The organism is Rothia dentocariosa ATCC 17931 (assembly GCF_000164695.2).
GTDB classification, from domain to species: Bacteria; Actinomycetota; Actinomycetes; order Actinomycetales; family Micrococcaceae; genus Rothia; species Rothia dentocariosa.
Genome location: NC_014643.1, coordinates 518615 through 633957 on the forward strand (window position 1 = coordinate 518615; position 115343 = coordinate 633957).

Annotated in this window: 98 protein-coding genes, 2 tRNA genes and 1 riboswitch; of the genes, 43 read left to right on the forward strand and 57 right to left on the reverse strand. The window is 55.1% G+C overall.

Features of this window, described 5'->3' with window-relative positions; translation table 11 throughout:
• Window positions 1–18: 18 nt before the first annotated feature.
• The gene (locus HMPREF0733_RS02270; RefSeq protein WP_004005495.1) at window positions 19–225 is read right to left on the reverse strand and encodes a DUF4177 domain-containing protein; all 207 of its coding nucleotides are present in this window, start codon (window positions 223–225) and stop codon (window positions 19–21) included.
• Between the two features lie 319 nt (window positions 226–544).
• Here HMPREF0733_RS02270 and HMPREF0733_RS02275 point away from each other — a divergent pair, with 319 nt between their 5' ends.
• The 8 genes from HMPREF0733_RS02275 (at window position 545) to HMPREF0733_RS02310 (ending at window position 10775) form a co-directional block, all read left to right on the forward strand.
• Complete coding sequence (locus HMPREF0733_RS02275; RefSeq protein ID WP_013397769.1) at window positions 545–2695, forward strand: transglycosylase domain-containing protein; 2151 nt, start codon at window positions 545–547, stop codon at window positions 2693–2695.
• A 26-nt stretch (window positions 2696–2721) separates the two neighbouring features.
• Window positions 2722–3702: a metallophosphoesterase gene (locus tag HMPREF0733_RS02280; protein WP_013397770.1), complete on the forward strand. Its 981-nt coding sequence runs from the start codon at window positions 2722–2724 to the stop codon at window positions 3700–3702.
• A 150-nt stretch (window positions 3703–3852) separates the two neighbouring features.
• Window positions 3853–4551 carry a GNAT family N-acetyltransferase gene (locus tag HMPREF0733_RS02285; protein WP_013397771.1) on the forward strand — a complete coding sequence of 233 codons (699 nt, stop codon included), beginning with the start codon at window positions 3853–3855 and terminating at the stop codon, window positions 4549–4551.
• A 90-nt stretch (window positions 4552–4641) separates the two neighbouring features.
• Window positions 4642–5190: an NAD(P)H-dependent oxidoreductase gene (locus HMPREF0733_RS02290; protein WP_013397772.1), complete on the forward strand. Its 549-nt coding sequence runs from the start codon at window positions 4642–4644 to the stop codon at window positions 5188–5190.
• 276 nt (window positions 5191–5466) lie between these two features.
• Complete coding sequence (locus HMPREF0733_RS02295) at window positions 5467–7584, forward strand: ABC transporter transmembrane domain-containing protein (RefSeq protein WP_013397773.1); 2118 nt, start codon at window positions 5467–5469, stop codon at window positions 7582–7584.
• On the forward strand, window positions 7584–9458 hold the full coding sequence (locus HMPREF0733_RS02300; RefSeq protein WP_013397774.1) for an ABC transporter ATP-binding protein: 1875 nt from the start codon (window positions 7584–7586) through the stop codon (window positions 9456–9458). Before HMPREF0733_RS02295 ends, HMPREF0733_RS02300 begins: the two co-directional genes overlap by 1 nt.
• 183 nt (window positions 9459–9641) lie before the next feature.
• Window positions 9642–10460, forward strand: coding sequence for an S-layer homology domain-containing protein (locus tag HMPREF0733_RS02305; protein ID WP_244864790.1), 819 nt, complete (start codon window positions 9642–9644; stop codon window positions 10458–10460).
• 238 nt (window positions 10461–10698) lie between these two features.
• Window positions 10699–10775 (forward strand) — tRNA-Pro (locus tag HMPREF0733_RS02310).
• A gap of 84 nt (window positions 10776–10859) precedes the next feature.
• Here HMPREF0733_RS02310 and HMPREF0733_RS02315 read toward each other — a convergent pair.
• Window positions 10860–11345, reverse strand: a complete 486-nt coding sequence (locus HMPREF0733_RS02315; protein WP_013397776.1) for a hypothetical protein — start codon at window positions 11343–11345, stop codon at window positions 10860–10862.
• Between the two features lie 89 nt (window positions 11346–11434).
• Entirely contained in the window at window positions 11435–12508 is a 1074-nt protein-coding gene (locus tag HMPREF0733_RS02320; RefSeq protein ID WP_013397777.1) for a DUF418 domain-containing protein, read from the reverse strand.
• A gap of 334 nt (window positions 12509–12842) precedes the next feature.
• On the opposite strand from HMPREF0733_RS02320, the gene HMPREF0733_RS02325 reads away from it, so the two are divergent.
• Window positions 12843–14312 (forward strand): cation:proton antiporter, encoded by a 1470-nt coding sequence (locus tag HMPREF0733_RS02325; protein WP_013397779.1) that lies wholly within the window; start codon window positions 12843–12845, stop codon window positions 14310–14312.
• A 31-nt stretch (window positions 14313–14343) separates the two neighbouring features.
• Here the strand turns inward: HMPREF0733_RS02325 and HMPREF0733_RS02330 are convergent, their stop codons facing one another.
• Window positions 14344–16188, reverse strand: a complete 1845-nt coding sequence (locus HMPREF0733_RS02330) for a DUF6493 family protein (protein WP_013397780.1) — start codon at window positions 16186–16188, stop codon at window positions 14344–14346.
• A gap of 905 nt (window positions 16189–17093) precedes the next feature.
• Between HMPREF0733_RS02330 and HMPREF0733_RS02335 the strand changes: the two genes are divergently transcribed.
• Both HMPREF0733_RS02335 and HMPREF0733_RS10700 read left to right on the forward strand, forming a co-directional pair.
• Window positions 17094–18650 carry a molybdopterin-dependent oxidoreductase gene (locus HMPREF0733_RS02335; protein ID WP_004005513.1) on the forward strand — a complete coding sequence of 519 codons (1557 nt, stop codon included), beginning with the start codon at window positions 17094–17096 and terminating at the stop codon, window positions 18648–18650.
• Between the two features lie 372 nt (window positions 18651–19022).
• Window positions 19023–19742, forward strand: coding sequence for a DUF6318 family protein (locus HMPREF0733_RS10700; protein ID WP_013397781.1), 720 nt, complete (start codon window positions 19023–19025; stop codon window positions 19740–19742).
• 6 nt (window positions 19743–19748) lie between these two features.
• Here HMPREF0733_RS10700 and HMPREF0733_RS11330 read toward each other — a convergent pair whose 3' ends face one another.
• A complete protein-coding gene (locus tag HMPREF0733_RS11330) occupies window positions 19749–20468 on the reverse strand; it encodes a DUF6318 family protein (protein WP_244864792.1) in 720 nt (239 codons plus the stop codon).
• Between the two features lie 95 nt (window positions 20469–20563).
• On the opposite strand from HMPREF0733_RS11330, the gene HMPREF0733_RS10705 reads away from it, so the two are divergent.
• Window positions 20564–21286, forward strand: coding sequence for a DUF6318 family protein (locus HMPREF0733_RS10705; protein WP_013397783.1), 723 nt, complete (start codon window positions 20564–20566; stop codon window positions 21284–21286).
• A 7-nt stretch (window positions 21287–21293) separates the two neighbouring features.
• On the opposite strand, the gene HMPREF0733_RS11335 is transcribed toward HMPREF0733_RS10705, so the two are convergent.
• A complete protein-coding gene (locus tag HMPREF0733_RS11335; protein WP_244864793.1) occupies window positions 21294–22001 on the reverse strand; it encodes a DUF6318 family protein in 708 nt (235 codons plus the stop codon).
• 96 nt (window positions 22002–22097) lie between these two features.
• Here HMPREF0733_RS11335 and HMPREF0733_RS10710 point away from each other — a divergent pair, with 96 nt between their 5' ends.
• Entirely contained in the window at window positions 22098–22811 is a 714-nt protein-coding gene (locus HMPREF0733_RS10710) for a DUF6318 family protein (protein WP_013397785.1), read from the forward strand.
• A 6-nt stretch (window positions 22812–22817) separates the two neighbouring features.
• Here the strand turns inward: HMPREF0733_RS10710 and HMPREF0733_RS11340 are convergent, their stop codons facing one another.
• The 5 genes from HMPREF0733_RS11340 to HMPREF0733_RS02385 form a co-directional block, all read right to left on the reverse strand.
• A complete protein-coding gene (locus HMPREF0733_RS11340) occupies window positions 22818–23537 on the reverse strand; it encodes a DUF6318 family protein (protein ID WP_244864795.1) in 720 nt (239 codons plus the stop codon).
• Entirely contained in the window at window positions 23527–29775 is a 6249-nt protein-coding gene (locus HMPREF0733_RS02370) for a DUF6531 domain-containing protein (RefSeq protein ID WP_049775419.1), read from the reverse strand. The genes HMPREF0733_RS11340 and HMPREF0733_RS02370 overlap by 11 nt, the downstream gene beginning before the upstream one ends.
• Window positions 29776–30284: 509 nt before the next feature.
• Complete coding sequence (locus tag HMPREF0733_RS02375; protein WP_013397788.1) at window positions 30285–30932, reverse strand: LutC/YkgG family protein; 648 nt, start codon at window positions 30930–30932, stop codon at window positions 30285–30287.
• Window positions 30932–32557 carry a LutB/LldF family L-lactate oxidation iron-sulfur protein gene (locus HMPREF0733_RS02380; protein ID WP_013397789.1) on the reverse strand — a complete coding sequence of 542 codons (1626 nt, stop codon included), beginning with the start codon at window positions 32555–32557 and terminating at the stop codon, window positions 30932–30934. Before HMPREF0733_RS02380 ends, HMPREF0733_RS02375 begins: the two co-directional genes overlap by 1 nt.
• 11 nt (window positions 32558–32568) lie before the next feature.
• Window positions 32569–33360 carry a (Fe-S)-binding protein gene (locus HMPREF0733_RS02385; protein ID WP_004005516.1) on the reverse strand — a complete coding sequence of 264 codons (792 nt, stop codon included), beginning with the start codon at window positions 33358–33360 and terminating at the stop codon, window positions 32569–32571.
• A gap of 789 nt (window positions 33361–34149) precedes the next feature.
• Between HMPREF0733_RS02385 and HMPREF0733_RS02390 the strand changes: the two genes are divergently transcribed.
• Together HMPREF0733_RS02390 and HMPREF0733_RS02395 are read left to right on the forward strand one after the other, a co-directional pair.
• The gene (locus HMPREF0733_RS02390; RefSeq protein ID WP_013397790.1) at window positions 34150–35823 is read left to right on the forward strand and encodes an L-lactate permease; all 1674 of its coding nucleotides are present in this window, start codon (window positions 34150–34152) and stop codon (window positions 35821–35823) included.
• Between the two features lie 196 nt (window positions 35824–36019).
• Window positions 36020–36844, forward strand: a complete 825-nt coding sequence (locus tag HMPREF0733_RS02395; protein WP_004005518.1) for a FadR/GntR family transcriptional regulator — start codon at window positions 36020–36022, stop codon at window positions 36842–36844.
• Between the two features lie 91 nt (window positions 36845–36935).
• On the opposite strand, the gene HMPREF0733_RS02400 is transcribed toward HMPREF0733_RS02395, so the two are convergent.
• The 3 genes from HMPREF0733_RS02400 to HMPREF0733_RS02410 form a co-directional block, all read right to left on the reverse strand.
• Window positions 36936–37862, reverse strand: a complete 927-nt coding sequence (locus HMPREF0733_RS02400) for a phosphoribosylaminoimidazolesuccinocarboxamide synthase (protein ID WP_013397791.1) — start codon at window positions 37860–37862, stop codon at window positions 36936–36938.
• A 252-nt stretch (window positions 37863–38114) separates the two neighbouring features.
• Entirely contained in the window at window positions 38115–39398 is a 1284-nt protein-coding gene (gene purD, locus HMPREF0733_RS02405; RefSeq protein ID WP_041321865.1) for a phosphoribosylamine--glycine ligase, read from the reverse strand.
• Between the two features lie 180 nt (window positions 39399–39578).
• On the reverse strand, window positions 39579–40124 hold the full coding sequence (locus HMPREF0733_RS02410) for a hypothetical protein (protein WP_013397793.1): 546 nt from the start codon (window positions 40122–40124) through the stop codon (window positions 39579–39581).
• Window positions 40125–40306: 182 nt separating this feature from the next.
• Between HMPREF0733_RS02410 and HMPREF0733_RS11345 the strand changes: the two genes are divergently transcribed.
• The 8 genes from HMPREF0733_RS11345 (at window position 40307) to HMPREF0733_RS02450 (ending at window position 50154) form a co-directional block, all read left to right on the forward strand.
• Window positions 40307–40627: a PQ-loop repeat-containing protein gene (locus HMPREF0733_RS11345; RefSeq protein WP_004005522.1), complete on the forward strand. Its 321-nt coding sequence runs from the start codon at window positions 40307–40309 to the stop codon at window positions 40625–40627.
• Between the two features lie 46 nt (window positions 40628–40673).
• On the forward strand, window positions 40674–41735 hold the full coding sequence (locus HMPREF0733_RS02420; protein WP_013397794.1) for an asparaginase: 1062 nt from the start codon (window positions 40674–40676) through the stop codon (window positions 41733–41735).
• A complete protein-coding gene (locus tag HMPREF0733_RS02425) occupies window positions 41732–42163 on the forward strand; it encodes a sterol carrier family protein (protein WP_013397795.1) in 432 nt (143 codons plus the stop codon). The genes HMPREF0733_RS02420 and HMPREF0733_RS02425 overlap by 4 nt, the downstream gene beginning before the upstream one ends.
• Before the next feature lie 143 nt (window positions 42164–42306).
• Complete coding sequence (locus tag HMPREF0733_RS02430) at window positions 42307–42678, forward strand: hypothetical protein (protein WP_041321555.1); 372 nt, start codon at window positions 42307–42309, stop codon at window positions 42676–42678.
• A 219-nt stretch (window positions 42679–42897) separates the two neighbouring features.
• Window positions 42898–44697 carry an amidophosphoribosyltransferase gene (gene purF / locus HMPREF0733_RS02435; protein WP_013397798.1) on the forward strand — a complete coding sequence of 600 codons (1800 nt, stop codon included), beginning with the start codon at window positions 42898–42900 and terminating at the stop codon, window positions 44695–44697.
• 7 nt (window positions 44698–44704) lie between these two features.
• Window positions 44705–45850: a phosphoribosylformylglycinamidine cyclo-ligase gene (purM, locus tag HMPREF0733_RS02440; protein WP_013397799.1), complete on the forward strand. Its 1146-nt coding sequence runs from the start codon at window positions 44705–44707 to the stop codon at window positions 45848–45850.
• A gap of 514 nt (window positions 45851–46364) precedes the next feature.
• Window positions 46365–48548 (forward strand): S8 family peptidase, encoded by a 2184-nt coding sequence (locus HMPREF0733_RS02445; protein ID WP_013397800.1) that lies wholly within the window; start codon window positions 46365–46367, stop codon window positions 48546–48548.
• A 322-nt stretch (window positions 48549–48870) separates the two neighbouring features.
• Window positions 48871–50154, forward strand: coding sequence for an MFS transporter (locus HMPREF0733_RS02450; protein ID WP_013397801.1), 1284 nt, complete (start codon window positions 48871–48873; stop codon window positions 50152–50154).
• A gap of 85 nt (window positions 50155–50239) precedes the next feature.
• Here the strand turns inward: HMPREF0733_RS02450 and HMPREF0733_RS02455 are convergent, their stop codons facing one another.
• The 3 genes from HMPREF0733_RS02455 to HMPREF0733_RS02465 all read right to left on the reverse strand — a co-directional run bounded on the left by HMPREF0733_RS02455 (window position 50240) and on the right by HMPREF0733_RS02465 (window position 53293).
• Complete coding sequence (locus HMPREF0733_RS02455; RefSeq protein ID WP_013397802.1) at window positions 50240–51355, reverse strand: bifunctional glycosyltransferase family 2/GtrA family protein; 1116 nt, start codon at window positions 51353–51355, stop codon at window positions 50240–50242.
• On the reverse strand, window positions 51352–52398 hold the full coding sequence (locus HMPREF0733_RS02460; protein WP_013397803.1) for a phosphodiester glycosidase family protein: 1047 nt from the start codon (window positions 52396–52398) through the stop codon (window positions 51352–51354). Before HMPREF0733_RS02460 ends, HMPREF0733_RS02455 begins: the two co-directional genes overlap by 4 nt.
• Window positions 52399–52642: 244 nt before the next feature.
• On the reverse strand, window positions 52643–53293 hold the full coding sequence (locus HMPREF0733_RS02465) for a TetR/AcrR family transcriptional regulator (RefSeq protein WP_115333546.1): 651 nt from the start codon (window positions 53291–53293) through the stop codon (window positions 52643–52645).
• A 56-nt stretch (window positions 53294–53349) separates the two neighbouring features.
• On the opposite strand from HMPREF0733_RS02465, the gene HMPREF0733_RS11105 reads away from it, so the two are divergent.
• Entirely contained in the window at window positions 53350–53535 is a 186-nt protein-coding gene (locus HMPREF0733_RS11105; protein ID WP_041321558.1) for a hypothetical protein, read from the forward strand.
• A 111-nt stretch (window positions 53536–53646) separates the two neighbouring features.
• Here HMPREF0733_RS11105 and HMPREF0733_RS02475 read toward each other — a convergent pair whose 3' ends face one another.
• From HMPREF0733_RS02475 to HMPREF0733_RS02505, 7 genes are all read right to left on the reverse strand, one after another.
• The gene (locus tag HMPREF0733_RS02475; protein ID WP_013397806.1) at window positions 53647–53853 is read right to left on the reverse strand and encodes a DUF3073 domain-containing protein; all 207 of its coding nucleotides are present in this window, start codon (window positions 53851–53853) and stop codon (window positions 53647–53649) included.
• A 341-nt stretch (window positions 53854–54194) separates the two neighbouring features.
• Window positions 54195–56084 carry a carbohydrate-binding domain-containing protein gene (locus HMPREF0733_RS02480; protein ID WP_013397807.1) on the reverse strand — a complete coding sequence of 630 codons (1890 nt, stop codon included), beginning with the start codon at window positions 56082–56084 and terminating at the stop codon, window positions 54195–54197.
• Between the two features lie 266 nt (window positions 56085–56350).
• Window positions 56351–58036 (reverse strand): carbohydrate-binding domain-containing protein, encoded by a 1686-nt coding sequence (locus tag HMPREF0733_RS02485; RefSeq protein WP_115333615.1) that lies wholly within the window; start codon window positions 58034–58036, stop codon window positions 56351–56353.
• Window positions 58037–58107: 71 nt separating this feature from the next.
• Entirely contained in the window at window positions 58108–58944 is an 837-nt protein-coding gene (locus HMPREF0733_RS02490) for a polyphosphate polymerase domain-containing protein (protein ID WP_013397809.1), read from the reverse strand.
• 195 nt (window positions 58945–59139) lie between these two features.
• Window positions 59140–59724 carry a DUF4956 domain-containing protein gene (locus tag HMPREF0733_RS02495; RefSeq protein WP_239652941.1) on the reverse strand — a complete coding sequence of 195 codons (585 nt, stop codon included), beginning with the start codon at window positions 59722–59724 and terminating at the stop codon, window positions 59140–59142.
• Window positions 59725–60225: 501 nt separating this feature from the next.
• The gene (locus tag HMPREF0733_RS02500) at window positions 60226–61236 is read right to left on the reverse strand and encodes an excalibur calcium-binding domain-containing protein (RefSeq protein ID WP_013397810.1); all 1011 of its coding nucleotides are present in this window, start codon (window positions 61234–61236) and stop codon (window positions 60226–60228) included.
• Between the two features lie 253 nt (window positions 61237–61489).
• Entirely contained in the window at window positions 61490–62458 is a 969-nt protein-coding gene (locus HMPREF0733_RS02505) for a Sir2 family NAD-dependent protein deacetylase (RefSeq protein WP_013397811.1), read from the reverse strand.
• A gap of 150 nt (window positions 62459–62608) precedes the next feature.
• On the opposite strand from HMPREF0733_RS02505, the gene HMPREF0733_RS02510 reads away from it, so the two are divergent.
• Both HMPREF0733_RS02510 and HMPREF0733_RS02515 read left to right on the forward strand, forming a co-directional pair.
• Window positions 62609–63145 carry a PadR family transcriptional regulator gene (locus tag HMPREF0733_RS02510; RefSeq protein ID WP_004005541.1) on the forward strand — a complete coding sequence of 179 codons (537 nt, stop codon included), beginning with the start codon at window positions 62609–62611 and terminating at the stop codon, window positions 63143–63145.
• Between the two features lie 190 nt (window positions 63146–63335).
• A complete protein-coding gene (locus HMPREF0733_RS02515) occupies window positions 63336–64340 on the forward strand; it encodes a zinc-binding alcohol dehydrogenase family protein (RefSeq protein WP_218564873.1) in 1005 nt (334 codons plus the stop codon).
• A 65-nt stretch (window positions 64341–64405) separates the two neighbouring features.
• Here the strand turns inward: HMPREF0733_RS02515 and HMPREF0733_RS10890 are convergent, their stop codons facing one another.
• The 3 genes from HMPREF0733_RS10890 to HMPREF0733_RS02525 form a co-directional block, all read right to left on the reverse strand.
• The gene (locus HMPREF0733_RS10890) at window positions 64406–64798 is read right to left on the reverse strand and encodes a winged helix-turn-helix transcriptional regulator (protein WP_013397813.1); all 393 of its coding nucleotides are present in this window, start codon (window positions 64796–64798) and stop codon (window positions 64406–64408) included.
• A gap of 118 nt (window positions 64799–64916) precedes the next feature.
• Window positions 64917–67514, reverse strand: a complete 2598-nt coding sequence (clpB, locus tag HMPREF0733_RS02520; RefSeq protein ID WP_013397814.1) for an ATP-dependent chaperone ClpB — start codon at window positions 67512–67514, stop codon at window positions 64917–64919.
• Window positions 67515–67738: 224 nt separating this feature from the next.
• A complete protein-coding gene (locus HMPREF0733_RS02525) occupies window positions 67739–68338 on the reverse strand; it encodes a hypothetical protein (RefSeq protein WP_013397815.1) in 600 nt (199 codons plus the stop codon).
• A 178-nt stretch (window positions 68339–68516) separates the two neighbouring features.
• Between HMPREF0733_RS02525 and HMPREF0733_RS02530 the strand changes: the two genes are divergently transcribed.
• The 3 genes from HMPREF0733_RS02530 to HMPREF0733_RS02540 all read left to right on the forward strand — a co-directional run bounded on the left by HMPREF0733_RS02530 (window position 68517) and on the right by HMPREF0733_RS02540 (window position 70652).
• Complete coding sequence (locus HMPREF0733_RS02530; RefSeq protein WP_013397816.1) at window positions 68517–69194, forward strand: SDR family oxidoreductase; 678 nt, start codon at window positions 68517–68519, stop codon at window positions 69192–69194.
• A gap of 22 nt (window positions 69195–69216) precedes the next feature.
• Complete coding sequence (locus HMPREF0733_RS02535; protein WP_013397817.1) at window positions 69217–69873, forward strand: HAD family hydrolase; 657 nt, start codon at window positions 69217–69219, stop codon at window positions 69871–69873.
• 278 nt (window positions 69874–70151) lie between these two features.
• A complete protein-coding gene (locus HMPREF0733_RS02540) occupies window positions 70152–70652 on the forward strand; it encodes a Dps family protein (RefSeq protein ID WP_013397818.1) in 501 nt (166 codons plus the stop codon).
• A gap of 75 nt (window positions 70653–70727) precedes the next feature.
• On the opposite strand, the gene HMPREF0733_RS02545 is transcribed toward HMPREF0733_RS02540, so the two are convergent.
• On the reverse strand, window positions 70728–72974 hold the full coding sequence (locus tag HMPREF0733_RS02545; RefSeq protein ID WP_013397819.1) for an MMPL family transporter: 2247 nt from the start codon (window positions 72972–72974) through the stop codon (window positions 70728–70730).
• 328 nt (window positions 72975–73302) lie between these two features.
• Between HMPREF0733_RS02545 and HMPREF0733_RS02550 the strand changes: the two genes are divergently transcribed.
• On the forward strand, window positions 73303–74511 hold the full coding sequence (locus HMPREF0733_RS02550; protein WP_013397820.1) for a VIT1/CCC1 transporter family protein: 1209 nt from the start codon (window positions 73303–73305) through the stop codon (window positions 74509–74511).
• Window positions 74512–74891: 380 nt separating this feature from the next.
• Here the strand turns inward: HMPREF0733_RS02550 and sucD are convergent, their stop codons facing one another.
• From sucD to HMPREF0733_RS02565, 3 genes are all read right to left on the reverse strand, one after another.
• Window positions 74892–75809, reverse strand: a complete 918-nt coding sequence (gene sucD, locus HMPREF0733_RS02555) for a succinate--CoA ligase subunit alpha (protein WP_004005553.1) — start codon at window positions 75807–75809, stop codon at window positions 74892–74894.
• A gap of 29 nt (window positions 75810–75838) precedes the next feature.
• Window positions 75839–77005 carry an ADP-forming succinate--CoA ligase subunit beta gene (gene sucC, locus HMPREF0733_RS02560; protein WP_004005554.1) on the reverse strand — a complete coding sequence of 389 codons (1167 nt, stop codon included), beginning with the start codon at window positions 77003–77005 and terminating at the stop codon, window positions 75839–75841.
• Between the two features lie 227 nt (window positions 77006–77232).
• The gene (locus HMPREF0733_RS02565) at window positions 77233–80106 is read right to left on the reverse strand and encodes an ATP-dependent helicase (protein ID WP_013397821.1); all 2874 of its coding nucleotides are present in this window, start codon (window positions 80104–80106) and stop codon (window positions 77233–77235) included.
• Between the two features lie 146 nt (window positions 80107–80252).
• Here HMPREF0733_RS02565 and HMPREF0733_RS02570 point away from each other — a divergent pair, with 146 nt between their 5' ends.
• Together HMPREF0733_RS02570 and HMPREF0733_RS02575 are read left to right on the forward strand one after the other, a co-directional pair.
• Complete coding sequence (locus HMPREF0733_RS02570; protein ID WP_013397822.1) at window positions 80253–81101, forward strand: VOC family protein; 849 nt, start codon at window positions 80253–80255, stop codon at window positions 81099–81101.
• Between the two features lie 154 nt (window positions 81102–81255).
• Window positions 81256–81957 (forward strand): COX15/CtaA family protein, encoded by a 702-nt coding sequence (locus HMPREF0733_RS02575; protein WP_244864797.1) that lies wholly within the window; start codon window positions 81256–81258, stop codon window positions 81955–81957.
• A gap of 105 nt (window positions 81958–82062) precedes the next feature.
• Here the strand turns inward: HMPREF0733_RS02575 and HMPREF0733_RS02580 are convergent, their stop codons facing one another.
• Window positions 82063–82674, reverse strand: coding sequence for a DUF6318 family protein (locus tag HMPREF0733_RS02580; protein ID WP_013397824.1), 612 nt, complete (start codon window positions 82672–82674; stop codon window positions 82063–82065).
• Here HMPREF0733_RS02580 and HMPREF0733_RS11350 point away from each other — a divergent pair.
• A complete protein-coding gene (locus tag HMPREF0733_RS11350) occupies window positions 82673–83041 on the forward strand; it encodes a hypothetical protein (protein ID WP_013397825.1) in 369 nt (122 codons plus the stop codon). The two genes, HMPREF0733_RS02580 and HMPREF0733_RS11350, sit on opposite strands and share 2 nt — an antisense overlap.
• Before the next feature lie 89 nt (window positions 83042–83130).
• On the opposite strand, the gene HMPREF0733_RS02585 is transcribed toward HMPREF0733_RS11350, so the two are convergent.
• Together HMPREF0733_RS02585 and HMPREF0733_RS02590 are read right to left on the reverse strand one after the other, a co-directional pair.
• Window positions 83131–83967: a DUF6318 family protein gene (locus HMPREF0733_RS02585; protein ID WP_115333544.1), complete on the reverse strand. Its 837-nt coding sequence runs from the start codon at window positions 83965–83967 to the stop codon at window positions 83131–83133.
• Window positions 83968–84169: 202 nt separating this feature from the next.
• Window positions 84170–84242: transfer RNA gene (locus HMPREF0733_RS02590), tRNA-Arg, on the reverse strand.
• A gap of 64 nt (window positions 84243–84306) precedes the next feature.
• Here HMPREF0733_RS02590 and HMPREF0733_RS02595 point away from each other — a divergent pair.
• On the forward strand, window positions 84307–85287 hold the full coding sequence (locus HMPREF0733_RS02595) for a DUF4031 domain-containing protein (protein WP_013397828.1): 981 nt from the start codon (window positions 84307–84309) through the stop codon (window positions 85285–85287).
• Window position 85288: 1 nt separating this feature from the next.
• Here HMPREF0733_RS02595 and HMPREF0733_RS02600 read toward each other — a convergent pair whose 3' ends face one another.
• From HMPREF0733_RS02600 to HMPREF0733_RS02620, 5 genes are all read right to left on the reverse strand, one after another.
• Window positions 85289–85537, reverse strand: coding sequence for a hypothetical protein (locus tag HMPREF0733_RS02600; RefSeq protein ID WP_013397829.1), 249 nt, complete (start codon window positions 85535–85537; stop codon window positions 85289–85291).
• A gap of 137 nt (window positions 85538–85674) precedes the next feature.
• Window positions 85675–86469: an L-threonylcarbamoyladenylate synthase gene (locus HMPREF0733_RS02605; protein ID WP_013397830.1), complete on the reverse strand. Its 795-nt coding sequence runs from the start codon at window positions 86467–86469 to the stop codon at window positions 85675–85677.
• A 286-nt stretch (window positions 86470–86755) separates the two neighbouring features.
• Window positions 86756–87409: a C40 family peptidase gene (locus HMPREF0733_RS02610; RefSeq protein WP_004005562.1), complete on the reverse strand. Its 654-nt coding sequence runs from the start codon at window positions 87407–87409 to the stop codon at window positions 86756–86758.
• A 2-nt stretch (window positions 87410–87411) separates the two neighbouring features.
• A riboswitch (cyclic di-AMP (ydaO/yuaA leader) is annotated at window positions 87412–87562 on the reverse strand.
• A gap of 699 nt (window positions 87563–88261) precedes the next feature.
• Window positions 88262–88966, reverse strand: a complete 705-nt coding sequence (locus HMPREF0733_RS02615) for an iron-dependent transcriptional repressor DtxR (protein WP_013397831.1) — start codon at window positions 88964–88966, stop codon at window positions 88262–88264.
• A gap of 213 nt (window positions 88967–89179) precedes the next feature.
• Window positions 89180–89716 carry a DUF3027 domain-containing protein gene (locus HMPREF0733_RS02620; protein ID WP_244864799.1) on the reverse strand — a complete coding sequence of 179 codons (537 nt, stop codon included), beginning with the start codon at window positions 89714–89716 and terminating at the stop codon, window positions 89180–89182.
• Window positions 89717–89891: 175 nt separating this feature from the next.
• Here HMPREF0733_RS02620 and HMPREF0733_RS02625 point away from each other — a divergent pair, with 175 nt between their 5' ends.
• The 4 genes from HMPREF0733_RS02625 (at window position 89892) to HMPREF0733_RS02640 (ending at window position 92984) form a co-directional block, all read left to right on the forward strand.
• Window positions 89892–90158, forward strand: coding sequence for a hypothetical protein (locus tag HMPREF0733_RS02625; RefSeq protein WP_013397833.1), 267 nt, complete (start codon window positions 89892–89894; stop codon window positions 90156–90158).
• Window positions 90159–90218: 60 nt separating this feature from the next.
• Window positions 90219–90923 (forward strand): response regulator transcription factor, encoded by a 705-nt coding sequence (locus HMPREF0733_RS02630; protein ID WP_013397834.1) that lies wholly within the window; start codon window positions 90219–90221, stop codon window positions 90921–90923.
• 6 nt (window positions 90924–90929) lie between these two features.
• Window positions 90930–92420, forward strand: a complete 1491-nt coding sequence (locus HMPREF0733_RS02635; protein ID WP_013397835.1) for a sensor histidine kinase — start codon at window positions 90930–90932, stop codon at window positions 92418–92420.
• A gap of 273 nt (window positions 92421–92693) precedes the next feature.
• Entirely contained in the window at window positions 92694–92984 is a 291-nt protein-coding gene (locus HMPREF0733_RS02640) for a WXG100 family type VII secretion target (RefSeq protein WP_004005567.1), read from the forward strand.
• 168 nt (window positions 92985–93152) lie between these two features.
• Here the strand turns inward: HMPREF0733_RS02640 and HMPREF0733_RS02645 are convergent, their stop codons facing one another.
• Window positions 93153–94475 carry a ribonuclease H family protein gene (locus HMPREF0733_RS02645; RefSeq protein WP_013397836.1) on the reverse strand — a complete coding sequence of 441 codons (1323 nt, stop codon included), beginning with the start codon at window positions 94473–94475 and terminating at the stop codon, window positions 93153–93155.
• A gap of 114 nt (window positions 94476–94589) precedes the next feature.
• Between HMPREF0733_RS02645 and HMPREF0733_RS02650 the strand changes: the two genes are divergently transcribed.
• A complete protein-coding gene (locus tag HMPREF0733_RS02650) occupies window positions 94590–95648 on the forward strand; it encodes a 4'-phosphopantetheinyl transferase family protein (RefSeq protein WP_013397837.1) in 1059 nt (352 codons plus the stop codon).
• Here HMPREF0733_RS02650 and HMPREF0733_RS02655 read toward each other — a convergent pair.
• The 6 genes from HMPREF0733_RS02655 to HMPREF0733_RS02680 all read right to left on the reverse strand — a co-directional run bounded on the left by HMPREF0733_RS02655 (window position 95611) and on the right by HMPREF0733_RS02680 (window position 100495).
• Window positions 95611–96741 (reverse strand): isochorismate synthase, encoded by a 1131-nt coding sequence (locus HMPREF0733_RS02655; RefSeq protein WP_013397838.1) that lies wholly within the window; start codon window positions 96739–96741, stop codon window positions 95611–95613. The genes HMPREF0733_RS02650 and HMPREF0733_RS02655 overlap by 38 nt on opposite strands.
• A gap of 21 nt (window positions 96742–96762) precedes the next feature.
• Complete coding sequence (locus HMPREF0733_RS02660) at window positions 96763–97530, reverse strand: SDR family oxidoreductase (RefSeq protein WP_013397839.1); 768 nt, start codon at window positions 97528–97530, stop codon at window positions 96763–96765.
• Window positions 97527–98225, reverse strand: coding sequence for an isochorismatase family protein (locus HMPREF0733_RS02665; protein WP_041321566.1), 699 nt, complete (start codon window positions 98223–98225; stop codon window positions 97527–97529). Before HMPREF0733_RS02665 ends, HMPREF0733_RS02660 begins: the two co-directional genes overlap by 4 nt.
• A 211-nt stretch (window positions 98226–98436) precedes the next feature.
• Complete coding sequence (locus tag HMPREF0733_RS02670) at window positions 98437–99843, reverse strand: FAD-dependent oxidoreductase (protein ID WP_013397841.1); 1407 nt, start codon at window positions 99841–99843, stop codon at window positions 98437–98439.
• A gap of 249 nt (window positions 99844–100092) precedes the next feature.
• Window positions 100093–100263 (reverse strand): NAD(P)-dependent oxidoreductase, encoded by a 171-nt coding sequence (locus tag HMPREF0733_RS10895; protein ID WP_244864801.1) that lies wholly within the window; start codon window positions 100261–100263, stop codon window positions 100093–100095.
• Window positions 100235–100495, reverse strand: coding sequence for a HigA family addiction module antitoxin (locus HMPREF0733_RS02680; RefSeq protein WP_013397843.1), 261 nt, complete (start codon window positions 100493–100495; stop codon window positions 100235–100237). The genes HMPREF0733_RS10895 and HMPREF0733_RS02680 overlap by 29 nt, the downstream gene beginning before the upstream one ends.
• A gap of 228 nt (window positions 100496–100723) precedes the next feature.
• Between HMPREF0733_RS02680 and HMPREF0733_RS02685 the strand changes: the two genes are divergently transcribed.
• The 3 genes from HMPREF0733_RS02685 to HMPREF0733_RS02695 all read left to right on the forward strand — a co-directional run bounded on the left by HMPREF0733_RS02685 (window position 100724) and on the right by HMPREF0733_RS02695 (window position 102390).
• A complete protein-coding gene (locus tag HMPREF0733_RS02685; protein ID WP_013397844.1) occupies window positions 100724–101257 on the forward strand; it encodes a mycothiol transferase in 534 nt (177 codons plus the stop codon).
• Window positions 101257–101775: a MepB family protein gene (locus HMPREF0733_RS02690; RefSeq protein WP_013397845.1), complete on the forward strand. Its 519-nt coding sequence runs from the start codon at window positions 101257–101259 to the stop codon at window positions 101773–101775. The genes HMPREF0733_RS02685 and HMPREF0733_RS02690 overlap by 1 nt, the downstream gene beginning before the upstream one ends.
• A 159-nt stretch (window positions 101776–101934) precedes the next feature.
• Window positions 101935–102390 (forward strand): hypothetical protein, encoded by a 456-nt coding sequence (locus tag HMPREF0733_RS02695; RefSeq protein ID WP_169310254.1) that lies wholly within the window; start codon window positions 101935–101937, stop codon window positions 102388–102390.
• A gap of 96 nt (window positions 102391–102486) precedes the next feature.
• Here the strand turns inward: HMPREF0733_RS02695 and HMPREF0733_RS02700 are convergent, their stop codons facing one another.
• The 8 genes from HMPREF0733_RS02700 to HMPREF0733_RS02735 all read right to left on the reverse strand — a co-directional run bounded on the left by HMPREF0733_RS02700 (window position 102487) and on the right by HMPREF0733_RS02735 (window position 110502).
• Window positions 102487–103992: a hypothetical protein gene (locus HMPREF0733_RS02700; RefSeq protein ID WP_115333543.1), complete on the reverse strand. Its 1506-nt coding sequence runs from the start codon at window positions 103990–103992 to the stop codon at window positions 102487–102489.
• A 72-nt stretch (window positions 103993–104064) separates the two neighbouring features.
• The gene (locus tag HMPREF0733_RS02705; protein ID WP_013397849.1) at window positions 104065–104670 is read right to left on the reverse strand and encodes a hypothetical protein; all 606 of its coding nucleotides are present in this window, start codon (window positions 104668–104670) and stop codon (window positions 104065–104067) included.
• 15 nt (window positions 104671–104685) lie between these two features.
• Window positions 104686–105042 carry a hypothetical protein gene (locus tag HMPREF0733_RS02710; protein WP_013397850.1) on the reverse strand — a complete coding sequence of 119 codons (357 nt, stop codon included), beginning with the start codon at window positions 105040–105042 and terminating at the stop codon, window positions 104686–104688.
• Window positions 105043–105585: 543 nt separating this feature from the next.
• Window positions 105586–106716, reverse strand: a complete 1131-nt coding sequence (gene rlmC, locus HMPREF0733_RS02715; RefSeq protein WP_013397851.1) for a 23S rRNA (uracil(747)-C(5))-methyltransferase RlmC — start codon at window positions 106714–106716, stop codon at window positions 105586–105588.
• A 109-nt stretch (window positions 106717–106825) separates the two neighbouring features.
• Window positions 106826–107164, reverse strand: coding sequence for a hypothetical protein (locus HMPREF0733_RS11115; RefSeq protein ID WP_169310255.1), 339 nt, complete (start codon window positions 107162–107164; stop codon window positions 106826–106828).
• A gap of 256 nt (window positions 107165–107420) precedes the next feature.
• Window positions 107421–109043 (reverse strand): chaperonin GroEL, encoded by a 1623-nt coding sequence (gene groL / locus HMPREF0733_RS02725; protein WP_013397853.1) that lies wholly within the window; start codon window positions 109041–109043, stop codon window positions 107421–107423.
• 373 nt (window positions 109044–109416) lie between these two features.
• On the reverse strand, window positions 109417–109968 hold the full coding sequence (locus tag HMPREF0733_RS02730; RefSeq protein ID WP_013397854.1) for a LytR C-terminal domain-containing protein: 552 nt from the start codon (window positions 109966–109968) through the stop codon (window positions 109417–109419).
• Window positions 109969–110109: 141 nt separating this feature from the next.
• Window positions 110110–110502 carry a DUF3263 domain-containing protein gene (locus HMPREF0733_RS02735; RefSeq protein ID WP_013397855.1) on the reverse strand — a complete coding sequence of 131 codons (393 nt, stop codon included), beginning with the start codon at window positions 110500–110502 and terminating at the stop codon, window positions 110110–110112.
• A 101-nt stretch (window positions 110503–110603) separates the two neighbouring features.
• Between HMPREF0733_RS02735 and HMPREF0733_RS02740 the strand changes: the two genes are divergently transcribed.
• Window positions 110604–111278 carry a uracil-DNA glycosylase gene (locus tag HMPREF0733_RS02740; protein ID WP_004005592.1) on the forward strand — a complete coding sequence of 225 codons (675 nt, stop codon included), beginning with the start codon at window positions 110604–110606 and terminating at the stop codon, window positions 111276–111278.
• Window positions 111279–111385: 107 nt separating this feature from the next.
• On the opposite strand, the gene HMPREF0733_RS02745 is transcribed toward HMPREF0733_RS02740, so the two are convergent.
• The 3 genes from HMPREF0733_RS02745 to HMPREF0733_RS02755 all read right to left on the reverse strand — a co-directional run bounded on the left by HMPREF0733_RS02745 (window position 111386) and on the right by HMPREF0733_RS02755 (window position 115276).
• Window positions 111386–113470: a threonine/serine exporter family protein gene (locus HMPREF0733_RS02745; protein ID WP_013397856.1), complete on the reverse strand. Its 2085-nt coding sequence runs from the start codon at window positions 113468–113470 to the stop codon at window positions 111386–111388.
• A 71-nt stretch (window positions 113471–113541) separates the two neighbouring features.
• A complete protein-coding gene (locus tag HMPREF0733_RS02750; RefSeq protein ID WP_013397857.1) occupies window positions 113542–114642 on the reverse strand; it encodes a lipid II:glycine glycyltransferase FemX in 1101 nt (366 codons plus the stop codon).
• Between the two features lie 355 nt (window positions 114643–114997).
• Complete coding sequence (locus HMPREF0733_RS02755) at window positions 114998–115276, reverse strand: HPr family phosphocarrier protein (RefSeq protein WP_013397859.1); 279 nt, start codon at window positions 115274–115276, stop codon at window positions 114998–115000.
• Between the last annotated feature and the right edge of the window lie 67 nt (window positions 115277–115343).

The following is a 115343-nucleotide window of genomic DNA, read 5'->3' on the forward strand; positions in this document are numbered from 1 at the left end:
CGGGCGTGGTGCAAGGGTTTAGCCTTCGACTTTCTCGCGTTTGAGGTAGGCAATGGGGTTACCCTGGGTGGGTGCCACCATGTTGCCTGCGGGGTTCGGTCCGCTGGGTGCGGGTGCGCCAGGCAGAACCGCAACGAGTTCCCACCCTTCCTCACCGTAGTTATCAAGGATTGCCTTGGTGGTGTGCACGATCAACGGCACAGTCAAATATTCCCATTTCTTCATAGCTCTAGGGTAGTCCTGTTCCCCGGCTCGAACAAGGCTATTGCGCTCTATTGCAGGTTCAACGCTCTAGGCGTAACAAAGGGGCAGAACGTGACGCCGAACGGTCACCTCGTGCACCGGGTACGCCGGTCAGCCCCGCACAGAGTACATAACCCGCGAGATACCGCGGATTTTCGGGGCATAGACGCGGTGTTTTCACGATACAACCAAGGATGCGCATCCGGCGCGTTGCCCGCGAAGACGGGAAACCGGCAAGTTAAACCTAGAGTTTAACCCTTTTGAGGGATGCGTTCTCAGGTGTATCCGCTAAACTGAATGAATGGCTTCACGAAAAAAATCGCGCGCGCAACGGCGTCGCCCCAGTGACTTTTTGCAGTTTGTGGCGTTCAGTATCATTGCCGGGTTCTTGGTAGCAATTATCGTGGTACCCCCGGCGGTAGGTGTTGGCATGGTCGCTAATGCCTCAATGGCGTGGTTCCAGGATCTTCCGGAAGATATTTCAGAAGGTCCTTTCTCACGCCCATCGACCCTGTACGCCTCTGATGGTAAGACCGAGCTTGCGACCTTCTTCGAGGAAAACCGCACAGAGGTTAAGCTCGATCAGATGTCACCGCATATGCGTAATGCCATTATCTCGGTGGAAGACCGCGACTTCTACAACCACGGCGCCGTATCAGCTATCGGCATTGGTCGTGCGTTCGCGAATAACTTCCTGAACCCGAAGAAGCGCCAGGGTGCATCGACACTCACGCAGCAGTACGTGAACAACCTGATCGTTGATTCCGATGTGCAGCGCGGCGCAGACCCCACAACCCTGGGCGGGAATAAAGGGTATCTCGATAAGATCAAAGAGATGAAGCTCGCTATCTCGATGGAGCAGAACAAGTCTAAAGACGAGATTCTTGAGGGCTATCTGAACATCGTGAACTTGGGCGGCACCAACTACGGTGTTGAGGCGGCGGCCCAATACTACTGGGGTATTTCCGCGAAGGATCTTTCGGTAGCCCAATCGGCCCTTCTCGCGGGTCTGGTGCAGTCACCGAACACCTATGACCCAACAACCCACCCCGATCTGGCGCGTGAACGCCGCGATGTGGTGCTTGGCACCATGCTTCGTGACGGTAAGATTTCACAGCAAGAATACGATGAAGCCATTGCATCGCCTATTAAGCTCAATGTTCATCCGCCTGAGAAGGGCTGCTCTGTTGCGGGCGAAAGCTCATTCTTCTGTAACTACGTGGTGAACTATGTTGCGCTCGACGAATCTTTCGGGGCAACTCCCGAGGAACGTTTGAACCTGCTCAACCGCGGCGGTTTTAAGCTTGTGAGTACCCTAAACCCCGAAGCGCAGAAGATCGCTAAACAGTCTGTGGAGGCTGTTCAGCCTGGTTCCACCAACACCAACAACGTGAACGCCGCTTTGACCAGTGTGGAGCCTGGCAGCGGTCGCGTGGTGGCGATGGCTCAGAACGCCGAATGGGGTAAACCCAAGGATGCGAATGACCACTCGCAAACCCAGTTCAACTTCAACGTAGATTCGCTCTATGGCGGCACCCCCGGATTCCAGCCGGGCTCAACCTTCAAGCCCGTGGTGCTGTCCCAGTGGATTAACTCTGGTCGAGGTGTGAACGCCCAAATCGATGGTACGGCCCTATCCTACCCAAGCAACTTTGGGTGGAACGCCCGCTGTGTGGAGGGCGGTAAGTACTACTACCGCGACTCCGCTAACGGCTGGTCCTTCAAGAACGCAGTTCAGGGATACCAGAGCTGGGGTACGGTTGCCTACGGTATTCGCGTTTCGGCTAACTCCTACCTGTATTCGATGGTCAGTAAGCTCGACCTCTGCGATATCAGCGATATGGCGAATAAGCTGCACCTGCACGACGGTCTGGGTCAGCAGCTGTACGATCCGGGTCTGCTCAGTGCCAACATTGGTGGTACCAGGTACGGTGCTACCCCGCTGACCATGGCGAGCGCATACGCAACTTTCGCGAGCGAAGGTAAGTACTGTGAGCCGCGCCCACTTGAGAAGATTACTAAGAGTGACGGTTCGCCCATGAAGACTTACGAGTCTAAGTGTGAACAGGCGATCAGCCCGGATATTGCTAACGGTGTGAGCTACGTGCTCAAGGGCGTGCTTGCCTCCGGAGGTTCAGCGCCTAAGCGCGCTATCGGTCTGCCGGATGCTTCCGCTGCGAAGACCGGTACGAACGATAACTCCTCGCAGACCTGGATGGTCGGTTACACCCGCGGCCTGGCAACTGCTTCGTGGGTGGGCAGTAACGACTTGGGTTACCGCTCGATGAACGGTATTGCGATTAACGGTCGCGTGCTGGAGTACGTGGACGGTGCGACCTATGCGGGTGCCCAGTGGCAGCAGTTCATGCAGGCCATGGCACCGAAGTACAACACCGAGAAGTTTACTGAGCCCCCGGCATCGGTGACGTCAACAAACGTCAACGGTAACTAAAAGGGTGTACTGAAGAAAGGCACACGATGTGTGAGAACGCATCCGGTGCCCGCGCATCCGTGGCGGCTTCTGAAGCGGCACGTGGTTCGCACTTCACACAGGGTATGGTGAAGTTTGCGGCTGCAGGGCTTGCTTTGGGAGCCGCCACGGCGGCGTATGGGCGATTCGTCGAATTAAATAATTTTCAGGTGCGCGAGGAAACTCTCGCGGTGCTTCCAGTGGGGTCGCCAAACTTTAGGATTCTACATATTTCGGATATGCATATGATTCCGGGGCAGCGGGCGAAGACTGAGTTCATGCATTCGCTGGCGGGATTGAACCCGGATTTGGTGGTGAATACGGGCGATAACCTCTCGCATGTGGGTGGGCTTGACCCTCTCTTGGAGGCACTTGACCCTCTCCTGGATTTTCCGGGGGTTTTCGTGCCTGGCTCGAACTGCTATTTTGCCCCGGTGCTGAAAAATCCTGCACGGTATCTGTGGCAGGCGCGCACGCCTCAGGAGATTGAGGAAGGGTCGCGTATGCCGCTTCCGATTGAGCGTATGCATAACGCTTTTGAGTCGCGAGGATGGACGGGGCTTATTAACCGGTACGACGGCATCACGCTGAGCAGGCTGCGCCTGGAATTTTCGGGGGTGGATGATCCGCATCTGCGTTACGATGCGCATCCAGGGTTCTCACCGCAAGCGTTTGAGCCTTCGGACGTGCCGAGTATTCGTGTGGGCGTTGCCCATGCACCGTATATGCGCACTCTGCACAGATTTGTGCAGGATGGTGCCGAACTTATTCTTGCCGGTCACACGCACGGCGGGCAGGTATGTCTGCCGGGCGGTCGGGCTCTCGTGAGTAACTGCGATTTGCCGCCTTCGCGTGCGAAGGGTGTGAGCTATCAGGGCAATGTTCCGGTGCAGGTTTCGGCGGGGCTGGGGACCTCACGGTTCGCGCCGGTGCGCCTCTTCTGTCCCCCGGAGGCGGTGCTCGTCACCCTCACGGCAAAGGACGGGTAGGTTTTCTTCCCCTTTATATTCCGCGAGCAGGTGGTTTTTGGCCAAGCAGGTAGTATTTTCTTACCTGCTCGGTCAAATGCTACCTGCTCGCGTGTAGAGTAAATACCGGAAGGCACTCTTCCCTACTACTGCAATGCATTGGAAAGGCCCATGCGATATAACGACTACCAGCAACCTATCGGCGATGCCCTGCCCGACTACCGCGCGGGCGATACTCCCAGCATTGACTCTCTACAAGGGCGCTACTGCCGCCTCGAAAAACTTGATGCAGAACGCCACGGCAACGACCTGTACGAGGTCTACGGCCCTGAAGCTCCCGAACAGAGTTTTACCTATTTATCCTTGAACCCTGTTGCTGACCGAGCAGAGTTAGAGACCCTCCTCAAGCGCATGGAGGAATCCACGGATCCTTACTATCTGGCTGTGATAGATCAGGATGGGCGTGCGGTTGGCACTTTAGCGCTCATGCGCATCAACCCCGCCCACCGTGTTATTGAGGTGGGCAGCGTGACGTATGGCGAACGTCTAAAACGCACTCGCGCCGCCACGGAGGTGCAGTACCTTCTGGCGCAATACGTGTTTGAGACGCTGCGCTATCGCCGCTACGAGTGGAAATGCGATGCGCTGAATGAGCCTTCACGCCGCGCAGCCGAGCGTCTGGGCTTCACCTATGAGGGAACGTTCCGCCAAGCCGTCGTATATAAAGGCCGCAACCGCGATACGGCGTGGTATTCAATGCTAGATACTGAGTGGGAGCAGCGTAAACACCGGTTGCTGCAATGGCTGGATCCGAAGAATTTTGATGCGCACGGTCAGCAGCGCACCTCCTTGCGAGACATCGCTTTATAGCCGTTAGCCGAAAGGGTCCTCTGAGGTATTGTCAGAGCCAAACGGCATAGATACCATGGTATTTTCTCAAGTCGAACGGAAAGGAATACCATGAAAACCCTTGTGATTGTCACGCATCCTAGTATCCATGATTCTATGGTCAGCAAAACCTGGGTTCACATGCTGCGCCAGCATCCAGATCGGTTTACCGTGCATGAGCTGTACAGCGAGTACCCCGACGGCGTGATTGATGTAGAGCGCGAGCAGGCTCTCGTGGAAGAGCACCAGAACATTGTGCTTCAGTTCCCGGTGTACTGGTTTAACTGCCCACCGCTTCTGAAACAGTGGTGCGACGAGGTGCTGACATACGGGTGGGCCTATGGCTCAAAGGGTAAGGCATTCGAGAATAAGAAACTCGGCATTGCCGTCTCGCTGGGCGCTCCCGCCCCAGAGTACAGTGCGGAAGGTTCCGTCGGGTATACCGTCGCCGAAACCCTGCGCCCTTTCGAGCTGACGGCCAACTATATCAGCGCCGATTATCAGCCTCTCTTCGCGTTCCACACCATCGACACCTATGAGAGCTACGATGAAGCCGCCGCCCAGCAGGTGGCAGACAGCGCGGACGATTACCTGGCGCATCTGAACACCTATTACGCCTAGGCTATGGCCGTGAGCCTCTCGTAAGCAGATAAAAGCGCGGGTTAGGGAAGGGGAAACGTTAAGCTCACCGATAAGAACGGGACGCTCAGCGCAGAACCGCAGCGGGTGCATCCGGAGTGCCCCTCTATAATTAAGAGCACTAACGCTCACGTCATGCAGAAACGTTGAACCGCATCTAAGCAGGAGGAATCGAGCACGACCCGCACACACGCCCTTGGCACTTCTCGACGACGCAATCCCTTCCTGGAAACCGCCCCGGAGCCTATTCCCGCGCCCGTGAATTACGATGCGGGCGAGCGCGCGCCCCTCAAATTCCTGCCGTATATTGCCCCGATTCGGTGGCGCTGGGCTATCGGCATGCTGGTCGCTATTGGCGCGGCGATTCTCGAAATTTCTATTCCGCAGATGCTTCGGTTCATTGTCGATGAGCTTGTGCAGAATACAACCGAGGCGGGCGTCTGGATTGGCGGCGGACTAGTACTTTTGATTGGTGTGGGGAACGCATCGTTGGCGTATTGGCGGCGGTGGCTGATCGTGGATCCTACCTCCACGCTTGAAATCCGCATGCGCATGAACTTTTTTGACCGGATTTTGCGGGCGCCGCTGAGCGTTCTTGACCGGTGGTCTTCCGGGCAGCTGCTCACCCGTTCCATGAGCGATTTGAGCACGATTCGCCGGTGGCTTTCGTTTGCGCTGGTGCAGATGACCTCGGTTGTGGTCATGTTCGTAACGGGCGGGTATTTTATGGTGACCGCATCCGCCCCGCTTGCGGTTATTTTTGTAGTGGCCATTCCGGTGCTGGTGCTGTCATTCATCAGCTATGTGCGCAAATATGAGGCTTATACCCGCGAGATTCAGCGGCTCACCAGCGATCTTTCGACCCGCATTGAGGAGTCTGTGCGCGGTATTCGGGTGGTGAAAGCGCTGGGTCGCTCCCCCGAGCAGATTACCGAGTACACCCGCGATGCCGAACATTTGAATGAGGTGGAGCATCGCCGTGCCATGTTGGTGGCGCGCGTGGGATTTTATCAGCGCGTGATTGTGGGGGCGGTGACGATGCTCGCCCTACTGGTGGGCGCGCCGCAGGTGGCATCGGGTAGTCTTTCTTTGGGTGCGATGACTGCCTATTTTGCGGTGCTGACGGTGGTGTTGGGGCATGTGCTCCGTTCGACCGCACTGATGGCATCGTATTTGAATTACCGGGTGGCGTTTGAGCGTCACGTTGAGGTGATGGCGGACCCCGGCGATGAACAGGTACGACTAGTTGAGGAGGAGACCGTGGCCTATCCTTCGGGTGGCGCAATTTCTGTGGCGTGTGAGGCGGTGAGCTTTAGCTATGCCGAGCAGGCGAGCGCCGTAGATGCCACCGATTCTGATGCGGAGGCACGCGCGCACGAAGATTCCGCTGAGAATCAAGCGCGCACGGCTGATGTTTCTGAGGAGCATTCCGGGCAGGATGAGGCTTCAACGGATCACGCCGAGCAGAGCGGTTTGGGCGGTTTTCTGGCGAAGATTCTAGGTTTCGCCAAAGACTCGCAGGATCACCAGGACAGTGCCGGTTCCGCGCAGGAGGCAGACCCCGATCCTGCGGCGTTCCCGGAGTTACAGGCTGATATGCAGGAGCCAAGCCCCGAGCCTACAGAGCAGGAACGCGAGTTTGCGCGTGCGCAGCAGAAGGCTGCAACCTCCAAAACTCCGTCGGTACTTCACGATATTACGTTTAAGGCTTTTGCAGGCGAGATTTTGGCGCTCGTGGGGGCTACCGGCAGCGGAAAATCGACAATTCTCAACCTGATTCCGCGGTTCTATGAGCCCTCGTCAGGAAAGATTCTGCTGGGCGGTCGCGATGCCGCCGATATGCCGCTGCCCGAGGTACGCGCGCAAATGGCCTCTGTTTTTGAGGAAGCCGTGCTGTTCTCGGGGTCGGTGCGTGAGAATATCCTGTTAGGGGTGCACGATCTTAGCTCTTCTGAGGAGGCGGATCAGCGTGTGCGCGCCGCCCTCACGATCGCAGCCTGCGATTTCGTGGACGACCTTCCCGAAGGGGTCAATACCATTATTGGCGAAGAGGGGCTGAGCCTCTCGGGCGGTCAGCGGCAGCGGCTTTCTTTGGCGCGTGCCCTGGCGGTTCGCCCGAGCGTGCTGCTGCTTGATGATCCGTTCTCGGCGCTGGACGTTCATACGGAAGAGAAGATTATTGAGGCGCTGCGCACCGGGCACGAAGGACTGGGCGGGGCTACCACCTTGCTGACTGCACATCGTCCTTCAACGGTGGCGCTTGCCGACCGGGTGCTGCTGCTGGAGGATGGCCGTATTACCGCCCAAGGCACCCACACCGAGCTTATGAAGCTGCCACAGTACCGCCGCCTGATGAGTTTGCAGGACGAGGATTAATGCCCACGCGTCTCGTGCCGAATTCTGACGAACGCACGAACCTGACCCCCGAAGAACGGCGGCAGGCTCGGGAACGTTCGTATCGTCTACTGCGCGAGATTTTGCGCCCGCATCGGCTGTCCCTGGCGATTTCGGTAGCGGCGGTAATACTCGGGGCGATCGCATCCGCCGTGCAGCCCTGGCTGATTGCGCGCGTGCTCGATACCGCGATTGAACCGCTCACCCGCGGCGACAGCGCCCCGCTTATATTCTTCGTAGTGCTTTTTGGGGCGACCGTGCTCGCTAACGGCACCCTGACCTGGGTGAATGTGGTGTATACGGTGAAGGTTTCGCTGGGTGTGCTGTTGAGCCTGCGCACGCGCGTGTTCCAGCATTCGCAGTCGCTGAGCGTCTCGTTCCACGAGTCATATACGTCGGGCCGCGTAATTTCGCGGCTGACAAGCGATATTGATACGATCCGCACCTTCTTAGACAGCGGTATCAGTCAGCTTGCCACAACCCTGCTGGGGATTGCGTTCTCGGTAATCGCCATTTTCCTGTTGGACTGGCGCATCGGGCTGCTTCTGGTGGCTATGACGATCCCCATCTGGCTGATAACCCGCTGGTTCCGCACCCGCTCAGAGACCGCATTCCGTGCCATGCGTAACGAATCTGCCCAGCTGACAAGCCGTTTTGTTGAAACCTACACCGGTATTCGAGCCATCAAGGGTTTCGGCGCAGAGGCGGATGCGCGCGCATCGTACGCCCGCAACGCCGAACGGTACCGGGTTGCGGTCATGGATTCCATCAAGCTCTTCGGCATCTACTCCCCCGTGCTGATTCTGCTGGGCAATATTTTTGTGGCGGCGGCGCTTGTGATTGGTGGGTATGCGGTACTCGGCGGCACCATGCAGGTGGGCACCCTGCTTGCGCTCATTATTTATGCGAACCGGGTGTTTGAGCCGATTATGACGCTCTCCGAGTTTTATAACGTACTCCAGTCGGCGTTTTCGGCGTTGGAGAAGGTTTCCGGGTTCTTAGCCGAGAAACCGCAGATTCAAGACCCGCAGCATCCGGTAAGCCTGCCGCAGTCCCCCGCCACGCCGGTGGGCACCGAGAGTTCGGTAGAGGCAGCCCCGCTGGGTGAGATCGTTCTTGAGGATGCCGCATTCGGTTACACTGCGGGTCAGCACGCGCTCATGCCTACGTCGCTGAGGATTGCACCGGGGCAGACGGTGGCGCTTGTGGGTGAAACCGGTGCCGGGAAGTCTACGATTGCCAAATTATTTGCCCGTTTCTATGACGTTGATACCGGCAGGGTGCTTCTCGATGGCGTGGATGTGCGTTCCCTGACCGATCAGGAGCTGCGCCGAAACGTCGTTATGCTCACCCAGGAAGTCTTTCTGTTCTCAACCTCGATTGCCGAGAATATTCGTTTGGGCAACCCGCAGGCGACCGACGACCAGGTGCGCCGGGCGGCGCAGGCTGTCGGCGCGGATGAGTTTATTCAGACCCTCCCGCAGGGGTACGGCACAATGCTCGGGCGCGGCGGTGTGAACCTATCAACCGGGCAGCGGCAGCTTGTGTCTTTTGCCCGCGTTTTCTTGGCAAATCCGCGGGTACTGATTTTGGATGAGGCTACCGCATCCTTGGATATTCCCAGCGAGCGTGCGGTGCAGCGTGCGCTGAATGCCCTGTTGGCGGGGCGTACCGCCGTGGTGATTGCGCATCGTCTTTCGACCGTGCTGAGTGCGGACCGGGTGCTGGTTGTTTCTGCGGGGTCTATTGTTGAGGATGGTTCACCGCAGGAGCTGATTGCCGCCGGTGGCGAGTTTGCCGCAATGTACACCTCGTGGGAGGATGCGCGGCAGGATTCAAGCTCCCCCAGCACATAAACTCTTATGTGCACGTTTACCTATTGTGATACGTGCATGAGAGCCCTAAACGTCATAGTTCTTAGCTGTAACCGCCTGAGTAGACACGGCAAAGTTTTTTGTGGATGATAAAGGTGTCTTGCCGCTTCGTAGAGCGTGCAGATACTCATTCACTTAAACCCTTATAACCTCATGGAGGAAAATATGTCACGCAATGATGCGAGGAAGTTTCTGGCTCAGGGCACCGCTTCTGCACTCACTCTTGCTCTTGGTCTGACCTTTGCCGCTCAGCCTGCTTTTGCGGAAACTGCGAAGGCGGCGGATCCTGCGCCGAGCGCATCCGCAGCCCCCAGCGCACCGGCAGCTGCTACGAACCCCGGGCTCTCGGTAGACCCGACCCCTGCGGCACCTGTAGTCGCACCGGCTCCGAGTGACGGCCCGTCTCCGGAGGCTCCCGCACCCGCGCCGAGCGAAAAGCCAGCGGCGGTGGTCTTCAAGGATGTTCCCCAGACCCATATGTTCTATCAGGAGATCACCTGGCTGGGAGAGACCGGTATTTCGATGGGTTGGCCCGATGGCACTTTCCGCCCGTCCCAGAATATTGAGCGCGCCGCAATTGCCGCATACTTCTACCGTATGGCTGGCTCACCCGATGTTGTTCTGCCCAAGCAGTCGCCGTTCACCGACGTTGCTCCGAGCGATCCCTTCTACAAGGAGATCGTGTGGATGCACCAGCAGCACATCACGACCGGCTGGTCGGATGGCACCTTCCGCCCGCACGATTCCGTTACTCGTGAGGCTCTGGCGGCGTTCTTCTACCGTGCCGCTAATATGAACGACGATGCGGCACCGGCTCAGGATCCCTTTACGGATGTGACCTCGGCGAACCCGTTCTACCGCGAAATCGCGTGGTTTAAGGCTCAGAAGATCACAACCGGCTGGCCCGACGGCACTTTCCGCCCGCATGAGCCTGTTACTCGTGAAGCGACTGCCGCATTTGTGTTCCGCTTCGCCAAAATTTAGGCGAGTAATCTTGTACAGCCGCTGCGGGAAACGTTAAGCGTTTCTCTCCGGTGTTGCGTGTGCTTCCACGTCTATGCTGTGTCACGCAGGATGTGGAAGCACACGCACAAGACACCGTGCTTACTCCCCTGGAAACTCAGGGTTTACAGGTTTTTGAGAGGGCTTATTCGTGTTGCTTTCCCCGGGTTCTTCGGCTATTATTGATGAGTTGCCTGCGGGTTGTCCGACAGGTTAACACCGGGATGTGGCGCAGCTTGGTAGCGCGCGTCGTTCGGGACGACGAGGTCGCAGGTTCAAATCCTGTCATCCCGACCAACCCTAAACCCCCTGAGAGTAATCTTCAGGGGGTTTGCTGTATATACCTTCTGCTCGGATCACCCACTGGGCCGAGTCGAAAGTCTAAATATCCAATGTACGCAGCAGTTCGCGCGGCGGAATCACGCCGTCCTCAATGTAGGCGCGGAAGATAGACGCCGCCTGCTCACCCGTGAAAACCTCTTCAGGGTGCACCTGAACGGGCATACGGTTACCAACCCATGTGATGGCTGTCCACGCATCGGGGTCGGTCACAGGTTTGCGGGCCACCGTGTACTGTTCGTACGAACCATCTTCGGCAGTCACCCTAATTTCCACCGTCATCGCACGCGTGGAACCGGCACACTGTATATAGTTGCCGTGCGCCACCGAATCCTGGGGAACGTCATCAACATGGTTCACGCCTTCAGGCAGAGCCCACACCACCAGGGCGAAGCGTTTGTCACCCTCCAAAAAGTCGGGATCAGTGAGGCGCTGCTCGGTATCGTCGGCGAAAGACTGCGGAGTCTGGGGGACATCGAATCCGTTATATTCAGTCTTCCCCACCACCCTGTACGCAAAGTACGTCACGGACTTATTCCTCTCTCACGTGTTCTTCAGTAGGCACCAGAGTATCGAAGAGAAACCGTGCGTGCTAGCATATTCGTCACTTCGCCGGGCTAACCCCGCCCACTCATGAGGGCGAGCGCCATTTCGAGGGGGCCGCGCTGCTGAATTTTCTCCCACAGAGTGCACAGCATCATCGCCAGCACCCACCATACAAGCAAGAACCCGAACCAGAGCGCATAACTATAGACGCTCCCCTGCTGCGGGGCGCGATAACCTTCACCGGCGACCATCGTCACGAGCCGCCCGCCGCCGTAGAATGCCAGCCCCAGCATCACAATGGATGCGCTCAGCGACATTCGGCCCAGCCGCGCGAACGGTTCCAGCACGCCTTTTCCGGCGCTGAGCCGCGCAAATTCGCCCCAGGTGCAGATGGTTCCCGCCACTCCCACGATGGTGAGTATGATCGGCCACGTGAGCGGTCCCAGTTGGGCATGCGGATACACCCACAGGTAGATGCTCACGGCAAGAGAACCCAGCGCCACCGGTGTGCCCAGGCGTGCGCCGAGTTTTTCGTATCCTCGCCACAGCACCATGCCCAAGCCCATAAGCCAAATGAGTTTGAATCCATCCTGAAACATGGTTCCCGCGCTCTCGTTCACGATTGCTGGGATTGTGCGATGCAGCCAGTCGTCGGCAGTCCACCCGCCCACGCTCAGCCGCTCGTAAGTGAACGGCACGGCGGGGCTGGCGAGCACGGTCACGGCAAGCTGCACCCAAAACGGCATGTACACCAGCCCGATGCTCAGCAGGGTCAGCACAGCTAGGGGCAGAAGCATATCGAAACGGATGGGGAAGTCTTTCCACCCGGAAAAAGCCTGATCCGCAAAGGTGCTGTGTGGAAGTTGGGCGAGAATCCAGCCGAGCACGCAGAACGCCAGAAAACGCACGATGCTGCTCGCAAAAAACTGCGGAAAAGCCACCTTGCGAGAGTATAAATATGCAGCCGCTCCCAGAATTACGGTAAACAAGTTCAACGCCTGTGGAAGCACCTGTGAAAGCCAGCTCATATGTTTGCCGGGCACCAGATTAAGACTTACGCTCACAGGAATGAGCATGAGCAGAAGCGCAAAAGCGCGAGCGCTGTCTAACCCGGTATCTCGCCGGGTGTTGGTTTCCGGTAGCATGCATCTCCTGCTCGCTCGTGCCTGTGGTGGTGCATTCTACGGTACCGTGTTCTGCGGGCGGTTTCTAGCGGCGCCTGATGCTGTGATGGTTCGTGTTGAGGGTATGCCGCATCACGTGATGTCAAAATGTTTTGCCCCAGCTCAGGGCGCAGATGTGCAGGGTGGGTGCAAGATACCGGATTGTTGTGTGCGGATTATCCGCTAACTTCGGAACGTCATGTGATACCTTAGGCAGCTGGAGTAGATTTCCTCGCCCGCTGTACTTACGCCCGACCTCCTTGAAGCCGCCTCCTATGTGAATAACCCGAAGTATCTAAGGTATGCTTTCTTCACTATGAACGTTCTGGATGTTTCTCAGCTTGCCCAGCCCCTCGCCGCCGCGCACACGCATATTCTTGCTGCGGGTCCGCACGAGGCGTCCGGGGTTGAGGGTACCGCGCAGTATGTCTCGATTTTTTGGGTGACCTTAGCGGCGCTGCTTTCGCCCATCATGTCGCGGCTAACGGGCAAGCGCATCCCTGATGTGGTGTTCCTGCTGATCTGCGGTGTGCTCATTGGCCCGAACGCGCTGGGGCTGGCATCCGGCAGCGACGGCGGCATTCCGCTGCTGAAAGAGCTGGGTTTAGGCATGCTCTTTCTGATTGCCGGGTTTGAGATTAACGTCGATTCGCTGCGTAACCGCCAGGGTAAAAGCGCGATCGCAACCTGGTTCGTTTGCTTTGCACTGGGCGTGCTGGGGGCGGCGCTCATCACCGGTTTCGCCAAGGGTTTTAACACCTATATTGCGGTGGGTATTGCGCTGAGTTCCACGGCTCTGGGCACGCTGCTGCCCATGCTCAAATCCCATGGTGCAGCGGGTACTCGGGTGGGTAATGCGGTGCTGGTGCATGGTGCCGTTGGCGAGCTTTTCCCGATTTTTGCGATGTCGCTGCTGCTCTCCTCGTACTCGCCGGGTTTGGCGATTCTGATTCTGCTGGGGTTCATGGCGATTGCTGTGGTGACGGCGATTATTCCGCATCGTCTTCTGCAGAAAGTGCCCGGCCTGCGCCAGATTATGGCGGTAGAAACTAACACAACCAGTCAGCTCGTGCTGCGTCTTGCTATGTTTCTGCTGGCTACCCTCATCATGTTTACGGCGCTTTTCGGGCTGGATGCGGTGCTCGGCGCCTTCGCTGCAGGTATTATTATGCGTTCGCTCACCCCGGTGGGCGCACTTCACATGATCACGGCACGGTTAGAGACGGTCGGGTTTACGTTCATGATTCCGCTGTTTTTCGTGGTCAGCGGTATGGGGATTAACCCCTCTGTGGTGGCGTCTTCGCCTCTGCTGCTGGCGATGGTGGTTATCGGTATTCTGCTGGTGCGCGGGGTGCCGGTGTTTATTGCGGAGCGGTTCACGAACACGGGTTCGGGACTGCAGTCAATGAGCGAGAAGGTTGAGTTGGCGCTGTATTCAGCGGCGGGTCTGCCTATTATTGTGGCGGTCACGAGTATCGCCACGAGCTCGGGACTGCTGGAGAGCTCTACCGCATCGCTTCTGGTGGCAGGTGGTGCCCTCACGGTTCTGCTGTTCCCGCTGTGGGCTGCAGCCATTAAGCGGGCTTTTAGGTCACAGACGGCTGAGAATGAGTCCGGCGTTTCTAAACGTGCCCAGATTGATGCGTTGAAGGCGCACCGCAACGCGACGGTGAAGCTCACGACCGGTATGATTCCGGCTGTGAAACCGACGAAAGAAACGCACAGTCCTCTGCGGGGCAATGACTCTTCGGGGTCCTCCAAAACCCAGAAACCGCCGGAGAACTAGCTGTTTTCTTTCCCAGGCTGAGGAAGTGTATTTAGGTGAGGGTTTTGAGGATAGCCCGTGCGTGTTTTGCCGCCTGCGAGGACCCTTTAAAACCGCCTAACCACGCGGTCATCTCGGGGCTTAGCTGCGGGGAATCATTCACGCTACGCTTCGCGCCGTGAGCACGCACGTATTCCTGTGCATATACGCCCAGAAGCTTCCCCATCCCGTGCTGGGTGCGCTCACAATGCGGCAGCAGACCCCCTAAGAAACGCAGGGTGATGCGCGGGTCTATGGCCGCCATATCTTCAAAGGTATGCGCCCACCGGGTGAACATCAGCGCCGGGGCAGCCTGCGAGAACCCTGTAGTGGCGTCTTCGTAGGAGAGCCGACCACCAAGGTTCTCCGCCAACAGCTCGGCGGCTCCCGCACGGTCTATATGATGCTTTGAAGTGGCCAGCACAGCGAGCGCCTGCGAAGTGATGAAGTTCCACTGCCCCGGATGATTCCTGAGAGTCTGGACCATATCATGCATATAGTGGTGCCCGTCTTCTTCGTCGAGAAAGACCCATCGTTCCAACAGCCCTACCGCCACGGGCACTGTGGAGGAAGGGCAGAGGCGCGCCAGTTCTTCGCAACTCGTTGTTGCATAGTGCAGGGTGAGTAGATGTTTTTCGTCTGGCATGTGGTGTGGTTCTGCGGCAGGCAGGTGCACGGTGGGGCTCCACCACACGTTTTCGGGTTTGCCGTTGGGGCGTTTCGCCTCGCTTTCACGATAATCCCAACTCACTCGAATGCTCTCAAGAATATTGGGGACTTTCCCCGTACTTTTCCCGGAACGCACGTAATCAGGAGGCGGGGCATCGTGGTCCGTATCCCCGGCGGTTTGCTCGGTCTGCGCTGGGGCTTTCAAGGCTGTATGCTGCGCGGTTCCCTCTTCTGTACGTTTCAGGAGTTCGGCATCCTCTAATTCCTGCCGTGCAACAGGGCTGAGGTTCTGCACATGCTGATGCAGCGTTTCAGTCGCTTTGGCTTGATGCAGCAATTTTGCGGCTGCCACCTGCACCTGTGGATGCGCGTGGTTCAGCCCCACAACAGATGTTTCGGCAACCGGCGTATCACCGACTGTACCGCGCAAAGAAGCCAAGAGTTTGAGGATCGCCAGCGCATTCGCCTTGCTCGTCAGCAGCGCGGGGGCGCATCCGCGAACGAACCAGTCGGCGTCAAGAAGACCCGCCCGATGCACCGCCGAAAGCTGTTTGACCGCTAGGGTGACGGTCGTGCCCACCGGCGACCCCAGCAGGTTTACGAGCGTATCCTGCCGTTGAGCGGATTCTGCGGCGGTGGGTTTGAGCGCGGCATACATGCGGGAGAACCACCCGGCGCGGTAGGTCGCGAAGTCCCGCGCTAACGATGCCAGGCACGCATCCAGCAGATATTCCCGGGGAATCAGCCCCTCGGCGGAAGCATCAAGCAGTTCTCTCTGCCAGGTGTTTCTGAACGTATTTTTATCTACCGTCGCGAACGATCTTTCGGGGGTTCCCTCGACGGTGAACAGGTGCCACAGCAGCTCGTCACGAAATTGCCGGTCGTGGCGCAGCAGACTCTGCCGAAGCGAAACGTTCAAGTTCATAAGCGCCAGAAAATAGCCGTCGTCATGGTTCAGCTGCAGCCCATCGTAGAGCTCGGCTAACCGAAAGAACCCCTGATCGCACCAGTGAGGTGCGGGACTGGCCAGTCGTTCGATTTCCTCGCGGAACCCGCCCGCGCGCAGGCTGCCATAATTCTCGGCTTTGTACAGGGCATATACCTGTTCAGGGCCTTTGTCCGCGAGAAGCTGGGGTAAGTCCTGGATGAATTTTTTATAGGAGGTGCGAAGATCCATATCATTACTCATTTGCTGATCCTGTAGACTTGGCGCAAGACTCTGCTCGTTCGGCGTTTATGGTTCATTGTAGAGATTTTCCCGCGTCGATGCGGCACATTCCCATCCCACACCCGCATTTGAACAGAGCCAGGCGATTTTCCCGCGCAGATGCGGCACATTCGGAAAATTACAAGGTTCAGACGGTTTACCGACTTGAGGTCTTTGCACCGCGGACTCTCGAACGGACTTTGCAGCCCTCTCGCTCGTATCCTCTTGGGGTGCCCTTTCCCCGAGTAGATATTATTTCGGCGAGCAGATAACAATCCGCTATCTGCTCGCCGAAATAATATCTGCTCACGCTCTAGGTGCGGGCGGGGAGATGCGCCCGACCGAGCCTCACCTGCTGCGTTCGCGTGCATCGCGCTTACCGGTTTTAGGGCACCAACGAGTTGAGGTGTCTGAAACCATAAAATAAGAACATGTAATTTTGGTTTAATCGCTCTAAACCCACAAAAAGGGTATCCTAAGTTTTTATACATATAACCTCTTAAATTCCATAATTTACCCGTCACGTAATCGTTACCCGGCAGCATTACTTAAGGTCATTAACACCCTCAAAAGTCCGTAATATTCGGTATTTTTACGACAAATTTTCGGCGTGTTACGACTCTTATCTTTTGCGAGTGACACTGTGTCAGCTAAGATGAAATAGATACGGCAGGGCTCCTCATAAATCCCACAGAATCCAATATCTCATGTGGGGTTGCAGGTTAGTCGAGACATGACTCTTCCGGGTAGTCCCGCGTTGACAGACGAGCTCTACAGGGACGGAGAACGATATGGACTCAACCTCTGAATAGCTCATTAGAGCATCTCAACTTTACGGCCTCACACACTAATTCCATACGCACACACAGTCATTCTAAGGAAGACAAATGCACCAAACACTCATGATGAGTGCCGGTGGTGTAGCACTAGACTTTCCTGCCTGGCTGCGCATCACCCACTTCATTAACTTTCTGATGATTGGACTTCTCATCCGATCCGGTTGGGAAGTTATTGCCTCACATCCGCGTTTTTACTGGAACAACCACTGCACCCCCGGGTCTGAGTGGCTCAAGTTCACGAAGGATAAGGTTTCAACCGTTCCTGGCGAATACACCGCCCGCGACGATCAACGAAGCCTCTCCCCTCTGATTTCGCTCCCCGGTAAGGCTCAGATTGGCTTGGGACGTGCTTGGCACGCTCTCACTACCGTCATCTGGATTGCTAATGGTCTGGTTTATGTGAGCCTACTCTTTATTACGGGTCAGTGGCGCCGTATTGTTCCTACCTCCTGGGATATTTTCCCCGAGGCATGGCAGTCCATCCAGATTTACGCGGGTTTCCAAATCCCCTCTATTGAGCATTTCCAACCCTACGATGCGCTTCAGAAGCTCATGTACTTCACCGTGGTTTTCATCGTGGCACCACTGATGATTGCCACCGGTCCTATCATGAGCCCCGCATTCTGCGGTCGCTTCCCACGCTACGTGCGGTTGTTCCGTAACCGCCAGACCGCCCGCTCAATTCACTTCTTGGGCATGGCGTTCTACTGCGTCTTCACCATCATGCACGTGGCGCTGGTACTCATCGTTCACCCGCAGTACAACATTGCGCACATGATGCTCAATAAGAACTACAACGAGATTGATGCGGCACAGTTCGCCCAGGCAGTGACCATGCTGATCGTTGGTGTCGTCGTAGTTCTCGCGGTCTGGATCGGTGCTTCCTACTGGTCGCATCGAGACCTGCGCTTCGCTCAGACCTTCGTTTGGGGTCTGACCCAGCCGGTTCGCAACCTGTTCCTGGATCGCATCTCCTCACGCCAGGTCAAGAAGCAGACCTTCACGGACGCCGACATTTCGCCGTTCCACTGGGTTAACACACGCCCGCCTACAGAGCGTGAAAGCACCGAATGGAACCGACTGCGCGAACAGGACTTCGTAGATTATCGCCTGGAGCTGGGCGGTTTGGTGAAAGAACCGAAGTCGCTAAGCATCGACGATTTGAAGTCCTTGGGCAAGGAAGTCAATATTACGATGCACACCTGCATGCAGGGGTGGACGGGCATCGCCAAATGGGAAGGCGTTCGCCTGCGTGATGTACTCGCCCTTGTCGAAAAGGACGATAACGCACGGTACGTTATGGTGACTTCCTTCGGACACGTGGGTCACACCTACGATGGTCGCCCCACCGAACCCTACTACGAATGCTTGGATATCTCCATGGCAATGGAGGACGAAACCATTCTGGCTTGGGGTATGAACGATAAGCCCCTACCGGATGTTTACGGTGGTCCCCTACGCTTGCGTGCAGATTCCATGCACGGCTACAAGATGGTCAAGTGGGTTCAGAAAATTGAATGGATCAGCGATTACCGCGATGTTGGCGACGGTCAAGGCGGTAGCCGCGAAGATTCCGGTCTGCAGCACTTCGACGCTCGCGCGTAAAGTTCTGTAGCTTGTTCCTAGAAGCCCCTGCTGGGCACCGGGTTACTCTCCCGGATGCGCGGCGGGGGCTTCGCTGTGCTCGTGCTGTGGGCGGATGCTCTTACTCCCCTAGCTTCGTGATGCGCGTGCTAGTGTGTGTGGCGACCTTGCCTCTGCACGCCTGCCGTATCCACCTCCGTGCTGTTCTCATGCTGCCCGGGTGGTGCGGGGGCATTGCATACGGGGTATGCAATGCAGCAGGCTTCTTCGACTACCTCTGCTTCCCTTGCCTCCCTTACCCTGCTCGCATATAGCTACCTACCACGTAAACCTAATACTCCCCCATGCGGTAGAGTAAATACACCAGCCATAATGCGTAGAAAGCGAGACCCGATGAGTTCTGTACACCTGCCCACGCGCAGAACCATTCTCACCCTCGGACTCACCGCCACAACCATTACACTCAGCGGATGCGCACCATCAACACGCAGCCAAGAAAAACCAAGCCCCTCATACCCCTCGCCAACACAATCATTTGTCCGCGAGCCCGAATATGGGTACGGCTACGATGGAATTATTCGGCTTGATAATTATGAAAAATCTGGAAAATACACCCCAGCGACTCACGACCATAAAGCACTAAACGTTCCCAAACCCCTAAAACCCGAGTACATTAATGAGTACAGCCATGATGGTATCTGTGCTTTCCTAGCATATTGGATAGAATCAACCAACTACGCCTATCTCACCGGAGACCTTAAACCTCTAAGCCAGATAACAGATCCGTATAAAATTATCCATCCTGAAATCCTCAAAATGTATGAGGATAACACAGGATGGGTTATTGGGCCACAACATATTTATACTCTTGAACTGGTTACACCAGCTTCAGGAAACGATTTCAAAGATTCCACAATCTATGAATGGCAAAGTGTGCTACGAGTTTCACCAGAAGCTACGGTCTACGTAACCGCCAATAAATCAGAGAAATTATTTACAGATTTTATTGGTGCCCGCGAAAAAGCTGATATAAGTAGCGATGTACGTTATACAGACGGAGAATGGCATCTTGTGAATGATGATGGTTCTAACTCTTATAAGAAACCACTCTAAAACCTCTCACGAAATCTGATAAACAACATCATAAGCAGTCTCAGACCTCCACTTACCCTCCACATACGCAATCTGCAACTGCACCTCACCCGGCTGTAACCCTAGAACATCAGCCAAAGGACGAGTCTCCTTCGTGTCCGCATAAAACACCGAAGCACTGGCGTCTATACTCAACCGAGCACGCCACATATAGTTCTTAGATCCCTCAGGAGTTTCAACAGGTTTGGGATCCAGCAACTCTAACTTTATCGGCGACTCCATAGGCGATAAATGCTGACTGATCACCCATCCAGTCTCGTCCTCATACAGCTTCACAATATCAGGACGAGCCGTCTTCAACTCAGGATCAATAATCTTCAAAGGCTCTGTCTCTCCCGTAAGCAACAAATAATTCAGGGCAGACACCCAAAAACCTAAAGCACTCCAGACATTAGAAACGATATATTCGTTACTTGACTGATACGGGCGAGGAATTGGAACACCCCACGCACGATGCTCCCGAGTCCCAGGAATAAACTTACCAACCGCCTGAAACTCCCAATACTTTGTAACGCCTGATTGGTCTTCCTCATCCCAAAATGGCTCCTCCGTAGACGAAGGAGAAGATGAAAAAACCTCAGTTCTAGAAGGAGCTGACCTAGAAACAGCGCATGAACTCAACACCGAGCCAGCAACAACACCCAAACCACCAGTAAATATTAATCGGCGAGATAATCTGCCCATCATACTCCCCTTCATCGCAGCAAAATCAGCCAGGCAACAACCCAAACCCTATACAATAGAGTAATACACTGACCAAATGCCCAGAGAGCCAAACACCCATGAATTCCACACACCTGCCCACGCGCAGAACCATTCTCGCCCTCGGACTCAGTATTTCTGGGACGTTCACGTTAAGTTCGTGTGCCCGGCCAGAAGGTAGGACTTCTCAGTACGAGTATAGTGAGGTATATCCGACCCCTTCACAGACCTTTGAACAAAACCGTGGAGCAGACTACAGCGGCACCATACAGCTAGGAACATATGAAAAGCACGGGAAATACGTTCCTGGAACCCAAGAACACAAGGCGCAAAACGTTCCTAAACCTCTCCAACCCCATTACATCAATGAATACAGCAGCGACGGAATGTATGCTTTCCTCGCCTATTGGGTTGAGTCCGTCAACTATGCATATCTTACTGGTGATATTAAACCACTAAGCCAAGTCACCGATGCAACCGCGACTATTCCTTCAGCGGTTCTTGATCTATATCAGAAAAATACAGGATGGGTTATAGGACCACAACATATTTTTACCATCGAACTTTCAACACCAGGATCGCATGACGTTACCCTAAAATCACCCGACCGTATATGGCAAAGTGTTATCAATATTTCCTCAGAGGCTCAAGTATACGACTCCACCAATAATTCCACGCAGTCTTTCCTGAAAGTTATTGACAGGGTAGAGAAGGAGGAAGTTAACGCCAGACTCAGGTATCTTGATGGTCACTGGAACCTCGTTAAAGAAGACGGGTCAATCAACCAGAGAAAACCACTTTAATATTTTTTTAGGACACGGTATAAATGCTGTGATATGCAGTATCTGACCGCCACTTACCCTCCACATACGCAATCTGCAACTGCACCTCACCCGATTGTAACCTTAGAACATCAGCTAAAGGACGACTCTCCTTCGTGTCCGCATAAAACACCAGGGCATCAGCATCTACATTTAAACGAGCAGACCACGTAAACACCTTCGAATCCTCCAACGTTTCTGCAGGATGCGGTTCCAACAACTCACCTTTTAACGGTGACTTATCCTGACTCATCACCCACCCAGTCTCATCCTCATACAGCTTCACAATATCAGGACGAGCCGTCTTCAACTCAGGATCAATAACCTTCAAAGGCTCTACCTCCCCCGTAAGCAACAGATAATTCAGAGCAGAAACCCAGAGACCAACTGCACTGTAAATATTTGATACATAATAGTCCTGAAAAGTTTGATGAGGGCGCGGTATAGGTGTACTGACGGCAGGATGCTCTACAGTTCCTGCTTCGAACTTTCCCACAGTTTGATAATCACCAAACTTCACTACTCCAGAGTAGTCTTTACTATTCCAAAATGGCTCCTCCGTAGACGAAGGAGAAGACGAAAAACCCTCAGTTCTAGAAGGAGCTGGCCTAGAAACAGCACATGCACTCAACACCGAGCCAGCAACAACACCCCAACCACCAGTAAACATTAATCGGCGAGATAATCTGCCCATCATACTCCCCTTCATCGCAGCAAAATCGGTCAGGCAACAACCCAAACCCTATACAATAGAGTAATACACTGACCAAAATGCCCAGAGAGCCAAACACCCATGAACCCCACACACCTGCCCACACGCCGTACTTTCCTTACTCTTGGGCTCGGCATAGGAACGCTCGCACTTGGCGCATGCGCGCCCACTACACGAAGCGCTCCTAAAGCAAGAGCCACATACCCTAAGCCGACGCAATCTTTCGATATTGGCAGTAAATATGACTACGATGGACCCGTTCGTCTTGATACCTACGAAAAACACGGTAAATTCATTCCAGCAACCACCGAACATCCGGCGCAAAACGTCCCTAAACCCCTCATGCCCGACTACATCAACGAATACAGCAACAATGGATTTTACGCTTCTATAGCTTATTGGGTAGAAGCAGTTAACTACGCGTACCTGACTGGAGATCTTAAACCTCTTAGCCAAATCACTGATGCTCGACTCACTCTTAATTCTGAAATTATCAAACTCTATGAAGAAAAAACCGGATGGGTTATAGGACCACAGCATCCCTGCAGCGTCGAATTTGAAACAGCGGGATCAAATAATAATCTAAATGATCCCTCGATCCGAGAATGGCAAAGTATTATACGAATATCTCCAGAAACCAAAGTTTATAACTCTACCACTGGAACAACTACACCATTTCTAGAATTTTCAGATCAAAAAGCTGAGAAGAAATCCGCAATCGGCTTACGTTATTCAAATAATGAATGGTATTTCGTCAATGACGACGGTTCTAATATCGAGAAGAAAAAACTCTAAAACCTCTCACGAGACCTGATAAACAACATCATAAGCAGTCTCAGACCTCCACTTACCCTCCACATACGCAACCTGGAGCTGAATCTCACCCGATTGTAACCTTAGAACATCAGCTAAAGGACGACTCTCCTTCGTGTCCGCATAAAACACCAGGGCATCAGCATCTACATTTAAACGAGCAGACCACGTAAACACCTTCGAATCCTCCAACGTTTCTGCAGGATGCGGTTCCAACAACTCACCTTTTAACGGTGACTTATCCTGACTCATCACCCACCCAGTCTCATCCTCATACAGCTTCACAATATCAGGACGAGCCGTCTTCAACTCAGGATCAATAATCTTCAAAGGCTCTGTCTCCCCCGTAAGCAACAAATAATTCAGAGCAGACACCCAAAAACCTAAAGCACTCCAGACATTAGAAACGATATATTCGTTACTTGACTGATAAGGGCGAGGATTTGGAACACCCCACGCACGATGCTCCCGAGTCCCAGGAATAAACTTACCAACCGCCTGAAACTCCCAATACTCTAACTTCCCTTGATAGTTCCTATTATCCCAAAAGGATCCTAAAACTCCCGATGAACTTGGAGAGGATGAAGTTAAATATGTTTCTCTTGGCGTAGATACCGAAGCGCAAGAAGTAACAAGCAAACCCAGAGAGGCTCCAAATCCATACAGACACAAGAACCGACGAGAGAGATTATTTTTATTATTTTCCATAATACCCCTTATAACTTTGGCTATTTTCTTCAGCCCATCTCAAAGCCGGATTCTCTACTGCTGTATTCGTCCCAGTATATAGCTTTGTTTCAGGTTCTAGAACACCACTTTCAACAGATATTTGAGGCTCGTTTTGATGATTCTTTATATACTCACGCGTAGCTCGATCATAAACACTCATATCGTGATAGTGCATAGGTGAAAGTGCCTCGTATGGAGATGACTCAACCGTAATTTTTGCACCCTCCGGTTTCCCATATGAAAATAACGGGTATGGAGTAGCTGAAGGTATCGGATCATAACGGTTTTCCACCTGCGTCAAGTTAAATTGATGAGGCAAATTTTTATTCTGCCCCTGTAAATTATCAATTGGAGCTCCATAGGTAACGACATTACTTACATTATACTTATTATTAAATTCTTCATTATTTGCCAAGTTATATGCAACAGCACCACCTTGAGAATGTCCAACAAGAACAACCTGATCATCGGGAGATATTTTTTCCTTATTTAAAGACTCAGCAACTAGCCTTGGGTACGGAGACATATCATCAATCTTATCACTTGACTCTCCACCGGATATTCCAAGATTAGACCCAATACTTCCCAACTCTCCTGTTTTATGATTAAAATCCGTACCAGAAATATACACATATACAATCTTCTTTCCAGTACTCTTATTCTTGTATATATCTAATTGAACGCCAGAATATCCACGATTATCCCTTTTTTCCATCTCTTTTACATATTCTGCTGAATCAACCTGTTTCATACGCTCAGCAATTTCATCTAATCGCCGTGGCGGCTCCTGAGGAGAAGGGGAAATATCAGGCATTTCAGGTTTATCAATTTGCTCTTCAATATTTAAATATTCAATTTTTGGAGTCCTTTTGGAATCCTCAAGTTTAGGACTTGCATTTGCTACTTTTAATCCAAAATAGTGAGAATTCACGAGAGATACAATTAAGGGTTGATTCTTACTTGCCAAAAACGATAAAGTAAATCCTTGGACGTACCCACTTATATACATATACGCATTTGAAACGTATACATATGCCGTAAAGAACGCAGTACCGATCCGATACGCCCAATCAACTGGCATAAGGATAATTTTACCTAAAGTAAGTATAACCTTCTCTAGATTTTGCCCGATCCACGATAAACCATCAATGGAAATTTTTGTTATAGCAAGCATGCCAAGTGTTGTACACAATTTTATATCAGATACAATCCCGTCCCATTTTAAAGCAGCTTCTAAAAGGGTTTGTTTCCACCAAGCCTGAAAATAATTCCAACCGTTATGAATCTCCCTCAGCTTCTTCAGTTCTTCAACCGAGATAGGTGAGAGTCCCCATGGGTCGATGAGCCCTACGGGGTTGTTGCCGACCAGAGAATATTCGTTCCCTACCCAGCCAGCGCCGGGAATTGCCGGAAGTGGGTCACGCGAGAGGAACGAAGCCGTCGACCCATCCACCATCCGGTGTCCCAGAACGTTTACCCCTGCAATCCTGATACCACCAGCACGCGGCACAGAAATCAGAGACAGCGCATCCGGCATCATAGATGTCTGAGCTGGTGAAGGCGCGCTACTCTGAGGGCTGTAGGCGCTAAACGGATCGAGTGAACCCGTTCCCGGTGCCAGCATGGGAATCGAGAACTCACGGTCTTGAGACAACGAAAAATCTAAAGCACTATCGGCAATACCTTCGGGAAGCTCAGCAGCGGACGCAGACCCCACACCCATAAGCGTGGGCACACCCAAAAGATCATCCCACACCACCGGAACCGATACGCCATCTGCGCCTGTCACCCGGTAAATCTCGCCTTCATAGGAAGCTGCCGCAGAAACAGTACCCTCAGCAGCCGCAGCATTCACACGCGACACAGCTGCCAGATACCCGGCAGGATTGAAATCTACGTCTATCTGAGAGCCGTCAGAGGTACGCTCACCCGTGCGGTGACCGTTAGCATCGTAGGTAAACACACGAACCTGAGACAGTGAAAGCTCGATAGGTTCTGTTAGCGTATTGTCTAATGGCAAAGCGCCCAAGGTGAAAGCCTGAGGATGCTCTAGACCGTGCTGCTTTAGGAACTCATCAGCATGCGCGATCTCATCAGAAGAAACATCGAGAGTATACGTACAAACGTTGTGAAGCTGAGCCGCAGCGTCATAGGTGAAAAGGCGCACACGGGCAGCGACAACCTGTAGAAGCCCAGGATTTTCTGCATTTTCTGGTTCGACGAGCGCGTATACTTCACGTTCCAGCGTGCCTGCACTCCCCCAGTTCCAGGTCATGTATTCGTTTCCACGGCGGGCACTCACCAGCTGCCCAGAACCATCATAGGAGTACATGACTAACCCAGCAGGAGAATCGACACCAATAATGCGTCCTTCACTATCCCGCATAATCTGAGCATGTCTGTAAACATCGCCTGAAGATGCAGACTCTTCGGAATACTCCGTGATCAGACCGTCCGTGTAGTTCCAGCGGCGAACAATATCTCCCACCCGAGCACGTACTAGGTTGTTAACGGCATCGTAGGCAAAGGACGCGGTTTCTCCCTGAAGGTAGTCACCCGTCGATACCAGGTTTCCGGCATTATCGTAGGTGTAACTCTGCATGCCATAGGGACTAATCAAACCCGTGCGGTAGCCATCGGCATCATAGATATACACTAGCTCGTATGTTCCTTCCGAGAGGAAGGTCTGAGAAATATCAGCAACCGAGGTTTCGGAGGACAGCACCGATTCACCGACTCCGTGACGAACGCTGACCACGCGATCCAGGCGGTCACGGTGAGTACGGGTCACCCAAGGTTTTTGACCCGAGTTTTTACCGCCAACTGCGGTCCAGTCCCGCACGGTGATGCTTCGGCCGCGTAGGTTTCGGGCAATCTGCGCCATCAGCTCACCGTCAACACGGTATGCCGTCACCTCGCCGTTTGCATCGTGCTCCCACGCATGAACCCTGCGGTCAGGGTTAGTCTTTGAAACTAGGCGCGAAGCACCGTCGTAGGAGTACTCTGTCACGGCACCTACGGGATCAACTCGGCGTACCATATCGCCCAGAACATCATATTCGTAGCTGGTAATGGCGCCTGCCGGGTCCATCATCGATACTACATTCCCGGCTTCGTCATAGGTGTAATGGGTACGTCCGCCTACGCCGTTAATCATGGTGATAACCTGACCTGCGGCGTCATAAACGAAGGAGCGGGTACCGTACTTACCATCACGAATACTTGTTACGCGCCCGGCGGCATCATAGGTATAGTGCGTCGGAAGCTGCGAACCACCCACCACACTGATAATACGGCTGGCACGGTCGTACGTCATGCGTTCTACAGTTCCATCCGCAAATTTACGTGCTACCGGGCGCGAATCGGCATCATACTCCAGCTCGGTGGTATTCCCGTTTCCATCGGTCACAGACGCGAGCCGCCCCGCTCGATCGTAGGCGTAGGTTTTGACTCGCCCTGCGGGAGATACTTCACGCACAAGCTGATGCGCGCGGTTATATTCGTACCGCGTCAGGCCGCCTTCGGCATCAAGGATTTCAACCGGGTTACCCACGGCATCATAGACGATGCGCTCTTCACCAGATGCCGCACGCTCTTGAACGGTTTCCGTGGGCGAGGGGATTTCCTCGCGTGCTACCGGGCGTCCCAGCTGATCCAGCTTCACCCGTATTGCTGTACCTGAACCGTCACGCTGCGTCACTGTGCGGTGGGTACGATTGGCGATATTTTTCACCTGCACACCGGTCGGGTCGATCGTGCTGGTAAGCGTACTTGCCGCGTCGTAAGCACGTTTCCAGGAACCGCCAGCAGGGTCGACGGTTTCCACCAGACGTGCCAACCCGTCATAGATATAGGTAAAGGTTCTACCGCCGGGCAAGGTTTCCGAACTCATATTTCCATAGAGGTCGAAAGTACGTGTGGTAATGCGCTCAAGCGCATCGCGAAGCTGAACCACATCGCCGCTGGCGCCATATGTGTACTCTTGACGCGCGCCCAGGGGGTCAACGGTAGCAGTCAGGCGAGCACCTTCAGCATACTCAAATTTCCAGAGAGCACCCGTGGGGTCTTCATAGCAGATCAGGTTACCTGCGTTATCGTAGGTTAGAGTCGTGCGATAACCGAGTGGTGTTGTTACTGCCGCTAGCTGGCCTGAAGGAGTGTATTCCAGACGTGTGGTCTCGCCCAGATCATTACTCATAGTAACCGGCTGCCCAAACTTGTCGTAGGTGAAGTTCACCCCTACGCCCTCAGGATTTTCGGTTCGGATCAGCATTCCCTGATTCCAGGTGAATGTGGCGGTGTTGCCTTGGGCATCAGTCACGGCAGACGGATAGCGATCCTCAGGACTGGCATAGGTGAAGGTCTGGGTTGCAAGGACCTGCGGTGTACTATCTTCCGTTCCCTCCCCGTTCAGGTGGGCGATGTACGTTTCGTAGCGTTTCCGCTGGTCCACCTCAAAAGTAGAGATGATTTGAGAGGTCACCCGGTCAAATTCATCGTAAGTAGTGAGCGTTTCTGCGCCTTCGGCGGTGATCTCGCGAATCTGCCGACCACGCTCATCGTAGTACCTGTGTATGCGGCTCCCATCGCGTTCCGTTACGAGACGGCGGTTACCGAAGGTGTCGTAGGAGAAGGTAGTACGGCCGCCTCCAGCATCGTGCAGGGCAACCAGGCGACCGTATTCATCGCTAACCCACACGTTTGCATCGGTGCCGTCAGTATTGGCAATATCGGTGATGCCGTGGTTCAGATAGGAGTACCGCACGGTACGCCCGTAGTGGGTGAGCTGCTGAATTATACGGGCTCGTTCATCATAGGAGTTAGTAACCTCGACGGTACCATCTGCTGCGATAACACGGTAAATCAGATTATTCTCATCATGCTCGTATGTACGGGTACCTCGCGCAGTATTTACACCCGTGAGATGTCCAGCAGTTCGTTCTGCAAGACCTCCGTACATATATTCAGCATGCTCACCAGTAGAAGTGGTTACGTAAGAAACGCGCCCATCACGGTATTGAATCTTAATATGTCGTCCAAGTTCGTGTATAAGCTGAACTATTTGACCTTCGCTGTTACGCAAAGCAGCAATTGTAGTTCCTGGGCCAGTAGTTGCGCCAAGCCAGGTACCGCTCGGAGAGAAATAGGTTCGGGTTCCCTGATTATCTTGGGCACAGTAGAGCACACCGACATGTTGCTCTGTGGTATTCAGAATGAATTCAAGCGTGGAGTCAATGTCATGATGTTCTTCAAGACTTATACGCTCAAGCCATTGCGCTTCTCGCTGAGCTCGGGCAAACCCTTCACCCTGCCGTGCATAGAAGATATGCCGCCCATCAGGAAAAATACGGGTTGCGCCTTCGTCCTCAAAAAATAGTTTTACGTCCAGATTCGATGACCAACCAGGACCAAAAACGCCGGCATCCATAGAGTCATCGAGCAAGGCGACGCTGTTGTACATGCGGGTTAGAGCACAGGATGATGCAAGACCGGAATACTCAAGGTCAATCTCCGGCTCGATAAAGTTACCCGTCGCCACATTAACAGGGTCGTTTGCGAAACCACTTGAAGGCGTTTTACCCGTCACCATAGGTGCTGGAATCGTTAGGTCGGCGCGGTTGCTACGTATACCTTTAAGATCTAAGCTGTTTTGCAACGCCGCGTCCGAGAGGGTAATAAACTCGCCAGCAGCTCCAGCCTTTTCAAATTCGTTCGCAATAGTATCTGCCCACCGATGATCTTGGCGGTTCTCTTCATTCCATGTCTCAAATGCTTTTATAAAGTCTTCGCAGTCAACGCTCCCCCACTGGCTTCCAGCAGAAAATTCCGCAGCTTTCTCACGTATTTTATTAGGAAAATAACTAAGCCCAGAGACAAGGCTCTCAGTTTGCATAGCGCTTATCATCAGTCTGGAAGGTCGGAGCGAAGATACCGACATACCCTGTTCTGTATTCTCTCCTATACGAGGAAACTCACGTGAAGGCTGTCTTACAACCTCAATATGAACATTGGGAGGAATAATTTCATCTACTGGCGGCGCAAATCCCCAAAACTCATCCCAGCTTTTATGAAGCCCCCACCAGTCATCCTCATACTCGCGTGCCTTCTGGCGGTTTCTCCGTTCATCATAAGCAGATCTATTGATTTGGTTAATAGACCGTTCTAGCTGCTCCAGGTAGCTGATAATAGCGTTTCCGCCCTCAACAGCTATCTCCATATTCCGCCGGTAAACTTCAGCGAAATACCCTCTGAAATCTTTAAGTGCTTCATCAGCAGTTCTACGCAGATGAGGTAGCAGAAATTTAAGCTCTCGCGAGGCTCTCTGACATATATCTGCGAATGAGGAAGCTGCAGAATGATCAAATATAAGGGGATTATGGTTCGCGTATCCGATTTCGGTTCTCTGTGGTTGTTCATCGCTCATGGCATGCATCCTCAATTTTATTAAGTCACGGAAGCTCAACGGTGTTCATGTAATTGACACCTATAAGAATACCTTGAAGAACGTGAATTTCTTCAATACTCCTTGAGAAATTTTTACACTGCATATTGCTGGACTCCTCATGTCATACCCTAGACTCTTAGTACAGAATGCTACTCACAGAGAGTACGCTGCACACAATGAAAGGGGATGGGAACCATATTAGGTTCCCATCCCCTTCTATTCATTGCGTCAGCGGTTCTAGGCTCAACCGCATAGTCCGTTTACCGCATTTGCCGAACCGGCTATTTGCCTTCGAGAATCACCACATCCAGGATGCGCGGTCCGTGCACACCCTCCACGCGAATCAGCTCAATATCGCTGGTCGCAGACGGCCCGGAGATCATGGTCACCGGGCGCTCATAGGTGATGCGTTCAATCGCCTCCGGCACCAACTCCACAACCGTGGATTCCGGCACCACGCACACGTGATGGTCGGGTACCAGGGAAATCGCGCGGCGACCTTCCTGCGGGGTGGAGTTCAAGAAAATGGTGCCGGTCTCAGCGCACGATACGGTCGAGGAGGTGACCACCGCATCCACGGCGTCAAGCTCGTGCACCGAAAGCGCGCCGGGTTCGAGAGTGCTCCCCGAATCGGTGACGTGCACGCGGGTTGCGGTATCCTCAGGCAGCCATTCGGGGTTCAGCCCGGTGGGAACCACATAGCGCGAGTTCTCTCCCAGACGCTCGGCAATAACCTCGGCGATATTCGACTCGGTCGCGTTAAAGACGTTCGCCTTATAGTCGATCAGACGATCCACCAGCATCTCAATAGTCTGCTCGCGGTTCAGCTCGCTCACGCGGCGGTAATTACGCACGGGGGTTGGTGCCTCGGGGGCATCCGACAGGGACTCACGAATACGTGTGAGAATATCTTCCTTCGCAGAGGACATTATGCGTTCTCCTTACCTTCACGAGCCGCCTGAGCTTCGGCCGCAGCCTGTGCGTTCGCTGCGGCTTCTGCAACCTTACCCTTATTCGCTTCGATGAGAGCGGCAATATCCACGCGCTCGGCGCTGTCGCGAGCGGGTGCGCCAGACTTTTCCTTCTTCCACCAGTTGCGGAACGACTCTTTAGGAGGCTCAGGAATATCGCGGTAGTCCGTCCAACCGCCGACAATTCCGGGCACCTTCGTAATCTTATGTTTCTTGCCGCTAATCAGACGGGACATCGGCAGACCACGTTCGGCGACCGCCATCATCTTGCCCGAGGAGAACAGCTTCTTAGCGCCGTACATCATGGCGTCCATCTGGGTGGGTGCGTGCTTCTTCGCGTGCTTCGCTTCAACATCCTTACCGCGCAGATGCACCAGCACCTCGGGGAAGTTGATCTTCACGGGGCACACTTCGTAGCAGGCACCGCATAGCGAAGATGCGTACGGCAGCGAGTTATTGTGCGCCGCCTCAATGCCGGAAAGCTGTGGCGAAAGAATTGCACCAATCGGGCCGGGGTAAGTGGAACCGTAGGCGTGACCACCGGCGCGCTCGTATACGGGGCACACGTTCATGCAGGCGGAGCAACGGATGCAGCGCAGCGCCTGGCGGCCCAGTTCATCGGCCAGCACGGCGGTACGGCCATTATCGATGAGGATCACGTGCAGGTTCTGCGGGCCGTCACCGGGGGTTACGCCCGTCCACATGGAGGTGTAAGGGTTCATGCGCTCACCGGTGGAAGAACGCGGCAAAAGCTGCAGGAATGCCTCGTAATCCTGGAAGGTGGGCAGCAGCTTCTCAATACCCATGAACGAGATGAGGGTATCGGGCAGAGTCAGGCACATACGACCGTTGCCTTCGGATTCCACAATGGTCATGGTGCCGGTCTCAGCAATACCGAAGTTCACACCCGAAACGGCGACCTTAGTCGAGAGGAACTTCTCGCGCAGACGGTTACGCGAAGCCTCCGCAAGCTCAGCGGGTTCATCGGTAATATCCGGGTTAATGCCTTCAATCTTCTTAAGGAAGATATCGCGGATTTCGCGGCGGTTACGGTGAATTGCCGGAACCAGAATGTGCGAGGGGCGGTCTTCACCCAGCTGCACAATTTCTTCCGCAAGGTCGGTCTCAATGGCGTTAATGCCGTTCTCTTCCAAGAACTCGTTCAGACCGGTTTCGGCAGTTGCCATGGACTTGATCTTGATAATCTCGTCCACACCCTGTTCGCGAATCAGATCGAGAGCGATCTGGTTTGCCTCGCGAGCATCGCGCGCCCAGTGTACGTGGCCACCGCGCGCGGTAAAGTTGCGCTCGAACTGTTCCAGCATTTGGGGCAGGTTGAAGAGCACATAGTTCTTCACCATTTCGCCGGTGTTGCGCAGCTCCTGCCAGTCGGGCAGCTCGCTGGTGACGCGGGCACGTTTATTGCGAATAGCATGGGTCACGAAACGCAGGTTATTACGCAGCTGGTCATTCTTCAGCTCACGCTTGGCGTATTCGGGGAACGGTTCGTTCTCAAAGATATTGCCTTCGCCGTAGTGCACGACCTTCGGCATACCCAGGGGGATTGCGGTGGAAGTCATCATCAACCTACTTTCTATGCGAAGGCGAGTTCTACATTGCCGTCAATCTTCAGCGGATTCTCCTTGGTGGAGGCGAGGATTTCGGCAAAATGGACGGTCTTAACAGAGGATCCGCGGCGTGAGAGTGCACCGCCGATATTCATCAGGCAGGAGCAGTCACCGCCGGTGCATACGGATGCGCCAGTCTTCTCAACGTTGGTTGCTTTATCTTCAACCATCGCACCGGAAACATCGGCGTTCTTGAACGAGAAGGTTCCGCCGAAGCCGCAGCACTGGTCGAGGCCCTCAATTTCGGTGTACTTAATGCCTTCAACGGTGCGCACAAGATCTGACTGACGGGAGCCAAGATGCAGCAGGCGCATACCGTGGCATGAGCTGTGGTAGGTCACGTGCTCGGGGAAGTAAGAACCAAGCTGCTCGGCGGCGTTGGTGATACCCAGAACGTCAATGAGAAGCTGGGAAAGTTCAAAGGTACGTGCGGCAATCTGCTCTGCCCGCACGGCAAGATCTTCGTCGCCCTGATGACGAGCGATCATGGGCTGCTGGTGCCCCAGGGATGCCACGCAGGAACCTGAGGGTGCCACGGCAACATCCCAGTCCCACGCCTCAAAAGACTCGACGTGGTTTTTTACGACGGGGTAAGCATCATCAAAGTACCCGGAATTGACGTGCATTTGGGAACAGCAGGTCTGCCCGGGAGGGTAAACAACCTCATGCCCCAAGCGTTCTAGAATCTCGACGGTCGCGCGTGCTACGCGGGGATACATGCCATCAACAATGCACGTGGAGAAAAGCGCAATACGCATGTTATCCGTCCTTTCTGGTTTCGAGTCTCTACAGAACCGCTGATGTGGGATGCGGTATGCGCTCCGGGACGCAAATTCCTGTGCCGAATTTACGTAACGCGGGTTTTCAACGCGCCAGGATCATGACTGACCATGTTCTCTCAGGAACCCGCCGGTGTATACGGGGACCGGTCATATCGGTGTAGAAACGTATTCGTAGACTTTCTTCGTTGATCTTCATTTAACACCAGGTTCGGAGCATTCCTTTAATTGAAATAACGAACATTTTTCTCACCAAATTGAGTTTTAAGGACTCCCTTAGTTTCAGGTAGTAAAGCATACTTTAGGTCATAGCAACCCCAATGTTTCGAGATACCTTAAACAGACATTCCGGCGGGTGTATATGCAGCATCCGCGAGCTGATGCGGAACTGCCCGATTTCTCTGCATAATTTCCCGCAAATATGCATATCTTACCTATGCACTCCCTTGCAATATCGGGTGGCACAACCCAGGAACATCTCGAAAAAATGCAGTGCGCAAAATCTCTATGCGCAGAGCTGAAATTTAATGCCAGAAGTTGGAACAACCCGTTTTTGATGCCCCGAACGCAAATATCACCCCTCTCCCCCGCCATCGTGCGGAAAACACACCTGCACTCTATAAGTTGTATCTCAAAGCACCCTTCGGGTAGGCTTCACATGAAGCTAATGGTCAGACCACATCCCAGAAGGGTGCCATAGTCGCCACGAATCCGTGGAATTTTGATTGGTCTGACCACATCACATTGAACCGAACCAAAGGAGTTCCAGTGAATACATTCTTCGCTGAACCCAACGCAGTCGGGGGAAGCCTTGGGCTAAGCGCGCTCGTGGCAACCATACCGCTGCTGACCTTCTTCATCATGCTACTCGTCGTCAAGGCACGCGCGCACTGGTCGGCGCTGGTGGCACTTGCCGCATCTATCCTGGTGGCAAGCCTCGGCTTTACGATGCCCTTCGATTTGGCAGGGCTCAGCGCGGTGCGCGGCGCTATCTACGGTTTGGTCATCTGCTGGGTGATCCTCGGTGCCATCTGGTTCTACCAGGTCACCGTGCTTGCCGGACGCTTTGAAGACCTACGCCGTACCTTCGACCGTCTGGGTGGCGGCGATTTGCGCATCCAGGCGATTCTGATTGCCTTCTGCTTCGGTGGTCTGCTTGAAGCCCTCGCAGGGTTCGGTGCTCCCGTGGCAATTACCGCAACCATGATTCTTGCCCTTGGTGTGAAACCGCTCAAAGCAGCTATTACCGTGCTTCTTGCTAACACCGCGCCTGTGGCCTTCGGCGCCGTCGCCGTCCCGATTGTGACTGCAGGCGATGTTGGCGGCAAAGACCCGCACGTTATTGCAACCATCGTTGGTCACCAGGCACCGTTCCTGGCAATGTTCGTGCCCGTCATTCTGCTCTTCATCCTCGACGGTATGAAGGGTGTTAAAGATGCATGGCTCCCCGCCTTCGTCATCGGCATTTCCTTCGGTATTGCACAGTGGATAACCGCAGCAACCCCCGCATACAACCTCACCGACGTGGTGGCATGTATCGTCTCGATGGGTGCAGCAGTGCTCTTCCTGCGCTTCTGGAAACCGCGCGGCGTAGAAGGCGTGCGTGAGCGTTACGGCCTGCCTTCACAGGTCGAAGAGAAAGAAGCACTGCCCGCCGTGCGCGTGTGGATGGCTCTTCTTCCCTACCTGATCGTGGTTGTTATCTTCGGTCTCGTGAACCTCAGTGCAGAGTTGAAGGCATGGCTGAAAACCGTGGCTATCAAAATCGATATTCCCGCGCTTAGCTCCCGCTTGGTCACCAAAGACGGCACAAAAGTTAAGGATGCTGTTTACTCCTTCACCTGGCTCTCGAACCCCGGCACCCTGCTGATTATTTCGGGTCTGATCGTGGGTGTTATCTACTTCCTCTTCAACGAAAAGGGTCGTTACGGGTTCAAGTTCCCCGCTCTGTTCACCGAATTCGGTTCGGTCGTCTACCGTATGCGCTGGTCAATTCTGACCATTGCATCGGTGCTGGCACTGGCATACGTCATGAACTTCTCGGGTCAGACCGTTGCCATGGGTACCTTCCTGGCAGGACTCGGCCCCGTATACGCTATCCTGGCACCCGCACTGGGCTGGATCGGTACCGCAGTGACCGGTTCGGACACCAGCGCCAACGCACTGTTCTCGAAGCTGCAGGTCTCCGCCGCCGAGAACCTGCACCAAGCCGGTATTTCTGGGGCAACCCCCGAGTTGCTGCTGGCTGCTAATACCACCGGTGGCGTGGTCGGTAAGATGATCTCCCCGCAGTCCTTGGCTATCGCGGCAACCTCCGTGGATATGGAAGGTAAGGAATCCGACATTCTCAAGGCCGTGGTTCCCTGGTCGTTCGCCATGCTCGTGGTGGTTTGTATTCTGGTCTTCCTGCAGACCAACGTGCTCTCGTTCCTGATTCCCTAACCGGTACGCTGCACATACAAACGCATAAACCACGATGGGGCGGTGTACTTCACGGTACGCCGCCCCGCGCGTTTCTCTTACTATTCCTCACAGGCCCAGGCACTCTCCCACCCCACCTGAGCCGCCTCAAACGCACACACGGCGGGTTATTTTATTCTCACCCGCATCTTGAGACTTATTAGGATGGGAACACCTCATGACTCACCTGACAGACTCGACATCCCGCATACAGGAACGCAGCTACAGCATCATTCTTGAAACCTTCGAGCGGCGGCTGCGCCTGGGCGAACTGCGTGTCGGTGATAAGCTGCCTTCCGAGCGTGCACTGGCCGAAAAGCACGGAATTTCTCGGCCCTCGGTACGCGAGGCCCTGCGTATTCTCAACGCGCTGGGGCTGATTCGCTCCAGTAGCGGATCGGGGCCGAAATCGGGCGCTATCGTCATCTCGGAGCCCTCCGACACCCTCAGCTGGGCACTGCGCATGCATATTGCAACCCGCAACCTGCCGGTCAAAGATGTGGTTTCTACACGTTTGCTTCTGGAGGGACCGGCTGCACGTGCCGCCGCAAATGCCCCCGACTCCCCCGAACGCGATTTGGCGTTGGAGAACGCCCGCGAGCATCTGCGTGAGATGGATCTGCCGCAGGTCTCGAACGAGCGTTTCCATTTCTGCGATACCCGCTTTCACTACGAACTTTCAAAGCTGGGCGGAAACATTGTGCTCGATACCGTGATCGATTCACTGCACATGGCGACTATCAGCTACGTGCAGGAGGCGGTGCCGCTGCTGCGCGATTGGGATTCCGTCAAGCAGACGCTTCAAGACCAGCACCGGGGCATTTACGAGGCGATCTCCACCCGCGACGAAGACGCCGCCTATGAGAGGGTGTGCGAGCACATCAAATGGTTCTATTCGCTCTCGGACCGCGCCCGCGACCAACAGCGAGAACGGCAGGCTCAGGTGATGGATGCGGATGCGCTGCCGCATCAGGTGGTGCTGCATGAGGAGCATCTGGCGTAGAAAATTTCCGCGAGCAGATAATATTTTGACGAGCAGATAACGGGTTGCTATCTGCTCGTCAAAATATTATCTGCTCGCGCATTTAGTCTATCTAGAACTTCGTGCCGGTCAGCCTCTCGTAGGCTTCAACATAGCGGGCGCGGGTCTTCTCGACCACATCCTCGGGCAGATGAGGCACATTATCCGAACCGTCCCAGCCCGATTCCGGCGAGCGCAGCCAGTCGCGCACAAACTGTTTATCAAAGCTCGGTTGGGATTTTCCGGGTTCGTACTCACTCGCATCCCAGAATCGTGAGGAGTCGGGGGTGAGCAATTCGTCGCCGAGGGTGATTTCGCCGCGGTAGGAATCGGTTCCGAATTCGACTTTGGTATCAGCCAAGATAATGCCCTGCTCGCGGGCGATTTTTTCGGCGGTGCTGTAGAGTTCGAGTGAGAGTTCTTCCAACCGGTTACCGATTGCGTGCCCTACTTCGGCGTAGAGTTCTTCGCGGGTAACCGGTTCATCGTGCTGGCCTACTTCGGCTTTGCCGGTCGGCGTGAAAATTGGGGTTTCGAGGCGTGACCCATCCACAAGCCCCGCAGGGAGTTCGATGCCTGCTACGCTGCCGGTGTCGCGGTAACTTGTGAGCCCCGAACCCGTCAGATAGCCGCGCACAATGCACTCGACCGGGAACATATTGAGCGATTTGCATATCATGGCGCGCCCTGCGACTGATTCGGGCACATCGGTTGAAATCACATGGTTTGGGATATGCGAAAGTTGTTGAAACCACCACAGCGACATTTGGGTGAGGATTTTGCCTTTATCGGGGATTTCGGTGGGAAGAATTTTATCGAAGGCGCTAATGCGGTCAGAGGCGACGACCATGACGGAGCCTGCGCGGATTTCAGCATCATCACTGACTGTTAGCCCGGCAGCGTCATAGCGGCTTTCTTCGGGAACGTATAGGTCGCGTACTTTACCTGAGTAGACGTGCGTCCACCCCGGAATCATGGGTGGGTTGTTGCGGGAATTCATGGGGAGTTCTCCTGTGGGGCGAATGTGCGCGGCGTGTTTACCTATTCTTTACCTTACCGGACAATGCCCGCATCCCGCGATATGTGAATCCGAATGCGGCCGCAACGCCGTGTTCTCGGGGTTGGCTGTTAAGTTCTGTTACTTGGCGCCCGGCGGGAATACACCGCGAGCAGGTTGCTTTTGGGCGAGCCGGTAAGAAAATCCTACCTGTTCGACCAAAAACCACCTGCTCGCAGGAATAGAGAATAGCGGTTAGTTGCGGAGTTCGGGCACGGTAATCGCCCCCTGCACCGCTTTGAGAGCGATATCGGTGCGGTATTGTGCGCCTTCCCAAGTAATAGCATGTACCCCTTCGTAGGCGGCATCGCGAGCCTGGGCGAGGGTATCGCCCAGGGCCACAACGGCGAGCACGCGACCGCCCGCCGTCACAATCTCTTCGCCCGCGACAGCGGTTCCGGCATGCACCACATGCACATCGGGCATAGCGGATGCGCTCTCAAGCCCCGCAATCGCATCGCCCTTACGCGGGGTTCCCGGATATTTCTCTGCCGCCATGACCACATCTACGGCGGTGCGGGGATCCCATTCCAGACAGGTGTCTTCGGCAATCTCGCCGCGAGATGCCGCAAGAAGCAGCTGCCCGAGCGGGGTACGCAGGCGTGCCAGCACCGCCTGGGTTTCGGGGTCGCCAAAGCGAGCGTTGAATTCGATGACGCGCACGCCGCGGCTGGTAACGGCGAGCCCGCAGAAGAGCACGCCCACGAACGGGGTGCCACGTTCTGCCATGCGAGCGATGGTGGGGCGGGCGATCTTTTCGATCACTTCGTCCACAAATCCTGCAGGCAGCCAGTCAAGCGGGGTGTAGGCGCCCATCCCGCCGGTGTTTGGGCCTTCATCGTTGTCAAAGATGCGCTTGAAATCCTGCGCAGGAGACAGCGGGAGCACGTTCTTTCCGTCGCTGATGACGAAGAGCGATACCTCGGGACCGTCCAAGAATTCTTCGATGACCACGGAACCGCCAGCGGCAAAGCAAGCGTTCGCATGTTCTAAGGCGGCATCCCGGTTCTCGGTGACAACCACGCCTTTACCCGCGGCGAGCCCGTCGTCTTTCACCACGTAGGGGGCGCCGAATTCGTCAAGGGCTTGCGCCGCTTCGGCGTCGGTTGTGGCTACGAAGGCGCGGGCGGTCGGCACGTTTGCCTCCTCCATCACCTGTTTGGCGAATGCCTTGGACCCCTCAAGCTGTGCCGCAGCCGCAGAGGGACCAAAGACCGCGAAGCCCGCCTCGCGCAGAACATCGGAAACACCGGCGACTAGAGGTGCCTCAGGGCCAATAACCACCAGGTCTGCGGCGAGCTCACGGGCAAGCGCGACAGCCTGCTCAGGGCTATTGGCGTCGATGGCGTGTACCGGAACGTCCTGAGCGATGCCCGCGTTGCCGGGTGCGCTGTGAACTTCGGTCACCTGTGGGTCGCGCATAAGCGCACGGATAATTGCGTGTTCGCGGCCGCCGGGGCCCAGTACCAAAACCTTCATGTACATAAGAGTACCGTGTCGGATGCGGCACGGGCGGGGTTTGTAACACCCCATGACTGTGCTTTACCCAGTGATCCTCTGCCCCCAAATATTTTTACCGTGTAACGTTGTGCCCGCCGAATAGTGTTTTGAACCGTTCAGCTGTTTTCCACGTTTTGTGGTTTTCCCTGTGTCCGTGAGTTAGCTGCCCCAAGAGGCGCGGTAGCGGACCTCACCCACAAACGCCTCATATGCTTTCTGCTCTGCGGGTGGGAAGATGAAAATATAGGTTTTCTCATGGTCTTTAATGCGTGCCTGGATTTTCAGTGCTGGTCCGTGCCGCAGATTACCAAATATCAAACCGGTACCGGGTGCTAAACGCAACCCGATGCCTACAGTTTCATGCACCACATCGTATTCGGGGAGTACTTGAATATCTGTAACCTCGTCCCAAGCAATACGCCGCCGAAACAGTGGCATGTACAGCAGAATAAAGCCTTCATGAGTAACAAGTAGTCGTTGGTATGCATTCGCTAGTGAAGCTGTGATAACGGTAATCAGCAAGGCGATCATGATGAGGTCATACCGCTCAGGGTTCAGCCCCGCAACTATGACCACAGGTATCAGAGCGATACCGGTGATCAGAAGCCGAAACTTCGCCGGCAAGTATATTTTGGGATATTTACCCACGGTGACGGGCCGTTTAGAGTGAGGGTTGTTCCCAAGGGCTGCAGGGTCTTCGGACATGATGCCTCCGCCGCGTTTTACTGTTCTACCAGTGTACCGGGAGCGTCCTTTCAGACAGCTCACAAGCGCCACGTATTTTGCGCTATTCAGGGAACGGGAGTAGGCTAAGTTGTCTTGTGAATACGGTCTGCTCTACTGGTCGGGCACATCGCAGGGCATATTACACAGACGAAAGGACCCTCATGAGCGCGCAAAATTCCAGCACTCAGACCCCCACCCAAGATACGCATAAAGAATCGGATATTCACGCCAGATTTTTCCCGATTCTGGCGCGCGTAGCATCCGTAACCGCGGTGCTCATGTACGTCTTCTACTTCCCGCAAATTATCGGCAATATCAACGGCCATAAGGGCGACTGGATCCAGCCACTCGTTGCAGGCATTAACTGCACGCTGTGGGTAGCATACGGTTTGTGGCGCGAGAAGAAAGACTGGCCCATTGTGATTGCGAATGCGCCCGGCATTATTTTTGGCGGTACGGCAGCCATCACCGCGCTCATGTGATTTTATCCGCTAGAATTTCTATTTTTAGCACTATTATTGTGGGTATATGACTTCTCCTCAGCTTTCCCTCACAGATGCCGAACTCGTATTTCAGACTCGTAACGATCTGATCGAGACGACCCACCACGGTATTGTGGTGGTGCTCTCCCCCGAAGGCACCACCGATCTTGCCCTCGGAGACATGAGCCAGCCATTCTTTGCCCGCTCGGCACTCAAGCCACTGCAGGCTATCGGCACGCTCAAATCGGGGGCGCCGCTGCGTGGCGCGCAGGTAGCGATCGCGTGCGGGTCGCATCAGGGAACGTTCGAGCAGATGCGCGCGGTTCAAGACGTACTTCAGGGCGCCGGTGTTGATGCGACCGCCCTGCTCTGCCCTACCGCCTACCCCGCTGATGCACACGCGCACGAACAGATGGTACGCGCGGATTTGGCGAAGACTCCGCTTGCGCATCCGTGTTCGGGCAAGCATGCCGGGTTTCTGTGGGCGTGTGCCGCGCAGCTGGACCGCTCGGTTGTAGACCCGGATTCACGCCAGTGGACGATGAAGGACTACTGCGACCCCGAGCATCCGCTGCAGCGCATGATTGCTGAGGAGATCGCGAGTTTTACGGGCGAGCCTGTGGGCACATCGGGTATTGACGGATGCGGTGCCCCCGTCGCGGCGGTCTCTGCGTTGGGCTTGGCGCGTGCCTATTCGACGCTCGGCACGGCGATTCGCAATATGGATGCGGATGCGCGCGCCTCAACCGTGGCGACTGCGATGGTGGATTACCCCGAGCTGATCCAGGCCCCGGGCATGCCCGATACGGTGTTGAGTGAGCAGCTGGATGCGGTCGTCAAAAGCGGCGCCGCCGGGGTATTGTGTGTGGGCCTGCGTTCTGGCGCATCTGTGGTCGTGAAGATTTCTGACGGCGCAACCCGTGCTGCTTACCCGGTTGCGCTGTGGGCGCTGGAAGCTACGGGACATCTGCCTTCCGAGCAGGTGCAGCAGCTTCTTCCGCAGGTGACTCGCCCCGTGATTGGCGGCGTGCAGGATAATGCACCCCGCGAGGTTGGAAGCTGGGTTCCCGGCGCGGATCTGGAACCGCTGGTGGGTGAGAGCGCGTGAGTGTGCGCCGTCGAGTTTCGGAGGCTGACGGCGCGGCCGCCTTTGCACAGGTTAGACAGGTTTTTGATACTGTGCTTTCCGGAGAAAAACCGCTTATTAGTGCGGAAAATCGAGACGATATAGAACAATCGTTCGCTCGCCTGCCGCGCAGTGCACGTGCTACCGCTGTGCGGTACGCCCTTGAAGAGCTCGCCACGCTCGCCCCCGGCAACAGTGTGGAGGTTCGGGTTCCACCCTACGGAGTTACCCAATGTATTGCCGGACCTCGCCATACCCGCGGCACTCCGCCGAGTGTAGTCGAAACGAACGGGTTTATCTGGTGTGCGCTGGCTGCCGGTGCCCTGACCTGGGACGATGCGAGCGCATCCGGACTACTGACCGCCAGCGGCGAACGCAGCAACCTATCCCGCTACTTCCCCTTGTTCTAGGCGCCGAGCTACCTGATAACGACATCTTAAGTCTTATCGCGCACGCCCTAGAGCAGGTAATACTTCTTCAGCCGCGTTTTCCGCATCCCAGCATCGCCAAGAATCATTAGGCAGGATTCACCCCAAAAGATAGACTTGAAGACATGAGTAGCGCACACACACCTTCTAATTCCCACTCTGATTCTTCGGAACCGGAATCCCCCACGCCCGAAGCTGAAGCATCCCCTGAAACCGAGGTTGAATACTCACAGGTGCGGGTTCGCCGTGCCCCGTCGGTGGTAGCTTTCATGATGCTGGGGCTCGTCATCGGGCTTATTGCGGCGTTTATTTCGGTGATCGTGGGTCCAGGCGACCCGTCATATTCTGAAACATCAGTGTTCGGTGTTATCGCGGTTATTTACGGTGCCGTTGGTGTGGCGTTGGGCGCCCTCGTGGCCCTGTGGCTTGACCGCCGGTCCCTCAAAAAGTCCGTAACGGCGCGGGTTGAGCCAGAATCCAAAGAAGAGGATGAGTAGGAGCGAGCGGCGCATCCTAAAACGCTTGGCGCAGCCACACGTGACATATTCATCACCCCTGCGGGCGTTAAATTTCGTAGCGTGCACCACAGGGTAGCGTGAAAGAGGGTAGACTAGAAATGTCTGTGTACTCCCCTCTGAGGGTACGGCTGCTCAGCGGCTCACACACCCGCGCGCAGACAAGACTTTCCCGCAGTCCCAACGTCGAAAAGATGTGAATTGATTCGTCCTGACGGAAAACTCACTCACGATCTCGATCCGATAGACCACGGACCCAAGGACGCCTGCGGCGTATTTGGTGTCTGGGCTCCCGGTGAGGACGTGGCAAAACTAACCTACTACGGCCTGTATGCACTGCAGCATCGCGGGCAGGAATCCGCCGGTATCGCAACGAGCAACGGCAAGCGCATCCACGTGTATAAAGACATGGGGCTGGTGTCCCAGGTTTTTGATGAGGCCACGCTCAGCTCTATGCCGGGCGAACACGCTATCGGGCATGCGCGCTACTCCACGACCGGCGCATCCCATTGGGCGAACGCTCAGCCGACTCTGGGCACCACCCCGCACGGCACGCTCTGCCTGGCGCATAACGGCAACCTGACGAACTCGGCAGATCTCTATGATAAGCTGCTGCAAAAGAACGGCGGCAAGCCCCCGGCGTTTGGTGAGCTGGCACAGGGCAATACGACCGATACCGCACTGGTAACCGCGCTTTTAGCCGAGCACGATTTTGATTCTCTAGAAGAAGCCGTTCTCGATCTGCTGCCCACCCTGCGAGGCGCATTCTGCCTCACGTTCATGGACGAGCAGACTCTCTATGCGGCGCGTGACCCGCAGGGCGTTCGCCCGCTGGTGCTGGGGCGTTTGGAGCGGGGCTGGGTGGTTGCCTCCGAGACTGCGGCACTCGATATTGTGGGTGCATCTTTTGTGCGCGAGGTTGAACCCGGCGAACTTATTACGATCGACGAAAATGGCTTGCGTTCACACCGTTTTGCTGAGGCAAAACCCGCCGGATGCGTCTTCGAATACGTCTACCTGGCTCGCCCGGATACCACGATTGCGGGGCGCTCTGTCTACGAATCTCGCGTGGAGATGGGGCGCCAGCTCGCCCGTGAACACCAGGTCGAAGCCGATTTGGTGATGCCCACGCCAGAATCCGGCGTCCCTGCGGCCATCGGCTACGCCGAGCAGTCCGGCATTCCCTACGGTAACGGTCTAGTCAAGAACGCCTATGTGGGGCGTACCTTCATTCAGCCTTCGCAGACTATTCGCCAGTTGGGTATTCGACTCAAGCTGAACCCGCTCAAATCTGTAGTTGCGGGCAAGCGTCTGATTGTCATTGACGATTCGATCGTGCGCGGCAACACTCAACGAGCCCTAGTACGCATGCTTCGTGAAGCCGGGGCGAAAGAGGTTCACGTGCGCATTTCTTCCCCGCCCGTGAAATGGCCCTGTTTCTACGGTATCGACTTCGCCTCACGCGCAGAGCTGATCGCGAACGGTCTTTCGGTGGACGAAATTTGCGCTTCTCTCGGTGCCGATTCGCTCGGTTTTATATCGGAAGACGGCATGATGGCGGCAACCGAACAGCCCGCGAAAAGCATGTGCACGGCGTGCTTCACCGGCAAATACCCGATTGAGCTCCCCTCGGAGGAGCGCCGCGGCAAGTCGCTCTTCAATGCCGAAGAAGGCAAGGGTGGACCGCTCGCCGGCAAGGCGGCGGAGGTGACCGTTGAGCGCCCGGTACCAAACAAGCCCGAGCATGCGGAGGCTGTCTCCATTGAAACCCGCACGGGTACCGATACCTTGGAGAACAAGTTCGATACCGCAGCGCTTCCGGTGGTTCAGGCGCAGGCTGGCTCTGGGGCATCCGCACCCGTTGAGTCTGCTCAGGAAGCTCAACAACCGGCACCGGGCATGTGCAACCCCGGTCCCGACGCCGATCTTGAAGCGCTTTTGACCGAGGAAGACTTGGTTCCCGCACACGTTAATTCACGCCCTATAACCCCGAAGGACTAATAAACCCATGAGCGAAAACAGCACCTCTGTAACCTATGCAAGCGCTGGCGTTGATGTTGAGGCGGGCGACCGCGCCGTCGAGCTGATGAAGGATGCGGTGAAGGCGACTCACAACGCTTCGGTGGTCGGCGGTGTGGGCGGTTTTGCCGGGCTGTATGACCTCTCGGCCTTGTCCTCATATCGCAAGCCCTATTTGGCGACTTCTACGGATGGTGTGGGCACGAAGGTCGCTATCGCGCAGGCGCTCGATATTCATGACACGATTGGCTACGACCTGGTGGGTATGGTCGTGGACGATATTGTGGTGTGCGGCGCGAAGCCTCTTTTCATGACCGATTATATTGCTACGGGCAAGGTCGTTCCCGAGCGTATCGCCGATATTGTGCGGGGTATTGCCGGGGCTTGCAAGGTTGCCGGTACTGCGTTGGTGGGCGGCGAGACGGCGGAGCATCCGGGGCTTTTGGCTGAACATGAGTACGATGTTGCCGGTGCCGCAACCGGTCTGGTGGAGGCCGATGAACTGCTCGGCCCCGATCGCGTGCGCGAGGGCGATGTGCTGATTGGTATGGCTTCTTCGGGTATTCACTCGAACGGGTACTCGCTGGTGCGTAAGGTGATCGATGTGGCAGGCTGGGGCTTGGATCGTCAGGTGGACGAGCTCGGCCGTGCTTTGGGCGAAGAGCTTTTAGAGCCTACTCGCGTGTATGCGGCGGATTGTCTGGATTTGGCGGCTGCGTTCCCGGTCAATGGTGCCGAAGGGCAGACCGGTCACGGTATTCGTGGGTTCTCGCATGTGACCGGAGGCGGTCTCGCCGCTAATCTGGCGCGTGTTTTGCCGCAGGGTTTGGAGGGTCGCGTGGACCGTTCGACCTGGCAGATTCCGGCGATTTTTTCACTTGTCGGTTCGCTCGGTAAGGTTCCGCTTGCCGACCTGGAGCGCACCCTGAACCTGGGCGTGGGCATGATTGCGATTGTTGATCCTGCGGTGGCAGATGCTGCGGTGAGTCGTCTGAATGAGCGCGGTATTTCAGCCTGGATTATGGGGGATGTGGTGAAGGCTGGCACCCCCGATCTAAATAACCCTGACTATGTGCAGGGTGCCAAGGGCGTTGATGGAGGCGCAGTGCGGCTTTACGGCAGTTACGCGGTCTAGCCTGCGCTCTGACAGGGTTTTACGCTGTAGCTCCCCTGCCCTATATCTATAAAACGCGAGCGGATGATTTTTAACGAATCATCTGCTCGCGTTTTGTGTGCTGTTGCGGCGATCTTATTAGGCAATAGTGCTAATTTTGCGCAAGCTTTAAATCTTTACTCAATACTTGGCTACCTATCATCTTGCACTTTCGGAAAACTTTAAAGTATTCCAAGACCCTAAATCTCGTATACCAGATAGTGTGATGTATATTAAATACATTATTATTTCCCCTGGGAGAATAAATTAGACCTTGGTTCTGCCTTGCAAAATCAAGGATTTCACCAATATTTTAATAGTAAAACTTTATGTGTAAATATATTTTAGTGCGAAATATATAAAAATATTTTGAGTTGAAATACTTTCAAGATGCACTTTTTCAAAACGCCCTATATTCTATTTTTTGATGACGAGTTCAATCACAAATTCGCCATCACATATATTCACTCACACATAACTGAACATAGGACATTTCATGTCACTCATCGAACACCCTACGGTGAAGCGGACCCGCATAGCGGCGCTGAGCGTAGCGGGTATCGCATCCCTGATGGTAGGGCTCTGCGCACCGTCCGCTCACGCCGCACCCGCATCACCGGTATCAACGAAGACCGGAATTCCCGCATCCTCACAGACTGAGGATATTCTGACTGCAACCTCGGTGCAGCAGCAGGAACAGGGCTATGACCGCTTTATCATCAACTATGCCGACCAGGCCAAGAACAACCTTGATATCGCGGGACTGGAATCTGGCGAATACTCCGAGTTTGTTCCCGAACTCTACCAAGGCATCGAGAAGAGCGTAAATTCGCTTGACGAGCTCCTCGGCATTAAAACCACCTATGTGCGTGATACCGCGCAGAATGATTCGGTGGTCTCTCTGTCAAAGCCTCTGAATGCGCAGCAGGCAAAGCAGTATATGCAGACGCTCGCCGAGAACCCGCAGGTGGACTCGGTCGAGCCGGATCTCAAACGCCAGCCCACCGGTAGCCTCCCCGGCTCGGACAAGGTCGATTTCAACGATCCTAAGATGTCACGCCTGTGGGGTTTCACCACTATCAAAGCCGATTATGCACTGAAGCACGCGGGGGATCACCAGGTGACCGTTGCCGTGATCGATACCGGCGTTACCAAGCATTCAGACCTAAACGAGAATGTGCTGCCCGGCTACGATTTCGTGTCGGATGCCTCCGCTGCACGCGATGGCAACGGACGCGATAACAACCCGCAGGATGAAGGCGACTGGACCACTGAAGGGCAGTGCGGTTCTGGGGCAAAAGCCACCAATTCAACCTGGCACGGCACCCATGTTGCGGGGACTATAGCGGCCGTCGGCAACAACAACATCGGTATTGCCGGGGTAGCCCCGAAAGCCAAGATCGTGCCGGTGCGCGTCCTGGGTGCCTGCGGCGGCTACGATTCAGACATTATCGATGGGCTGATCTGGGCATCCGGTGGGTCCGTGAGGGGTGTACCCGCAAACCAGCACCCCGCGCAGGTTATCAACATGTCTTTGGGCGGTGCCGGGAAATGCTCGCGCACCTACAACCGTGCCATCGAGTCCGTGAACAAGCGCGGCAGCATCATCGTAACCTCCGCCGGAAACTCAAATCAGAATGCTTCGGCTCAAATTCCCGGCAGCTGTAACGGCGTGATTAACGTGGGTGCAAGCAACCCTGGAAATTCACGTGCACTCTACTCTAACTACGGCTCGACCGTTGCCGTCAGCGCCCCCGGCGGCGATTTTAGGCAGTCGGGTGTGGGCGTTCTTTCGCTGGTGAATAAAGGCAAGACTGTTCCCGAGAAGGAAGATTACGCCGAATATGAGGGTACCTCGATGGCGGCTCCTCACGTTGCGGGCACGATTGCCATCATGCGGTCAAAATACCCGAACCTGAGCTACGAGAAGGCTCTGGATATTCTGAAATCCACCGCTAACCCGATCACCTGCGATCGTGACTATTGCGGCGCCGGCATTATAGATGCGGCTAAGGCAATGGATAAGGTCGATGAGCTCGTAGAATCGGAGAAACAGCCGAACCCTACACCGACTCAGCCTGCTCCGTCCGAACCTTCTAAGCCTGAGCCTGCTCCGTCCGACAGCTCTACTCCGGCACCGGCTGAAACCTCAAATCCTGAGCCTGCGCCCACACCTACCCCAACGCCTGCGCCGAGCAAGCCTGTACGCCCGATTGCGCCCCCTCCGTCGAAGCCGCTGCCCACGCTGCCTCCATATGAGGAACAGCTGCCGGTTCTGCCGATCAAGCCCAAACCTTCACCGAAGCCTACCAAGCCCGCACCGGTTGAGACTCCTAAGCCGAGCCCGGCTCCTGTGGAAACCAAGAAACCCACGCCCGCGCCTTCGGAGTCTTATAAGCCAGCGCCTCCTTCATGGTGGTACTGGTACGATTACCCGGGTCAAGGCTACTACTCCCCCAGCCCCTGGTACGATCCCTGGTCGGGATACGGTGCATGGAACCGCTGGGATTACGGATACGGTTCTTGGGGCGGTTGGGGATACCACCGCGGACACCGTGGAAGCTGGCACAACACCCCGTGGATGCACCGTTCAGGGCATCCGTGGTGGGCATCGTACCCCTACGGCTGGGGTAACAGCTACCGCGGCTACGGCTACTATAACGTAGGCTACCGCTACTAAAAGCCCCTGACGGATAACACATAAAAAGGCTCTTGATATACATCAAGAGCCTTTTTAGTAAGAAGTGAAATAGAGAAAATATGTGCAATTTTAAGTCTACATAAAATTTTACTTTATGTGTGATGCATGTCTATGATATAGGACATCATACAAATCTCATCCATGCTCAACACACGGGGTTTTTATTTGAGTAATTGATGAGGGCAATAACCGCATCGCGCCTGTCTGCTCTGCACAATATGTAGCGGCTATGAGGCATGATGCGGTGTTGCGCTGCTATGAGGCATAGTAGCCTCACAACCTTGAATATCTGGAGAACCCCATGAGTAAACACAGCCTTTTGCGGGCAAATATCCCTTTGAGACGCACAGTATTCGCGATAGGTGCGAACCAGCTGTCAGACGCTATGTCTTATATAAGTGTTCCCCTAATCATGCTGTTCCTCACCGGCTCCCCCGAAAACGCGAGTCTTGCCCTCTTTGCTACAGGTGTAACACGCATACTGGCGAGCTTCCTGACTGGAGTTATTGTCGACAGATATAAGCCCACATACACTCTTACGCTTTCATGCATGGGGCAGTGCATCACCTGGATAGTCCTAACCCTGTGTGTTCTCGCAAACGTCGGTTCTGTTCCAATTCTGATAGGCATCCTGTGCGTGATGGCACTGGCATCATCGTTCGATTACCCCAGCGAGCAGGCTATTATCGCACGGGTGGTGCCTACCAAACAGCTCGGGTACGCCTCTGGATTAGGAGAAACACGAGAATCTGCCGCGAACCTAATTGGCAGCCCGTTAGCGGGTCTACTCGCCTCCACTTCTTTGATTCTGACCGCTTGCGTGCACGCGTTTGTCAATTTCACAGCTTTTCTGGCGGCACCTAGTTCATCTACTGTTGTGCATGCCGAGCGTAAGCACCGGCAGGCAGGCAGTGAAACTACGGTGTCCGATACTGTCATCGATACACAATCTACCGGATTTTTTGCCGACCTCGCCCAAGGGCTCATGTATGTTGTGAAGAACCGTGTTCTTGTAGCGATCGCATCTGTAGCCTGCTGCGCGAACTTTGCCGCAACAGGACTGCCACTCGTCTTCATCTATTATTACGCGGAACAGGGTATTGCGGCCTACAGTATCGGTATTTTTGCCTGTGTTTTTGGTGCCGGAGTGCTCTTAGGGTCCCTAACAGTCGGGTGGATGACGGAGCGTTTCGCCTTAGGAACATTGGGTGTGCTGGCGGTCGGGATGATGGTCATATGCTACATGACAGCGGCGTTCACCCACGACTATTTTTGGATAACCTGTGCGCTGATGCTTATTTCGGGAGTGCCGCTTCCTGCCTTCAATTCCAGTATCGTCGCGTATATCAATGCTTCGACTCCGGTAGACATGATAGGACGTGTACATTCGGCGCAGGGCATCCCGAATATGCTTCTAGCTCCTGTGGCGGCATTGCTTGCTGGCATCATGTATGTGCAGTGGGGGATTTCCAGAACGGTTCTCTTTTACGGATCGTTTATGGTTTTGGCTTTGATCCTGATGCTCTCACAAAGAAGTCTTCGCACACTGCCTAAACTTTCGGAAATGGCCCCGGCTTCTGACTAAGTAATCTATGTTCCCCCTCCCTATAAAAGGCTCATTATTTGAATAATGAGCCTTTTATAGGAAGAGACCTACGCCGCAGGATGTTCTACAAAGAATGCGTGGCAAGCTCGCGTGAGCGCTCGTTTTGCTCCGTAGTCTGCGGAGGCGGTGCTGGCAGGAAAACCCACCGACGCTGTACCGCGAAACTGAGGGGAATCAAGGTCAGCTCGGTCAGGATCTTCGCCACGATGAGCACGACCCCGAAAGCGGTGAGAACCTCCATCAGCGCAGCATTTGCAAGCAAAATCCCCACCGCTAAAATCGCATAGCGCCCCAGGGACACCGCCCGCGAGGGGCGATCGGCACCGTCGTTCATGAGAATACGGTTAATACTGAAATTCGTCAGCGCCGAGATAATGCGCGCCAGCACAATCGCCGGGAGCAGAGCAAAACCCACGCCTACGAGGGCAAAGAGGGCGAGCGCATCCACGATAAACCCGGTGCAGGAAGATACTAAGAATCCCAACAGCGGCGCGTAGATTCGTGCGGAATCGCGGATCGGGCGGAAATGACTGCTCGGGTTCCCCAGCTCATATACTTTCACGATGGGCAGCTCAATAAGCTCCACCCCGGCCCGGCTAGCACGAAGCAGCATTGAAAACTCGTATTCGTATTTATCGCCGCGCAGGCTGAGAGCCCAATCAATCATCTGTGTGGTAAACCCGCGAAGCCCCGTCTGGGTGTCGGCAATGCGAGTGCCCGTCGCCAGCGTGAAGAACCCGACGGTAAGCGCATTACCCAACCGGGAACGCAGAGGAACGGTGGGCTCAGTGAACTCGGCGCGAGTATCCGGCAGGGTGCGTACCCCCAGCACGAGGGCACGCGTACCGATGCTCGCCATTCGCTCGGTTTTAGCGCCCACGCGCAGAATATCGCGGGGTAAATGCTGCCCGTCAGCATCCGCCGTTACCACAATGTGATCGGGCCGATGCGTCCGTGCCCACGCCAGCCCGGTACGCAGGGCCGCGCCTTTTCCGCGGTTTGCAGGTTGGGTAATAATCGTGATGCCCCGAATCGCCAGCTCGGTAAAGATCGGCACGTAGGTGCTTCCTGAGCCGTCATCGACCACCAGGATTTCGGCGTGCGCATCCAATTCTGTAATCTGCTCCGCTAACTGCACGAGAGATTCATCCGGTTTATAGGCGGGTATCAGGACTATCATGATGCGCTCCCGGCGATGTACAGAATATCGCTGGTTCCGCGTTCTTTGGTGCCGCCCATCGGTTTATTGACTAGCTGGTTGTTGAAGACCATCACCGAGGATCCGCCGCCGTCTAGGTTATAGGCGCTCACGCACCCGAGTTCCTTGAACATATAGGCAAATTCGGGCATGGTAACTCCGCGCGAATACCCGTCGGAACGCCCATCGACCACGATAAATACGAGGTGGTTCTGCCCGAGCACGCCCACACCGGTACGCGGCTGGTTGCCTTGAATGGAGTGGTTGCCGAAGTTGGTATCGACCTCAACCTGATCAATGCCGCTGACAACCTCTGAGTCCCGCACGAGTGCCGGCCCGAAGGAAAGCGTATTCCAGACGCCTTCGTTGAGGAGCTGCTGCGCGTTCGTGCCGGTTTCGTCGTAGAGTTTGACGGAGCCGTCTTGGTAGAACGCGAGCCCTTCACGGGCGCCGGAATCGCGGTATGCCACACCGTTGCGAATGACGATGCCGGTGTCACGGAACCCGTAGTAGTCGCCGTTAATCGCCCAGATGCCGTTGTGCTGCGCGGCGATATTGGAGGGCGTATCGATAATGTTTTGCCCGAATTTGTTGTTGGCGAAGGCTCCGCGCAGCAGGGTCATGGCGTTGAGTTTGATCTCTGCGGTAAAGGAAACGACCGCGTTGTTGCCGCTTCCTTCGGTGGATTTGGTAATGGTGATAGAGCCTTCACTGGCGCTCAAGCCGTCAGAGGTGACCTTAACGTTGGTGAGTTCGCTGGGACTTGAGGCACCGTCAGATGATGAATTATTATTCTTTGCTTGTTGTGATTTTTCATAGGATACGGTGTCATCAATCTGCGTATGCTCGGCAAGATAACGATTATATGCCCAACCAGCACCAACACCTGCGACGGCAAGGGTGCCGAGGCCACCTCCTAAGAGAACGCGCCTAGTTACTTTCTTTTTCTTAGGTTTCTGGGATATTTCAGAAGTCTCTTCGACCTGTTCGACTGGCAGTGTTGCGGTAGTATTTCCGTTCTTCATGATTCTAGAATGCGTGGCATTTCTCGTTTTAAAACATGAAGAAGCTATGTTTTAGCTATGTATGAGTATTCATTTCCGGGGATCGCCTCACCATTCGCATATACTTCACACAGCTTGATGCATTAGACGCAAGACTGTCTTAGTCCGATTTCTATTTCGCGGGTTATCGTGCATCGGGCGACTTAAATAACCGCAAAATGCACAATAACTCGCAATAAGCCTGCCGCCTCTGCGTGATACGCGCTTACGCACCGGTGAGGTTATCGAGGTGCCGCTTTGTGACGGAGTCGAAAAGATCAAGGCTCTGTGCGGAGCGTGCTATCAGCTGCGCGCCCTGCACCGTGCAAAATAAGGACTCCGCCTCTGCCTGCGAGTGCTCGGGATCGTACCCGGCATGCTCAAAACGCTCGGCGAGCCAGCGAATATTCTTAGCCTGAAAGTCTGCGGTGTTGATCTCGGCAGGCTCACGGTTTTCAGCTTGGGCGCGCAGGGGCACGAACGTTGCGTTGATATGCGTTCCCCGTTTCACCGTCTTCTTTTCCTCTTCAGCATCATAAGCGGATGCGCTCTGCCCCAGGGATTCCAGCGCCAACATTGAGCAAAGGCAGAGTTTATAGCCCTGTTCCAGGTTCGCACGGTAGGGCCTCATATAGGCTTCGAGTTCTTCGCGGAGGCTGCGTGCCGCATCCACACCCTGGTGCAGCGTCTCAAAAAAGTCTGCGCTGTACTTTTCGAAGGCTGCACGCACGAGATCGGATTTCACAGGGAAATAGTAGTGAATGCTGGGTTTTTTGATGTTCATTTTGCGCGCTATATCTGCGTAGCTAAAAGCGTTGACGCCGTTCCTTTGGATATAGTCGGTGGCTATGCGCACAATATCATCTTTAGTTCCCATCATTCTCTCCTTATGTGATCGTTAAAATCCCCTCGACCGTTGGAGCGGGGGCTGCGATGCGAATTCGCCTTGTCATCACTGCGGTAACCGAGGACAATTCCCGCGAGTGCGATTTCATTGGCGGGAATATCCAGGTGGGCACGGACCTTATTCGGGTATTGTACATTTTCGTAGGTGACACTATCGTATCCATACCGCAGGATGCCCGCCAGCATCAGCAGATGCGCAAACAAGCCAACTGAAAACCCGTAGGCCGCTCAAGCACGCCCGCAAAGTATACAAAAACCGGCCCAAGTCACCCTGCAGGGTGCTTAAGCCGGTTCGCGTATGAGCGTAACGCTAGGGCTCTACCGCTACACCTCATCATCATATTTGGCATATTTCTCCGCGTATGCCGAGTAATCATCCTCATCATCATAGCGACGAGAAGATGATTCGGAGGATTTAGTGTTCTTAGCGTTGAGCTCGCGCTCAAGTGCACTGTAGTCGGTCTCGGGGCTGAAGTACTTCATCTCCCGAGCCTGCCGTGTTGCCTTAGCCTTCTGACGGCCGCGCCCCATGGCGTGACCCCCTCTTTCCTCATGTCCGCAGCCACCACACCCAAGGCGCGCATAACCCACGGATCGCTCTCTAGTCTTTCCTATGTTCTAGGGTACCTTGTTTTACCCCTCAATGTCTTGTTGATTGACAGATTCATGCTCAGAAAATCTGTCGAATCTTCAGTTTCTTCGCCTGAACTCCGGCGAATTATGCATAAGGTTTGGGCTCCACCTCGCGCATTATACGCTGATGTGGAGCCCAAACCTTTGTAGGAGCCTTCTATAAGAGCCGCGCGTAGCAACCCATCTCTACAAGCCCGAGACTCAAAGATTTTATCCCCAAGTCCTGGGAACAACCCGCACTAGCTGGCTGTAAAGCTACCTAGCTCGGTCGCACCGGATGCCAACGACGCTGCGTTGGAGTCCACAGCCGATGTTGTAGTGTACGCCGTGTAACTCTGACCCTTGACGATCGATGAGCTAGAGACGAGAACCAACTGCACATTCGACTTGGTGACTTTATAGTTAGCCACCACCTTACCAGATGAATCCGCTACTTGAACCGTGGATCCTTGCTCAAATCCGGAACTATTGGTCAGTTTCAGGTAGCCGCTCGTCGAGTTGGTGGAGGGAGCCTCGAACATATCTGCCGTGCTGCCGCTGAGAACCGTGGCACCGTTGAGGAGCAAGTCGCCGTTGGTATCCAGCGCAGCGTTACCGCCTTGGCTGGGACCGTTCACTATCAGCGTTCCTCCAGAAAGAGTTGTGACACCGTTCGAATCAATGCCATCGCCCTCAGCATTGACGGTAACGTGACCGCCGCTCACGTTGATTGCAGCATCGATAACCTCAAAGGTTCCGCCGCCACCACCACCGGGCATACCACCCTGCGGGGGCTGGCCCATCCCCTGCTGGCCGGTACCTGTAGTTCCGTTCTGAGACGTGCCGTCCTGGGCGTTACCGCCGGGCATTGCCGGAGGCTGTCCCATGTTCTGGTTGCCTTGGTTCTGAGTGTTGTTCTGCTGCTGAGCAGTGCCTGAAGCTCCTTTCTGAGACGTGCCGTCCTGGGCGTTACCGCCGGGCATTGCCGGAGGCTGACCCATCCCCTGCTGTTGTTGATTGGAGGTTCCGCTTTGCTGCCCACCCGGCAGGCTGCCCTGCTGCTGGTTGTTCTGCTGCTGATTGGCAGTATCAGAGGTGTTCTCGGATGAATCCGTGCTCTCAGAATTGCTTGTCTTCAGCGAGGCATTCATGCCGTCATCCGCGCTCGTGACGTTTACATCGCCGCCAGAGACATTAATGTATTGTGCCTCAATGCCTTCATCGGACTGTTCAACCGTCAGGGAGCCCCCGGAAATTTCGACGACCCGAGAGGCTTTGAAACCGTCATCGCCCGCATTCACGGTCACGGTACCGTTGCTCAGGCGGGTCCAGCCCTTCCCCTCGTCGGTGTCGTTAGTGGATTTGATACCGTCCTGCTGCGCGGTCACGTTAATAGTGCCGCCTAGGATATCCACATAATCCTTGCCCTTGATGCCGGTGTTCGCCGCATTGACCTCAAGAGTGCCGCTGGCAATCACAAGGCCGTCACTCGTGTGAATGCCGTCTTCGTGGTTGCCGTTCACCTTCAGGGTGCCTTCACCCGCGATCGTCATGTCGGCTTTGGAATAGACCACGGCATCCGGATCATCTTCCCCCGTTGCGGTGTAGTCTGCGCCGTCGCTTATCGTATTGGTGGTGCCGGATGCGCTGTAAAGAATAACCTCGTCAGCGTTTACCACGTTCAGCGCGGCACCGCTGGAATTCGTGATGTTTGCGTTATCGAGAACGAGCCGAACCGCGTCGCTGTCAGCGGTTTCAACCTTGATCTGCCCCTGGTATTCGCCGGAGAGTTTGTACGTGCCAGCCTTCGTGATGGTCAAGGTGCCGTCTTCAACCGTAACGCCGTCCGTTGCGGTGGGGTTTGACAGGTCAATCGCGGTTTCGGAAGAAGTGTCCCAGCTGAGATCCTGTTCCGAATAGTGAGTGTCGACGTCGAGTTTTTCGCCGCTCTTTACATTGGTCGAGAATGACGAGCTGCTGGCGGCAGTGTTGGTGGCGGTTGCCGAGGATGTTGTCGCAGTCGTACCGACTGAGCTATCCGCCGCCGTCGTACCAGAGGCAAGGGCGTTGCTTGTAGTTGAGCATCCGGTGAGTGCAAGCGCCGCGAGCAAAGTTACCGAGGTTGCCGAAGTCAGCATTTTTTTATTCATGGGGAAAGAATCACTTTCTATCTACACTGTTTGAGCAGTTTGTGAGTATTTTCAGGGTTTACATCCGAATTCTACGGGGTAACGGGTACCTGCCGCATCAAATTCACGGGTTCCTGCAGGCTCCTGATGTATGTGTCGTGTGATAGAAGTTGGATTTTCTGATGCATATTTGTGGCGTGCACCGCCACCCGCGCCGGAGTTTTGTGTGATGGTTTTATCCTGCGCAGGCTAAAGGTTGGAATAGGATTCTCTCCTCTCGTTATGTTTTATAGATCGGGGGTTGATGCCGTGAAAGTTCCACGTTCAACGGCACCAGGTGCAAGGGTGGTGGTCTTCGGATCCACCAGCGTGGGTGCTAGGTAAAGAGTGTATTCTTGACCCTTCACGATAGAGGGATTCGAGAAAAATACTTGTTTAACACCCGGAGTAATCACCCGGTAGTTTGCAACGACTTGTCCGGCAGAATCTACTGCCTGAACAGACTGCCCTTGTGGGAAAGTATCGTTATCTGCAATTCGCAGATACCCATTTGTGGAGTCGTCGATCGGGCGCTTGAAAAGCTCTACACCACCGCCGCCAAATGAGATCCTGGCGTCGTTACTTACAGTAATGTCACCATTTGGATCAATAGGGTCATTGGCATCGTCTTGAGGACCGTTGATTAGCAACTCGCCTCCTGTGTAGAACTCGTGTCCGTTAGAGTCCATGCCGTCAGCACCCACGTTGAGGGTTACATTTCCACCGGTCATGTTGATCACAGTATCAATAACCTCTGTGGTATCGCGGGCACCACCCAAGGGTACGGGGCTGGCATCCGGCTGATCGCTGTCTTCCTTCTGATCCTCATACTCTTGATCGTTAGGCAGCTGGTCCTTGAGCGAGGCATTCACGCCGTCGTTATTGCTGTTGATGAGCGTATTGCCGCCATGAATATTGACGTATTGCCCTTCAAGCCCTTCTTCAGACCCTTCGATGGTGAGCTTCCCGTCCAGAATCTCCAGGGTGCGCAGCGCCTTGATGCCGTCGTCACCAGCACGAAGAACAGTGTCACCGCCAGCCACGCGCACCCATCCAAGGCCTTGTTTCTCGGTGTTGGTGGCTTTAATCGCGTCTTTTGCGGCTTCAATACGCAGGGTCCCGCCCTGAATATCCACGTAGTCCTTGCCTTTAAGTCCGGTCTTCGAGGAATTAATGTTGAGGGCACCTCCGGCAACAACCAGTCCTTTGGTGGTGTGCACCGTCTCGTCAAATTTACCGGCGACGTTCAGCGTTCCATCGCCCGCAAGGGTTAGGTTAGCGGTTGAATAGATCGTAGAATCTGCCTCTTTTTTGCCCTGAACTGCGTATTCTGGGCCGTCGCTGAGGTTATTGGTGCTGCCCCGGGATGTGTAGATGACGGCTTCGTCGGCAGAGGCAACGTTAATAGCAGATCCGGTCTCATTCGTGATGTTAACGCCGTCAAGAATGAGCTGAACTTTATCTGTCTTGGGGGCTTGAACCTTCACTTGCCCCGTATAGTCGCCAGACATACGGTAGGTTCCCCCCTTCGTAATCGTAATCGTTCCGTTTTGTTCGCTGACCCCATCGGTTGTGGTGGGATCTGCCAGATTGAGCGGAAGAACAGCATCCTGGTTCCAGGTCACGTCTTCTTGCGTAAAGTGAGTTTGCGCGTCAATCTTTTCACCATTTTTGGTGTTCGAGGTGTATACGCCAGATTTAAGCTCCTTCCCCTGTTCCTGTGCGGTCACAGTGGCTTTGGAGTTATCAGGGTTCCCACTAATGGCGCATCCGGCAAGTGCCAGCGATGCCGCAAAGGCGCATGTAAGAACAGATGTAAACCGGTTTTTGAACATCTCGAACGGGGTTCCTCGTCTGTAGGGATTAAGTATCTCGGTAAAGATTGCCTCAACCATCCTACGCGAGAGGGTGGGGTTTCCAGAATGCCCTAACACGGTGAGCCTCTGGAACACCCCACCCTATTCTTGTGCCGCGTTCTAAGACGTTACCCGCTCAGGGTCTAGTTCTAAGCGGCTGGTTCAAGCTGCATCCAATGTTGAATCGTGCGCTTCCACTTGTTCGCCGGCAGCTGAGGATTCAGCGCAGCCATACCCGTAGCAAACTTAGAAATTTTGACGGGTCGGATGCCCGCGCGCCACAGATACTTATCAGCGATTGAAGGTGCACTGCCAGATTTCGTTTCGATAATCACCGTACCGGGTGCAGTATATTCGGTACCGACCTGATACTTGGTTGGTCCTTCACTGCCGTCTGCGGTGTACACGAGCGCGCTTTCTGAAAGCGGAGTCCAAGTGAGCGAGGTATCAATCGTGAGACGAGAATCTACCGGATTCTGCTCGGACTGGGGCAGATATACAGTCGTACGACGGTACCCGGTACGAACAACCGGCTCCAGGTCATCTACAGACGCATCCGTCAGCTGTTCAAGCGCGGTAGCTACATATTCCTTGCCTTCTGCAGTGAGCATGTCACGGTTTTCGATAGAGTACGGAATACGTTCCTTGACCGTGAATTCACGAGCCCCTTCAGTCTTGACTTCCAAGAAGCTCAGGTCAGAATCCAGATAGCTGCGAGTACGTACCTTGAACCGGTTACGGCTGCCGATGGCGGAAGCCTTATAGCTCACCAGGTCAGGGGTGTCGAAGTATACAGAGTCATAGGCGAATTCACGCTGACCGTCGATTTCTAGGACGGCCGCCTCGTCGGCGGGAAGTTCAGCTAGGATAGATGCCGCATAATCTGCGTCCACAATGTATTTGCGGTCCACACGGGTCTGCATAGCGGCTTTTTCGTTGAGTTCATCGAGGCTGATGCTCTGCCAATAGGTTGGCACGATAGACATGGTACTTTCCTCTCGGTGCCCGCTTCGGTGAGAAGACGGAGTATTATCTACCGCAGGGGTGTGCGTAGATTCCAAAGTCTGTGCGGCGCCACCCTGAAACGGGGTGTACGGCTGAGGTGCTTGGGGACTCATGGTAGGTCCTTTCAACGTGTGAGTTTTTAGGTGTAGTTTTAGGCGATATCTGCGAGATAAAGCCTAGGAAGCGTAGTATTCGTAATTCGCGTTAAGGTGTTCTTGGAGTTGGGGAAGCTCTTTGTAGGTGATGGTCACCTGTGTGGTGTCGTTGAGCAGGTCAAGCTCCAGGATCTTAGCGGAGACGACCTCGTACCCGAGGCGCGATTCCAGATAGGCTTTCAGGGTTCCTTCGTCGCTGATAGCGCGATCCACCGTGACGGTTTGGGTGCGCGGCTGGTTTTTCGCTTCAAAGATCGGTGAATCCAGTAGTGCGATGATTCCGACCAGTACCACCATGAGGATGAAGGCGATATATGGCGGGTCAAGCCGCACGCCGGAGATCAAACCTAGGGCGAGAGATACGAAGTAGTACCCGACCTCACGCTGGCTTAGGGAGGTAGACCGCAGGCGGATAATGGAAAGAACGCCGAAGAGTCCTAGACCCATAGCGCCTGCGGTACTTCCGGCATGTGCCAGGGCGACCGTTACGGTGAAAACACCGGCGTTGATAACCGCGTATGAAATCATGAGTTCACGGGTCTTATGACGAATCATGTACAGGGTGCAGAGCGTGCCAATTGCTACTAGGTCTGCCAGTCCCATCATCAAGATATCCATTGGACTCTCCGTTCCGTTTTGTGTGCCGTTATGTTCTTGTATTTCTAGGTTCGCGCCCGTTCCTGTGTTCTTCCTGTGTCTGTCTTAACTTGTAGTTATGTATTTCGTGCATATCTAAAAGTTCCCCGCGATTGCAGGGGATACGGCGAGGGAAACGCTGACCAAATACCCAAAAATATGGTGCTAAATCATAAAAATTCAGAATTTGCATATACGAGTCTTATGGCATATCTCTAAGGACTTTGAGAATGCGCAAAATTCACATTCTGATCGAAAAAGCCTCATGCGTAAATCCTCATTGGTACTTTTTTCGACCGTTATTACCGTCATGAAGACTCTTACCTCTCAGCGAGTTTTTCGTGGAGGCTATTTTCTGAGGTTTAAACAGCGAAATCCCCCGTTCCTCAATCATGAGGAACGGGGGATTCTATGTAGCCTCCGGCAGCTTCTAGAGTCTAGAGCCGCCCCGAGGACTTGATCATCTAATCTTTAGGCACGCTTGCGCTTACGCAGAGCGGCTACGGTTGCACCGCCCACGCCCAGAGCAACCATACCCAGACCTGCTACGGTCAGAGCACCGTTTGCACCGGTATTAGCCAGCTTGCCGTTGCTGTTCGAGGAAGCGTTGTTGGAGCCGCCGTTGTTATCCGAGACGTAACCTGCGCCGCCGTTACCGTTGGATGCGGTACCATGCTCGCCATTGCCGCCGTTGCTTTCGCAAGCCACGCCATCATGGTCGCTGTCGAGGTGATCGGCATATGCAGCGTCATTGCGCTGGATGTCCTTGAAACCTGCTTCGTTAGCCTCTTTACAGGTAGCAAACTGGTGAGTTTCGGAACCGTTGGTTACCTGGGCGGTCTCGGTTGCGGCAGCAGATGGGGTGCTTGTAGCCTCAGCAGTGGTGGATGCGCTCGGAGTTGAAGCAGGAGTGGTTGCTTCAGGAGTCGATGAGGGAGTCACAGTCGGCGTAGATGAGGGAGTGCTACCGCCACCTACGGCGCCCATACCGCCCTGGCCACCTTCACCGGGAAGAGAACCACTCTTCTCAGAAGCCACGACCTTGACCTTTACAGTCTCGCTGCGCCGCACATCGCCAGCCTTTTTGCCGGTCAGAACGGTAATTTCAACATAGTCACGTTCTGCATAGGCAGCATTCCACTTGATGTTGCCGGAGACATAGCCCTGCGCGTCTGCATCATAGGTACCCACGATGGAACCTTCATGGTCTTTAAGCACCAGAGTGGACCCAGCAGAACCATCTTCGGTTGTATAGCCGGAACCTTGGAAGGTCAACTCCTGACCTTCTTTCCATTCATTGGGGAAAGAAATCTTAGCTTTATCACTGTGAGAGTGTTCCGAATTTCCCGGAACAGAAGTAGATACAGAATTACCGGGAAGGGAATTAGTGGCAAATGCTGCCGGAATGGTAGTAAAACCGCCTACCAATCCGCAGCTCAGAGCTGCAACGGCACCGAAAGTAGCAATTTTTTTAGTTCTCATGCTTTATATACTACCCTCTCAAAACCCTGCCTTCGCCTCTATGACGCGGTTTGAGCGGATTTTTTAAAGAGAAATTATTAACACAGGTATTTTTGATAGATGTACTATTCCCATAAACTTTAAATATCATCTTGAGGTTTTAACTTTAATGTTATTGCAGGCACCTTAATTTCTTTCAAAAAAAAGACTCTTAATAGTGAAAATCGGTATTTCCAACGCCTTTTTTCTTTTGAGCAGCCTGCGGATTAGCAGGTTAGATATCGAGGCGATCCAGCATTTCTTCCAGTGCCTCCCCCACGCCTGTGCGCCACAAATAGGTGACGCGCGCATCCGCACGTCCGGGACCGCCATTCATAACCCCCACGGGTTTATCCGCACGCAGGGCATCAAGCACAATCTTGTAGCTGCTCATAACCGCGACCGAAGAACCCACCACCAGCACACCCGAAGAATCCGCGAGCATCTGCTGCTGGCGAGCCTTCCGGTCGGCAGGCACGGATTCACCAAAATAGACAACATCCGGTTTGAGTTTCGTCGAGCCGCAAGCCGTGCATCCCACCATCTGGAAGCTGCGAATATAGTCGTTGTCGAGCTCAACATCGCCGTCAGGATTAACCTGCAATTCGGTACTTTCGAGACGCTCCAGATACCCCGGATTTGCCGCATCCAGGCGGACATCCAGGCTCTCACGCGACTCGCGCATTCCGCAGTCCAGGCACAGAATCGAAGATAGATCGCCGTGCAGTGCCAGCACATTCTTGCTTCCGGCACTCACGTGCAGACCATCAACATTTTGGGTAATCAGGCCGTTCACCGCACCCGCATGCTCAAGTTCGGCGAGCGCATAGTGGGCTCGATTCGGGGATGCGCGGCGCATGCGCCTCCACCCTACGTAAGACCGAGCCCAGTAGCGTTGTCGGGCGGCGGCGTCGTAACGGAATTCTTGGTAGGTCATGGGCCGGTGGTCTAAGAGCGCTCCGGAGGGTCCGCGGTAGTCGGGAATACCGGATTCGGTACTGACCCCGGCGCCGGTAAGCGCCAGAACGCCGCCGATGCGGAGCATTTTTTCGATGCCCTCGGCGGCGTATTGAGGGTCGTGCGGGGTGACGGTTTCGGTGACGACTCGTTCAATGGAGCGAATGGCGGCGCGATGCGCGGAGGCGATGAGTGTGCTTTTCTCGCCCGCGTCTGCGAAGTTCTGCGTATCGGTCCATTTTTCCATGTGTCTAGTGTATGTCGGGGATGTTTCTCTCCCCAGTTAGGGACGGGCAACCTACTCCCCTGCCTGGGTTCTCTTGATCACAAAATCCTATATGCAAGACTAGTATTACTGATAGTATTATTAGCAACAGCAATAGTGAAAGGAAGCATCATGGCAACCCCAACTATCGACGCTATGATCCTGGGGGCTCTTCATGAGCACCCGATGAGCGCCTACGAAATGAACAAAATGATGGACCAGCGCGGAGTACGCAGTTGGGCGCGCATCAGCTCACCCTCCGTATACCGCAACCTGGTGCAGCTCTACAAGCAGGGATATGTGGAGAGCACCACCGTCAAAGACAGTGCTATGCCTGAGCGCACGGTCTACTCCATTACTCTCGAAGGCAAGGAACGTCTTCACGAGCTTCTCTACGATATTGCCTCCAGCCCGGCGCGCGTAGACTTCAATTTCGTCTCCGTCATCGCGAATATCCGTATGGTGGATGAAAAGATGGGGCACGAGCTGTTGCAATCTATTGCCGATACCTACAGCGAGTGGGCAGATCGGCTGGAACAGGCTGCCGCATCCATCGACGACCAGATAGAGGCGAAGGCAACCCTAGAGCTGTGCTCCGACACCTACCGACTCATTGCGGACTGGGCACGCAAATTCGAGAAGGATTTCTATCAGAATCGCAAGAAGTAAGAGCTGATTCCGCGCGCTAAAGACTGAGTTCTGGGAGCATAAACTATGCTCCCGCCTCGGGCAAAGATAAAAACACAGCTCGGCACGAAACCTTATGAATTATGTTTCATCCATAGGTATGACGTGGTTTCCTCGGAGTAACTAGCCCTCCTTGAAAGTGTCTGTAGGGCGAGCAAGTAGAATGATTTTTATGTCAAACACTATGAAAACAATTGCTATGCTACGTTCCCTACCAATTTCTGATCCAGAAGCGCTCATTGAGGCTGAAATACCCATCCCTGTTCCGGGCGCCCAGGATCTCCTGGTTCGAGTGAAAGCTGTCTCTATCAACCCCGTGGATGTCAAGGTACGCACGGGTGCAGGAGTTCAGCAAGATCCTAAAATTCTTGGTTGGGATGCGGCAGGTATCGTCGAGTCCGTAGGGGAAAATGTGTCTGGTTTTGTCCCTGGCGATGAGGTTTATTACGCTGGTGATCTCACACGCCCAGGTTCAAACGCAGAATATCAGACGGTAGATTACCGTATTGTCGCTAAGAAACCTGCATCGCTGGGATTCACGGAAGCGGCCGCCATTCCACTTACCGCAATCACTGCATGGGAAACACTCTTTGATCACATGGGTCTCACCAAAGATACTTCGGGTAATCTTTTGGTGATTGGAGGGGCAGGCGGAGTCGGTTCTATGGTGATCCAGTTTGCAAAAGCACGAACTTCTCTTCGCGTAATTGCATCAGCCTCACGCCGAGAATCCGCTGAATGGTGCAAGAAGCTGGGAGCGGATGACGTTGTGGATCACAGCAAAGATTTGGGGCAGCAAGTTCAGGATCTTGGCGGCGCCGACTACGTTTTCTCTGCATACACTGAGCATCGTGAAGAGGATATTGCCTCTGCCATGAATCCGCAGAGCCAATTAGTTTTTATTGACGATCCTCAGACTCTTAACATTGGCGCTTTTAAACCTAAGTCGATCTCTGTGACGCCAGAATTTATGTTCACTCGTTCCATGTTTGCAACAGAGGATATAGCGTATCAGTCTGATCTGCTGAGGCAAGTAGCTGACATGATTGACTCGGGACAGATTATGGGTACTCTCACCGAGACCTTAACAGGACTTAGTGTTGAGTCTTTCCGTGAGGGGCATCAGAAAGTTGAAAGTTCCCATATGATCGGAAAACTCGTCATCTCTTATTCTTAAACTCCCGTCAACATGAGGAGGGGCTATCGTGCAGACGATAACCCCTCCTCATATATATTCTGCCGCTATGTCGTTGTATCGTACACGTCTTGTGCGTCAAGTACTTCTTGTTTATGAGCCTCAGACCATTGGCGAAGAACCCGTAAAGGCTCAATTAGGGTTTCGCCCAATGGGGTAAGTTTATATTCCACAGTAACGGGTACGGTAGGAAAAATAGTCCTGCTTACCAAACCGTCACGTTCTAGTGTTCGGAGGTTCTGAGTCAGCACTTTCTGCGTTATGCCGGTGATGCTACGCTTCAACTCTGAAAAACGTTGAGGCCCCTGCTGCAGACGCCCAATAATAAGTGCACTCCATTTATCCGCGATCCTATCGAGAATATGTCGGCACGGACAGTTCTTATTGTAAACGTCAGCGTTATTCTCACAGCATTTTGAAATATCTAGAAGCTTATGCAAACAGGCGTATCGGCCCTTAGCTCTGCAAGCACGAACTACTCCGGAAGTGGAAAGTTGCAGCGGGAGCGTAATTTACGCTCCCGCTGCAACTTAGCATTCTATTTTGCGCTGTGAAGAGTTAGTCGTCACGCTTGGAGGTCACTGACAGACCGTCCATTGCAACATCCGGGTTCACATCCACCTCTACGGTGTCGCCATCGTGGATAGCGCCCGAGAGGATGCCCTTCGCCAGACGGTCGCCGATCTCGCGCTGTACCAGGCGGCGCAGCGGGCGGGCACCGAAGGCCGGATCGTACCCTGCCAAGCCCAGCCACTCCAGGGCGGCGGGGGTAACATCCAGGGTCAGGCGGCGGTCGGTCAGACGCTTGCCCATGCCCTGAATCTGCAGGTTCACAATCTGCCCCAGATGCTCGGAAGAGAGCGGCTCAAACATGATGATGTCATCCAGACGGTTCAGGAACTCGGGACGGAACGCCTGGTGAACCACCTGCATCGCCTTCTCGGTACGCTCCTCAAACGGCATCTCCTGATCGACCAGATACTGGGAACCCAGGTTCGAGGTCAGAATCAGAATCACGTTGCGGAAGTCCACGGTGCGGCCCTGACCGTCGGTCAGACGACCGTCATCGAGCACCTGCAGCAGAATATCGAAGACCTCGGGGTGGGCCTTCTCAACCTCGTCCAGCAGCACCACGGAGTAGGGGCGACGGCGCACAGCCTCGGTCAGCTGACCGCCTTCTTCATGCCCCACATATCCGGGAGGCGCACCCACCAGGCGGGAAACGCTGTGCTTCTCGCCGTACTCACTCATGTCGATGCGCACTAGGGCGTGCTCGTCGTCAAACTGGAACTCCGCCAGAGCCTTCGCAAGTTCGGTCTTACCCACACCGGTCGGTCCCAGGAACAGGAAGGAACCAATCGGGCGGTTCGGGTCGGAAATTCCGGCGCGGGCGCGGCGAACCGCATCCGCCACAGCAACCACGGCGGCTTCCTGACCGATCAGGCGTTCACCGATGCGCTTCTCCATCTCCAGCAGCTTCTCGGATTCGCCCTGAAGCATGCGCCCGGCGGGAATGCCCGTCCAGGAAGAGATAACCTCGGCAATGTCGTCAGCCGTGACCTCTTCAGAGACCATAGCCTCGCCATGAGCCTCAGTTTCGGCGCGCTGAGCTTCTTCCAGTTCCTTCTCCTTGGCGGGAATTTCGCCGTAGAGCAGGCGGGATGCATCCGCCAGGTTACCCTCACGCTGTGCTACCTCGGCACGCGAGCGCAGCTCGTCGATTTCGCTCTTGAGATCGCCCACGCGGTTCAGACCGGCCTTTTCGGCTTCCCAGCGGGCGTTGAGCGCATCCAGCTGTTCTTTCTTATCAGCCATGTCTTTGCGCAGCGCCGCCAAGCGTTCCTTCGACGCCGGGTCGGTCTCGTTCTTGAGGGCCAGTTCTTCCATAGTCAGACGGTCTACGGCGCGGCGCAGCTGGTCGATTTCCTCGGGAGCCGAGTCGATCTCCATGCGCAGGCGCGATGCGGCCTCATCCACCAGGTCGATCGCCTTATCGGGCAGCTGACGTGAGGGAATGTACCTATTTGAAAGAGCTGCGGCGGCGACTAGAGCGGCATCTGAGATTTGCACCTTATGGTGCGCCTCGTAGCGTTCCTTGAGCCCACGCAGAATACCGATGGTGTCATCAACACTAGGCTCACCCACGTACACCTGCTGGAAACGACGTTCCAGAGCGGGGTCTTTCTCAATGTTCTCGCGGAACTCGTCGAGCGTGGTAGCGCCAATCATGCGCAGCTCGCCGCGCGCCAGCATGGGCTTGAGCATATTGCCCGCATCCATGGAACCTTCGGATGCACCCGCACCAACCACGGTATGCATCTCATCGATAAAGGTGACGATCTGACCTTCGGATTTCTTAATTTCTTCGAGCACGGCCTTGAGGCGTTCCTCGAATTCGCCGCGGTATTTAGCGCCCGCAACCATGGACCCAAGGTCAAGGCTGATCAGGGTTTTACCGCGCAGGGATTCGGGGACGTCGCCAGAGACCATGCGCTGAGCCAACCCTTCGACCACGGCGGTTTTACCGACGCCGGGTTCACCAATGAGCACGGGGTTGTTCTTGGTGCGCCGTGAGAGCACCTGCACCACGCGGCGGATTTCGGAGTCTCGGCCGATCACGGGGTCGAGCTTGCCTTCGCGGGCGAGCGCGGTCAGGTCGGTACCGTACTTTTCAAGGGCCTGGAAGGTGCCTTCGGGGTCCGGGGTATCCACGGTGCGGTCTCCTCGTACTTGGGGAATGGTCTCTTCGATAACTTTGGCAGTTGCGCCCAGGTTTTCAAGTGCGCGAGCGGTATCGCTATCGCCGCTTGCGATACCCAGCAGCAGCATTTCGGTGGAGATGTAGGTGTCGCCGAATTTCTGAGCGTGGGTCTGCGCACTCTGAATAGCGGCAAGGGCGCTGCGGCTGAAGTTTGCGTTCTGCACCGATGCGCCAGATGCCTTCGGCAGCTTCTTAATCTCTGCGGATGCGGCTTCCGAAATGGCATCAATGTCGAGTCCTGCGGCCTTGAGAACCGCTACGGCAACGCCTTCTCGTTGATCCATCAGTGCTTTGAGGATGTGCGCAGGTTCGATGCTGGGATTACCCGCTGTCTGCGCGTTCATATTAGCGGCGGAGAGCGCTTCTTGGCTCTTGGTTGTGAATTTTGCGTCCATAAATCTTATCCTTTCGCGTCTTGTGCGGGGCGCATCCTGCGCCTTCTTTTTACAGCTAACTTGAGTCTACTACACTCAATGTTTGGATGCAAGGGGCTACTGCCGATTTTCGGGACCAAAATTCAGCACTAAAAAGGCTCTTTATGTGAATAAAGCGGTGAAAAATACGCTTTATTCACATAAAGAGCCTTTTTAGGGCGCGGGTGAGAGGATCAGACTAGGTCTCAGTCCAAGAAGTCATACGGGCTTTGTTGTCGCGCCTGCTCCTCCAAAACCTCGTCGGTAACACCCTGCTGTATGCGCGCCGAGCGCCTATTGGCGTTGAAAGCGATCACGGCGGCGGTAATAGCCATGGCAAAGGTCAAAATTCCGAAGGTATTCCCGAATCCTGCACCGTAGCCCACATAATCGGCACCCGCAAGCGCGCCAATTCCCGACACCGGCACCCCGGCACGGTAATCGGGAATGAACATCCCAAAGAGAAAAGCGAGCACCCAGCAGGCCCACACGGAAAATACGAATCCCCAGGATGCACCAACCCGCAAGTGCTCGCCTCCGTCAACGCGACGATGCGCATCACGAAACATCCACCACGCACCCAGGCACAGAATCACGGCGAGCGCGGGACCGAATGAGATAGCAAAAATAGGCACGAGATCCCCGGCGGCACCGAAGAGGGCACGGCCGACGGTAATCCAGGCGGCAGAAACAAACGCCATGGGGTAGGCGGCATAGAGGGTTGCAACCTGTATGACGGCAAGTGTGCGTGCGGCTAATGAGTTCGCGTGCGGGTGCGATCCGGCGTGCTCTGATTTTTCGTTCACTGTGCCATCTTAAACGGTTTGTGCCCCAGGCTGGGGCAGCACTCACCATGTCAGCGGGCTTTCTGCGGTAAATCCCGCATAAACCTAAACTTAAACCAAAAACTTTATTGTTATACTGAGCACCTCGGGCGCTTGCGGGTGCCCATACCAACCACAGCGATAAATATTGGGAGCCTACATGAAAATACTGGCTTTAGGAGCAAGCGGTCGCACTGGAAGCCTTTTCACCCGCAAAGCGTTAGAGGAGGGACACACGGTCACCGCCTATGTGCGTAACCCCGATAAGACGGTGGAGCTTTTGGGGGAACACCAGAACCTCATGGTTGTCCCCGGTGCCCTGAACGATTCTGAGCGGCTCGCCACAATTTCTTCCGGACAGGATGTAATGGTTAGCATCCTGGGGCAGAAAGCTACGGTACGAGAGTTTCTATCGACCAAATTCATGCAGAAGCGCCTGCCGCTCATTATGGATTCGGTAGTGGGTGCGGGTGTGAAGCACTGCGTTATTATGAGCGCCTACGGAGTGGGCGATACGCTGCGGAGCGCATCTTTTTTCATGCGTGTAGGGTGCAAGATCATGATGCGCAGCATTTTTACGGATCGCGCAAAGGCCGACGCGATGGTTGCTAAGTATCAGCCGTATATTTCGCGGGTGCATCCGGGTCTGCTGACAGATAAGCCTGGCAAGGGTGGGGTCAAGGTGTTTGATGTGGCGAGTGTTGCGCGAGTTCCGGGTATTCCAATGATTGCTCGTGAAGATGTTGCTGATGCTCTGCTCAGTATTGCGGGAAACCCACTGAACGCGGGGACAGATTTTTTGGTGACGATTGATGACGTTGTCCTACGGGCTACCTAGAAATGCCCGGTAGGCTTAAACTATGACGAATAATTCTTCTTTTCCCGCCGCAATTCTTTTCGACCATGACGGCACGCTTGTGGATACCGAGCCGGTGTGGGCTGCCGCGAAGGTTGCTCTTGCGGCCGAGTTCGGCGGCACCTGGACCGAGCAGGATACCCTGGATTGTCTGGGGCTTTCTATGAAATTTACGCTTGACCGCCTGCGTGAACGCGGGGTTGATCTGCCGGATGAGCAGATTAATGAGCACCTGGTTGCCAAGGTTCGTGAGGCACTGGCGCATCAGCAGGTGGAGTTTCTGCCCGGTATTGAGCGTTTCCTGACCCAAGTGCGTGATGCCCAGATTCCAGCGGCAATTGTTACGAATGCGACTACGTCGATCGCTCAGCGTACAGCCGATGCCGCCCCGGAAGGAACGTTCTCGGTCATTATTGGCAACGATGAGACGACGCATCCAAAGCCGGATCCGCAGCCATACCTTTTGGCTGCGCAGCGTTTGGGGGTTGAGCCTAGCCGGTGTGTGGCGCTTGAGGATTCGCCCTCCGGGGTGCGCAGCGCGACGGCGGCGGGCATGAAAGTAATTGTAGTGCCGGGCGAGCTTGAGGTTCCCGCCGAGCTGGGGAATGCCCGCATGTTACATACCGAGTTAACGTTGGATGCGGTGCGCGCCTTAGGGTAATAGCCACCCGACTTTCGCGTTCTTCACCGTATTCACAATGATAGTTTGTTGATGGTGCAGGGTTGTGGCGGGGTATGCTAAGCCTTATCTGGGCTATTTTTTAGCGTTGTCAGAACCGCATCCAAAGCCACCCTTATTATGAATTACTAAAAATAAACTTGACTCCGGGGCGTAAAAATGATTTACTAAGGATAACGCTTTTGTGGGGAAATAGCGGGTGAGAATCCCCCGCCGTCTACCCCTTGAAGCAGCATCTACGCACTAAGAAGGAGTCTCACATGACATTCGCACAATACACCGCACCCGGTCTTACTCTTGACGAAGGCAAAGAAATTTCCGAGGTTCTGCAGGCTCGTCTGCACGACCTTAACGAACTGCATCTTTCCCTGAAGCACGCACACTGGAACGTAACCGGCCCCGACTTCATCGCCGTGCACGAAATGATTGACCCGCAGGTCGATACCGTTCGCAACTTCGTGGACGACATCGCAGAACGTATGGCAACCTTGGGTGCAACCCCCAATGGTCTCGCCGGTGCGCTGGTCGCAGCACGCAACCACGAGGATTACCCCGTAGGCCGCGCTCGCGTGACCGAGCACCTGCATGCCCTCAACGACGTCTACACCCGCGTGATCGAAGACCATCGCAAGGCTATCGAGTTCGCCGGTAAAGTTGATCCCATTACCGAGGATCTGCTGATCGGTCAGACCGCTGAGCTTGAGAAGTTCCAGTGGTTCGTTCGCGCATTCCTAGAGAACAGCGCAGGCGAAATCAAGTAATCCGCACACAGGATTTTAGAACGAAAGGCGCCGTCTCCCCTACGCGGGAGGCGGCACCTTTATATCTCTTCGCTCTCAAGAACGGGGCAGCATTTCATAGGACGTTTTGATACCCTGCCCAATATTTTTCGATGGCCACCAAAGGAACCTGCGGCACACCATCAACAGCGCGGGCAGGAATACCAGGCGAACCACAGTTGCATCCAAAAGCACCGCAAAAGCAAGGCCAATACCAATCTGTTTCATCTCAATGAAAGAAAGCCCACCAAAGACGCAGAATACCGCGATCATAATAACAGCGGCACTCGTAATAACGCCTGCTGTACGGGTAATGCCTTCACGAATCGCATCTTGGGTAGAATACCCTGCCGCAGCGAACTCGCGAATACGGCTTACCACCAAAATATGATAATCAAGAGATAGACCTGAAAGAATGACAAACAGCATCAGAGGAATCCAAGACACCACATGTCCGGTGGATGTAAATCCTAGAAGGTTTTCTGCCCATGTCCCTTGAAAAATAGCCGTCACTGCACCAAAAGCAGCCAAAGTTGAGGCAAGGTTCAACACGATCGTGATTCCGGCCAATGGTATAGACCGATAAGCCCCAAACATAAAGATGAATGTTACCCCAATAACGATTCCAACCACCCACGGGATTTTTGACGATAGGTTTTGCGTGTAATCCATTCCAGACGCAATATCGCCGCCAACCGCCCAGCGAGAGACTCCTAATGATGGTGCAACGTCGGAACGCAACCGGTTTACCGCTTGATGCGCTTGCGCAGAGTCTGACGTATGTTTTACCGCGATATCGACAACCGCTGTACGTTGGTCTGCCGAGGTCCATGTGTTCGATACTCCCGCATAGGTTTGAGTGTCCTCACCCGCATGTTGAGTAACTTTATCCACTGCCTGCCGCACCTGTTCCGGTTCGCCTTCCAGCACCACATTGGCGCTGCTTTTACTGCCGGGAAATGCCTCGCGTATATCATCCAAAGCCTGCATAGACGACAAATACCTTGGATAATCATCTACAGTCGTCATTTTAAGGCTCATGGATGCTGCAGGAGCCGCCAGCGCTCCAAACAAAACCGCCATAATCGCTAATGCCACCCACGGATAACGGCTTACCGGCCCGATAATCCGATGGGCGAGCTTACTTCCCCCGGTTCCTTGCGAAAGTCGCCATACGAAAGGCACTCGCGGACGATCTACCGCACCGCGCAGCAACATTAAGAGTGCGGGAAGTACCGTTAGGGATGACATCATCGCAACCAGCACAACCAAGATTGCACCAATGGCAGCACCCGTTGATAGCACATCTTGAACTAGCAGCAGACCGGCCATTGATAAACATACTGCGATTCCAGAAACTAATACTGAATGCCCTGCCGTCTCTGCTGCAATATGCGTGGCTTCTAACCGTTGATGCCCGACGGTGCGTTCCTCTCGAAAGCGACGCACATAGAACAGAGAATAATCGACACCAACAGCCATACCGATTAGCAAGATAACGTGCGAAATTAGCCCCTGATCCGGGAATACCTGTGAAGCGACTGCCCACAGTCCAGTAGCAGAAAATACTGAGGCTAGTCCCACCAGCAGGGGTAGCCCCGCTACAATCCAGGCCCCAAACACTATGAGGAGAATAATAAGTGTAATGGGTAATGTCACCACAGTAGCGTGGTTAAGGTCCTCGCCTAGCCAGGTCTGAAAATCTGAATTAATGGTTGCGTTACCGGTGTTAACAGTCGTGTACTCTGAATGATGCGAAGAGAAATCTGATACTGCAGAGTGCACGCCCTCAACACGCTCTGAGGCGGTATCTGGATTTCCTTCGATGGAAGCAGTTATCAATACTGACTTTCCGTCTTCAGAAGGTACAGGATCTTTAACACTCTCCACGTGGGATGCAGTACCTAACTGACGATGCAGGTCTTCGATCGCGACCCCATCCTGTTCCTCACTGATTTCCGCGCCATCAGAACGTTTGAGGAGTACATTTTCTTCAGCAGCGTTATGTTTACCAGCGTCCCGTGCCATAACAGCTGCTTCGCGGGATTGACCGTTCAACGAGTCTACTTCGCCCGCCATTCGAGTGGGGATCAGGGTACTTAGGGATACGGTTAAACCGATCAACAGTACCCAGACCAAAAGCGCCCATATAGGACGCCTTGCACTCCACAACGCAACCCCACGAATGATGCCGCCGTGCGAAGAACCAACCGCATGAAGATTTGAAGAATTTATTTCACTCGGTTCCCCACTGGGATACCTGGCTGAAGAACCTGAATTATTTTTCTTACCATACAGTCGCATGATGTCTCCTTTCATAGGGGTCTAGATATAAATTCCCTTGGAGATCTGCAGTTATCTCGCAGTTATTAATTAGAAGTCAGATTTTTCTAGAAAACATGGGTGCTGGCACCACTCTTAGACCTAGGGTGAGACTGAGAAAGTTATTGTTATACCGAGAGTGGCGAGGAATTGCAGATAGAACGGCGCCCCTTCATCCGCGACTTTTACAATGCGATCTCAACCTAGATGTTCGACGCAGCGAACATAAAAGCACCGGCACCTTTTCCTAGATTTTCGAGGACGAACCCCCTATGCTGGTGAGTTGCACACCAATCTACCCGGGATATCTATGACATCGGCCGAACCGCATAAAACTCAGAGCGAGCATCTTCTCACCGCCCAAACTGAGGGGGCTCGCACCGCATCCGAAGATTCTTCCCCGGCAGTCGGGCACATACCGGCGCGGCACCAGCCCGTCACCCAGCCAAGTGACACGCAGATCCGGCGGTGGCGGCGCTATCTCGCCGATGAAGAGTCGGAGGCGCGCATCTACCGCTACCTGGCCCAGCGCGCCGAAGGTAAAGACCGCGAGATTCTGATGCAGGTTGCCGAGGCTGAGAAACGCCACCAACAGCACTGGCGCGATATGCTCGGCGAACATGCTGGCAAGCCCTCACGCCCCTCACTGTCTTCGGCGATTTTGCAGTTCCTTGCGCGGCATTTCGGGTCGGTTTTTATTCTGGCGATGGCTCAGCGGGCCGAATCCCGCTCCCCCTACGCCGAAGATCCGGATGCCACCGAAGAAATGGCGGCTGACGAGGCTATTCACGAAGAAATCATCCGCGCCCTGGCCACTAACGGGCGTGAAAAGCTCTCGGGTAACTTCCGCGCGGCGGTGTTCGGCGCGAACGACGGGCTGGTCTCGAATCTGGCGCTGACGATCGGTATTACGGCCTCGGGCGCATCCAGCTCTATGGTGCTGCTTTCGGGGGTTGCCGGGCTGCTCGCGGGCGCGCTGTCTATGGCGGCGGGCGAGTTCGTTTCGGTGCGTTCCCAGCGTGAACTTTTGGATGCATCCCAGCCGACCCAGGTGACCTTGCGCGTGGCGGGCGACCTTGATATTGATGCGAACGAGCTTGAGCTCATCTACCGGGCGCGCGGCATGGATGAGGAGGCGGCGCATCACCGCGCGCTGGAACGTTTCGGGTACCTCGACTGCGATTGCGACCCGTCACTGTCGCATCGTGCAGATGAAGAGGGCGAGGAAGAGAACGTAGCACTCGGTACGGATATTGGCGCGGCGGCGGCATCGTTTAGCTTCTTCGCATCCGGGGCGCTCGTGCCGATTCTGCCCTATATTTTCGGGATTTCCGGCGTCTGGGCGATGGTGCTTTCGCTCCTGTTCGTCGCCATGGCGCTGGGCTTCACCGGCGGTATTGTGGGTCTGCTCTCAGGGTCTTCCCCGATGCGCCGCGGACTGCGCCAAATCCTGATCGGACTGGGCGCAGCGGGCATCACCTACCTGCTGGGTCTAGCCTTCGGCACCACGCTGGGGTAGGTCTATTCCGCTCTATACTTTCTCTACGCCAGCGGCGTTGCCCTTTTGCAATACACGAAATGCCACGCATATGACGTGGCATCCGGAACCGGCGCATCCAAGCCGTCTTTCAGCTTTAGCTACTTGCATATCAGGTCATCGGCTATACAGCATTGCGCAAAGAGTAACCATAATAGAGAGACTATTGATCTCCAATGGTTCTTTGTTTTATATTCCCTCGCAAGCCCAATAGAAAAACTCCTGCCGTTGGCACTCTCCCGATAGTGGAGGGCCGTTGACAGGAGCGAATTAGTACTTTGATTATATATGAATCCCCGGCGGCGCAAACATAATGCTCGCACCGCCGGGGGTCTTATTAGCTGCCCGAACCGGGCGGAATGCTACTTGTTGGCGAAGATTTCGCGCATCAAATTAGCGGCCTCAGAAGGGGTCTTGCCAACCTTCACGCCGGCAGCCTCCAGAGCCTCTTTCTTCGCCTGAGCGGTGCCCGAAGAACCTGAGACGATCGCACCCGCGTGGCCCATAGTCTTGCCCTCGGGAGCGGTGAAACCAGCCACGTAACCGACCACAGGCTTGGTGACGTTCGCCTTGATGTACTCGGCGGCACGCTCCTCCGCATCGCCACCAATCTCACCAATCATCACGATACCCTCGGTCTCCGGGTCAGCCTCGAAAGCCTCCAGAGCGTCAATATGGGTGGTGCCAATAATCGGATCGCCGCCAATACCGATAGCGGTGGTGAACCCAATGTCGGCGAGCTCGAACATCATCTGGTAAGTGAGGGTACCCGACTTAGAGACAAGACCGATCTTGCCCTTACCGGTAATATTCGCCGGAGTAATACCAACCAGGCACTCCTCAGGGGTGATAATACCGGGGCAGTTCGGCCCAATAATGCGAGTAATCTGCTTGCCATTCTCGTCCACCGAAGCCTTCGCGGCAGCCCAGAACTCGGCGGTATCCTGCACCGGAACTCCCTCAGTAATGACGACGACCAGACCGATCTTAGCCTCAATAGCCTCAAGCACGGCGGCCTTGGTGAAGGCGGGCGGCACGAAAACAATCGAAACGTCCGCACCGGTTTCGGCAATAGCCTCGGCAACGGTACCGAAGACCTTCAGCTCAACATCGGAGCCGTCCTTTGCCTTGTGGGTAACGGTGGTGCCAGCCTTGCGGGCATTCACGCCGCCCACAATGTTCGTGCCGGCTGCGAGCATACGAGCGGTGTGCTTGGTGCCTTCGCCGCCGGTGATGCCCTGAACGATGACCTTAGAGTCTTTGTTCACAAAGATAGACATAGTTTTTCCTATAAATCCTTCGGTGGCGATTACGCCTTGTTAGCGAGCTCTGCTGCCTTGTCGGCGCCTGAATCCATGGTGGTTGCCTGCACCACGAGCGGGTGATTTGCCTCAGAGAGGATGCGGCGGCCTTCCTCCACGTTATTGCCGTCCAACCGCACCACAAGCGGCTTAGTTGCGGAATCGCCCAGAATCTCAAGCGCCTTCACAATGCCCTCAGCCACGGCATCGCACGAGGTGATACCGCCGAAGACGTTCACGAAAACGCTCTTAACCTGCTCATCGCCCAGAATAATCTCAAGACCCGCAGCCATGACCTCAGCGGATGCGCCGCCACCGATATCGAGGAAGTTGGCGGGCTTCACGTTGCCGTGCTTTTCGCCAGCGTATGCCACAACATCCAGAGTAGACATCACCAGACCGGCGCCGTTACCGACAACGCCAACTTCGCCATCGAGCTTCACATAGTTCAGGTCGTGCTGCTTAGCCTTAGCTTCCAGCGGGTTTTCGGCGGATTTATCGACAAGCGCCACGTGATCGGGCTGGCGGAATTCCGCGTTATCGTCGAGAGAGACCTTGCCGTCAAGAGCCAGAATATCGCCTTCGGGAGTCTGCACAAGGGGGTTAACCTCAACAAGGGTTGCGTCTTCCTTATTGAAGACATCGCCCAGCTTCACGAGAACCTCAACCACCTTGGGCTGCAGTTCAGCAGAGAACCCGGCGGCCTCAACAATCTCCTGTGCCTTAGCGGAGTCGATACCCACCAGCGGGTCTACCTCAACCTTGGCGAGAGCCTCGGGGCGTTCAGCGGCGAGCTGCTCAATTTCCATGCCGCCCTCTACCGAACACATGGCAAGGTACGAACGGTTTGCACGGTCAAGCAGAATCGAGAAATAGTATTCTTCAGCAATGTCAGCACCCTGTGCGACCAGCACGCGGTGAACGGTGTGACCCTTGATATCCATACCAAGAATCTGCTGAGCGTACTCGTATGCCTCGTCAGGGTTTTTAGCGAGCTTCACGCCGCCAGCCTTACCGCGGCCACCGGTCTTAACCTGAGCCTTAATGACGGTCAGGCCGCCGATTTCCTCAGCTGCTGCCTTTGCTTCTTCGGGAGTGGTCGCAACAATACCCTTGAGCACGGGTACACCGTGCTTTGCGAAGAGATCGCGCGCCTGGTATTCGAAAAGGTCCACAGGTGTCCTTCTTCGTCGAAGTGATGCCGCCGCATGGGGTGCGACGGCCTGGTCTCATGAGGTTCATACGATGCGCCCTGGCACCCGCGCGGGCGCGCGAAAACGCTTTCGAAATCCTCTCATCTCTACTTTATCGGAATATAGGTTAGTGTGCACTTATGGGTGCACATCAACCCGGTTTTTGTGGGTGGCATCACGTGTTCGGATGCACCCTACGGGTCGGGGGTCTACGAGACTTTCTCCAACGGCGCGTACCGCAGCAGCAGCCGCTTCTCTTCGGAGGCAAAACGAACCTTCGCCACGGTCTTATCGCCGGTGCCTTCCAGAGCGAGAACCCTGCCCTCACCGAACTTGGTGTGGCGCACCGTATCGCCCACCTTCAGCTGCGGAATTTCCTTGCCTTGATGCACCCGCGAGCGGTTGCGCACCGCCCCGGATGCGCTGGCTGCGGCCGCCAAACCGTAGCTTGCCGAACCATTGACCGCGGCGGTTGATGGCTCACGGCTCGCCCGAGAGCGGGATTCATCGTATCCCGTGCCGTAGCCGCCCGCGCTGCCCTTATCTAAGCCGCGCCCATCAGCATTGCGCCCGCCGCCGGAGTTGTATCCGCTCGCCCCGCGATAGCCGCCTTGCCCGTAGCCACCATACCCGCTGGCACCGTTGGCGTATGCGCCCATCCCGGAGGCACCAAACCCGGCAAATCCGCCCAGGCGGCGCCACTCGATCAGTTCCTCAGGAATCTCTTCCAGGAAGGGTGAGGGCGGGTTGAACTGGCTCTTGCCCCACATCGTGCGGGTCTCGGAGCGGGTTACGTAGAGCCGCTGCATCGCGCGCGTGAGCCCCACATAGGCAAGGCGACGTTCCTCGCTCATCTCGCCCTCGTCGGTCAGCGCCCGCTGATGCGGAAACAGCCCGTGTTCCAGCCCGGTCAGGAAAACAACCGGGAACTCCAGGCCTTTAGCGGTGTGCAGGGTCATCAGGGTGATCATGCCCTGCGCCTTCGCCTCCGCGGCCTCGGCGGCAATCTGCGCGGCAGACGGGGTCTGCCCGTCTGCGGAGGCACCCCGGGACGGAATCGAGTCGGCATCCGCCACCAGCGAGACATGCTCTAAGAACTGTTCTAAGTCCGCGCCGGGGTTCTCCGCCTCAAACTCGACCATCGCATCCAGCAGCTCCGAGAGGTTTTCCACCCGGGATTCGTCCTGAATATCCTTAGACTCGCGCAGGGCGGCGAGATAGCCGGACTGTTCAAGCACCGCCTCTAAGGTTGTGGCGGCCGATTCGGTGCGTGCAATCTGGGCGAGATCGTCCATGAGCTTGACGAATTCCGCATACTTTTTCACGGCAGCAGCGCCCAAACCCGGCACACTCCCCGGCTCGGCAGCAGCGGCACGAGCGGCGGCGAAAAACGAAATTCGCTGTGCCGAAGCATAATCGGCAACCACGGTCTCAGATTTCGCGCCGATACCGCGTTTAGGTTCGTTGAGAATACGCCGCACACTCACATCGTCGTCCGGGTTTGTGAGGGCGCGCAGGTAGGCGAGCGCATCCTTAATTTCTTTGCGCTCATAGAACCGGGTGCCACCGACCACGCGGTACGGCAGTCCGGCGCGCATCAGCAGTTCTTCAAGGGCGCGGGATTGAGCATTGGTGCGGTAGAAAATCGCCACATCCGAGGGTTTGATGCCGTGTTCGTCGGCAAGCCGGTCTATTTCTTGGGCGATGTAGCGTGCCTCCGCATGCTCTGATTCGGCGACGTACCCCACGATTTTGGTGCCCTCCCCCGATGCCGTCCACAGCTTCTTGGGGCGGCGGTTGGGGTTGCGCTCAATCACGGCGTTCGCGGCAGAGAGAATGTTCTGCGTGGAACGGTAGTTCTGCTCCAGCAGAATAATGTGTGCGTTGGGGTAGTCGCTCTCGAAATCCGTAATATTGCGAATGTCAGCGCCGCGGAAGGCGTAAATCGACTGGTCTGAGTCGCCCACGACGGTCAGTTCGCCGGGCGGTGGAGCATCCGGGTACGGCCCCTGTTCGCGAGCGTTTCCCTGCGGATGCGCCCCCACCAACTCCCGCACGAGCGCGTACTGGGCGTGGTTGGTGTCTTGGTATTCGTCCACCAGAATATGCCGGAATTTGCGGCGATAATAGTTTGCGATTTCGGGGAACTTCTTGAGCAAAAACACGGTTTTGCCAATGAGGTCGTCAAAGTCGAGGGAGTTCGCGGCGCGAAGGCGCTGAGTGTAGACGGTGTAAATCTGCGCGATAGTCTTTTCCCACGGGTTATTCGCGGCTGCCGCACTGTATTCTTCGGCGCTCACCAGCTCGTTTTTGAGGGCGGAAATCCTGTGCCCCACGGCCTTGGGGGCGAACTTTTTAGTATCCAGGTTCAGCTCTTTGATAATGAGCGTGAGCAGGCGCTGTGAATCCGCCGAATCATAGATCGTGAAGGTGGATTTGAGCCCGAGTGCCTTGGCTTCTCGGCGCAGCACGCGCACGCAGAAGCTGTGGAAGGTGGAAATCCACATGTGCTGTGCGCGCGGGCCGATCAGCGCTTGGATGCGCTCACGCATTTCCGCTGCGGCCTTGTTCGTGAAAGTGATGGCGAGAATCTGCCCGGGAGTCGCCCGCCCGGTTGCGAGCAGATGGGCGATGCGGTGCGTCAGCACGCGGGTTTTGCCAGACCCGGCCCCGGCGACGATCAGCAAGGGCGAACCGGAGTGTAAAACAGCTTCGCGCTGCCGGTCGTTAAGCCCGTCGATCAGGGTTGCAGGGTCGATGGTGCCCAGCGAATAGGTGCGCTCCCCGTAAGGGTCCTCGGGATTGTACTCGCTTCCGTACCCGCCTACTCGGTAGGCGGGCGGCATGAACTCGCCGAGCGCATCCTCATGGGCGGTGACGGTTTGGGCATTCACCGCTTCAGGGTTGAGCTCGGGCATAAAAGATTCGTGAGCGAAGGGGTCTTCTTCGGGCGCGGAGGTATCTTCCGGCGGAATATGGGCATCATATTCGGGATCGTAGGGCGGCTGCGTGTTTTCAAGATCGGCAAAGAGGGTATCTGCGGCAGGCTCAACGCCGGATGCGGAGTTGGTGGGTTCGCTCATGATCTACCTCGCTGCCTAGAATACACGTTCGATATTCCATGCTACCGTATTTGCCCTCTCGCTCCCACCCATCGCGCCCGTTTGCCGCGCATAATTCGCTCTTAGCGGTACCCCACCGCGCGGTGTAGACATGTTACGATGACCGGATGGATCAGGTCATCACTCCCGCTATTTGGTGCGACGGCACCGCCGACAAAGCAGCACAGTTCTACGCTGATGTTTTTCGCGATGCATCCGTGACCGAGCAGGCACCCGGGATCGCGGCGACGGTCAGCATCCACGGTTTCAAGCTCTCGCTCGTCAACGGCGGTAACCAGTACGCCCCGAACCCGTCGATCAGCTGCATCCTGAACTTTGATCCTCTCTTATTCGGCGGAGAGGAACAAGCCCGAGCTTACCTTGATGAGCTCTACGAGCGGCTCAGCACCGGCGACGTACTCATGGAGCTAGGTGAATACCCCTTCTCCCCACGCTACGCCTGGGTTCGTGACCGTTTCGGCATGACTTGGCAGCTCATGCTTACCGACCCGGACGGCGATCCGCGCCCCTTTGTTATCCCATCCTTCATGTTCGGCGGTACTAACCACGCTAATGCCGAGGAAGCCACCGACGCCTGGATCGCCCTATTTGATAACGCCCGTCGCGGCGCCCTGTACCGTTATGAGGAAGGCGGACCGCTGGATGCGGGTGCGGTCATGTTCACCGACTTTACCCTGCGCGGCACCTGGATGGCAGCCACGGACTCTGGAACCTTCCACGATTTCACCTTCACGCCCGGAGTCTCCATCATCGTCTCCTGCCGCGACCAGGAAGAGATCGACCGCTACTGGGCGGGGCTCTCTGCCGTGCCCGAGGCCGAGCGCTGCGGCTGGTGCGTCGACCGCTGGGGTGTCTCGTGGCAGATCGTCCCCCACAACATCACCGAGCTCATGGCCGACGCCGCCACACGCGATAAGATCCTGCACATGGGCAAGATCGACCTGACTAAGCTGTAACCCACTGCACCACGACCCTCCTGATATAGGGGTATCAGTAAATAAGCAGGATCGCGCGGCAGAAGACCAAGAAGCCTGCCCCGCGTATACTCCCATTCTTTTGGTAAAGACCCCACGCTGACACAACCAGTCGCTCTGCGCAATAATGGAAGGTATGGGTCTATCACAAGGTCAGAAGAAGCGCCTGTACGGCGAACAGGCACAGCAGGGGCAGAGCCGACCGCAGTCCGGGCGAAAACCCCAAGAGCATAAAATTCATGAGCTCAAACAGGTCATGGATGACCGTGCCGTGCGCGCGAACGCGCCCGCCGAACAGCAGCGTTCGAAGACCTTCCTGTATGTGGCGGTCACAATTTCCCTGCTGCTGGGCGCCTATGTGGCGTTCTGGGTGCTGCCGAGCTACGGCAGGCTGGCGAACGCCCAGGTTCCCGACCTCTCCCCCGTCACCTCAGCCGAAGCTCTGTCCGCCTTCGCCTCCGGGCTGGGCGACAATCTGGGCGCGTATACGTATGCGCATCGTTCGGTGGGCATAGTTTTTGCGCTCTTTTTTGGGCTTTCGTTGGCGTTTCTGGCGTACACGTCACGACTGCCGAAGGTGCTGCGGACACTGTTCACGGCGGCTCCGGTGGGCTACCTGCTCGTGCACATTGCCACGATTTTTATGCTGGATGCGGCGCTCGCCGACCCTGCGCATCAGCCCGGCGCCCTGAACATGCTGTTACCCGTGGATTGGGCACTGCTGCTTCTGTCTCTGGCGGGTATCGCATACCAGCTGGTGCGCAGCATTAAGGATGCGGCCTCCACCTTTATCACGGGCGGGCCAAACGTCGAGGCAGACGGTAAACCCGAAGAATAACTCCCCATCGTCCTCACTGCATAAAAAGGAACCCTAATTCACGATTAGGGTTCCTTTTTCATGGGAGGACTCATGCAGAGCCCCGCGCGGAAGACGGGCTCGGTCCTAAATCCCTGCTGATGCGCTAGGGGAGCTCGACGGAGTTACGGGATCGTCATCGTCTTCAAACTGTGAAGCTATACCTGCAACAACCCAAGATCCGTTGCGGTATTCCGCCAGCAGGTGACCTTTATATTCCCGTTTAGCGTCGCCTCCGCCGTCTGATACGTCCTCTACCTTCCCGTCGTCAACTTCAAACTTGCCGTAATTCATCGTAAAGGTACGTTTCCACGAGTAGACTTCTCCATCCCACACGGGCTTGTCTTCGTCCAAAGTGTAGGTTATTTTGGCGTTGTCCACCCAGCGTTTGCCGTCCCGTGCTCTCTGCAGCAGATCCTTCATCTCGCTGTCTAAGAAATGGTTTTTCTCGGATGTGCTCATAGGACCGTTTTCAATAAGCGAGTAATCACCTGTATTAATGGCGTATTCGACCGTTGCCGCCGTATAGGCGATAGTGTCGCGCATCCCCTTGAGGGATTTCTCGGTTAAGCTCCCCGGTTTCTTGGGTTTGGGGGTGTTTCTCTGAGCGTGTTCCTTGGTGGCGGGCTCAAAAGTACCCGACTTCTCGTATTCGAGCACGGATTCAAAGTTAATATCGCCCTTGTAGCTGCCGCTCATGTCGATACTCGGGCTCGGGCTTGACGACGCTGAACGTGATGCCGACGAACTGGAGCTTGAAGAACTTGACGAGGAACTAGAGCTCGACGAGCTGGAAGAAGACGATGAACTAGAGGATGCCGGCGACGTCGCCTCAATCCCATTCACCTTAGGGGCACATGCAGATAAAAATACGGCACCGGCGCTAGAGCCCAGAACCAGTAAAGCGGTTCGGCGATCGAACAGAGAAGACATGAGTAGAGTTCTCCTTATCGGAAGTGTAGGACAAATCGGTATATGTTTAAGTTTAGGCTTGCACTGCCCCTTTGCGCGGCACAGCGCACAAGTTCCCGTCATCATCAGCAATACTCGTCGCACAGGAGTATAGAGCAGTACAGCACGCACAATAGTAGTCCGAAAGGATAAACAGAGTCCTTCGGAGATAAATACCTTTACAGAGGCAAGGGCACTTACGTTTTAGCTCTTAGACTTCGGTTGAATGGCAACCGCGCTGGTTATCCAAGCTCCGTTAATATACTGCGCCGTCAGATTACCTATAAATTTATCGCGATATATCATGTCGTGGTCTTCGTCTGAAGGGTACTCAACCTTGCCGTCAACAACCTCGAACTTACCGTACTCAACGATAAATTCACGATCCCATATGTATTCGCCATCGCCTTCAAGCCGGGGACTCTCTTCGGTGAGCGTATACTCGATCGTAATATTATCCGGCCAGAATGTGCCTTCGCGGGTTTTATCGAGTCTTTCCTTCTCTTCCCTCAAGAAGTAATTGCGTTCTGGTTCCGACATAGAGCTTTGCTCCAGCAGGGAGTAATCCCCCGTGTTATAGGCGTATTGCGTTGCGGCAACCGCAAACGCGATGCTCAGGTGGAGGCCTTTGAGCGACTTCTCATCCGCACCGGCAGGTTTCTTGGGTTTAGGAACATTTTTTGCCGGATGCTCCTTCGTAGCGGGCTCATATGTACCGGATTTCTCGTATTCCAGAACGGACTCAAAATTAATTTTTCCGCCATAGCTGCCGCTCATATCAATATCGGTTGCACCAGACTGCGATGGTGAGGACTCTGGGCTTGATGCTTCAGAAGCTGACGAGGAACTGGCCGAGGCTGAACTCGACGATGAAGAGCTTGAACTTGAAGAGGCACTCGGCGATACATCAGACGACGATGCGCTCCCCGACCCGGAGCTTTCAGCGGTGGAATTACCACCGCACGCGCTCAGTAGTGCCGCACCGGCTCCGGTTCCGAACACGAACAATGCATTTCTGCGGGTAAAAATAGAAGACATCATTGCCTCTCATAGATATGTATGGGTGTTTATCGGTCACTTTCAGAATAAGCGTATAGGGCTGCCTACTTCAGGATTTGCGGCAAAATGTTATGGAATCTTTATGTTCTACGCCCTCAACACGGGCAACGGCGCCCCACAGATAAAATAAAACCCGCTTGATGCTCCTCCGCGAGGAAGCTGCATCAAGCGGGTCCGCTACCCGTGCCCCCGAGACGATTCGAACGTCCGACACCTTCTTTAGGAGAGAAGTGCTCTATCCCCTGAGCTACGGGGGCAACTCGTTCCATTATACGAGCATCACACAGGATTTAGCATCTTACACGCCCCTAGAATAGACGAGTGAGTATTTTTATTGACCCACCCGTCTGGCCCGCACACGGCACGGTCTTTTCGCACCTAATTTCTGACACTTCTTTGGCGGAACTTCACGATTTTGCGGCGAAAACCGGCATAAGTCCGCGTGCCTTCGATGCCGACCACTACGACGTTCCCGCATATCGGTACGAGGGGCTGGTTCGTGCAGGTGCGCGCGAGGTGAGCGGGTCGCAGCTGACGCGCATCCTGATAGACAGCGGGCTGCGGGTGCCATTGCGGGAACGCCCTAACAAAATACGCCCGCGTCTCATGCGCGCCTGGGACTCGTTGCTGCCCGGACACACAGCACTGGGCGAAGATCTACTGGAACGTTACGAGCAGCCGCATCGGAAATACCACACGAGCGTGCATCTTTCGGAAATGCTCACCGCGCTCAAGACCCTTTACAAACGACACCACACCGCAACCCCGCGGGCGGTACTTCTGGCGGCATGGTTTCATGATGCTGTCTACGAGGCAAACCCCGGCGATGACGAGGCGGCTAGTGCCGACCTCGCACGCACCGCCCTCACTCCCCTGGCAAGCACTGGGTTCCTCACGAACCGCGGGGTTACCGCTATTGCGCACCTGATAGAGCTCACAGCTTCTCACCAACTAGCCGATGGTATTGAAGAATATACCTCTGGCGCACTTACCCGTGCCGATGCAGAATTCTTCCTTGATGCTGACCTTGCGATTCTCGCCGCCGATAGCCCGCGTTATACCCGCTATGTCGCTGGGGTTCGCGCCGAGTACGCCCATTACGCTCCGGACGCCTTCACTCGCGGCCGAGCGGCGATTCTGCAAGGTTTTCTGAACCGCACGGCGATCTATGCCTCAGACACCGCGCATCTTCTCTGGGATGCGCCCGCGCGTCTGAACCTCCGTACCGAGCTGGAGGGCTACCGTGCAGCATTGGGCGAACAGCCAGCCAAGGAAGGCGCACTAAATTGTGCCCGCCGATGAGCTAGTCCTGCTCACTGCGGGGATTTTTTCGCGCCCTCGTTTTCTTGCGGTAGATCATGCGGGCACTCACCATGCCGATAATAATGCCTATGCCGCCGACGACAGACACCCACATGGCCGGGTTACCGAGCGGCAGCGCGACGAGCAGACCGATCACAATGCCCGGAATCGCACCCGCAACCATGCCGACGGCAAGGTACGTAAATTCCTGGTCGGAGCTGTTCTTAGGGCTTTCAAACTGTGTTGGCATTCTTCTATGGTACCCGCATATCCTGCCCCGCAAGAACGTATTTTCGCCTCACGCCTAGAGACATATACGGGGCGTGCGCCTGATCGACCATCAGACGCACGCCCCGTATAACCTACCGAAAATAGCCTGAGGCGGGCTTAGTAGTACATGCCGTGGCGATAATCCCAGCTGGGGAATGAGTCGCTCAGATGGCGCATAATCTCTTCATAGTCCAGACCCTTACGAATCAGGGTGGGGGCGGGGGTCACGCCGCGTTCACCGTGCTGTTCGGGCACCAGGTTGCCCTCGGCATCGACCATTGAGACCATCACGCCCTGTTCGTGGCGTGTTTCGTCGGTCTTATCGGGTTGAATGGATTTCACGTATTCATCGCCGCGCACAATCACGTCTACGCTGTTCTCGATGCGGTCGCCAATGCCTGTCACGCGCCCCTTATTACCGATGCCCGAGGGGTTTGCTGAGCTCGCGAAGGTCAGTTTCCCTTCATTCTCCCAGAGGGCACGAACAATCTGTTCTGCGGGGGTGCCAAAACGCACCACGAAGCAGCTGGTTGCGCGCGCATCGCGGGCAAGTTCCTTCGTCGTTTCATCCGGCAGGTACTTTTCAGCGTCTTCGCGCCAGGGCAGAATGCATCCTAAAAGAATGTCGTCATCCCAGTGTTTCCGGTAGAATTCGCGGATTTCTGGGGTCATCTGGGCGAGTTTATCGAGCTGTTCTAAGGATGCGCACAGCACGACACCGGGCTTTTCGCGCTTGCGGAGCTTGGCATCAAATTTACGTTCGAGACCTTCGCCATCAGTAGCCATGAGGATATAGCCAACCTTTGTGGGGGCGACGATCAGGCCGCCGGTGCCTGAGAGGGTTGCTACAGCTGTCGGAGATGCCTCGCCCGTCCAGTCTTCGCGGATGGGAGTTGATGATGTATTTTCCATAGTTCAAGTATTGTACTCGCCCAGAAGACAAGGCAAGCCTATCTTTATATAGTCACATCATGAGATATTCACATGACCACGATGCGGTCTCTCCCGCGTTTTTCTGCCATAGAGCCGCGGTGTGAGGGCTTAAGCGCCTAGAATCTGCATGCAAGCCTTATGAGTGTGACACCAAGTCTGACACCGAGTTCGAAAGGCATATATACCTTCCAGAGCACGCAAAGACGGCACCTATCCGATTGGACGGGTGCCGTCTTTGTCTAAGTCTTCTCTATCTCAGATGAGATTAGAAAGCGGTGTAGTAACCATCGACAGGCATGTAACCATTGCCATCAACGGGGGTCAGCTGGGTACCCTGCGAGGGGTTCAGAGCGGAGACCATCTGGCCGTTACCCACGTAGATACCAACGTGGTTGTAACCGTTGGTGAACACGATGTCGCCAGGCTGGGGGTTCGCGGTTGCGCGAAGCTCAGTGGACATGGTGTAGGTGTAAGGAGTCAGCTTGATGCCCTGCTGAGCAAAGATGTAGGAGACGAAGCCGGAGCAGTCCCATGCACCGTAGGAGCGACCGCCCCAAACGTAACCGGTACCCTGAGCAGCCTTAGCTGCAGACACGATAGCGTCGCGGGTTGCGTTGTTGGTAGCGGGTGCAGGAGTCTTATCTGCTGCAGGAGCAGGTGCCTGTGCAGAAGTAGTCTCAACCTGTGCGGTCTGTTGTGCAGGTGCAACGTACTCGGTCTGCTGCTCAGCCTGAGGTGCAACGTAGGAAGTTGCGGGGGTCTGGTAGCTGCTGTAATCGTACTCGTAGCTGCTGTAGTCGTAGCTCAAGTCGGTTGCTGCAGGAACCTCAGCAAATGCGTTTGCGGGAATGTTGGAACCGATAACAGCAGCACCGGCAACAGCAACGATACCTGCGTTACGAACAATCTTCTTAGCCATTAGTAATATTCCTCCATTGCCTGACGAGGTAAGCTGTCGGGCGCGAGCATGGATTCACTCGGTCACTTGCGCGACTTAGCCCCTAGGCTTCTCCCCTAAGGAGAAACCAAAAAGTGGTTCCCCCGCTTCTGCCGTATTGGGTAGACGTTCCTTGAAGTGCTGGCAGAACTCGGCGGATTCACTCCAAGGGTGTCCTCTTACGATTAGGATTTGGACACAAAATGAGAATACACAGAAAACTCTCAGTTGTCACCTCGTGTCGCCACCTTTTTTCACTCTAATAGTGTCAAATAGTCCATAACAGAGAGTTATCAATACTTTACGAAAAGAACACTTGTTCTTCTAAAATAAGCCCCTGACTAGTAGTTTTATACAGCATTCCGCGAATTTGAGGGGTTTTATCGACACAAATATCCAGCATTCCCAGGTTTCTTTAAGGTTGATCCATATCTCTTAAAATTTTTTTCTGCGCGAACGTTAATTTTCTCCTGATAGTCGCGCTGTAAAGTTTTGTCATTTTACAGCAACTTCCGCGCTATATCTGGAATATATCCCCCAAAACCTGGTTTTGAACATCGCATCTGCAGAAGGTACGTCCGTCATGGATGCACTATGACACGCCAAATTCTCGACGATACAGATATATCGTCCCGAAGAGTACAATTCGGCAGCCACCCCCTATATATTAAGGAGTAACCGCGGCTCACACCCGCCCATTCCCGAGAATTCAGGATATAACAGAACCGTGGAGCTCACCCTACGGTAAGCCCCACGGTCAATTATGAGATCTATACGGGAAGGCGCGCTATCGGCCGCCTTCTACAACCGCCCGGCTGGCGAACGATACATTCTTTAGAGTGCAGATGCGCGCTTGACCACAATAGCGTTCGCAACATCCAAATCCAGCGAGATAGAGGCATCTTCGCCATCAGCACGCACAATCACATCGTTATTGTCGCCGCCGACCACAGACACCGAAGCGCCAAAGGTAATACCGGCGTCGGCAAGCACCTTGAGCAGGTCAATATCCGTCTGGATAGATTCGGGGAAGCGTGAAATCGTGAAGCGATCCTCTGGTCCGGAATCACGGGCAGCAAGCGCCATAGGAACGGTACGTTCGTCGTTCTTTTCGCTGTCGATGCCGAGTTCTTCAAGACCGGGAATAGCGTTGCCGTAAGGAGAGAACTTAGGCTGATTGAGCATATCCAGAATGCGCCTCTCCACGTGATCGCTCATCACGTGCTCCCAGCGGCAAGCCTCATCATGTACATACTCGATATCCAGACCGATCACATCAGAGAGCAGACGCTCGGCGAGGCGGTGCTTACGCATAACCTCAACAGCCTTCTTGCGACCTTCATCGGTCAGTTCGAGGTGACGGTCGGGCTCAACAGTGAGCAGTCCGTGCTTTTCCATACGCGCCACGGTCTGTGAGACGGTCGGACCGGAATGGTCTAAGCGTTCCGCAATACGCGCACGCATGGGGGTAATGCCCTCTTCCTCAAGTTCGAGGATGGTGCGCAGGTACATTTCAGTGGTATCAATCAGATCGGTCATACCGTCTTATTCCCCTTATATACAACCTGCAGCCAAGCAAACGTAGCCTAGCCTTATATCGAACCTATATCTGAGTAACTATTATGTACCTTTTTAAGTAGTTTTGCCACGGATTACCCCGGCGCGTCGCTTGAAGCGAACTTTTCGCCTTAGAATCCATCTCGAAAATCGTTCCGAGTACATCCGCGAAAAGCAAAACTATCAAGGCGGCTCTCAGCAAAAGCTCACGCTAAACCTCTTCTGTTCCTCAGTGGATGCGCCCTCATCCTCAGCGCCGTTGTTATCACGTTCGCTGGCCTGCAGGCGATCTGCCCACGGCACCCATTCGGGGGCGAGAAGCGCATCATCACCGGGAATCAGACCGACTTCGCAGATAGTCGCGACCTTAGATCGAGGCGCCCGCGACAGAGTCGCAAACCAAAACCACCCGCGGTACCCCGGCAGCAGGCACTCAAAAAGATGCGTAGTCAAGCGTTCTTCTTCGCCACGCAAATGATGTACCAGACCGATAGAGTTATGCGGTGCAACAGCCTCAACCCCGGTGAGTGCAATATCTTTTGCCTCCGCAAGAATATCGTCAACCTTCGTAGTGCGACGGCGCCTATGCGCAGGCCCCAGGGTGGGTTCCCCGGTAGGAAGTTCATCTTCCTCAACGACGAAAGGGTCATGCGCAGCTGCCGTTGTCTCGGCATCGTGTTCAAGCGTGGGCACGGTAGATTCGTCGGGTTGTTGGTTCACCTGTTCAGACATACTACCTATTAAAGCATCTCCCAGCGCGATGACGGCGAGGGGTTCGTGTGATGTTTTCGCCCGCATGCGCCCATGTCAGACCCTAACCTGCGCAAACGCTGTGAATACTGCCCGTCACAGCGCAATATTGCGTTTTTCGGCGGGAGCAGGCCCATAAACCTGATACGGTTATGCCATGAGTAGCAAAAGCGTATCTTCCTCTGAGCCTGTAGAGGCCGCCGCTGCCCTTCCCTACACCCGAGCGATTCGCTGGCTAGGTGCAGGCGGCGGTATTCTAGCCGTAGTATGCGTAATATGCGGCGTCGTCATGCTCCTCATGAAATGGGCGGGGGCGCATCCGCCAGCGCTCATGAGTCAGATTCCGCTGATTCTGCTTCCGGTCGCTTTTCTTGCGCTCATGGTCAGTATTGTACTGGCGGTTCTGCGCAGGCGAGCAAGCTAAGACGCGCATACCGGTACATAAGATTTTCCGATAATTTTCCTGGTGAAAGAAGAGTACACAATGTCTGCAGAAGCTAAACTGCTCGTCGTTGATGACGAGTTCAATATTCTAGAGCTTTTGGCTACATCCCTGCGCTTTGCGGGGTTTGAGGTTGTCACCGCTGGTAACGGTCGCGAAGCGATTGAGAAGGCGGAAAACGAACAGCCGGACCTCATCGTCCTCGACGTGATGATGCCCGGCATGGACGGCTTTGAGGTCACTCGCCGTCTGCGCGATGCGGGGCGCACATACCCGGTGCTGTTCCTCACCGCGAAGGACGCCACCGAAGATAAGGTTGCCGGTCTGGGCGCAGGCGGTGACGACTACGTCACCAAGCCGTTCTCGCTCGATGAGGTGATCGCCCGCATCCGCGCTATTCTGCGCCGGTCACGCAACGCCCAGGAAGAAGACGACGCGATTTTGCGCGTGGACGACCTGAGCCTGAACATTGACACCCATGAGGTGTTCCTGGGAGACGAGGAAATCGACCTCTCCCCCACCGAGTTCAACCTGCTGCACTACCTGATGCTCAACGCAAACCGCGTGCTCTCGAAGGCGCAGATTCTCGACCACGTATGGGAGTACGACTTCAATGGCGATTCCTCCATTGTGGAGTCGTACATTTCGTACCTGCGCCGCAAGATTGATAACAATCGCGAAGGACACGAACCGCTCATTCACACCAAACGCGGTGTGGGCTACATGATTCGCGGCTCTCGGAGCTAGTATCTCGTGCCACTGAAACCTGTTGATCGTCTTCCTCACTCGCTGTCGCTGCGAACCCAGCTGGTGCTGGTGACCTCGGTGCTCATTGCGCTTGCCATCGCGGTCACCTCGCTCGTGGCGATTTCGGCATTGCGCGCCCAAATGGTGCATCAGCTCGACGAAGAGATGAAGGCGAGCTCTTCCTCGCTCGTTTCCTCCGTCGGGACCTCACAGACCCGGCAGGACGGGGCGGTCGGCTCGTACCGGGTCTATGTACTCGATCAGCACGGAAACGTGCTGTACTCGATTGCGGGAGCCGATCAACAGGCGGAAAACGAGCCGGTTCTCACCGGCTGGGACTCCGAAAAGGTCAAGAAATACCACGAAACCGGCACGACCGTAAACTCGCGGACAGGCTCTAACGACTGGCGTATTATGCCGATTTCTTTGGAGTCTTCAACCAACGGCCAGGCATCTTCAATGGTGATTGCCCTGCCGTTGAAGCAGACGAACCAGGTGGTCGCGCTGGTTGGGGTGCTGACCTTCGCGTTCGGGCTTGCCACACTCGCCGCCGCGATCGCGATGACCTGGGTTATTGTGACCCGCACCTTCGAACCGCTGGCGCGCGTGGAGCAGACCGCCGCGAAGATTGCCGCCGGGGATCTCTCGCAGCGCATCGAGGATTACAACCCCAGCAACGAGATCGGCAACCTGGCAATCTCACTGAATACTATGCTCGCGCAGATTGAGAGTTCGTTTAATGCGCAGGCGAAGTCAGAGGCGAAGATGCGTCGGTTCGTGGGAGATGCCTCGCACGAGCTGCGCACCCCGCTGGTGAGTATTCGCGGGTACTCCGAACTATACCGCCAGGGCGCCCTGCCCAATGACGAGGCCGTGGCAACCGCGATGGGGCGCATCGAGTCCGAGTCTAAGCGTATGGGCCAGCTGGTCGAGGATCTGCTCACGCTGGCGCGTATCGACGAACGCCGCGAATCTAAACTCGCCCCCTTCGATCTTTTCCACCTGGCGGTTGATGCCAGCAACGACGCCTACGCAACGTCGCCGGATCGTGAAGTCTCGCTTGTGGGCCTCACCGACGATGTAGCCCCCACAAGTGCACCCGTGATCGGCGATGAATCGCGGATGCGCCAGGTGGTCGCCAACCTGCTTACCAACGCGATGCGCTACACCCCGGCAGGTACCCCCTTAGAAATCGCGGTTGGCGTGCGCGAAGATGTTCCCGGATACCCGCTCTCGGTTATTGAGGTGCGCGATCACGGCCCGGGTATTCACGGTGAAGACCGCGAGCGCGTGTTCGAGCGTTTCTACCGCACCGATACCTCGCGTTCGCGTGAGACCGGCGGCACCGGGCTGGGGCTGTCGATTGTGGCTGCAATTTTGGAGCAGCACGACGGTTCTGTGCATATTGAGGAAACGTCCGGAGGCGGTGCGACCTTTGTGATTAGCCTGCCGTTCTATCCGGCGCCGGTGATGACCGATAACGGTGTTTCGCAGTAACCGCTGGGCGGGGATATAGTTCGTCATAGTTCGGTTGGCGCGGACGAGAAACCGCGTCCCATACCGGTTTTAAGACGCTCTCGGACTGTGGATAACCGGTTTTTATGTCCCGCGCGGGCAGTTATCCACAGACAGTAAGGTTCGCGGGCGCATCGCGGCGGGCGTTTCTCTAGGGTAGATGGTGAGCGCTGCACGGCACGGGATTCTACGGCAGAATTTCACGTGACCGGCAGCTTTCGAAAAAACCTTTACACCCTACCCAGGAGGAATATCATGGCACAGTTCGTCGTCGATTCAGAAACCATTGCGGCGAAGGCAGCCCAGGCGAAAACCCAGGTCGCTAACATTAGCGCCGAAGTTACCGGGATGACCGCATCCCTACAGGATTTGCAGGGTTCGTGGACGGGTTCGGCATCGACGAACTTTCAGGCGGTGCTTGATAATTGGCGCGGCACCCAGAAGCGTGTGGAAGAGTCGATTACCCAGATTAACGAGGCTCTTGACCGTGCGGGCGTGAACTATGCGGAGACTGAAAACGCGAACGCTGCGATGTTCGTGGGCTAGGTTCCAGAGCCGCACTATGTGCACTGAACTTTAATGAGATAGCATGCGGGGCTGCCGTGAAGGATTGATAGCGGACTTCACGGCAGCCCCGGTTTTTCTTAGGCGCAGATGATCTGGTGACGTCGGTTCCCGCGCGGGCTGCGCCGATTATGCGGGCAATGTGCGAGCTTAGGATGCGGTAGTCTCTTGCCTAAACCGCAGCCGCCAGCCGTTCGGGGCTGCCGTCGTGTCGTAATGCCACAGGCTCGAACGGTTGACTCGCCCGCGTGCCGTCTGCACTGCCGCCATGATGAGCACGTTATGATCATCGACAACCTGCACGCCCTGTTTGGCGGGGTTGCCCTGCTGGGTGAAGGCGCGCGCACGGTACGCAATGGTGTCGGCACGGCTAACGGAACGACCGGTTGCGGTCACCCATACCAGACGCTCGTGCAACAGCGCAGAAATCTCCGGTTCGCTCATGCTCCCGCCGCGCATCTCAAGCTCACGTTCGGCGTGCATGGCGTCTTCGGGGTTCGGGGCGGAAGGATCCGGTTGTGCAGGTACCGATGCGGCGATTTCCGTGGGGGCGGATGCAGGCTCTTCGGGCACGGCATTTTCCGTGACGCTTCCCTGAGAGTTGCTTTCTTGCTCGGCTTCCTCGAACTCTTCGCCTTCAAATTCTTCGTTCTCTTCGGCTTCTGATTCGGCGAGTTCCTGCTCGGCGAGCACTCGCTGCTGCACCTGCGCCTCGCGCTCTGCGGCACGTGCGGAGGCTTCGGCAAGTTTCGTTTTCCGCTCCTGCACCGCCTGCGGATCGGGGGCGGCAATGGCGGATGCAGACTTGAGAATCCCGTTGAGTTTCAGGGAGTCGAACCCCTGGCGTGCGCGTTCCACCTCGGTTTCGGTGAAGTCTTCGAGGCTCAGGTGCGCATCCGCAGCGAGAGTATCGGGGTCTTGGGCGTGGGCATGGTTCTCGGTTTCACGAGTTTGGGCGGCTTGGGTGCTCGGGGTGCTCTGTTCACCTGCTGTATGCGGCGAACCGGGAAATCCCGGGCCGGTTTCGGGTTCTCGCCCCTCTTTGAAGGCCTGTGCGGCTGCGTTCGCGCGGGCATCTGCGGCCTCATTCAGCTCGTGCCCGGCATGCCCTTTAACCCAGACCATCTCGTAGTCCCTGCCGGTGCTTGCGGCATCGAGTGCTTCGAGCAGGTCACGGTTCTGCACGGGTTTACCGTCGGCCTTTTTCCAGCCGCGTTTCTTCCACCCGGGCATCCACTGGGTGAGGGAGTTAATCACGTACTGGCTGTCGCAGTAGATCAGAAGTTTGCTCTCGGCGCGATGGGCGGTCGCCTCAAACAGGTCGAGAACCGCCTTGATCTCGCCCATATTGTTGGTGCCGTGCTCCCAGCCCCCTGCCGCCCAGTGGTTCTCGTCAATGTACCATGCCCATCCGGCTGGCCCGGGATTACCAAGCGCGGAGCCGTCAGCCGCCGCAATAATCTGATTCTGCATGCTCTCGACTTTACCTTACACACTCGTAAAGCGCAGAGTGTGGCTTCAGTTCATGAAGCTAGAGGTTTCGTCACGTCGCGCAGGTTCCAAGCGGCAGGCGGGTAGACTTAGGGTATGACCATCCACTCTATATCTTCCGGGGATGCGGATGTTTCACGCACGCACATCAGTGTATTTACCCTGCCCACCCGCACCTTTACCGGTGGGTTAAGGTTCACGTGGCTTGATTATGTGGGCGAGGAAGCTCGGCGCAAGGCGGCGTCGATACACAGCCCGTCGGCCTCGGTGAGTTACCTGGCGACTGAAGCCCTCATGCGGGCGTTGGCTGCGCCTCGGCTGGGTATTTCGGGGCGGAGTGCACGCACGATCACGGTGGATCGGTCATGTCGGCTCTGCACGAGCGGGAAACCGCACGGTAAGCCGCGCATTACGGGCGTAAATTTCAATATGTCGCAGGTGCCTTCGCTGGCGGCGGGTGGTTTTTGTGCGCAGCAGCAGGTGGTTCTCGGTATTGATCTTGAGGCGGTTCAGGCCTCACTTTTTCCGGGTTTCGCGCGGGTTGCGCTCACCATCGACGAACGCGCCGCCTATGAGTCCCTACCGCCAGGCCAGCAGCAGGCAGCGGGGGTTGCCATCTGGACCGCGAAGGAGGCGGTGCTCAAGGCAACCGGGCACGGGCTGAGCGTTTCACCACAGACGGTACAGATTGAATGCGACGATGCTACCTTGGCGATGGTCAGCGCCCTGTGTGAACCGGCAAACCCGCTGGATGCGCCGGGTAGACAGGATCGCCCCTGCGAGCATGAGCTTTCGGTGAGTCCGCGGGTAAGTGTGCGTGCCACGCTCACTCTGCCCGAAGACTCAGATACGTCAACAGAGGAGACGTCGGCCGGCGGTGAGGACGCCGGTAAACATCAGACCCCGAAAAACCGCGATATATCGGGCGAAAACACCCCTACAAATAGCGAGCGCTCGTTCTTTATTACCTGGTCGGTGCTGACGCTCAGCCCGGTAGCGCATCCAACGGCTGATACGGCGGGGCGGGCGGCGCATCCCGAACGGTTCCTGCTGGCGGTGGCAACCGAAGACACCGTTCCCGTGGTGGATGTGCACTCGGTCGCCACACCGCTGGATGTTAAGCGTCTGCTGGAACCACCTGCGGCAGCGTATTAATGCCCAGTGCGCGCCCGAAGCTGCCCAGTTTCGTGCCGGTTTCGGTGTGTTCCAGCACCGGGTCTGACTCAGCCACAATACCCGCGCCCGCGTAGAGGATGGCGGTTTGCGCATCAACCTCAGCACAGCGCAGCACAAGCGCCCACTGACCGCTTCCGTCTGCGTTCATATAGCCGATGAGCCCACCAAAATAGTCGCGGCTAAACGGCTCAAGTTCGGCGATCATACGCCGCGCGGCCTCGGTGGGGGCACCGCAAATCGCAGGAGTCGGGTGAATGGCACGCGCACCATCCAGGCAGGTCATACCCCGTTTGAGCACACCCGAGATGGGGGTGCCCAAATGCCACAGCTGCGGGGTCTGCAGAAGCGAAGGCGCCTCAGGAATAGTGAGCTGGCGAGTCATGGGTTCCAGCTGCGCCCGAATATCGGCGATAACGGTCGCATGCTCGCCACGGTCCTTACGCGAAGCCATAAGTCTCTGCCCAAGAGCCTCATCCTCGGCGCTTCCATGCTCGGCGATGCGCGGCGCACTGCCCGCCAACGGGTGCGTTTTGAAGGCGCTGCCCTCCCCGGTGTCGGGTTCGGTACTGAAAATCAGTTCCGGCGAGGCACCCATCAGATACGGATGCTCTAACCCGCGGTGATCCTGCGGCAGCTTAACGCTAAAAACAAAGGTGTTGGGCTGCTGGGCGCGCAGGTTGTTGTAGACCCCGGCAAGGTCGAGGGTGCCCGGCGCATAATCGGCGCGCAGCAGGCGAGAGAGCACAACCTTATCCAGCTGATGCGCCTTCATACGCTCAACGGCGGTCGCCACCGCCTGCCGGTACCCGGGGTTTTCGCGGCCCTCAATCTGCTTTGGCTCGGCGAGCGTAACCTCGTGCTCGGGCACTGGAATGTCGTCGATCTGCAGGCGTTCGGGCACAAAAAGATGCGCGGGGGCGTTCGGGTCGAAAGGAATCAGACCGACCACGGCGGTACCGGCGGCTTCGGCGGCAGCGCGCGCATCCTCAAGGGTGACCTGGCGCAGGGAACCGGCGGTGCGCATCACACGGGTGCCGGTGGCAAACATAAAATCAGGAAGATTATTGCTCACTGATAACGCCTTTCGGGTCTGTTAGAAGGTTGCGCCGCCATCGGCAACAATATTTTGCATGGTGATATGCCGTGAGGCATCGCTGATGAGGAAGGCATTCACCGCCGCAATATCGGCGGGGTCGGCGATGCGCCCGAGCGGAATTCCCAGGCGGAAGGTCTCGGGGCTGCCCGCCACGGGTAGGGCGCTGAGGTCTTCGCCGTTCCAGGCGTCGGTCACCATGGGGGTGCGGGTGGTGCCGGGGCAGACCGTGTTCACGCGAATGCCGTGGCGCGCCAGCTGCAGCCCAAAGCTTGACGATACGCGCACCGCCGAGGCTTTCGAGGCCCCGTAAGCACCAAACTCGGCGCGGGGCACGCGGGCGGCGTTGGAGGCGACCGTCACCAGCGAACGCGTGTTCTCGGGCGATGTCTGTATCTGCTCAATCATAACGCGCGCGAACTCACGCAGGCACAGGAAAACGCCGTCAGCATTGACCGCATGCAGCCGTTTCCAGTCTTCAAAAGAGGTCTCTAAGAGCGGTTTGCTATGCACGATTCCCGCCGCCAAGACGGCGCCTTGGATAGGTTCACCCACCTCAGCGGCGGCATGTGCGAGCGCCCGCACCGATTCTTCGTCGCTCACGTTGACGGAGCGGTAGCGGAAGATGGCGTCGCCGTAGGCGGCGAATGATTCGTGCGGTTTGTTCGCCAGATCAGCGGCATACACCGAACAGTTATTCTTGATGAGTTCGTGCACGGTTGCCGCGCCGATTCCGCCGTTTGCGCCGGTCACGATAACCCAGCTCATACGCATACCTTCCGGAGTTCCGGCTCGTCTGCCGTGACGAGGTCACTGGCGTTGATGTGCTCCAGCACCTCGGCGGTGTTAAGCACGCGGGAGCATCGACCCGAGGCGTATTCGCAGGCCATGCGGTGCTCTTTTTCGGTGAAGTCGGCGAGCGCATCCGCCACCATGAAGGGCTGAATATCGCGCATGAACGCTTCAAGGGCGGTGGTCAGGCAGCCGATATGTGCGTATATGCCACCGATGATGAGCTGATCGCGCCCGAGGTCTTTGAGCTGCTCTTCGAGTGGGGAACGCGCGAAGGCGGAGTAGCGCCATTTGGTGAGCACGGTATCAGCTTCGGTGGGGGCGAGTTCGTCGAGGATCCGGGCGTTTTCGTCGTCCTGCAGGCCGTCGCCCCAGAAGTCGGTCAGCAGGCGCCTGTCGGCGGGATTCTGGCGGGGTGGTTGGGCGGTGTAGTAGACCGGTATGTTCGCCGCGTGTGCCGCATCTAGTAGGCGGCGAATATTGGCAATAGCAATATTGATTTGAGCGTCTGGGAGGGGTTGTCCGTCGCGTTCCAGTTCAAAGGCGCGCACGAAATAGCGCTGCATATCGTGCACGAGAAGCGCGGAACGCGCGGGATCGACCCGCCAGTTTACACGGTTTTGATGCTCCTGTTCGCGGTACGAATAGGGGGCAATCTTGGGTAGCGCCATATGATCTCCTCCTGCCATTGAGTTACAACAGCTTAGGGGGTTCTTAATAGAACGTTTGTCTGTCTGCAAGTACTATATTAGGTCATCCTTAGCTAACAGATATAGACACCCCGTAACTAAACGAGCTTCCCAACCCGCCGTCGCATCATGACAGCACGGGTTGGGAAGCTCACAGGCACCCCAAAGTTTCCTTTTATTTCAAAGGTAAAGTTTAATTCACAGGCACCGCATTCGCCAAAACCTCATTCAGGCCTTCGGTAATCGAAGGGTGGGTGTAAATTTCATCACGTAGCTGCGATGCCGTAATATTGTGGCGCATTGCCAACGCCACAAGGTTGATAACCTCCATAGACTCGACCACCAGCAGCTGAGCGCCGAGAATCTGGTCAGTCTCGGCATCAATCACAAACTTCATGATGCCGCGCGGGTTCTCCAGGGTCTTCGCACGCGGCATGGCGGCGATAGCGGCAACAGGCTTGGCGGCAACCTTGATGGTGTGACCGGCAGCGAGCGCATCACGCTCAGTCAGGCCGACGGAAGAGAGCGGCGGGTTCATGTAGATGGTTGCGGCAACCGCCTGGCGATCCTTCGTGGAGCGAGAACCATCGCCAAGCAGCTGCGAGAGCACCACGCGGTAGTCATCCAGCGAAATGTAGGTGAACTGCGGGCCGCCGTTGACATCGCCGAGCGCAAAAATATTCGGTGCCGTGGTGCGCAGGTGCTCGTCGACAGCGATTGCGCCGTGCTCGGTGGTTTCGATGCTCGTGTTCTCAAGCCCCAGCCCCTCGGTGGCGGGTTTACGCCCGGTTGCGACCATCACGTAATCCACCTCAAGGTGCTTGGATGCACCCTCAGAGTCCAGGTAATTCACGGTCACGGAGTCGGCGTTATCGGTAACGGTCTCTATGCGAACGCCCGCGTGAGCGGTAATGCCTTGGTCGGCAATAATCTCGCGTGCTGCCTGGGCGACGTCGTCATCGTAACGCCCGAAAAGCGCGGGAGCGCCTTCAAGCAGGGTTACTTCGGTGCCGTAAGAGGAGAAAATACCGGCGAACTCGACGCCAATAGGGCCTCCGCCGATAATGCCCAGGCGCTTCGGGCGCGGGGTGAGCTTCTGCAGCTCGGTAGAGGTGAGCACGCGCTTCGATTCGCGGGCGCCCGGGATGGGCGGGATAGTCGCCACGGCACCGGTGTTGATGATAAAGCAGTCGGCGGTGACGACCAGTTTGTCCTCGCCCGCGGTGACCTCGACCTCGGTATCTGAGAGGAACCGCGCGTGACCGTCAATAAGTTTGGCGGTGGCATTCGATTCGAGGATTTCGCGGTTCTTCGCGCGCATGGCACCGGTGAGTTTGTCACGGAAAATCACGGCGCTCTCGTAGGCGGCATCCGCAGCTTCGGCGTTCTTTTCGCCGCTGGCACGGAATTCGTCAGCCCGGTGCACAAGCGCCTTGGTGGGCACGCACCCGATATTGATGCAGGTGCCGCCGTACATGTTTGAGGACTGCTCGATCAGGGCTACGTTCTTGCCGGTTTTCGCGTAGGCGCCAGCAAGGGTTTTGCCGCCCTTGCCGAAGCCGATAACGACCATATCGAAGTGAAGGCGCGCGGTAGTCATAGTGTTCTCCCGGTGAAGTTTGAGGTGTTTATAATTCGTGTCTGGTGTTCCGGTGAACTTCAACAGGCGGCGTATGGCATTTATTCCTGGTTTTTGCAAGAAAACATTAAGTTTTTTGACGCTGCGCTGGGGGCGGGTCGTCTACCTTATCTTATGCAACCTAAAAAGAGCCTTTATGTGAACAAAGCGTTGGAAATCCCACTTTATTCACATAAAGGCTCTTTTTAGACTCGGCAGCGGGGGCGCAAGCTACCGCGACACCACGCTTACGCGCTCGCGCTGATGCTCCCCCGACTCAATAAGGTCAAGCACGGCGATCGCGAAATCCGCATAGCTGATTTCGCTCTGCCCGGCGGCATTCATCGTTAGCACATCGCCTGCCAGCTGGTATTCAGAGGTCTTCCACCATATCGAGCTCATACGTGGTTTGCAGGTTCAGCCAAAACTGCGGTGTTGTGCCGAAGTAGCGGGCAAGGCGCGCAGCTGTATCGGCTGTGATTCCTCGCTTGCCGTGCACGATCTCATTGATGCGCCGGGGCGGCACGCCGATTGCCACCGCCACCTTATTCTGGGTAATCCCGAACCCTTCAATGAAGTCTTCTAACAGGACTTCTCCGGGATGAATTGGCGCAATTTTGTCAGTGATAGTCAACGATCTCTACCTCCTCAGGTCCTAAATCGGTCCACCTAAAACATATTCTCCACTGATTATATTGTCTGCATATGACGTGTGGGGCGGCACGGTAAGTCGCAAAAGTGCATCCCATCCTGCGGGTTGCTTTGCGTTTCGCAGCTTAAATAGCCTCAAAATAGATGTGCCTCTGCGCCTTGAAATCTAGACTGGTGGTAGACGTTTTTACCCTCGCATGAAGGAGCCGCAATGGATGCCCGCGATGTTCTGCGTGAAGCCGCAAGCCGACCCGCAACTGAGGCGAAAGCCCTTGTAAACACTCTGCCAGAGGGGGTGTTGAACGCGCACGCTGGTGGGCATACGAATTCGATCGCCTGGCTGCTGTGGCATGCGGGGCGGCAGATGGATGTGCAGCTCGCGCAGCTGACCGGCAAGCCGCAGGTGTGGCATAGTCAGGGGTTCGACGCCCGCTTCAACTTGGGCGAGCTGGGCGATACGGTGGGCTACGGTCATACTGCGGAGCAGGCGCGTGCCGTCGTGGTGGAGGATGCCGCGTTGCTGGTCGAATATTTGGGTGCGACCACCGCGGCGTTGAGCGAGTATATCGCGGGTTTGAGCGAGGCTGATTTGGATGACGTGATTGATACGTCGTGGACTCCGCATGTGACGCGCGGGGTGCGGCTGGTGAGCATGATCGACGATGCCGCCCAGCACGTGGGGCAGGCGGCGTATGTGGTGGGTATTCTCGCGGGCGGGGCTGCCAGCTCGGACAAGGAGGGGTAGTGGCTGTTGGTACGAGTGGAACCGAGATATCTTCTATTAATAAAAAAGATTTTCCGAAGAAAGGTAATAAAATATTGAAAATTATTGATATCCTTCATGAGTTTTATGGTGATTTTGATTTCATTAAAGAAAAATGGAATGAGGACTATGAAGGTCTCCTTATTAAGACAAAGGAAGAGCAAAAATATAAAAGGTGTCGTTTAGCAAAGAGGACACCAAAAAAAGAAGGCTACTTTACAGTCTTTTGGAAAAAAGACCAAAATAATAATAATGTTCCTTATACTAATGAAGACTTGGGTGATGAACTTGTTATTGTCGTAATCGACAGCTACAATAGTGGGCTATTTATTATTCCGAAAGAGGTGGCAGTTAATAAAAGGATTCTCTCTACAAGGGATAGTAAAGGGAAAATGGCAATGCGTTTTTATCCACCTTGGTGTACAAATTTAAATAAAACAGCTCAGTCAACGCAAAAATGGCAGTTAGAATACTTTCGGAGTTATAAAATTGGGAATTAAGTATATTTGAAATAAATATTGGCAGAGGGCAGTGATATGAAAAAGTTAGAGAGTATTACAGGTGCGGCCAGTTCGAGAGGGGTAGCGTAGTGACAGTCAGTACGGGCGGAGCCGATTGGCATGGTAGTGCAACCCCCGAGCAGGTCGCGACGGTTGAGTGTGTGTACCGTAACCATCGGAGCCTGCCGTATATTTCGCCGGAACGTAACCTGGCGGCGTGACTTGGTGAGGTGGAGCTGTCTTCGTCGAAGGCTGTTCCCGAAGTGGGCGCTTGAGCCGGTCGCCAACATTGAACCTTATGGTGGGTACCTGTTTGAGGTGACGGCGGGCGACATTATTCTGCTGTGGCGCATAAGCTTCAGTACCTTCAACACGCAGAGCTGGTTCCCGAAATATTTTGAGCACACCTACGGGATTGATGCGGCGTTCGACCTGCGGATGCTGGTTGAGGCCGGGTTCGTGAAGGTGGAGTCTGCCGCGAATTCTCTGGATTTGGTGACTGCCCCGGCGCTACGTAAAGCCCTGAAGGATGCGGCCGTGAGTGGGCTAAACAGCACGAAAAAGGCTAATTTGATGAGTTTAGCTCGGGAACGCCTCTCCCCCCGCCCAACTTGAGGATACGGTTCCCGTGCGATCCTACAAGCTCACCACCGCAGGACGGGCGCTCCTTGACGCCCGCCCCGAGGTGGTGGCTAAGCACCCGAAGAAGGGCTAGGGATCTACCTCGGGCTCTGCACAATTAACTTCTGTATTTGCAAGATCAGGATTGAATGTAGCTGTTACCCGAGTATTCCCTGGCAGAATTTGTTTATAAGAATTATTATCTTTATATTTTTTGCGCTTATTTAACTCTCTTAGTTTACTTTTATATTCAGTATAATAATCTAAAAATTCACCGTAGTCTGTTTCAGGAATTTCTGAGTTATCTATGCTCATTGAGTTCCTATAGAAAAATGCTTCTTCATATATTGCTTTAGCTTCAATCCATTTATACCAAGATTCGGCAAAGTACAAAACATTACCTACAGAGATTTTTGAAACCCCCAACGATTTTTGCCCAATATACTTAATAAATATTCGTCGAAGAAACCACCAAGTAGCAGGAATAAAAATAACTAAAGACAAATACCACACTATCCCTAACAGCTCAAATATATTATAATAACCCATATTATATTTTTTATTAAAAACTTCAATTAATCGAATTCCAGTGTATGATAATGCCCCTCCCCACAGTATCGACAAAACTACATAATGCAATATTTGAAGCGGATAATATACTAGTAATGAGTCTTTATTGTAACTGGAGAATAAAATCGGTAAAGGGTAAATAAAGAAGCATACCAGCGAGATAAGAAAATTTCCAATAAATCCCAATAAACATAACTTAAACAAAGGCACTGGATCATAAATTAAATCACTGACATATAGAGCAAGAATAGGAAAAATGAACAATAAAGAGATACAAAAATAATATATAATATAAATATATAAATATTTCCTCAGTGAGATATATCCTGAAAGTGATGCAAAGTATGAAAGATAGGGTTTATTGTATGAATAACTAGAGTAATATTTATAGAAACCTTCAGGTGCACTTTGCGATATGTCCTGGAAATCAAGTTTGTTTTTAATATTTATATTATTAAAAACTATTAAATCGTTCAATTTATCCTTCCACTGCCCTTCCAGAGAAAGACGATACTCTCCTGGCAAAGCGCTGATAACAAGCATAAAAGATGCAAAAAGAATTAGGGTAAGAAAAGATGGATTAAAATTCTCTACTGGATATTCATCAACAAGCATCTTATACACAGAATTCACAGAATGTGAAAATACTATAAAAGACACTATATATATTACTAAATTTGCAAATTTTTTATACGAAACTGCTCTTATCTGAGCATTCCTAGGTAATTCATCAATATCTTTAACTTCACCCCGTACATTTATGAATAAAGCGAGAACTAGAGCACAAAAACCTGTAAGTGTAGATTGATCAAGAGGGACGAACTTTGGAACAAAAGATATTACTTCGTGTGCACTGTAGTCCACATTTCCTGGTTCCAAGCGTCCGTTAAACCTAACAAATAGAGTAATATACCAAGTTGCAAAATATATACCTATATAAAATAAAAATACTTTTCCTGCATGCAATATTGACTTTAAAAGTAAATAATTTGCACGATTCCTGAGGATTTTATACTCATCGGTCACCAGACAAACCTCCGCGACTATGTATCTCGAACCTGTTATACATATTAGTTGTTCTGAAAACAATTTATTTAGTTAATATTCTCTTCTCCCATACTCTCCTATAACATCGATTCCTGTTGCCATATAATTAAGATCTTTAAGTATTCCTCCATATCCACCTTCAATACCTCCTATCAATTTAAATAGTTGTTTTCGTTCTTCCTTATTTTTTGCATTATTTAATATATCAATAGCCTTGCGGTGCGCAGATTTATATACGCTTTCTTTCTTTCCTGTTTCCTGAGAACTTTTAATGTCCTCCATTTTTATTTCCATATAAGAATTTTCGCTAATATATTTAATAATATTATTATACCTATTTCCATCTATGTCATACTTTCCTCCTGGGTTGGTTACAAAATATTTGGTTTTATTTTCCGAGTCACCGATGTATTTATAATCTATTTGCACGGCGATCATTAAATAAGGATATGTAGTTACTTCAACTTTTTCAGGGAAACTACTGCCATTTTCATAGAGTGGGTTCTCTACTACGCTAGTTTCAATATCTCGTGATCCATATTTTCCTTTAAAATAGTATGGAAGCTTAGATGTTACGATCTCCTCAGTCGTTTTTCCGCTCTTAATTTGTTCTTCTACATATGTATAGGATACAGGCTGTAAAAACATATGGGTCATATCATCTTTTAATAGTCATTTCACTTTTGTAGGTACAAACATAATATATGTTGGAGATGGGATCTCAGATAACTTTTTTGTTGATTCGTTGTATAGAATATACTCTGGAGAGTCATTCCAGAGATTTTGTACTACATTAAAACTTTCTGATTCCTGGTAATTTACACGATTTTCATTAGTTACATGAGTGATAAAAGATAGAATTAGCGCCACAATCGAAATAAATATAGGAAATATGTTCAGAATATACTTTCGAACATTATTTTTCTTTGATATTTCCATTTCCAGAGTAGCTTCCGGAGCGTTTTCAGATTTCTGAATATATTTTTCACTTTTTACAGTTTTTTTATTATTTTTCTTTCTCTTAGACATTAGAGCTCCTTTCCACTAAATAGAATCTCTATGCTCCTTATAAATACAGAGACTTGCTATACTATCTGATGCTAAATCTCTGATATAACATAGAGATTACCCTTATGCTGATCACTGCAATTTGTAATAAGACTTCGTAGCTTGTACTTGCTCCGCGCGGCAAATATATCTGCACCCTTCATACCTGACATGACGACTGAAACCTGCAACTAGCTCTCTGATGACAAACCCACTACCTCCCTTTACTCAACCCCTAAAACCTTATTTATTCCTCAGGCTACCCTTAATGTTTCCTTAAACCTAGGATTTTCGGAGAGAAACACCCAAAAATTTTGTTTGTGGCGCTTTATGACACGAAACCCACAGCGACACGCCGGTGCGTCGCATTGGTATGCCGCCGCCTCGCGCCCACTACGCTGCGGACTGCCCCGACAGCACCGCGAGCAGATAGGATTTCGACGAAAAGATAACAAACCGCTATCTTCTCGCCGAAATACTATCTGCTCGCGCCCTAGGGTTGGGTTATGTATATGCTCAGGAAACCTACCCCCGCCTCAGCAACGTCATAACCTCATAGTGGTTCGTATGCGGGAACATATCGAGCACGCGCGCGGCGACCGGCTTGTAGGAAGGCATGCGCGCCAGGTCAGAGGCAAGGGTTTTTGCGTTGCAGCTCGAATAAATTACGTGCTCAATCTCGGAGCCCTCAACCCAGGCGCACAGCCTCTCACCAATACCTCGCCTGGGCGGGTTCACCACCAGCATCTCGGGGGTTTCACGGGCGTTCACGGCAAACTCGGTCGCATCCCCCGCCGCAAATTTCACGCCCTCAAGCCCCTGCTCGGCGACGGTACGCTGGGCGCTGCGAATCGCCTCCGCACTGATCTCAATCCCGGTGACCTCACCGTGCATCACCTGCGCCGCGTGCAGGGCAAAACCGCCCACGCCGCAATACAAATCCCAGAGCGTGCGCGGCTGCACCTGCGCCACCCACTCGCGGCCCTGCGCGTACATCGCCTGCGCAATCTGCGTGTTCGTCTGAAAGAAACTCTGCGGGCGCAGGTGCAGACTCATGCCGTTCACGCGCATCGGCAGGGTTTGCCGATCGGTCAGAATGATCTCTTCATCGCCCTCAATCAGCGCCACATGCTCGCGCAGCAGGTTCACCGACAGCACCGCCAACTTCGGCAGACGCTCCTGCAGCCACCCCAGCTGACGGCGAATAGGCACCAGCAGCTTCTTCGAGCGGAGCACAAACCGCACCATTAGCTCGCCCGTATCGGATGCGGTCACCAGAATATTCTTGAGCTCACCACGCCGGGCCGGAATGTCATACGGGGTCAAATCGGCACGCTGAATGAGCTCGTGCAGCACCGGGATAGCGCGCTCAATCGGCTCAATATAGAGCGGGCATTCGCTTAAATCGGTGGCGCGCCCCGAACGATAATCTACGATGCCCAGGGATGGGTTCTGCGCCGAACCGCCCACCACCAGCTTCGCTTTATTCCGAAAATGCGCCTCGTCACTGGCGACAGGTTCCAACCAGGTCAGGTGAGGGTACGCCGCGAGAAGCCTGCGCGCATCGGCCTGTTTCGCCGCGATCTGGGCGGGATACGGGGTTTCGATGCTGGTGCAGGAGCGGCAAAGACTCTCACGATAATAGGCGCATTCCATAGCCCCACTATTCTACCCTGTGGATGCGCGGGCACGGGTAACCCACCGGGTGGCACTACCGCTATGCTGTTCTCCCCTGCACCATCGCAGGCAAGGACGGGTGGGAAAGCTACGGTTTCTTTGCCTTCTTCTGCTGGCCCGCCTTAAGCACCGACCTGTACGACCGTGCCGAGAGCACAGATGCCTCCGATAAAACCGATAACACGCTCATGAAGCTCAAGCACGAGGCAATGGACAGCGAAGAAAAAGCCGAGCCGATAGACCCAAATGAGAAAACCGAGCCGATCGAAAACGCCGAATTGACGGAGCCAATGCTGCACACCGAGTTCACCGACCCGATGCTCAGAAATGAATTTCGCGAGCCGATACTCTTTGCGTTTTGGTCGGAACGGGCGGGGGCATCGGGGACGTCGTTTTCGGAAGATTTGGAGGTGGTGTTAGACATCATAAATCCAGCATACCGCGCGGCTAGCCCATCCCGAACGAATCACGGCGCACGTCGCAAGCAATCATGCACCCGCGCGAGCAGGTAGTATTGTGCCGAAAAGGTAGGATTTTCCTACCTGCTCAGACCAAAAACTACCTGCTCGCGGCTCTGAAGAGCATAGACAGAAAGCTCTCCGGGGTGGGTTCCGTACCCAGCATTGTGCCGGTCAGGAACCCCACCCCGGAGAGCTTCAACATACTCCCTCAATCGGGAAACGTTACATCATGCCGCCCATCGGGTCAGCAGCCGGTGCCGCAGCGGATGCGGGCTCAGGCTTGTTCGCCACCACAGCCTCGGTGGTCAGGAACAGACCGGCGATCGATGCTGCGTTCTGCAGAGCGGAACGGGTCACCTTCACAGGGTCGTTAATACCCGCAGCCATAAGGTCTTCGTACTCGCCGGTTGCAGCGTTCAGACCGGTACCCTCGGGCAAAGAACGAACCTTATCGACCACCACGCCAGGCTCAAGGCCAGCGTTCGTTGCGATCTGCTTCAGCGGCGCATCAATAGCCACACGCACAATGTTCGCGCCGGTTGCCTCGTCACCCTTCAGGTCGAGCTTATCGAAGACCTTCGTACCCGCCTGAATCAGTGCCACGCCGCCGCCGGGGACAATACCCTCTTCAACGGCTGCCTTTGCGTTGCGCACAGCATCCTCAATGCGGTGCTTGCGTTCCTTCAGCTCAACCTCGGTTGCCGCGCCAGCCTTAAGCACAGCTACACCACCGGCGAGCTTTGCCAGGCGCTCCTGCAGCTTCTCACGGTCGTAGTCGGAATCGGAGTTTGCGATCTCGGCGCGAATCTGTGCCACGCGGCCCTCAAGTGCGGCGGCGTCGCCAGCGCCCTCAATAATGGTGGTCTCGTCCTTGGTGACAACAACCTTGCGTGCCTTACCCAGCATCTCAAGGGTTGCAGTATCCAGGGACAGTCCAACCTCTTCGGTAATAACCTGGCCGCCGGTGAGGATCGCAATATCAGCCATCATAGCCTTGCGACGGTCACCGAAACCGGGTGCCTTCACGGCAACGGACTTGATGGAGCCGCGCATCTTGTTCAGCACGAGCAGCGCCAGAGCCTCGCCCTCAACATCCTCGGCGATAATCAGCAGCGGCTTGCCGGACTGCATGACCTTCTCAAGAACGGGAACCAGATCCTTCACGTTCGAGATCTTCTGGTTGACCACCAGGATGTAGGGGTCTTCCAGCACGGCTTCCTGACGCTCGGGGTCGGTCACGAAGTAGCCGGAGAGGAAGCCCTTATCGAAGCGCATACCCTCGGTGAGTTCCAGGTGCAAGCCGAAGGTGTTGGACTCCTCAACGGTAATCACGCCTTCCTTGCCGACCTTCTCCATAGCCTGAGCGATCAGCTTACCGATCTCCTGATCGCCCGCAGAGATGGATGCGGTTGCCGCGATCTCTTCCTCAGTCTCAACCTCTTTCGCGGAGTCGAGCAGGGTCTTGGTGACCTCCTCAACAGCCTTCTCAATACCGCGCTTGAGGCTCAGCGGGTCAGCACCAGCAGCCACGTTGCGCAGACCCTCACGCACGAGCGCCTGGGCGAGCACGGTTGCGGTGGTGGTACCGTCACCTGCGATATCGTCGGTCTTCTTGGCTACCTCTTTGACGAGTTCAGCGCCAATCTTTTCATAGGGGTCTTCAAGCTCGATCTCTTTGGCGATGGAAACACCGTCGTTGGTGATCGTGGGTGCGCCCCACGACTTCTCAAGCACGACGTTGCGGCCACGGGGGCCAAGAGTTACCTTAACGGCATCGGCTAGAGTGTTCAGTCCGCGCTCTAGACCGCGGCGAGCTTCTTCATCAAAAGCAATAAGTTTTGCCATGTGGCGATATCCCTCCTGGACGTTTCGAATGGAGCGCTCAGGTTTTCCGGTCTGCCGAAGCAGATTTTGATACCGGTTTTAGCACCTGAAGGCGCCGAGTGCTAAAAACAATTTTGGCACTTGGTGCGCCCGAGGGCAAACATTTTGAGCGCCGAATTTAGCTTAATCGCCCTCAGCGCATTCTTGAGGCGCACGGAAAGCCGCAATGGGGTGAACGGGTACGGCTTCGCGTGCGAATGCACGGAGCCAAAGCACCAGTTTCGATAGCCGAGCGATGTTATATGCGGACGCATAGGGCTCATAGAACGTTCCCGAAACTAGCGGGGATGATAAACGGTACCGCACACCGCGGTATCAAGCCGGATGATGCCGTTTAGCTGTAGTCGGCGGCAAGCACCACCACAATATCGTTCTCGCCCAGAATCGAGGCGTCTGAGCTCTCCTGAACCGTCGTGATATTCAGGGTCTTCGCAATAGCTTCGGCCTGCGACTTCTTGGCCTCGTCCTTGTAGTAGACCGTGCTGGACTCCGGCGGGGTGCCCGACCAGTTCGCGGTTTCGGTAATCGTGTAACCTTCAAGCGCGGCGCTTGCCTTGGCCGCAGACCCGCCGGGTGCGGATGCATTATAGACCGCCACGTTCGCATCCTTAGCCTGCTCGGATGCCGAGGCAGAGGGCGACGATGATTCCGAAGGCGAGGCGGGGGCGCTGTAGCTCTTGGCGCGCGCGGCGGCTTCGGGCGAGCTGCTGCGCGGGTGGTTAATGTACATAGCGCCGCCGATCACGAGCGATAAAATACCGGCGACGACAACGGGAATAATGCCTTTGGGGCTCTTGGAAGGGTCGTCAATTACACCGCGGTATGTTCCACGGCGGGCGGTATTCTCGTCGATGTCGTCGAATTCATCGTGCGGGTATTGGCTCATGACTTCCCTAGGTTGAGTAATAGATGTACCGCTCTGCGCGGTGGAGCCCTGCCAAAGCTCTCTCTTACAGGGTACCGTATGGGGCTTTATCCGTCCTGTTCAGAACGGCGTGCGTTCATGCACACATCGGTGCGGCTGCCTTTAGCTACGGTCGCGAACCTCGCGCAGGCGGTGCATCAGGATAGGTTCAGCGGCGATCACACGCTGGCTGTCAATCATGGTGTTGAGCTTCTGGTAGTAGGCGATCGGGGTGAGCCCGAGCGCGGTAATCGCCTTCTCTTTGGTGCCCTGGTACTTCCAGTGCCGTTTTTCCAGGGCGATCATGGCACGCTCTAAATCGGTGAGGGCGGATTTTCGCGTGTTCTCAGTTTTTCCGCCGGTTTCGCGGGTCTCGGAAGTGCCGGGGGCAGAAGACGCAGGCTGTGTTGTGGGGCTGGGTTCGGAGCTATCGGCAGGGACTGCCGCTGCGGGTTCGGCGGCATCCGAGCCGCCAGCAGGCGAAGGTTCGGGGGTTTCCGAAGAAGGTATCGGCATCTGGATTCCTGACGAACATAGGTGGTCTACATGAACACTTTAGAGTATGTTGGTTGAAGTCACCGTGTTATTAGAGTCAAATTTTCTCAGGGAGTATTTTCATGACGAACCCGCCGCTGACCGACATTATGAGCGAAGACTGGGCGCAGGCCCTCGCGCCCGTCGAAGATAAAATCCACGCCATGGGCGAGTTTTTACGCACCGAACACGCGGCGGGACACCGAACTTTTCCCACAGGTCAGAATATTTTCCGCGCATTCTCACGCCCCATGAACGAGGTCAAGGTGCTGATCGTGGGGCAAGACCCCTACCCCACCCCCGGGAACGCGATGGGGCTTTCGTTCTCGGTGCAGCGGGATATGCCCCTACCGAAATCGCTCATCAATATTTATCGGGAATTGTCCGACGATTTGGGGATTGAGCCCGCGCAGCACGGTGATCTGAGCTCGTGGTCTGATGAGGGCATCATGCTCATGAACCGCGTGCTCAGCGTGCGTGAAGGGGCGCCGGGGTCGCATCGTAATAAGGGGTGGGAAGAGGTGACTGAGTGCGCTATTCGGGCGCTGGCGGCACGCAATAAGCCTCTGGTCGGGCTGCTGTGGGGTGCGGATGCGCGGCGCACCGCCCCGATGCTGGAACCGTACCCGTGTGTGGAGTCTGCACATCCCTCACCGCTGTCGGCGCATCGCGGGTTCTTCGGTTCACGCCCGTTCTCGCGGGTGAATACGCTGCTGGTAGAGCAGGGTGCGGAACCGGTGGACTGGACGGTCAAGTAGCGCGCATCCTCCCACCCATACCCACATAAAAAGGCTCTTTATTCCACTGTGGAATAAAGAGCCTTTGTAGCATGCCGCATCAGGGGAATGTAAGAACCACGGATGCGCTACTCGGCGGCCTCCGCGGGCACATTGCGCGGAACCGCGAAACGCTGCAGCAGATACTGCATCAGGTAGTTGCCCAGCGTTACGCCCGCCGCCATCGCAATCACAATCGAAACCGCCGAAATCATGCTCTGGATGCCCCAAACCACGTTCGTCTCAACCATCAGCAGGTACATGCCGCGGAAGAACGACAGACCCGGCAGCAGGAAGGTCAGCGCGGGAATCGAAAAAACCGCCTGCGGGGCATGCAGTCGGTACGCCACATAGGTGCTCAGCATGCCAATTATGAGGGCGGCAAGCGCCGTATTCGCACGCCCAGAATCGACCCCCACCAGGTAGGTATACAGGTGATAGGTCACCAGGGCACTACAGGTAATGAGTACTAGCCACCCCAGCTTCACGAGCTTCGTGTGCAGGGTAATCGCAAACGTAACCGTCGCCGCCAGCATGAACACCGAGAACGTAAGCGGCGAAGGAAGATCAAACCGGGTCTGCTCAATATCCAGAATCGGGCCGCCAAACAGGCTAATCGCATTCACCGCCGAGGCGATGCCGATCACCAGGCCCAAAAAGCTCATGCCCGTCGAAACGAATCTTCCCGCCGCGGTCACCGGGAAACCGTTAATCGCATCCTGAACCGCGCCCACCAGGCGCGAGGTCGGCAGGAACATGATCAGCCCGGCGGCAACCACCAGAGGCGCCGAAATCGACTCCCCCGGGCGACGAATCATGGAATGATCCCCGCCCAGCCAAATTGCCAGGAATGTCAGCAGACCCGCGCTCGCCGCCATGCGGAAAAACGTGGGCATGCCAATCTTATTGAGCCACTGAATCAGCAGATACACGGGAATGAACACGATCGCCGCAGCGGTTGCGGTAGACCAGCTCGCCCCCAGCGCCGCCGTCAGCGTGGTTGCGCAGCCAATATTCGCCAGCCAGGTAATCAACGGCGGATACGGTTTAGGATGGTTCGTAATCTCGCTCAGGCGAAGGTCGGCATCTTCCAGGGTCATGCCGCCCTCGGTAATATCGTGAATCAGTCCGTAGGTAGAAGCGAGCGCCTCATAATTCTCGGTAGAGGTGCGCACCACGCGCACGAGCGTATGGGTGAACCGGGAATCGGCACTCATGGTTCGCGAGCTGATGCGCGACTCCATGTAAATATCGGGGTCGGAGGTATAGTTGATGGTCACCGACTGGTTGGTGATATTGACGTCCACCGAATCGAGCCCATACGCCGAAGACACCGCGATAATCGCCGAGTCTACGTCCATCGCGTCCGCGCCATAGTAGAACATGGCTTCCGCCAGGCGCAGCGTGAAATTGAGGGTGTCGCGAGCGTACTCTTTCTCGCGGTACAGGGCCTCACGTTGAGCATGTTCTTCACGTTTGGCGCGCGGGGTAAACTGCCGCTGGGCGATGCGCGCCGCACCGCGCGGCGCCACGTGTGCCACCGCCTGGCCGTCAGCACGCACGAAGGAACGCAGGGTGGTTCGCACGCCCCACCGTCCGCCCGTGCCATGCCCGGCGGGCATCGTCGTAGTGGGTACGGATACTGGGGGCGCGCTCGCCGTGGGTTCTACACCGCCGAACCGCTGTGCCGCGTGCGAATTGGGAACCTGCGGGATCATGCCCGTCATGGGGACGGGCTGGGACTGGCGGTATTTAGCGACCTCCGTGACGATATTGCTGGAGGTTTGCGCGGGGGGCTCCTGCGGATGCGGTATCTCAGGAGGCACACTCTGCACCGCCTGGATTACGGGTTCTTCGGGGACTTCCTCGTAGGGTATCTCCGGCTCGTAGGACACCTGTGGAGCCTCGTCGAGAGGCATCCCCGATTCGTCGACGGGAAGAAGCTGGGTGTCGTCCGTATCGGTTTCCACGCCGTGCGCCGCCGCAACCTCATAAAGCGCCTCACGCGCCTGCTCAGCCTGCTCGGCCTCCTTGCCGCTGTGGGCAAGAGCCTCACGCAGCTTGGAGTCGTGCACTTCGGAGAGAGGAACGGCGAAGAAATATCCCGGGCGGCGAATACTCCTCGCGTTCTCATCGGCTGGGTTGTAGCTGTGCTCCTCGGGGTTCTTCGCCATAGTATCCCTTGATCGTGTTGCGTGCTGGTGCGCTGTGTGTACCGGTGAGTGGCGTGACGGTGCGGCGTTTCCTAGTAGAAGGAATAGTGGTGTTTCTTCACCCACAGGCGAAGCATCAGCCGCTCCACACCGGCGTTCCAAAGCTTATATTTGAGCTCTGAAATAGGCTGATCGTAAACGCCCACGAAGTCGGTCACGTTCTTCGTGAACGAGGTTTTGAACAGACCCAGACCGTAGTAAGGATGTTCCTTATTCTTGAGTTCGGCGGCGGGCGGGGTGCCGCAGAAGTCATAGGTGCTGATCCCGTGCTCCTTCATGAGGTCGGTAATCGCAGTCCACTGTACCAGATGAGAGTCGCCGTACTGTTTACGGCGCGGCTTAGAACCGCCGTCTTTATAGGTGCCCTTCGTACCGTAGTTAATCACGTAAGCGCCCACGGAGGGTTTACCGTCTTCATAGGTGAAGTAGAGCCTGCCCTGCCCGGCGTTCTCGAAGGCCCTCCAGAAGTCGCGGTAATACTCGTAGGGGCGCAGCAGAAGCGAAACTTTGCCCTGCCCCACGGTATCCATGAGGGCATACATGGCGCGCATATTTTCGTCGGTGAGCTCAACCCGTTTGACCTCGCAGCCTTCACGGGTGGCGCGACGTACAGCGTTACGTCCACGCGAAGACAACGACTTGAGCACTTCTTCCTCGGTGCCTTCGGTGGAGAGGATGGCGGTGTAGTCATTCGGCTGAATATCGGCGGTACGAATCAGCTCGGTGCCCGCAATGACCTGCTGGGCATGCTCATCCGCCACGATTTCAGGTTCGATCTTGACGGCAAAAACACCCAATTTCTGCTCGGTAATCAGGCGGCGGTTCGCCTGCAGCAGGGCGGGCAGCTCATCGGCATCATGCACCGCCGGGCCTTTGATGAAGTACCAGAGTTTGCCCAGCAGCGGAATATTCTTCTCGAACGCCAGGCTGTAGCTGGCGAAAGGCTGCCGCTCGCCGTTACGATCGACGGTACCTTCATACACGATATAGCGGGGTTTCCACCCGTAGTCGGCTTTGACTTTTGCGAATGATGCGGACTGCAGCAGATTTCCGCCGTCCGGGTTGGCGATCACGTGGGTATCCCACTCCTGAATTTCTGCTGGGGTTGCAAAACGTGCCGTAATTTCGTGCAAGGGTCTCTATCTCTCGTGGGGTGGTGGGTGTTCCGAACGTCTATCGCCCGCGAACCTTGTGCGGTCTTTTTTGATGCGCTCGCGGCGCACGCACGCCTTAAGTCTAACAAGAGGCACGGCGATTGGTGCATCGGCGGGGTTCGCCTCGCCTGAAAAGAGTCTTGATGCGAATAAAGAGTTAAAAACGCCGCTTTATTCGTATCAAGAGCCTTTTTATGCCCCTTCCGACCCGATCGGGCGGGCTGGGGCATGAGGTAAGGGAACAGACCGGATGCACACCCGAGCCTTAAAGCAGGTATCCCGCCGCACGTGAAGCGACGGGATACCGGTAAGCTGGCGAGAGTCGCCGGAAGGATTACTCTGCGTCGTGGTCGGTTTCGAGAATCTTCTTCAGGGTCTCTAGAGCTTCGTCTGCACCTTCACCTTCTGCTCGGAGCACCACACGGTCACCGTGCTTAGCACCCAAGGACATCAGGGATAGGATCGAAGCCGCATCCATTGCCTCGTCTGCGGGCTCGCCTTCTGCTGCAATGGTGACCTCAACGGGGAGGTCGCCAGCTGCCTCAGCAAAAATTGCTGCGGGACGTGCGTGCAGACCAACGCGGCTTGCAATGGTGGCAATAACCTCTGCCATGGTTTTTCTCCTTTGTGAAGGAATCGTCTGTTATCGACTCCATGTTTATCAAACAGGAGGGTGCACC

Excerpts from the sequence above, each read along its gene's own strand:
- HMPREF0733_RS02400 (WP_013397791.1), bottom strand. The coding sequence starts at position 37,862 with ATGAATTCCCGCAACAACCCACCCATGATTCCGGGGTGGACGCACGTC.
- HMPREF0733_RS02410 (WP_013397793.1), bottom strand. The coding sequence starts at position 40,124 with ATGTCCGAAGACCCTGCAGCCCTTGGGAACAACCCTCACTCTAAACGG.
- HMPREF0733_RS02540 (WP_013397818.1), top strand. The coding sequence starts at position 70,152 with ATGACATTCGCACAATACACCGCACCCGGTCTTACTCTTGACGAAGGC.
- HMPREF0733_RS02450 (WP_013397801.1), top strand. The coding sequence starts at position 48,871 with ATGAGTAAACACAGCCTTTTGCGGGCAAATATCCCTTTGAGACGCACA.
- HMPREF0733_RS10895 (WP_244864801.1), bottom strand. The coding sequence starts at position 100,263 with ATGAGCTCGATATGGTGGAAGACCTCTGAATACCAGCTGGCAGGCGAT.
- HMPREF0733_RS02755 (WP_013397859.1), bottom strand. The coding sequence starts at position 115,276 with ATGGCAGAGGTTATTGCCACCATTGCAAGCCGCGTTGGTCTGCACGCA.
- HMPREF0733_RS02650 (WP_013397837.1), top strand. The coding sequence starts at position 94,590 with ATGACCATCCACTCTATATCTTCCGGGGATGCGGATGTTTCACGCACG.
- HMPREF0733_RS02530 (WP_013397816.1), top strand. The coding sequence starts at position 68,517 with ATGAAAATACTGGCTTTAGGAGCAAGCGGTCGCACTGGAAGCCTTTTC.
- HMPREF0733_RS02670 (WP_013397841.1), bottom strand. The coding sequence starts at position 99,843 with ATGACTACCGCGCGCCTTCACTTCGATATGGTCGTTATCGGCTTCGGC.
- HMPREF0733_RS11330 (WP_244864792.1), bottom strand. The coding sequence starts at position 20,468 with ATGATGGGCAGATTATCTCGCCGATTAATATTTACTGGTGGTTTGGGT.
- HMPREF0733_RS11345 (WP_004005522.1), top strand. The coding sequence starts at position 40,307 with ATGAGCGCGCAAAATTCCAGCACTCAGACCCCCACCCAAGATACGCAT.
- HMPREF0733_RS02535 (WP_013397817.1), top strand. The coding sequence starts at position 69,217 with ATGACGAATAATTCTTCTTTTCCCGCCGCAATTCTTTTCGACCATGAC.
- HMPREF0733_RS02455 (WP_013397802.1), bottom strand. The coding sequence starts at position 51,355 with ATGATAGTCCTGATACCCGCCTATAAACCGGATGAATCTCTCGTGCAG.
- rlmC (WP_013397851.1), bottom strand. The coding sequence starts at position 106,716 with ATGGAATGCGCCTATTATCGTGAGAGTCTTTGCCGCTCCTGCACCAGC.
- sucD (WP_004005553.1), bottom strand. The coding sequence starts at position 75,809 with ATGTCTATCTTTGTGAACAAAGACTCTAAGGTCATCGTTCAGGGCATC.
- HMPREF0733_RS02330 (WP_013397780.1), bottom strand. The coding sequence starts at position 16,188 with ATGAGTAATGATATGGATCTTCGCACCTCCTATAAAAAATTCATCCAG.
- HMPREF0733_RS02385 (WP_004005516.1), bottom strand. The coding sequence starts at position 33,360 with ATGCGTATTGCGCTTTTCTCCACGTGCATTGTTGATGGCATGTATCCC.
- HMPREF0733_RS02645 (WP_013397836.1), bottom strand. The coding sequence starts at position 94,475 with ATGCAGAATCAGATTATTGCGGCGGCTGACGGCTCCGCGCTTGGTAAT.
- HMPREF0733_RS02320 (WP_013397777.1), bottom strand. The coding sequence starts at position 12,508 with ATGCTACCGGAAACCAACACCCGGCGAGATACCGGGTTAGACAGCGCT.
- HMPREF0733_RS02620 (WP_244864799.1), bottom strand. The coding sequence starts at position 89,716 with ATGTCTGAACAGGTGAACCAACAACCCGACGAATCTACCGTGCCCACG.
- HMPREF0733_RS02585 (WP_115333544.1), bottom strand. The coding sequence starts at position 83,967 with ATGATGTCTTCTATTTTTACCCGCAGAAATGCATTGTTCGTGTTCGGA.
- HMPREF0733_RS02610 (WP_004005562.1), bottom strand. The coding sequence starts at position 87,409 with ATGGCTAAGAAGATTGTTCGTAACGCAGGTATCGTTGCTGTTGCCGGT.
- HMPREF0733_RS02475 (WP_013397806.1), bottom strand. The coding sequence starts at position 53,853 with ATGGGGCGCGGCCGTCAGAAGGCTAAGGCAACACGGCAGGCTCGGGAG.
- HMPREF0733_RS02510 (WP_004005541.1), top strand. The coding sequence starts at position 62,609 with ATGGCAACCCCAACTATCGACGCTATGATCCTGGGGGCTCTTCATGAG.
- HMPREF0733_RS02370 (WP_049775419.1), bottom strand. The coding sequence starts at position 29,775 with ATGGAGATAGCTGTTGAGGGCGGAAACGCTATTATCAGCTACCTGGAG.
- HMPREF0733_RS02565 (WP_013397821.1), bottom strand. The coding sequence starts at position 80,106 with ATGAGCGAACCCACCAACTCCGCATCCGGCGTTGAGCCTGCCGCAGAT.
- HMPREF0733_RS02615 (WP_013397831.1), bottom strand. The coding sequence starts at position 88,966 with ATGACCGATCTGATTGATACCACTGAAATGTACCTGCGCACCATCCTC.
- HMPREF0733_RS11335 (WP_244864793.1), bottom strand. The coding sequence starts at position 22,001 with ATGATGGGCAGATTATCTCGCCGATTAATGTTTACTGGTGGTTGGGGT.
- HMPREF0733_RS02630 (WP_013397834.1), top strand. The coding sequence starts at position 90,219 with ATGTCTGCAGAAGCTAAACTGCTCGTCGTTGATGACGAGTTCAATATT.
- HMPREF0733_RS02275 (WP_013397769.1), top strand. The coding sequence starts at position 545 with ATGGCTTCACGAAAAAAATCGCGCGCGCAACGGCGTCGCCCCAGTGAC.
- HMPREF0733_RS02375 (WP_013397788.1), bottom strand. The coding sequence starts at position 30,932 with ATGTCCTCTGCGAAGGAAGATATTCTCACACGTATTCGTGAGTCCCTG.
- HMPREF0733_RS02600 (WP_013397829.1), bottom strand. The coding sequence starts at position 85,537 with ATGCCAACACAGTTTGAAAGCCCTAAGAACAGCTCCGACCAGGAATTT.
- HMPREF0733_RS02730 (WP_013397854.1), bottom strand. The coding sequence starts at position 109,968 with ATGAGCCAATACCCGCACGATGAATTCGACGACATCGACGAGAATACC.
- HMPREF0733_RS02500 (WP_013397810.1), bottom strand. The coding sequence starts at position 61,236 with ATGAGAACTAAAAAAATTGCTACTTTCGGTGCCGTTGCAGCTCTGAGC.
- HMPREF0733_RS02445 (WP_013397800.1), top strand. The coding sequence starts at position 46,365 with ATGTCACTCATCGAACACCCTACGGTGAAGCGGACCCGCATAGCGGCG.
- HMPREF0733_RS02660 (WP_013397839.1), bottom strand. The coding sequence starts at position 97,530 with ATGAGCTGGGTTATCGTGACCGGCGCAAACGGCGGAATCGGCGCGGCA.
- HMPREF0733_RS02545 (WP_013397819.1), bottom strand. The coding sequence starts at position 72,974 with ATGCGACTGTATGGTAAGAAAAATAATTCAGGTTCTTCAGCCAGGTAT.
- HMPREF0733_RS02710 (WP_013397850.1), bottom strand. The coding sequence starts at position 105,042 with ATGTCTAAGAGAAAGAAAAATAATAAAAAAACTGTAAAAAGTGAAAAA.
- HMPREF0733_RS02495 (WP_239652941.1), bottom strand. The coding sequence starts at position 59,724 with ATGATGGGACTGGCAGACCTAGTAGCAATTGGCACGCTCTGCACCCTG.
- HMPREF0733_RS11115 (WP_169310255.1), bottom strand. The coding sequence starts at position 107,164 with ATGATGTCTAACACCACCTCCAAATCTTCCGAAAACGACGTCCCCGAT.
- HMPREF0733_RS10705 (WP_013397783.1), top strand. The coding sequence starts at position 20,564 with ATGAATTCCACACACCTGCCCACGCGCAGAACCATTCTCGCCCTCGGA.
- HMPREF0733_RS02640 (WP_004005567.1), top strand. The coding sequence starts at position 92,694 with ATGGCACAGTTCGTCGTCGATTCAGAAACCATTGCGGCGAAGGCAGCC.
- HMPREF0733_RS02270 (WP_004005495.1), bottom strand. The coding sequence starts at position 225 with ATGAAGAAATGGGAATATTTGACTGTGCCGTTGATCGTGCACACCACC.
- HMPREF0733_RS02740 (WP_004005592.1), top strand. The coding sequence starts at position 110,604 with ATGACGAACCCGCCGCTGACCGACATTATGAGCGAAGACTGGGCGCAG.
- purD (WP_041321865.1), bottom strand. The coding sequence starts at position 39,398 with ATGAAGGTTTTGGTACTGGGCCCCGGCGGCCGCGAACACGCAATTATC.
- HMPREF0733_RS02430 (WP_041321555.1), top strand. The coding sequence starts at position 42,307 with ATGAGTAGCGCACACACACCTTCTAATTCCCACTCTGATTCTTCGGAA.
- HMPREF0733_RS02745 (WP_013397856.1), bottom strand. The coding sequence starts at position 113,470 with ATGGCGAAGAACCCCGAGGAGCACAGCTACAACCCAGCCGATGAGAAC.
- HMPREF0733_RS02625 (WP_013397833.1), top strand. The coding sequence starts at position 89,892 with ATGAGTAGCAAAAGCGTATCTTCCTCTGAGCCTGTAGAGGCCGCCGCT.
- purM (WP_013397799.1), top strand. The coding sequence starts at position 44,705 with ATGAGCGAAAACAGCACCTCTGTAACCTATGCAAGCGCTGGCGTTGAT.
- HMPREF0733_RS02505 (WP_013397811.1), bottom strand. The coding sequence starts at position 62,458 with ATGGAAAAATGGACCGATACGCAGAACTTCGCAGACGCGGGCGAGAAA.
- HMPREF0733_RS02300 (WP_013397774.1), top strand. The coding sequence starts at position 7,584 with ATGCCCACGCGTCTCGTGCCGAATTCTGACGAACGCACGAACCTGACC.
- HMPREF0733_RS02580 (WP_013397824.1), bottom strand. The coding sequence starts at position 82,674 with ATGAGCGGCAGCTACAAGGGCGATATTAACTTTGAATCCGTGCTCGAA.
- HMPREF0733_RS02280 (WP_013397770.1), top strand. The coding sequence starts at position 2,722 with ATGTGTGAGAACGCATCCGGTGCCCGCGCATCCGTGGCGGCTTCTGAA.
- HMPREF0733_RS02685 (WP_013397844.1), top strand. The coding sequence starts at position 100,724 with ATGGATGCCCGCGATGTTCTGCGTGAAGCCGCAAGCCGACCCGCAACT.
- HMPREF0733_RS02480 (WP_013397807.1), bottom strand. The coding sequence starts at position 56,084 with ATGAATAAAAAAATGCTGACTTCGGCAACCTCGGTAACTTTGCTCGCG.
- HMPREF0733_RS02490 (WP_013397809.1), bottom strand. The coding sequence starts at position 58,944 with ATGTCTATCGTGCCAACCTATTGGCAGAGCATCAGCCTCGATGAACTC.
- HMPREF0733_RS02395 (WP_004005518.1), top strand. The coding sequence starts at position 36,020 with ATGACTCACCTGACAGACTCGACATCCCGCATACAGGAACGCAGCTAC.
- HMPREF0733_RS10710 (WP_013397785.1), top strand. The coding sequence starts at position 22,098 with ATGAACCCCACACACCTGCCCACACGCCGTACTTTCCTTACTCTTGGG.
- groL (WP_013397853.1), bottom strand. The coding sequence starts at position 109,043 with ATGGCAAAACTTATTGCTTTTGATGAAGAAGCTCGCCGCGGTCTAGAG.
- HMPREF0733_RS02380 (WP_013397789.1), bottom strand. The coding sequence starts at position 32,557 with ATGATGACTTCCACCGCAATCCCCCTGGGTATGCCGAAGGTCGTGCAC.
- HMPREF0733_RS02735 (WP_013397855.1), bottom strand. The coding sequence starts at position 110,502 with ATGCCGATACCTTCTTCGGAAACCCCCGAACCTTCGCCTGCTGGCGGC.
- clpB (WP_013397814.1), bottom strand. The coding sequence starts at position 67,514 with ATGGACGCAAAATTCACAACCAAGAGCCAAGAAGCGCTCTCCGCCGCT.
- HMPREF0733_RS02305 (WP_244864790.1), top strand. The coding sequence starts at position 9,642 with ATGTCACGCAATGATGCGAGGAAGTTTCTGGCTCAGGGCACCGCTTCT.
- HMPREF0733_RS02515 (WP_218564873.1), top strand. The coding sequence starts at position 63,336 with ATGTCAAACACTATGAAAACAATTGCTATGCTACGTTCCCTACCAATT.
- HMPREF0733_RS11350 (WP_013397825.1), top strand. The coding sequence starts at position 82,673 with ATGTCGATACTCGGGCTCGGGCTTGACGACGCTGAACGTGATGCCGAC.
- HMPREF0733_RS02705 (WP_013397849.1), bottom strand. The coding sequence starts at position 104,670 with ATGACCCATATGTTTTTACAGCCTGTATCCTATACATATGTAGAAGAA.
- HMPREF0733_RS02665 (WP_041321566.1), bottom strand. The coding sequence starts at position 98,225 with ATGGCGCTACCCAAGATTGCCCCCTATTCGTACCGCGAACAGGAGCAT.
- HMPREF0733_RS02550 (WP_013397820.1), top strand. The coding sequence starts at position 73,303 with ATGACATCGGCCGAACCGCATAAAACTCAGAGCGAGCATCTTCTCACC.
- HMPREF0733_RS02605 (WP_013397830.1), bottom strand. The coding sequence starts at position 86,469 with ATGGAAAATACATCATCAACTCCCATCCGCGAAGACTGGACGGGCGAG.
- HMPREF0733_RS02570 (WP_013397822.1), top strand. The coding sequence starts at position 80,253 with ATGGATCAGGTCATCACTCCCGCTATTTGGTGCGACGGCACCGCCGAC.
- HMPREF0733_RS02460 (WP_013397803.1), bottom strand. The coding sequence starts at position 52,398 with ATGAAGAACGGAAATACTACCGCAACACTGCCAGTCGAACAGGTCGAA.
- HMPREF0733_RS02290 (WP_013397772.1), top strand. The coding sequence starts at position 4,642 with ATGAAAACCCTTGTGATTGTCACGCATCCTAGTATCCATGATTCTATG.
- HMPREF0733_RS02285 (WP_013397771.1), top strand. The coding sequence starts at position 3,853 with ATGCGATATAACGACTACCAGCAACCTATCGGCGATGCCCTGCCCGAC.
- HMPREF0733_RS11340 (WP_244864795.1), bottom strand. The coding sequence starts at position 23,537 with ATGGAAAATAATAAAAATAATCTCTCTCGTCGGTTCTTGTGTCTGTAT.
- HMPREF0733_RS10700 (WP_013397781.1), top strand. The coding sequence starts at position 19,023 with ATGAGTTCTGTACACCTGCCCACGCGCAGAACCATTCTCACCCTCGGA.
- HMPREF0733_RS11105 (WP_041321558.1), top strand. The coding sequence starts at position 53,350 with ATGCGAATTCGCCTTGTCATCACTGCGGTAACCGAGGACAATTCCCGC.
- HMPREF0733_RS02420 (WP_013397794.1), top strand. The coding sequence starts at position 40,674 with ATGACTTCTCCTCAGCTTTCCCTCACAGATGCCGAACTCGTATTTCAG.
- HMPREF0733_RS02575 (WP_244864797.1), top strand. The coding sequence starts at position 81,256 with ATGGGTCTATCACAAGGTCAGAAGAAGCGCCTGTACGGCGAACAGGCA.
- HMPREF0733_RS02325 (WP_013397779.1), top strand. The coding sequence starts at position 12,843 with ATGAACGTTCTGGATGTTTCTCAGCTTGCCCAGCCCCTCGCCGCCGCG.
- HMPREF0733_RS02335 (WP_004005513.1), top strand. The coding sequence starts at position 17,094 with ATGCACCAAACACTCATGATGAGTGCCGGTGGTGTAGCACTAGACTTT.
- HMPREF0733_RS02465 (WP_115333546.1), bottom strand. The coding sequence starts at position 53,293 with ATGGGAACTAAAGATGATATTGTGCGCATAGCCACCGACTATATCCAA.